This is a genomic window from Catonella sp. (assembly GCF_057250765.1).
The window spans coordinates 1-100,531 of sequence record NZ_DBHIEC010000010.1; the positions used below are offsets into that span (position 1 = coordinate 1).

Consider the following 100,531-nt stretch of genomic DNA (forward strand, 5'->3'; position numbering starts at 1 on the left):
GCTATTAGCTTAAAATCCTTCTTAAACTTATTTATATCATCTTCACTTAGCTTTTTCAAGTCTATCAGATTGATACTGTAGTCGCTTACATAGTGTTTGAGTTCAGAATCCAGGTTAAGTCTTTTGTGCAGGGTCGTCTCGTGCCTCCATTCTTCTTCGCCATAGTAGATAACGAAGGTTATTACAGGAAAAATATCTAATTTTTCAGCAGACTTTTCAGCTACTTTATCCACTTTCTTTTTCCTCTTCCTTCTTTCTTTTTCTACAAGCTGGGTTCTATAAGAAGCCCCATCGTACGAAAGCACTCTAAATACCATGTTTTTATCAGGTATATCCTGATTTTCAATTCCTATTAGTGAAATAACTACATTCTCTTTCTTCCATAGTTTTACGACATCTCTGTCCTGAAACCTATGTTTGCTGTCATCCCCCTTATAGTGGCTCCAGCCGGAAAGGTCAACAAGTTCATCTTCTTTAACTACATCCTTCCCATCAAACATAATTCCATTCACAAAGTCTGCAAATACATCATTAAACATAAAGAGCTTTTTCTCTAAAATATCCTTCTCTCCCAATTGTCCCCCTTTCTGATTAAACAATAAAAATAAGATTTAATTCCATCTTCAAAGTCTACGAACACATCATTAAACTTGAGGAGCTTTTTCTCTAAAATATCCTTCTCTCCCAATTTTCCCCCTTTCTAAAAAACAACACAAAATTAAAGTCAAATCTTTGGATTTAACAGCTTGAATATTTCTTTTTGAATTAATAAATACATCTTAGATTGGCGCCAAAAAATCTTAACGAAGTATTACATAATGCAGGTATCAAAGATAAAAAATTATCCTACAGACAATCTGATATCGAATGTCTTATCTTTGATACTTTTCCAAGTATACAACATTTTTTAAGTTTTGTAATCGGCAAAATACACAAAGTTTTGCGAACTTTCTATACAAAATAGCCAAAAAAATCCCCCTTCTCGGATTTTATCCTAGAAGGGGGGGAGGTATATCATCAAATTACAACCCAAAATATCGGGGAGAGATAGCTCTCCTTTACTTTGTTTAATCTAGGTCAAATAATCCTCGTTTTTGAACAATGTAGGTTGATACTGATTCAGGAGAGTACTTAGGCAGGGTTACACTTGAACCTCTAAATATCCTTGTCACCCTCGTTCTTGCAGATACCTTAATGTCTATCTTGTTCTTATTTCCACCAAGTTCAGACAGTGGAACTTCAAAATAATAACTATCTCCCGGCATTAAAGCATAGCACTCACCAATTTGATCATCTGATTCAGTTGGCTCCTTTGTTCCATTTGCCCTATATACATTGTAAAGGCCTCCTTTTGTATCCACAGGCTTAACCAAAACCTTAGTTTCAAGAGGATTAGTATCCTTTACAAAACTATTGTAATCAACCGGAGTGAAGTAGACCTTCTCTTTGTTACCTGTTATAACTCCATTGTTATATGCATCCGAAGACACATCATAAGATATGTAGGATACAGTTTTTTCAGCTGCGTCAGGGTCGCCGTTTTCCTTAAATTCAATCGAAGGAGGAACCATTGCAGCCTTATACGCTGCTATAAGGGTGTTTACGTAAAGCTTCATCTCTTCTCTACCGGTCACCTCTGAATGCCCAACACCTGAGTAAGTTATGTTACCCTTGGTGTAGATGTAATAATTGTTTCTTACATCTCTAGGGGCTAGATTATACTCACTGGCAGGATCATTTTTTCTGCTCTCACTGCTCGCTAGCGTATACCATACTATGAGATCACTCTCACCATCTTCATCGTCATCTTCATTAAAGTCTATCTGATAAGGCTGATAATGCGTAGCTGCAACTTGTAGCTCTTTCTCAATCTTAAAAGGATAGGTGGTTATCTGTCCTTTGTTTATCTGTTCTACCCTATTTGTATGTCTCTCAGACCTTACATATCCCTTGGCGAACTTAAACTGAGCATTTGTTGCCTCATTTCCAGATAAATATACCAATGAACCGTTTGTGAAGCCCTGAACCTCTTTTACAATCTTTGTCTTTTTGCTTCCTGGTTCATATGCTATATCCTTTATATCTTTATTATTTCTTTTAGCATTTTCCTTGGCTATCTCAAAAAGCCTGCTTGAAGTCACAGAGTTATCACTGGTGTTGGCAGCAATAGTCGGGTATTTTGTTCTTTCAAACTTCGTTTTGGTATTATTTATGTCTGCACCTGTCCCAACTCTTAAAGGCCAGTTATTAAGCACTCCATACCTGTCAAGGCCTACCAGCCCCCTAATCATTCTGTTTAATTCATAGTTCCAAGAAGAGGTACCCCTATAATTTACCTGGGAAGTACAGTCATGTGTATAAAGTATCGGCTTACCTGAATTGGCCCAGTCCTGAATAGCCTCAAGACAGTTATTTACATTAGGTAATGTGTATGAGTCTCCAAAGCCCATGACTATCATATCGTATTTGATAGCGGTAGTATCAAAAAATTCTACAGGCCTTTTACCCGGATTCTTCATTCTCCATCCGTTGTAGTCAGACATAAGTGTAGCAGGACTTACTGATTTTACTGTTATATCAAAATCACCAGTATTTTTTACCTCATCTAAAAGCTCTTTAAACATTGCATTGTTTGCCATATCAAAGGTACCCTCACCAATCCAGTTGTTATAACGTATGGATGGGTCCTTAAAAGTTAATAAGTTACCTTTAGAGTCACGATAATTGTAATAAAATAAATTGTTGTATTTATAACGTTCATCGTCACCTTTATAGTTCTCATTAAAATGGCTCTTAACATTGTCTGAACTTTTTATCTGGAGAATATTTATTTTTTGGGCTACTCCCGAATTCTGCACATAACCGAAACCTGTGGCGCTTGTATATCTGTTTAAACCATTGCCATCTACAGATTCAATTTTAATCTTCCAAGGTACTATACCTACATAATATTTAGGAAGCTTGTAGGTTATCTTATACCAGGAAGTCTTGGAAGATGTCAGGTACAATGAAGTCTTAGAATCTGTCAGCTCACCTTTATAGATGGTATTGTCCTTAAGCACAGTATAATAGCGTGGGTTGATAATCTCCCTTGTACCAGAGAACTTACCATCAGAATTGCTGTCAACGTAAAGGCTGAGCTTGAACTTAACATTATCATTTTCAAAACCCTTGTTAAGAAGCTTAAAATTGATTTCCAAAGTTTTGTTGTTAATTCTACTGTAGTCAGTAGTGCGCCCAGGTATATCAATATCCTTCTCTAACTGCCTCTCTTCAAGTTTAATCTCAGGCTTAGGAAGATTGATGTTAGTAATAAGAGAATTCAAATCATTTGCATTCAGTTTCTCGTCTGCTTTCTCAAATATTACATTCTTCATATGCTTGTTGGAAGGATTGTCTCTCCACTCAATAGCAAAGTCAACAAGCTCATACATTCTTGAGCTGTTATCAATCAAATCCTTATTTACAATAAGACTACTTCCTGATGTTGTGACAAAACCGTCTGCAAACACAATAGGATAACCTGATTTTATGTATTCCTTAAGTCTATTTAGCTTTTCCTCCGTGATGTCATTGCCTGCAAAGCGGTATTCGATATCATCACTTCTTGCTTTATCAATATAGGTGTCACCTTTATGATAATCGCTTTCACTAAGCCCACGCTTAAAATTATACTTTATACCATCTGAATCAGGGTCTTCATCCTTATATGCTTCTATATTATTATATCTACCATTTGCACCAGGCTGTTTACCATTAACTTTTCCGTGTGGATCTAAGTAGTCTGTATCTAAAAGTCCTCCCCGGAAGAGAACGTCTGCATATCCATTAAACGCTTTATATATATCACCTACATTACTGTAGATAAGGCCATTCATATTTGTATCATTGTATACAGTATGGTAAGGTGTTCCCAGACCGTCTACATACCTTATTGCCTTAGTTTTAATTATTCTGCGTCTAGGCATTTTGTATCCAGGAATTTTATATTCAGTTTTATATACTATTTTACCCTTATCATTGTAAACTATTTGACCATTCGCATCTAAGAGCGGAACTTTTCTTTGATCTGTTGCCGCAGGTTCCTTATATTCCTGTTCAGGATAGGTATTAGCTATATACTCTATACCTGTATTGGGATCGGTTCTAACATCCGCACTTAATGTCACCCTGGTTGTTATTGGTAATTTATGAATATCGTCAACCCAACGTTCAGAAATGTCTTCCGGATTTAACTCAACCTCGCCTATTTCCACCTCTTGTGGAACCTTATCTGTCATATTGAAGCTGCTTGTATCAAGCCCCATATAGATAAGGTCATAGTTAGAGAGGTCTTCAGTTCTTCCAATGTATTCAAAGGTTGGTACAGTCTCAGAGGTATGGTTAATGCTCTTCCCATTTGGCTCAAACCATTTTTTAACCTTTTTTTTCATCCTTTTACTGTCCTTGTCTCTCTCTCCAACCACCTTAGCGGGCTCTATATCAAGTATTTTAACTACATCATCTTTGATTATCTGTCTTCTCAAGTTGAAGCTGATGATGTACTCAAGAGCTCTTGCCTTTGAGATTTCAAGTTTAAACTTTTTAGTGTTGTCGGTAGTACCCTCTACTCCCTTGTCCACTATGTTATTCTCTTCGACTATGCTCTCCGCAACTTCTCCGAAGCCTTCTTTCTTAGCTTTGTTTACAAAAGCTGAATCAGAGGTCTTTTCGTTGATAAAGTCAGAAGCAAAGTTCTTAAATATTTCAGGAATTTGATTCTCAAAGTCACGCTCTATGACGTAGACACTCTTCTTTACAAAATGACCGTCTTTATCTTCTTCTATTACAATCCTACCTTCTGCATCTTTTACAATATTACCATCTTTATCTATTTTATCAAAGAACTTTCTATCAGTTACAAGATTAATTGCCAATTTCAACATATTCGGAGCACTAGAATATGCAACACCGTAGTTCTCCACAACCGCAGGGAGATTATTTGTATTCACTTCTGTTTTAATGATATTTAGTACATTGGCATTGATATCATTCACTGCTGTATACTTATAAGACTCGAACCCATTTACAAGTGAGTTTGAGCCTACTATATACAAAAGCCCCACATTGGAGAAATAATTAGGATTGGCAGCTAGTTCAGCTTTTATTCCACTTGGTGTAAGTGTAACCACCTTTATCTTCATCTTTGCGTTATCGTAGTCAGGGTCGGTGGCTGGAAGGTACCTGTTATCGCTAAAGTTCTTTAAGAACACGCCGTTTTCAAACCAGTTGTTGTTCTTAAAGCCGCCTGTGTAGAAGACCTTGTCTATAACTAAATCATGGTCAAGCTTGCCGCCTGCCACTTCTACAAGCTTCTTACTTCCTTTACCTTTTCCTACAAATACATACGAATCTTCGGATGCAACTGCAAAATGTCCCCTGCCTGAGGTAACCTTTTTATAGCGCTCTACACTGTTTAACACACCGTTAAACTCTGCTTCGCTTCCCAGATATTCTGCGCTTTCCACTGAATAATATACTCCACTTGTCCTCTCAGCCGCTGTAAGAGTGGATACATCCACCCCTTCAAATGACAGCAAAACATAGTCATAGTTAGTAAAATCAAAACTATAACCATCTGCATCCTTATTCGATAGGGCATACTCGTACACTACATTAGAGCCTGTTGCCCCCTTTGCCTTTTTGTATATATACCTTGTAAATCCTAGAACCTTTACCTCCTCAGCATTGTGAAACTCTCTTATCTCAGAGGCTCTGTATACTATGCTTCCGTCAGGATTACTTAGGTCTGCCTTCTTAAACTTTACGGCATATTTACCATCTATGTTCTGAGTATATTCATAGCTTACTACATTCTCATCATAGTCTCCGCCTGCCTGCTCTACAAATGAGGCATCAAATGCAAAGCTTCCGCCCACTGCGTCTACCATCTTGTAGCCCGATACATCACCTTTCTTCATAAGAAGAGGCTTGGCAAGATTAAATGAAGAGTACTTTACTTCATCAGCAGGATTTACAGCATCTAGTGAATAAGCCTCCTTATATTCATTGTAAGTAAGAGGCTTGGTTTTATCACTTGCACTTATAGTAGCAAGCTTATTCTTAAGTCCTGCCATATAATCCATTCTTTTCTTCTTGGTATCAAGTAAGGCTATCTCCTTCTTCCAGTCCTCAGGCTCGCTTCCTTCTACAAAATAGCCAAACTTTGCCATCCTCTCATCCGGAACAAGCTCCACTACAGTAAAAGGATTCTCCTCTGTAGAGCTTTTTATAAGATTCTCAATACCATTAAAAGACGCATTTTTTGCGTCTGCTTCATGATTATGTATAAACATCATAGAAACGGCTGCAACCGTTAAAGATGTAGCCGTTAATATACCTATTAAAGCTTTAGTCCGTTTCTTCATAAAGCTCCTTTCTTAAAACAATACCTTTACTATATATGTCGGACAAATCCCCGTCCTATTTAACTACATTTTCATTTCTTGGAGTTATGGTCTCCTCCTTTACGTAGGACTGGGAGTTATTTTCCAGGTTCATTTTCACCTTTATTTTATTCTTGCCCTCGGCTCTTATGACATCCGCACTAAATGCCGTCACATTCTCCGCCATAAGGACATTTTCCTTTAGCTCAAAGCTCCTGCTCATCGTGTCAATTACGCTTTTCTTATAATAGATTTTTTTCTCGGCAGGCACATAGCTTATCTCATATTTTTCATTTTCATTGATTACTTCAAGGGTACTGTCTGTGTATCTCACTTCCTTTTCTGCAGATATCACTATATCCGATATCTGATTCATCACTAGCTGTGCTTCCTTTTGCAAGTCAGTCGTAGTTATGACAGATGAATAAGAACTGCTGCCAGCTAAGAGAAAAGATATGATAGAACCGCTCACCACCATGATGATGGCAAGAGCAATGATAACCTCTATCAGAGAAAATCCTTTGTTATCTAGACGCTTTCTCATATCTTCATCTCCTTCCTAAATGCAAGCCCTATATCATTTAGCATCAGGCTTTCTTTATTCAACAATGATTTTTCCAGTCGCAGCATATATCTTTATTTTTTTCTCTGCATTTCCTTTTCTTAGTATTATGCACTGGATACCGTTAGGGCTGGTATCCTTGATGGCACCTGTGTTTCTGTTAAAATTAAATACCATGCCAGCTGCCCCCGCAGGGTTCTCAGAGCTTCCGGAGATATCGGTAGAATAAGACATCTCTACGTTGTCATCACTTACATCCTCTATAAATGTCTTCTCAGTAATCGAGTCATTTCTTGACACTACCTTGGTGACTATCTTGGCTTTTATCGTCTGGTCAGTATCCTTGTATATGGTGAGTGTAACCTCGTCTTTACCAAGGTTTGCAAGCCTCACCTTGTCAAGAAGGGAGGACACGCTGTCTGCACAGGCCTTTACTCTTCTGCCATCAAACAAGCCTGACGAAGTAGCCATAAATCCCGTAAGCACTCCCAGAATTGCTATAATCACTATAGCTTCCAGTAAAGAATATCCCTTGTTATTCAATATCGTCTCCTCCTTAACTATTTTTTCTTCCAATTACTGTAAGACACAAGCTTACTTAAATCAACACTTCCGTCAGCAAAAAGGTCATTGCCGCTCACAGTGCTTCCTGAAGCTGCAAACGCTTCGCCGTCTCTAAACACCTTGTAAAAATAATCACTTCCGCCTGCGGTAAGCGGTTCACTAATAAGGTTTTTAATTATACCGCTGTCATCTGACTTTATTTCTCCCGCAGAATTCACTGTGACCTTGCCTCTTGCTATGATTGTACCTGTAAAAGTCTTGCTCACACGTACATCTCCTAATGCTACAATGAGCCTTACATCACCAGAGGAACCATTGTATTCATAATAACCCGAGGTTATCACAGCCTTCACGCCGTTTACCGATACTTCTTTTTTTACAACTCCTGCCAAGTAGCCATTAAGCACAGCTTCATTGATTATGTTCTTAAATACTTCATTTTCCCTTTGTCCTGCCTTTACCTTAGTAGTAAGGTTGGTACACAGAGCCCTGAAGGTCTTGATAAATTTGCCTGTGTTATCTATTGTACTTGTCTTCCCTGGCAAGACTACTAGGTCATTGTCATACAAGGTGTAGTTACCCACTGTCTTGATATTCGCTTCGGCGGCACTCTTTATAGTGTCTGTATAAAAGTCTGTATGCTTCTTTAGTTCCTCTGCCCTGTTTTTGTCTGCCGCATAGAAGTCATTAAAGTACCTGGCTGCCTTATCCTGTGGAAGATTCACATAGAAGTATACAAGGCCGTCACTTGATATGCCTGTGATAGGCTGTACAAATATCTTGGTGTAATTAGCGTCAAGGTCTGACTTTGTTACACCATAGTCTTCAAATGTCTTACCTGTCTTGTATGCTCTTGCCTTGGTATCTACAAGAACATAGTTCTTGCCGCTTGAGTCCTTTTCGTTTAAGAGCTTATTGTATTCATCATAGCTAAGTGGATTGTGGCCAAACTTTGACTCTTTATTTGAGTCTGTCCCTATCCACTCGCCCGGCATAAGGTAGGCTATCTGATTGCCCTTTACTGCAATAGACTCACCCATCTTGATGTCTTTATTATTACGGGCTTCTCCTATAGAGTTATCCCGGAGTCTCTCGTTACCTGTAGCGATATAAGAATATCCCGCCAAGGCAACTTCCTTTGCACCGCTCATGTCTATAGAGCTGTCTTTGCCGTTTATGATAATTGCCGACGAGCTGCCAGCCACATTTTTATCATTGCCATAGCCCTTGTATGTACCGGATATCTTTGCACTAGACCTCTCTCCGCTTAGAGTAAGGTCATCAGCTACATAGGCAGCTCCCATAAGTTCTGCTCTGCCACCGTTTAGCAGAATACCACCTGCCCATATCTTCTGACCGGCAGAAGCTTTAAGGCTTGCATTATTAGCTACATTAACTGTTCCATTGGCTATAAGGGTCTTGTCATAAAGTCCCACATTGGTATAAGACTTGGCTACAAAAGCCTGTTTGTCAAAAGCGTCACTAAAGCCGGCATATACACTGCCTTTTATATCTACATTGCCTGCTATAACCTCTACTCCCTTATCGCCTATGATAGCGTATTCAAACAAATCCAGGTCAGAAGTACCGTAGGCCACATCAGGCTTTGGTACAGCTACTGTGATGTCCGTAACTATCTCAGATACCTGTTCGTCTTCACTTACATATCTTACTCTGATACCCTTAAGTACAAGCTTATCATCTTCATCCTTTACAATACCTTCATCCCTGCTATACCCACCATTCATTGCGGATACAACAGCATAAGGATATGTCGGGCTGTTTAGAAGGCTCTGATCTACGAGATTGCTAATAGACTTAATATTATACTCGCCTACCGTACCTCTATCAATACTTCTCTTAAAAGTATCCTTAAAGTTCCTCTTGAAGTCTTCTGCCCTGCGGGCCTTCTCAGATACAGTGGATGATGCCGCACCTGCAGGCGTCTGACTGCTGTTACCATACTTAGCAAAGTTCTCAAGATCCTTGGTCACTGCTTCCTTGTATGCAGCCTCAGCCTTTTGTTTTACTCCCGCCTTTACCTGCTCGAGCACTCCCTCTGCGGAGTAGAAGCTTTCCTTTATCTCGGCATCAGTGGTCTTCATCTGGACATTGCGCAGTGATACCCAGAGCGCAATGGCAGCCATCACGCCTATCCCTGCTGCCACCAGAATAACCATAAGTATCGAAGAACCTCTATTGTCGTTTCTTTTCATCAATTGGACATACCTCCTGTCAATGTCATTAGTGGCTCTGCACCTGCAATGCCATTTTCATCCACATTGGAGTTAAATACCTTAACCTCTATATCATACAACCTTGCGAAGCTATTTACCTCATCAGCAGACTTGCTTTCAACAAGAGACATATTTACATCAATCTTATCAGTAGTATAAGGCTGGGAATTACGATAATACCTGCATCTGAAATTAGTGCCTTCTACATTGGTAAACACCTTAACAGGGCTCTTGTCTGCAAAGTTAATATTGCCATCCCTTACATCCAAGGTTACCATCTTATTGCCTAAGGTTCCTGTCTCCTGCTTTACGATGTAGAGCTTGAATTTTTTATTTAACGGATTGTCTATAACTATCTTCTCATCTCCTGTCGAGTTATTCCAAGGTGCTAAAAATATATATATGCTTCTTAGCTCATCCTTAGGGGAGTCGCTTTCTTCAGTCCTTAAATCACTAAGTCCCGTGACAGGGGTCATACTCCCGTTTACAAAATAATTAAATTCAGTCTTAACTGTGACAATATCCGTACCTGTAACAGTTATATGTATTTCCCTTCTTAAGGTGCCTGCACTCACATTATGCTTAACCTGTGAGCTTAGCAAGGGATCGTTTAACATCCTGGTGGCAGCATCTCCCGCACTAAGTGTGGCATCAATCAGTATATCCTTGTCTGTACTTACAGGTGTGATTTTGTCTATATTATCTGCGGTAATGGATGCCCTTGACACTGTTATAAGAGCATTAGTCGTAAAGCCTTCTCTTACAATGTTCTTTAAGTAAAAATAATACTTACCGCCTGCCTTAGGATAAAAATCATAATTACCCCCTGTGCGGCTTTGTCTTAGGCTTTTTTGCGTGGCAACTACGTACTTGTGTGTAGAAGGGTCATAGTCAAGCTCTTCAAAGCCTGTATTGCCAAATATAGTAGGAGAAGTGATATTAGGCGAGCCTAACTTAATAATATCCGCCAGGTTATAGCCCTTTATCTCCTCCATTATATTCTTGCCTGTCTCTATAGCTAGAAGCTTGTTCCTTGAGAGGGCATTCATCTTGGAAGAAGTTACGAATGCATTTAATAAAGGAAGAGTAATAATTGCAAGTATAGCGATTGCAATTATAATCTCTATAAGCGAAAAACCTTTGTCAGAACATATTTTTTTATGATTTTTCATATTCTGCATCCTCACTTCCTCTCCTTTCAAGTATGTTATATCCAATCAGAGTTTGCGTATGTTAACAGCCATACCGCAAACTCTGACAATTTCGTTTTATTGCTCTATTCGCCTGCTCCATCGCTATTTGCCTTAGATGTGTCTACAGTTCCGAATATGTTCTTAGTGCCGTGTCTGATAGTCTTGGTGATAATCTCTTCATAAGGCCTGTCGCTTCCTGCAAGGAAGTATGAATCGTATACTATATTGCCGTCCAGATTCCCTGTCTTGTTATCAAAGGTAAGAGATACCGAGTTGATGCTCTTTTTGTCGGTAGACTTAGCTATCTTATCAAGGAATTTCTTTAGGCTGTCGTATCCGCCCTTGTAGTTGATGTTGGTAGACATATCATAGAGCTTATACTTATTTGCCGCAGCAGGTGCCACCCCAGTCTCATCTGCCACAGGAGCTTCTGTAGTAGAGGCTGCCTCAGGAGCTTCCTCTGTAGATACTTCCTGTGGTGGAGCTTGCGTGGTCTCTGCTTCAGGCGCATCGGAGGACTTCATCTCTACAGGGGTATTGACGGTAATGAGCGGAACCTCTACCTTAAGCTCTTTCTCAAGTCCTACTATATCCATAATCTCATTCTCAACCTGTAAGAAGGATGGGAACTTTGCTACCAAAGCTAAGGTATCTGCTTCATAGTTGGTAGTCTCAGCCTTTATCTCAGACTCCCTTGCGACCTTTGCCTCAAGCTCCGCAAGCTTTGCGGTAAGGCCTACATTCTCAGTATTTAACTTCTCAGCATCTTCCGTATAACTTCTTATAGGAAAATAATACACGAGGGCAAATATAAGAATGCCAACAAATATTATTAATATCTTCTTATCTCTTTCTGAAATCGACATCTCTTATTCCCCCTTTCCACTTTCTGTAGCTGATGAAGTGCCACCGGAAGCCTCTGTGTCTGAAGTCTTCTTGTCTGTGGCAGTGTTATCCATACCTTCTGATTCTGTTACAGCTCCTTCACTCGCAGTAGTATCACTACCTTCTGTACCTGTTACAGCACCTTCGCTTGCAGCATTATCTGTGCTTTCTGCTCCTGCAGCCTTGCCATCTTCTGCTTTAACTGCGTCTTCAGCAGCCTTTCCTGCGTCTGTATTTATATATATGACATCCAGTGAGAAGTTAACCTCTACCCTGTCATCCTTGCCCTTTGTCTCTGAAATCGTAGATACATTGGTTACAATTACATTGTTTATCTCTCTCATACGCTTGATGATATCTGCTACAGCTTCTTTGTTGCTGACGGTTATATTAAGAGATATCCTGTCAGGCAAAGCATTGAAGGAGAGCACACGTATCTCTGAAGGCATCCTTCTCTCAAGCTCCTCTATAAGGGACTTTAAGCCGTTGTTGTTAGACTCTGTGAGCTTAACCGCAGAGCTCATCCAGTCGTAATCAGCCTTGGCGATGAGGTTAGCCTTTTCAACCTCTTCTATGTAAGAGTAGGCTGTTATCTGTGTATTAAGCGAAGCATTCTTCTCCTTTGCTGAATTGTAATCAAAGTATGCCAGTATAAACCAAGCTGCGGCTCCAATTACAAAGGCAGCACTGATAACTGAAGGGATAACCAATGCACCTATGCTGGTAGTGGCTTCACCCCCACCTGACTTAGAGGAGGCCTCAAGCCTTCTTTTATTGATAGCAGGAAGGAGTCCTCCCTTAAGGGTAACACCGATGCAGGAGTAATATGCTGCAAGGTGCTTTTCTACCTCCTCTTCATTTTTCACTATGTGGAAGGTCCTAAGCGGAGGCATCTTCTCAGTATGAATGCCAAACTCAGAAGTAAGGAACTCCATAAAGCCCTTTATCTCGGCACCAATACCGATTACATCTATCTTCTCTATCTTGATTCCCTGAATCCTTGAGAGATAATAGTCGAGGATTCTGGCTACACTGCCTGATAGCATCCTAAGGCTCTCGGTGACATCCTCCTTTAGCTTATACTCAGCATTTGACTTGATCACCTCGTAGTCTTCATATATGCCGTCTCCGTTTGCATCCACTGCCTCATCAAAGAGGAGGTTGTTATCATATAGCACCTCAAGTCCACTGGCAAAGTCAGGACGGCCATACATTCCATTTTCACACACTATGGATACAGCCTCAGATACACCGTAGCTTATATGACGCTGGAGTTCAATTCTATCACCATCCATTATGGTAAGTATAGAGGAACGTCCGTCTATTTTAAGTAATGCCCTGATTCCTTCTGCACTTTCACCTTGCATAAGGAGCTTGGAGGCATTGCCTGTATAGCCCATACCGTATAGGCTAAGTCCTATGTCCCTTGCCAGGCACTCATAGAACTCTATGATGTCGCGGGGGATAGCCAGTACGTTTAGCCTGTACTTCTTTGCCTCCCCCTCTGTGAATTTCTCTATAATCTCATGTACGAGTACATACTGGGAGAGGTCTACCGGAAAGTATTCTGAGGCATTAGCTGAAATAAGGTCATCTATCCTGCTCTCCTTTACTGCAGAAATGATAACCTCTCTGGTAGCCATACGGCTTGAATTGATGACAAAGACTACCTTCTTGGTGGTTATCTTCCTTCTCTTCAATTCTGCCTGCAATACGCTTGCAAACTCTTCTGAGTCATTCTGCTCGAACATATTGTTAGGCGTAGAAAACAAAAATGAGTTGTATATCTTTGTTTCCCTTCCTCCGCAGGATACCTCAAGAACCCTAACGAGGCTTCGTCCGCATTCAATACTTAGTACTCTGTTTTCCATGTTATTCTCCAAATTAAAGTTTATTGTTTATATCAAAAACTGCTTAAATACCATTCTATAAAACCATTGCCCCAAAGCATAGCTATAAATAATCCCGCCGAGAGGTAGGGGCCCATCGCAAGCATCCTCTCTGCACCTGACACCTTCATACGTATGAGGTGAAGGATAGAGCCTAGTATACAGCCTATAAAAAATGCCAGTACAATCAACTGCCAGCCAAGCAAGAGCCCAGAAGCAGCCATAAGCTTAATGTCTCCTCCTCCTATAGCTCTGCCCTTGGTTACCATATACAGAATAAGAAGAAAACCACTTACTATAAAAAAGCCTATAAGGTAGTCAAAGAAGTTGTTAAAATCCAAGACTACCTTAAGACATCCAAGTACCAATATGAAGATATTAATACTGATTGGAATCTCATAAGTCCTCCAATCTATTACCGTAAGCACTATGAGTGCTGACGTAAATAATGCATAAATAATGGATATTACGTTCAATCCGTTTACTGCAAATACAAGTACGTATAAGAAGCCATTTAGCCCCTCAATTATAGGGTATTGAGGTGAAATATGACTTTTACAGCTCCTACACCTTCCGCCCAGGAAGATGTAGGAAAACAAAGGAATCAGTTCGAACCAACTTAGCTTATGACCACAGGTCATACAATGCGAAGGTGTAGTCACCACTGTCTCTCCCCTGGGTATACGATAGATGCAGACATTTAAGAAGCTGCCTATGGTGATACCGAAGAGGAAGATAAGTGCATAGATGAGGTAGGTCATTGTCTCGTAGCTCATAGGGTTCCTTTCAATAGTTAATGTATAGTACTGATTACTCAGTCATCTTGGTCTTGTACTCACCGGTAAGTTCAGGGAAAACCTCTGATTCATTAGTACCATCATTAATAAATACTTCAACCTTACCATTTTTTACATCATACTTTACTTTAAACACATTAGAATCACTCACCTTACTCTTAGGTGCCTCTGCAAGAAGTTTGCCATCGCCAACTCCAGCAACATATGCTGGCTGAGTTCCACTAAATGGTTCTGCGGTAGTAACACTTTCTGTTAACTTATTGTCAGCAATAAGTGTCTGAATAACAGTTGCAATTTCCTGTCCGTTCTTAACATCTGTAGAATACTTAGATCTCTGTACATACTTAAGGAACTGTGGCGCAAGAAGTCCGATAAGTACTGCCATAATAGCAATAACGATGATAAGCTCTACAAGGGAGAATCCCTTATTGTTTAATTTTCTCTGGTTCATGTTTTCTTTCTCCTTTTTGATTAAATTATTATATCTTAAAAACACTCCCTATAAGTGCTTTTAATTCAAAGTAAGCGAAGGCTGTCGCCCTATGGCTGTATTATAACATATCAACTTTGCTATTTCAATACTTGATTTCATATTTTACAAAGTTTAGTTATTATTTTGCTTTTTATGATATTTTGTATCACGTATCAGCAACTTATTTATTATAACACAAGTTCTATCCTTCTTATAATAAAGATATCGGATGTATTCACAAACTTCTTAACAGTAAAAGAGGTAAAATATAAAATAATTCTTTTGCCACAGCTTAGGTACAAAGTACAAAATATAGTCAAGAGCATAAGCAAACAGCCTATATATCGTTATTTTCTAAACTGTAGTAGTTCCTCCTAGTTCACATTTACCCTATCGTAAAAAGCGATATATGTTCATACTTGCGAATATTTTACTACTATATACACAAATAAGAATTACAGGTTATCGAGCGCTCCGTACATGGATATCATAGGTCCCATAATTACGGATATGAGGAGGATAACGATACCTGCAAGCACCAGCATTATCATAGGCTCAAGGGCCGCCATCAGTGTCTGTGTAGCCATCTCCACCTCTTCATCATAGTAGTCGGCTAGCTTACTTAGCATACCCTCTATGTCTCCTGTTTCCTCTCCTATCCTTGTCATATAGCCCACCATAGGAGGGAAAAGTCCGCTCTTTTGTATAGGCTCTGACATAGGCACACCCTTTACTACCTCTTCCTTTGTCTTCTTAAGACATTCCTTATACAGGTAGTTTTCCATGGTGTTGGATGTAATCTCCAGTGCCTCCACCATAGGAAGTCCTGCATAGACCAGGGTTGAAAGTGTTCTTGCAAAGTTTGCCGCTGCATTCTTTACATTGATGATGCCAAATACAGGGAGCTTCCTGGCTATGGTACCGAAGGTTATCTGACCGGGTATCGTCTTCTTATATACATTCACAGCCACAATGAAGGCAATGAGAAGGCCTACAAGCACGTACCACCTGGCTATGATGAAGTCACTAAGTTTCACTGCTAGCACCGTCTGTATAGGAAGCTCTGCTCCAAGCTGGTCAAACATCGACTTGTAGGTAGGTATAATCTGTACCAGCATCACTATGATAACTATAACAGATACTATCATAACTATGGTAGGATATACCGATGCCTTCTTAAGCATGGCATCAAGCTTAGCCTTCTTCTCAAATCTCTCCGCCATACGCTCGAAGGCTACCTCAAGCTTACCCGAGGCCTCACCTGCCGCCACCATGGATATCATGATGGAAGGGAATATCTTAGGGTACTTTGCCATAGACTCCGAGAGGGTCTCACCCTTTTGGATATTGGCTCTTACCTTTACTATGGTCTTTGCCATGGTCTTATTCTCTGTAGCCACAGACAGCATCTCAAGGGCATCTATGATGGTTACACCTGCATTTATCATACTGATGAACTGCCTGCAGAACACACTTAGGTCTCTTATCTTAATACCGCTTCCAAAGCTAAACTCTATGTCCTTGGTAAGGATATTTGCCTCTTCAATGTGGATAAGCGTCATCTCGTTTTTCTTTATCTGAGTGACCGCCTCACCCTTGTTTTCAGCCTGTATGGTACCCTTCTTTTCTTTTCCTTTGTTGTCTATCGCAAGATATGTAAAATCCGCCACTTCTTACCCTCCTAAAATCTTCCGATTCTCTGCTTCATCCTCTCAAAGCTGAAAGCATGTCTAAGTGCAGTCTCTTCGTCTATTCTTCCTTTCACATAAAGCTCGTATATGGCATCATCCATGGACTGCATACCATCTTTCTTTCCTGTCTGGATGAGGGAAGGTATCTGATAGGTCTTTCCTTCTCTGATAAGGTTCCTTATGGCGTGGGTGGCTATCATAACCTCGTAGGCAGCAAGCCTGCCCTTTCCTTCTATCCTTGGAAGGAGCTGCTGTGTGACTACTCCTTCAAGGACTCCCGCAAGCTGAACCCTTATCTGCTGCTGCTGGTGTGGAGGAAATACGTCTATCATACGCTCTATGGAGTCAGCCGCAGAGTTGGTATGAAGGGTCGAGAATACGAGGTGTCCGGTCTCAGCCGCTGTGATAGCTATGGCAATGGTCTCTAAGTCTCTCATCTCTCCTACCAGGATGACATCAGGGTCTTCTCTAAGGGCAGCCTTCAGTGCTGCTGCGTATGAGGTGGTATCCGAGCCTATCTCTCTCTGGCTTACTATACATCTCTTATGTGGGTGGAGGTACTCGATAGGGTCTTCAAGTGTGATGATATTCTTGGCATCCCTTCCCGATATCTCTCCTATAAGGCTTGCAAGTGTGGTAGACTTACCGCTTCCTGTGGCTCCTGTAACCAGCACGAGCCCCCTCTTCTTATGGGTGAGCTGCACTACCGAGTGTGGTATGGCAAGCTTTTCAGGAGTAGGTGTATCAAAGCTAAGTATTCTAAGTGCCGCCGCATAGGTACCTCTCTGGCTGAATACATTGACACGTACTCTAAAAAGCCCCGGAAGGGAGAAGGCAAAGTCAAGCTCTCCCGCCTCCTTTAGGTTACGTATGTCATCTTCGCTCATAACATAGGAGATTGCACCCCAAGTCTCTTCAGGGGTGAGATGGTAGTCAGTCTGTGGAACCATCTCTCCATCTATTCTAAACATAAGCGGGCTTCCCGGAGAGAGATGTATGTCTGATGCTCTTTTCTCCTGGGATAGTCTAAGTATTTCTTCTATCGTCATATTACCCTCACATTTCTTTTTTTTATGTGTATTAAGCTTCGTTGCCTCTTCTGTATCATAGGCTGTCATATCTTTTCTGTATTACAAAGCTTCGTTTTCTAAGTTCTGTATCATAGGCTGTCATATTTTTTCTGTACTGCAAGGCTTCGATACTCTCCTGTATCACAGGCTGTCATATCTTTTCTGTATTCTAAGCTTCGTTACCTAAGTCCTGTATTAGTTCTCAAAGGTTGTTTTTATCATCTCGTGGACTGAGGTTATGCCCTTTATTACCAGCATTGTTGCACTCTGCCTTAAGGTGTGCATGCCCTCACGCATTCCCATTTGCTTTAGCTCACTTACGGAGGCATTTCTTGATATCAGCTCCTTAAGAGGAGGTGTGATTTTCATTATCTCATATATACCGATACGTCCTGAGTATCCTGTATTGTCGCAGCGCTCACAGCCAACCGGCTCATATATCTCGGGATTGACATCTGCTCTTATGCCCATTATCCTTCTTTCGGTATCGGTGATTGAGTGAGGCTTCTTACAGTACGGGCAGAGCCTTCTTACGAGTCTCTGTGCTATGATGCCTACCAGGGAGTCTGCAAGGAGGTAGCCCTCCACTCCCATGTTGATGAGACGGCTGATGCTTCCTGCGGCTGAGTTTGTATGCAGGGTGCTAACTACAAGGTGTCCTGTGATGGAGGCCTGTACCGCTATCTGAGCTGTCTCTCCGTCTCGAATCTCTCCTATCATGATGATGTCCGGGTCCTGTCGAAGGATAGAGCGGAGCGCACTCGCAAAGGTAAGTTCAGCCTTTACATTTACCTGTACCTGATTGATGCCGTCTATGTTTGCCTCTACCGGGTCTTCAACAGTAACTATGTTTACATCTTCTTTGTTAAGCTCTGAAAGTGCGGTATAGAGTGTGGTAGACTTACCGCTTCCAGTAGGCCCTGTAACAAGTAGGATACCGTTAGGGTTCTTAAGTATGTCGTCAAAGGCCTTAAGCTCTGAAGGAGAGAAGCCCAGTTCACTCTTATTTCTGGTAAGGGCCTTCTTCTGGGCAAGTCGCATAACACACTTTTCGCCGTATACTGTAGGAAGTACAGACACTCGGATGTCATACTCTCTCTTGTCTACCATAATGGTGAATCTTCCATCCTGAGGCTTTCTCTTCTCTGCTATATCCATACCGCCTATTATCTTAAGTCTTGCCATAATGGCAGGAAGGAGGTGGATGGAATAGGTGAATTTCTCATAAAGTGAGCCGTCTATACGAAAGCGTACACGTACAGAATCTTCTTTTGCTTCTATATGTATATCGCTGGCTCTCTGTCTGGCAGCCTGCTCTACCATAGAGGTTACAAGCTGTACTACAGGGGAGCTTTGTACGTCCTGGCTTGACAAATCACCTTCTGCAAGCTTAGCCGCAAGGTCTTCTCTTTCTCTGGCGTATTCCTGCGCTGCTTTTATTGTCTCTGTATCTCCATAGTATCTGTCAAGGGCTATGAGGATGTCACGGGTAGTAGCTACCGATGGTACTACGAGGAGATTGGTCACTATACTAAAGTCATCTATGGCTGACATGTCCATAGGGTCTACCATGGCTACCTTTACCTGATTGATGGTATTAGGTACGAAGGCATAAGGTATCATCAGATGCTTCCTTAGTACACTTTCATTTATGAGGCTTAGTACGTTGTCGGGTATATGTACTGATGATAGGTTCACATACTCAAAGCCTAACTGTGAAGAAAGAGCCTCAGCTATGTCCTGCTCAGTAGCAAAGCCTAAGTCAGTTATGGCCTCACCTATCTTCTTATTCTCTGCTTTGGCTGCCTTAAGAGCTTCTTCAAGCTGTTCTTCTGTAAGTATCCCCTCTTCTACCAGAATATCGCCTATTCTCTTCTTTCCCTTACGTACAAGCATTACGCCCCTCCTATAGTATCACTTTATCGTATTCTAATATCTCTTCCTCCCTGTGGTCCTCCCTGTAGTCCTCTATATAGTACATTTCCTTTTCATATCCGTATACGCCATTTTGACAAGCCCCTTAAGGAAGGCACAGACAGAATAACCCTAATATGTAGTTCGGCATCTATTCGTCTTCTATTAACTGCTTCTTTATAGAAATCTATATATAAGCCTCTTTTTCTACATTTATAAGTATACCAATATTGAATAAAAGAATATGCTTATATGACCTTAAGTTATAAGCAAGCATTATGATATAAGCACCAAAAGTATAAAATCAGGCGTAGCCCAGCTTGAGGGAATGTATATTATCTTCTGACACTTGTATCATATTATCAGTATAATACCGGACAACTGCATCCAAATTAATGTATACGTATCTTTATAGCATATTTCGGTTACAATGTGGTTACAAATTAGTTATTTAATGTTTATTTATGTATTTTATGAAACTTATACAATTATATGGACTTTATTTTCAGATATTTCATAATATGTTATAGCTAGTCTGATTCCCACTTGTTATGTGTAGGCAGGTGCTTGTATGCATATTTTTATGTGGATATCAAAAGTATGTGACATCCACTGATACAGGATTGCTACAGCACAGCTTTAGCAATCCTTGCAAAATATTCGTAATTCGCTCATTTTTTGCAAAAAATGGCTACTTACTCATATTTTTTGCGTGTCAAAAGATAATAAATTCTCTTGCAAGCAAGCTTGCATCGAATTTTTATACTTTTGACACTTGTATCATACAGTATTGCTACAGCTTCGCTTTTCATATCGTGTATTCAGCACTTGGGCTTGACAAATTGTTATTCTTATGTTTTAATCATCATTACAAACTGTGAAAGGAAGAAGTAAACCAGAGGTTCACTTACAGAGATTAGCCGGTTGGTGAGAGGCGAAAGAAAGAGTCTGGTTGAATACATCCCGGAGTTTCACACTGAAAGCGTTGTTTAGTAGGCTGTGACGGCAGACTTCCGTTAGAGAGTCAGGGTATAGACTGTTGTACCCGTTTGAGGCAGATATATTCTGTGAATTAAGGTGGTAACACGAAGCTTACGCTCTCGTCCTTTAGGGGATGGGAGCTTTTTTAGTGCTTTTAGTGGCATTTTCAGAGAATTAAAGGAGGAAAACTATGACGGTTTACGAGGAACTTAAGGCAAGGGGGCTGATAGCCCAGGTAACTAACGAGGAAGAAATCAGCAAGATGATAAATGAGGGAAAGGCTGTGTTTTATATAGGCTTTGACCCTACTGCGGACAGCCTTCATGTGGGACATTTTATGGCACTCTGCCTGATGAAGCGTCTCCAGATGGCAGGCAATAAGCCTATAGCACTTATGGGCGGAGGCACAGGTATGATAGGCGACCCTTCCGGTAGGAGTGATATGCGTACCATGATGACTAAGGAGACCATAGAGCATAACTGTGATTGCTTTAAGAAGCAGATGGAGCGCTTTATAGACTTTGGCGAGGGCAAGGCTATCATGGTAAATAACGCTGACTGGCTATTAAACCTTAACTATATCGAGTTTTTAAGAGATATAGGCCCTCATTTCTCAGTAAACAGGATGCTTGCGGCGGAGTGCTACAAGCAGCGTATGGAGAAGGGGCTTAGCTTCCTTGAGTTTAACTACATGCTTATGCAGGGCTATGATTTCTATATGTTATACCAGAAATACGGCTGTAATATGGAGTTTGGCGGAGATGACCAGTGGAGCAATATGCTTGCAGGAACTGAGCTTATAAGGAGAAAGCTTGGCAAAGATGCACACGCTATGACTATCACTCTCCTGCTTAATTCTGAGGGCAAGAAGATGGGTAAGACTGCAAGCGGTGCTGTGTGGCTTGACCCTGATAAGACTACTCCTTATGAGTTCTACCAGTACTGGAGAAATGTGGATGACACAGATGTACTTAAGTGCCTTAAGCTCCTTACCTTCCTTCCTATAGAGGATATCCTTGCTATGGAGTCCTGGGAGGGTGCGAAGTTAAATGAAGCAAAGGAAATCCTTGCCTTCGAGCTTACTAAGCTTGTGCACGGAGAAGTGGAGGCAGAGAAGGCTCAGTCTGCTGCGAAGGCTTTGTTTGCAGGAGGCGGAAGCCTTGAGAATATGCCTTCCTTTGTTATCTCTATGGAGGATGCAAGAGACGGTGTATTTGACATCATTACCCTGCTTCACAAGTCCTCTCTTGTGGCTACCCGCTCAGAGGGCAGACGTGCTGTAGAACAGGGAGGAGTGGTTGTAAATGACAACAAGGTAACTGACTTTGCAGCCACCTTCACTCCTGATGAGCTAAGGGGCGATGGGCTTATAGTAAGAAAGGGTAAGAAGAAGTTCTGCAAGGTGGTACTGGAGTAGTACTTGTGATTGAACTGCAAAAATCCCCTAGCCTTTGGCCGGGGGATTTTTAGTTTATTTTATTCTTTGAGGAAGAACAAACAAGTTTATGTGATGCTTTGTACCTGGTGATTAGTAGGTATATACGATATCCTTGTAATCACTGAAGCTCTTGTACATGCTGTAGCTTCTCTTTGCTCTATACATCTGTGCATCGTAGGTTGCATCAACTACGTTCCACTTGGAGTTGTCATATACATTGTTCCAAGCGTGATATACTGTGGCATTGACGGTATATCCTGTAACTACCTTTGTAGGAACTCCCACGCTTCTTAACATCGAAGCTAAGAGCACTGAATAATCGTAGCAGATACCTTTCTTATCTGTATATATCTTCTTGATGTTTGGAATGTACTGTGAGTACTTTGCTATCTCGTTGATGTTGTTGGCTTTGTCATAGTCATAAGAGTAATTCTTAACTACAAAGTCGTAGATGTACTTAATCTTCTTGCTTCCACCCTTTCTTGCTAACTCTTGCGCCTTTTTGATGGCTTCATTGGTAGTATTCCAGTCTATAATGAGGTTAGATGAGAGGAAAGCATCATTGTCACTTGAAAGTCTCTGGGTAACGCTTACTGTCTGCACAACTGCGTATTTGGTACCAGAGATATTTCTACATAGGATAAGCTTGTACTCACCATTTCCCTGGGTAAGAGGGATGTTGATGTCTACATTTCCCTTAGGGATGTCATACTTATACTGTGTGCCTCCGGTAAGCTGAACAAGAAGCTTAACCCTTGCATCATTGTCGTTGTTGTAGACAAGTTTAACTGTTCCATCGTTTGCGTTCTCTATAGTTGCGCTGTCTGCGAATGCCTTATCGGGGTTTGCCAGAAAAGCCAGTAACAACAGGCTTAACGCAAACAAGTATTTGTAAAGTCTGTTCATACGTTTTTCTCCTTTGGTTACGTTTTAAGATTTGTTTGTAATATAATATACCATTTTGAAACCAAATGCAAGTACTTTTTTAAATTATTTTAAAATCTCGCTTTTTAAAATAAAAAATAAGCCCAAAATGCCGGTTTCTGTTTTTGACTCCTAGCGTTTACTAGGTGGGCAACCGCACATATTCATCTGCCTTCCACCGAAATGAGGCCTGACATCAAAATATGGATATAGGAATCCCTTTTTAAGTCATGTAGGTTCAAAATATCAGAAATTATCGAACATTCCAGGCTTATCTAAAGTCATCTTGTCCTGTTACTTTGATTATACTCGAAAAAATTAGATTTTTCAAGGATAATTAATCCAAATTTTCTTATGGTTTAACAAGGTGAGTATTTACTTTTATCCTTTCGCAGTCTTCACAGTCACCTTCGACTGCCGGAGAAAAGCGTTTGCCTGTAAGGTTCTTTACTGCCATGGTTATGATAAGCTTTCCATCTGCAAGCTTTATCTGTGTTCCTCCCATATGGTCGGTTCTTAGTATCCTGCCGCCTTCTTCCATCATCCTGGATAGAGCATCTCTATGAGGATGTCCATAACGGTTCATAAGGCCACAGCTTATAAGATAAAGCTTCGGGTCTACTTTCTTTAGGAAGTCATCTGTGGAAGAATTCTTGCTTCCGTGATGGCAAACCTTCAAGATGTCACAGTCAAGTGTGTCTCTGTCAGAGCTGTCAATTATCTTTTCCTCTGTAGAGCCTGCTATATCTCCTGTAAAGAGCATCGACAATTCCTTATAATCCATCCTCATCACAATGGAGGCTTCGTTCTGATCTTTAATGTCTTCTTCTCCTGTCGGATAGATACATCTAAAGCTAATATCTTTACCTACAATTTCATCTCCTTTTTTCATGTAAAAGAGCTTAATATCACGCATTTTAGCCAGCTCCTTTAGCTCTTCAAGCTCTGCACAGTTAAGCTTATCTGATTTGTAGCTTGCGGAGATTATTATTCTACCAATAGTTATTTCGGCACATTTAAGCAAATCATTTACCCCATTTACATGATCTTTATCCATGTGAGATATAAAAATCGTATCTACCCTCCCCCAGCCTTTTGACTTTAAGAAGGGTAAAAGCCTTGTTTTACCTACGTTTTGTACTGTTGTACTTCCACAGTCCGATATGTAAATATCGTTATTACCATCATTTACTACGAAGCAGTCACCCTGTCCTATATCTAACATATTGATGGAGAATTCTCTTGGTTTATATGCAATAATTAAAAAGGAGGTAAAGGTCATAAGCGCTGTAAATACTATTCTTTTGGATGTATTATATTCTTCAGACAGGTTGTTCTTAAGTGAGTCAAGTTTATTTTCCCTTCGCTTTAGTGCTAAGAAGTAAAATACTATCACAAGTATGAGGTAGTAAAGTACTATCTGCCATTTGTCAGGCTTTCCTATGATTAGCCTAAGGAAGGTAAGCCTGTCACCCAGCCTGCAAAAGAGGGTGTATAAGTTTAAGATATAATGTGTGATGCCAAGGATGAAGCCTCCCAAAAGCTCAGATACAAGTGCCACAAAGCCTCCTAGAAGCCCTGTGATAACAACCAGCGACATAAGAGGAATAACTATAATGTTTAGGATGATTCCGGTAAGTGAAACCTCATAAAAGTTATTTAGTACGATGGGGAGTGTAGCAAGCAGGATGCTTATGGAAGATATGATGGAGGCAAGAAGGAGGTGTAGTCCTTTTATTATCCCTTTTTTATGGTAGATGTCGACCTTAAAAATATATAACAATTCAGGCATTATATAAAATATTCCTATAACCGCAAAGAATGAAAGCAAAAACCCACTTTGATATATGGCTCTATGATTTATCACAATAAGTATGAGAGCTGCTAGTGCCAGTCCGCTTGGCAAGTCATAGCTTTTCCCTATGGCGAAAGAAATAAACAGTACGCTCATCATAATTACGGCTCTTGACGTAGAAACTGAAAACCCTGTAAAGGCTCCATATATAATCAAAATAATGCTTGATGCGATGAGTGGGAATCTAAAGCTGACCTTTAACCTTCTTAGAAAGAGAAAAACAGCACCGCCTAGGAGAGAAATGTGCAGGCCTGAGATTGAAAGCAGATGGCTTATTGAATTCTCCTGATATAGTTCTTTTATTTCTTCATCCAGACCTCTTTTGTCACCCAAAACCATAGCCGAAAGGCTTCCTGCATTTTTATCACCAAGAATCTTCTTATATTTGTCAGAAATTGCCAGATTTAATCTATGTAGATATATATCAGGAGAAAACCTCTCCTCTTCTTTCACAATTCTTATCTTTTCTGCATTTAGAATACCGGTATAGCCTTCATTTTGATAGTAGGCGTTAGCGTCAAACTGTCCGGGGTTTAGCTCTCCGTCAAAGGCATAAAGCCTTCCCGTACAGCTTATTTTCCTGCCATAGAGACTCTCTATAAGCTCTGATATATCAGTATCTCCGTCAGGCTTTTGCAGATTACAGCCTGCAAATAGGTCACTTTCTTTTATTTTAAGGATGAAGGCATTTATCTCATCAGAATCGGCTTTTACCTTCAGCCTATAGCTTCGCTCACCAAAGGGCACATCGTAGCTTTTTATCTCCTTTATCCTTCCGGTCAGGCTCAGGGTCTTGCCAATATATGCAAAACCCTCATCTTTACCTAGGCCGTCATAAGCCATTATTAGGAGTATAACAAACAGTACCGCAGCTACAAGCGGTCTTTTAATTCTCAGCAATAATATCTAACTTCCTTTCAACAGGTAAATCAATAGGGATGGTCTCTCTATAAGAGCTGACAGGCTTGCCATCTATAAAGAACTGAACCTTCGTCACAGAGCTTATTTCAGAGAGTGAATTGACTACAGAATATACTATGACCTCATCTGATACTCCTTCCCTGCCCTCAAGAAATTCCTTGCTAAAGTCCACGTAGCAGATACCATCCTTAAATGTCACCTTGTTTAACTTGGTTCCGGGAGGTATAACTGGCGCAAGCTTATCATTGTCAAGAGGTCCTGCCATAAGCTGTCTTATGACAAGCTCTTCCAGTGAGATAGTTCCGTCAAATTCTACGTTGTGTCTGGTCTGGTAAAGCTTCTTGCCATCAGCATTGGTATAGTAAAGGCTTATCTGAACTGTCTGGTAGTAAGTGGTCTCACCACCTGTATTGTCTATGAAGTCATCCGCAGACATAGCTCCTACAGGATTTAACTCGGAGTACATAAGGGGCTGATTCTCTACCCTGTACTCTACCTTTTTGACCCCCTTTATCTGGCAAAGAGTCTTTACTACAGAAGCCCTCCTTAGTATCTCGGATATCCCGGTAAGCTGATGATAGCTTTCTGAGAAATCAAGCGTAAGGACTCCGTCTTTGAGGCTTTTGCTCTTTAAGTCCACCGAATCCGGTATTGGTTTTTTAAGAGCAGTTCCATCAGGAACATTGTTAAGCTGCCTTAGAAGTTCGTTTATTAACTTATTAGTCTCTTCTTCCTTTGCAGTATAGTCCTCTGCTACCAGTTTGTCTTCTGAACTACTTACATAGTATATCTTATATGAGTTTTCTGCTTCTTTAATATTATCACCTGCACTGCTGCCACAGCCTGTTAGCGCAAGCGAGAGGCAAAAAAGGCAGAACAAGAGCTTAAAAGGCTTACAATCTGGCAAGTCTAAATCCACCACCTTTCTTCTTGGCTGTATACGGCTTTGGAGGGATGTAGCTTAGAGGGATTCTTACGGTAAATGTAGTTCCATCATCTTCCTTGCTATATAGGCGAATCTCTCCGTGGTGCATCATCACTACATTTTTGGTTATGGAAAGACCAAGGCCTGTTCCTCCCGTTCCCCTGCTTCTCGCCTTATCGACTCTGTAAAACCTCTCAAATATCTGATCCTGAAACTCCTCAGGTATGCCTATCCCTGAATCAACCACTTTTACAAAGAAGAACTTGTGGTCAGCATTCAGCGATACCCTGACCCAGCCATCCTCTTTGTTGTATTTTATGGCATTTTCTATGAGGTTAGATAGTGCAAGTGAAAGCTTAACCTCATCTACCTCCGCAGTTACAGCTCTAAAACTCTCAAATATCAGCTCCACGTGGTTTTTAACTGCAATAGGGCGAAGCCTTTTAAGTATCTGCTCAAGAAGCTCGTTAAGGTCTGTAGGCTTCACATTGATGGTACCTGTTTTACGGTCAAACTTAACCAGGGAGAGGAGGTCATTTATTATCTTGTCTTCTCTCTCTATCTCATTGTTGATATCTGTCAGAAATTCTCTGTACATCTCAACACTTGCATCCGGCTGGCTAAGCAGCGAGTCTGCAAGCACCTTCATAGATGTCATAGGAGTCTTAAGCTCGTGGGACACGTTAGATACAAACTCCTGCCTGCTTCCCTCAAGCTTTTTGGCTTTTTTTAGCATCTTGTTAAATGAGCTTGATACGGCTTCAAGCTCTGTGTAGCTGTATACAGAATCAATCTCTTCTATATTGCCATCGGTTATCTTGTCTATTTCCGAGGAGAGCTTACCTAGAGCCTTAGATACACTAAATGCATACCAAAATGCAATTATCATCACAATGGCACCAAGAATCACAAGTATAGTACTTGCGGTATACGACAGCTTATCTCCTATAGACATAGGTGCCTTAAGAGAGAAACTAAACACCAGTATGCCGATAACAGATTTGTCGTTTGTATTGGTGATTGGGAGGATGAGCTCCACATAGTTTTTGACGCTGTTTCGATATATGCTTTCCTTGCCGCCAAGACTGGCTATCGCATCCTCTGATATAAGTGTTTTATCCTTTTCAAGCCCGAAGGTGTCAAAAAGTACCCTCAGGTTCTTGTCTATAACGAGAGTTCGTCCATCATACATACTGGAAAAGTATTTGATTTCAGATTCATACTCGGTAATTGAGTCCTTTGTCACAGAGCCCGGTACACTCAGGTTATTGGCAATCGTAGTTCCGTACTCCCTTATAGTTGACACTCTGTAGTCATAGGCATTCTTATCGTAGGATGCCATCAAAATCCTTGAGTATATGATAAGCGAACACAGAGTAACGAAAAACACAACCATAAAGCCCTGAAACTTTAAGCTCCTTACAAACTGAATGAGCGGTTTAATTCTTGAAATAATAACCCACCCCCCACTTTGTATGGATATATCTAGGCTCTCCCGGTGTCTCTTCTATCTTCTCACGAAGTCTCCTTATATGCACATCAACGGTCCTTACATCCCCCGGATAGTCTGAACCCCAGATTATGTCAAGGAGCTTTTCTCTTGAGTAGACCTTATTTTCATCCTTTACAAGAAGTTCCAGGAGGTCAAATTCCTTGGCTGTAAGGTTGATTTCGTTATCCTTGATATAGACTCTGCGTCCCTCAAAGTCTATTGACAAATCCCCATATACAGACTTACCTGATGCTTCCTTTACTACCTTACTTTTCTCATTTCTTCTAAGTATTGCCTTAATTCTTGCCTTTACCTCAAGTATGTTAAACGGCTTGGTCATATAGTCGTCAGCGCCGTATTCAAGCCCCATTATCTTGTCTATGTCATCTCCCTTGGCAGTAAGCATAATGATAGGCACATCTGAGAACTCCCTTATCTGCTGGCAGACTTCAAAGCCGCTCATCTTGGGGAGCATAAGGTCTAAGAGTATCATATCATAAGAATTAGCCTTCACATACTCCAAGGCTTCTTCTCCGTCATAGGCGGCATCTACCTCCATACCATCCTGCTCTAAACCGAATCTAATCCCCTTTACAATAAGCTTTTCATCATCTACAACAAGAATCTTCCTTGCCATATACTGCCATCCTTTCCATAATGCCAATTAAAATGCCAATTAAATGCATAATTTAAATACCGGTTAAATACGTATTTTAATGCTGGTTTAATAAGCATTCACGATGTCACTCAAATGCATATTTTATCTTTAATTTTATCAAAAAACTTCTGTTTAATGCCCTTAATCTTCATAATATCTTTAATGTCCTTGAATCCGCCCTTTGCCTGCCTATAGGTAATGATGAGCTCTGCCTTAGCTTCTCCCACGCCATTTAGCTTCATAAGCTCTTCTTTGGTGGCAAGGTTAATATTGATAAGTGCATCTCCTCCCTCACCAGAGTTCAACCCCTGTGAAGAAAGACCTGTATGCACTCCTTCCACTCCTATGGATGCGAGGACTCTGTCCGCACCGTTAGTCTCTTTCTTTAGCTCTGCCTTTGTTGGCACATAGACCTGCACTCCATCTTTAAGTGCCTCTGCCTGATTGATGCCAAAACTTGCAGCCTTCTTCGTACAGCCTCCTGCTGCCCTGATTGCATCTACCACCCTTGCATCAGGAGAAAGTTCATAGACTCCTTCTTTTTTTACGGCACCACAGACATGGACAAAGATTCTACCGGTCCCTACATTCGGACTTTCTTCACCCGTAGGTTGTACGTCTGCGCTCTTACCCTGGCCGTTCTTAGCAAACGCTTCTTTTTTATTATCTACAAGTGTAGACGTCGCAGTCTCTTCATAACCAGACTTAGAGTAGTTAACTGAGCCAGAGGACATGTCTTCTACTACCTCGAGTCCTGTCTCTTTTCCTTCATTTTTCCCGGAAAACATAAAAACCGCTCCGGCTATCCCAATAAAAAGCAGAACCACAAGTACTTGCAGCCTACTTTTCATTCTTCCTCCTTTTTAGCCAAAAGTAGGCAGAAACAAAGTCATTCCCTGTTTCTGCCCAACAAAAGTAAAGATTACCTCTCAGGCAATCCCATAAATCAAATAACAAACATCTATATTGTACCTTAAATCACTTTGAAATACAAGTATCCTCCCTGCTTTTTCGAGATTTTTTTGTGAGATTATTTTCTTACTTTTACAGGACTGTTTCACTTGCAACCCATCTTGTATTTTGGTATATTTGAATGAGATTAAATCTAAAAGGAGAACACATTGTTAACATTCATAGTAATAGGGCTAAATGTGGTAATATACATAATACTAAATATGTTTTTACTTCAAAATGGAATAGACGTGATATCTCACCTGGATAATTCCTGGATGGCAGTTAAGTTTCACGGAGAATACTACAGGATTTTTACTTCTATGTTTCTTCACGCTGATTTGGACCATCTTCTAAACAACATGTTTATTCTTTTCATAATAGGCAAAAGGTATGAGGACAGCGAAGGACGAGTCCGCTTTGCTTTGGTGTATTTTCTGGGCGGAATCCTTGCAAGCATAGCTTCTTTGTCTTATAATATGTATATGGGAAATGAAATCGTCTCCCTTGGGGCTTCAGGCGCAATATTCGCCCTTATCGGGGCTTCTGTGGCATCCGTAGTAAAATACAGGGATAAGCTTAAGACGATAACAAAAAGACAAATGATACTGTTTGCATTGTTCTCTCTATATGCAGGCTTTAGAAGTACAAGCACAGACAACATAGCCCATCTGGGTGGATTTGTTGCAGGCTTTTTAATCGGTCTTCTCATAACAGGACAATCAGACAGTCAGGAAGGTATTTGGCATGAATATTAACATTTATTATGGCGGGCGGGGACTCATAGAAGACCCGACCATCTATGTATGTGACAAGATAACTGAGGTGCTTAACGAGCTTAGGGTACAGGTTAAGAGATATAACCTCTATGAAGAGAAAAACAGCATAAGCATGCTTCCAAAGACTCTTAAGGAGGCTGATGGCATTATCCTTGCTTCAAGCCTTGAATGGTTTGGAATAGGCGGTTATATGCTGCAATTCCTTGATGCCTGCTGGCTTTACGCAGACAAGTCAAAGATAGCCGGTACTTACATGATGCCTGTGGTCACTTCAACAGCCTTTGGTGAGGATGAATCTTATCTAAGCCTTATAAGAGCCTGGAAAATCCTTGGCGGTAAGACCTGTCAGGGCATAAGCTCCTACGTGGAAGACCATACGGAATTTGAGTTAAACGGTCAGTACACAAGAAGGATAGAGAGGCTGGCTGAAGACCTTTATAGGGCAATCAATCAAAACCTAACTGTATTTCCTTCAAGTGAGTTAACCATAAGGAGCAACACAGTGGTAGGAAGCAATCTTCCTCTCACTCCGCAAGAGAGTGAGCAGCTCTCTGTCTATGTATCGGATGACAACTATGTGAAGAAGCAGAAGGAAGACATAGAGGAGCTTTCTCAGATGTTTAGGGAAATGCTTGGCAATGAAGGCACTGACCAGGGAGACAAGATAAAGCAGTTTAGAAACCACTTCAGGCCTCAGAAGGACTTTAAGGCGACCTACAAGATAGAGTTATCCGACCAGTCACGCTCTATAATAGTGGAAGTGAACTCAAATGAGCTAAAATGCTACTATGGAGAGCTTGACAATACAGATGTTTCTTCAAGGACGACCACTGAAGTCCTTGACAATATAATAGCCGGAAAGATTACCTTCCAGAGGGCATTTATGTCGGGAGACCTGGCTGCCAAGGGGAATTTTAAGACACTTAGGATGTTTGATACTATATTCCAGTTTCAGAAAGAACAATAAGGATTGAAAGGGTGATACTATGAAGGATGAAAATTGTATTTTTTGTAAGCTTGCTAACGGAGACATACCTACTGCTACTGTATATGAAGATGAGTATCTAAGGGCAATAATGGATGCTGCCCCTGCCAACAAGGGGCATATTATTATCTTACCTAAGTCACATGCTGCGGATATCTATGAGCTTGAAGATGAATATGTAAGCAGGGCTTTTGTGCTGGCAAAGAAACTGGCTGTGGCACTTAAGAAGCTCACAGGCTGTGACGGTGTGAATATCCTTCAAAATAACGGCGAAGCCGCAGGACAGACTGTATTTCACTTCCACGTACACGTAATACCACGCTTTAAGGATGATGATTGCACTATAGTTTGGAAGCCTACTTCCTACGAGGACGGTGAGGCATCAGAGGTTGCTAAGAAGATTGCTGAATTATTATAGCTGTTAGTTGTAGCAAAATAGCATTAGTTCGACATACTGCTGTTAGACTGATGACTACATCTTTACAAGCTTCTTTGATTATAATAAAACAGTTGCTATGGCGCTTAGAATAGGATATTCCAAGGCTTTCCATAGCAACTGTTTTTCATGTAGAAGTGTATTTATAGCGGTTTATCTGATATCTGATTTAACTACTTTTAATCAGCTATAAATAAGCTGATTATCACACATTTAGCCAGTTTATTATCAGTCTGATTTTGTCAGTTTCTTGATAAGCTCCATTATGATATTTATCGCATCCTTTTGAGGGCTGTTTTTCATATTGTCTATGTATTCCTGTCTGTTCTCATAGGTTCTAAGTATGATATCAAGCAGTCCTTCCTCAGTGATATCCTCTTCATATAAGACCTCTGAAAAGCCCTGCTTCTTAAAGGAATCCGCGTTAAGTATCTGGTCTCCCCTGCTTGCCTTAGCAGACAGCGGTATGAGTACATTTGGTATCCTTAGTGCTAAAAGCTCACAGATAGCGTTGGCTCCTGCTCTTGAAAGTGCGATGTCTGTTATCTTAAATATGTCCTTCATCTCGTCACTTACGTATTCAAATTGCACGTAGCCCTTTACATCCTTATACTCATCTTTAGCCTTACCCTTGCCGCATAGGTGGACTACATCAAAGCTTTCAGTCAGCTTAGGAAGGATATTCCTAACAGCTTCATTTACCGCAGAGGCACCTAGGCTTCCACCTACTACCAGGAGGACAGGCTTCTCTCCGCTAAAACCACAAAACCTTAGTCCCTTTTTTCTGTCTCCCTCAAAGAGCTCCTCTCTTATAGGAGTACCTGATAATATACCTTTATTCTTAGGGAGCTTTTCTAAGGCTTCAGGGAAGTTTGCAAGTACATATTCTGCCTTTGGTATGCATAGCCTGTTAGCAAGTCCCGGTGACATGTCTGATTCGTGGATGATAGTAGGTATCTTACAGGTCTTTGCTGCAAATACCACAGGGACGGTGACAAAGCCTCCTTTAGAAAAGACCACATCAGGCTTAAGCCTCCTTAGTATCTTAAGGGATTCGCCAAAGCCTTTTAGCACTCTTAAGGGGTCTGTCAGATTCTTAACGCTTTTGTATCTTCTAAGCTTACCTGATGAAATGCCTATGTAGTTGATGCCAAGGCTCTCAATCATAGACCTTTCCATACCGTCATAGGTGCCTATATAGTGAATCTCATAGCCTTCTTTTTTAAGTGCAGGGATAAGTGCTATATTAGGGGTTACATGTCCTGCAGTTCCCCCTCCTGTAAGTACTATCTTCTTCATCTCATACCTCCAAAGCCTGATTCTATGATGTATGTGTCGATAGCATCTGACACTCTATGATACAGGATTGTTACAGCTGCACTTTTACACCCACATCATATTATGTGATAGATATTTGTATCAACAATTGAATTAAGTATATAGCTTTAAGGTATAAAATACAAGCTAGACGAGGTATTTAAATTCGTATCTCTTTCTTGATATGACTATGGAATCGCCTTTATTTACCCTCATTCTTCCAAAAGGCATAAGCCTAATGCCATTTAAGAAGGTACCGTTGGTGGAGTTAAGGTCCGTAAGCCACAGCTCTTCCTCTTCCCTATCTATCCTTGCGTGAAACCTGCTTACTGTGCTGTCCTCTATAGTGTGATGTGTTTTATCACAGGACTTGCCTATAAAGAATGGAAATTCTGTAAGCAGTATGTTATCCTCGTTAGTATCTTCGGGCTTTAGGCAGTATATGCCGTTTCTTATCATAGCCCCGGTAAGAAGGGTGGTAGCCTCACTTACATCACCTTCTGCCTCAATCTTTGGCTGTCTAACCTCCCTCACATTATAAGATATCTCATCCTCTCCCACAGCCTGTAGATCAACAAGCTTTTCAGGTTTACTTCCTATATCGGCATTAAGATAATCCCAGACCTTCTTAAGCTTTGACTTAACAAACATTGTCTTATCTGATTTTCCTTCATTCTGTCTTTGCTTAAATAGTGAGATCTTTGCTTTTGGTGTATCTTCTATGTCTACCCTTTGTGACCTTGCCTTCTTACTCTCTGCTTCTGCCCTGTATCTTCTTGCCATACTGTCCGCACCTTCTATCTCTTTACTGCAGGCCTTATCCCCTGTTCCTGTTTCAATATCCTTTAATCTCTTGATACTGTTTCTTTCATTTTCCGCCCTAATTAGCTCCCTGGCCCGCATATCAAGGCTCATATGTGGGGCAGAGAGTATCTCTTCAGCCTTTTCCCTTATCCTTTGGAGGCTTCCACCTGTACTTACTCTCTGCATACCTTCACTTTCTTTTGCAGCCTGATATAGTGAATATATCATCTTTACTGCACTGTCATCCTTATAGTCAACCCTGTCAAGAAGTCTCTCAAACAGCCCTGTAAACGTACAGTTCCCACTATCAATACCATATATCCAGTAGAATTCGTCTTTTTTGCCTAAGCTCTCATAGATGTAGGCTTCATCAGTAATTAGTCTGTCAAAGGGCAGGAGAAATTCTTCCAGGCTCTTTGCTACTTTTATAATAGAGCGTAAAAAGGCTTCTATCCTGTCTGCTGTCAGCTTATTCATCTCAAAGCTCTGGTTTATGGGTATAAGTCCGTTCATATTGTAACAAAAATAATTTTCAAGGTTCAGGCTCTTAAAGCTAACCGGGACAAAAGCCGGGATATCATTGTGAGCAAACATCCCTACAATGTAGTCCACTTCTCCAACAGGCTCTGACTTAAGATAATTCCTTCCCCCTTCTTGTACATAGCTAAAATTCTCCATCTTACCAAACTACCTCCATAAAATACCATGATTATACAAATGCCTTGACCTTGCATCTTCCTTTTGTGCATACGCTTTTTGTGCATCCACCTTATTACTAAGTCACCTCGTTACTCATCCAGCTTGTTACTCATCCAACTTGTTACTCATCCAACTTGTTACTCATCCACCTTATTGTGCCTAGGCAATTGTTATATCTAACTTTTTTCGCCATTCCTATCAAAATGTGTCTGTTTCAAGTGCTTCGCGTTACAAAGTGCTAGTCTTCATCACTAAGGCTTTCCAGAGCCCCGATTCTTCTAACAAACTCTCCGGGTACATATTCTTTATACTCTTCCTTAAAGCTTCCATCGGTTAAATCCCTGTCCAGATATTCAGACACAAATGGAAGTATCTTGAATTCCACATCTGCATTTACCTGCCATTTCCCACCTGACTTATAGCTTTTCATGTCTTCATAAGTTAAATAAAACAATGTTTCCCTGCCTTTCTCAGAGAAAGTCCACTCTCCCTCTGTATTTTCCGCTGTATGCCTGATAAGCGCACTTCTTACTTCACTTCTTAGAACCACTATGTCGTGTTCGTAATACGCAAAGAAAATGATGGCAAACATAGCTATAATGACAGTCGGAAATATAACTGCCGCCTCTATTACCAGACTTCCTTTAAGCTTCATACAGCCTCCTTTAGAAATAACTTTGCTATGATATATACGGCGCAGATAAATGGGATGAGTGGAAAGCTTCTATTCCTTTGCCTAAAACCATATCTTGCTACGATAAATACCAAAAATAATAAGTCTGAAAGAAAAAATACCATAAGCATGTACATCACTCCGCTTTCAAAGGAAATAAGAGATAAGACTATGGCATCGGCCATACCAAATGCCTGCCTTGTAATCAGGCTTAGGCCTATGAGTATGGCAGCCGCAGCAATTGCAGTGATATCCAACCCGTTGTTATATACCGAGGTAATAAGCCAAATAGCTGCTATAGGCAGGATGATAAAAATATGTATCTCTTTTTTCACCGCATCTATTACACCCAGTAAACTTAATAAAACTATGTTAATCATGTACACTCCCACATCTTGTGCAGGGCCTATAGCCTGCTGCCTCTGCATCTGCCTTCTTCATTGTATTTACACTTCTTTTGATACCGGAACAGTTTTTATCCTTATGTATCCTGTTTCCTTCATCAGTTATATATACTATCCCTGTCAGGTCCCCCTTTGCACAGTATTCGCAGGGGTAGTATTTTGCCCCACCCTTGTTTCTAAGGCTATTTACCGAGGCATAGTCTACCTCCCTTATGGATAGACTTATATGGCTGCAAATATTGCTTGTATGATATACCTCTCCTGTCTTTGTGACAAATACTATCCTATTATCTTCTGCATTATCTGTCTCAGCCTCACTGTAATACCTCCCCGTAAAAGGCCTTGCTACAGCAAGCCTCTCAAAATATGCACCGTTTAGAAGCTCTCCCTTTGCTATTTCTATAAGCTTAGGGCTATTGCCATCTTCTTCCTCAGTTATGTATGCAAGCCTTGCCATCTCTCTTGCTTTATCTGCCGCCCTTGCACTTAACTCTGCCTGAGTCTGAAGGAAACTTGTCCAAAATATGATTAGTGTTATGGCTAGTACAAATAACGGCATGGCTAGCGCTGCCTCTATAGTGAGGCTTCCTTTTAACTGTTTCACTTTCTTACCTCATCTTAATTCATCTCTTCTGCTCCAGACTGCTCATATACTTATAAAATATAATCGAATATTTTACTTGGTGTTTGTTTGTTTATTTGATTCTACTTTTTATTGGGATTTAAATTTTATTTTAAAAAAAAGATAATGTTTTTCACCAAAAAAAGGTAAAGCAAAATATTCTAGCGTGGTTTAGGCGACTATTCCTGATCCACCAACAACTACTCCTTTCTTTATTACTATATATGAGCACTCTGCAGCAGCCTTTACTCTCTGCAAAGGCTTTGCGATAACTCTAAGCCTGCTTCCCAGTTATCTGTTTTTCTTTGAACTATCCCATCGAGGAAGGCAAGCCTGAATATCCTTGGCATGGTTTTTACGCTTACTTCACCGTTCACCCCAGCATACATGCTGTCAGCCCTAAATCCTTGATAATATCTTAGCTTGATGTTCTGCTCTATTAGCTTTACCATTCTTACAGGAAGTTTGCCTGAGGCAATTACAAGAAATGAATCTAAGAAGCTTTGGTATTTTAGTTTTACCCCTTCTGATTTACCTGGTAAAAGAGGGATGTCTTCGCCCTTTAACAGGCTTTTTACCTCTTTTCTTGCCTCGTCCATCGACCAGCCCATGACAATGCCGTACTTTATTATCTCTATGGCAGCAGGAAGTGCAAGCACGCTTGCAATGGCCGCCGCAATAGCCTCTGCTTCAGCCATCTTATCCTTCCTTGTAAGGAAATATCCATACCAGACTATGGTTCTAAGTCCAAATATTCTGTTGGCTACAGAGCTTAGATTGGCTTCATCGCTTTCTTTGCCGGCTATAAGGTACTCTAATCCATATCTAAGAGCCTCTTTTTTATCATCTTCCTTTACCTTTGATAGAAAGTTCTTAAAATGTGCCTTAGCATAGAGAATCAAAAGTCCCTTTTCTACTAAGTCTGTCTTTTCCTCTTTCTCTGTCTTTACATCACTCCATGAGGTATCGCTTATCTTACGCTTTGATACCTTCTTATCTCCTGATATAAAGAAGCCTAAGGTGCCTCCTGCACTTCCATCTCCTGTGGCATCATCTAGGTTTTTCTGACTTTCCTTGTACTTTTTCTTAGCATCTGCCACTTCCTTTTCAGTGTACTTTGGGGTATCATTCTGCACCTCAGTCCTTTTTGCTTCTGCCTTTTGTACTTCTGACTTCTGGGCTTCTAACTTCTTGGCTACCGGGTTTTGCTCTTCTGACTTCTGTACTTTTGGCCCTTTAGCCTCCTCTATCCCAAGTGGCTCTGACTTAGACTGTGCTTTTACCTCACCACCTATTATCTCCCTAACATTATCAGCACCCTTTTTAATATCATTTGCCTTCTCCTCAAGCTTTTTCTTCTCTCTTTCAAGCTCGATTAGCTTCTTTTCTGCTTCTACTTTGATTTTAAGGCCTTTTCTTAGGGTGTCTGTACCGTCTTCCGCAGTTTTAATGAGATTTGCATTGTTAATTAACTTCTTTCCTACTCCCGCTGCCGCACCGTACTTCATATAGGCCGCTGCCTGCTTTGCAAAGAAGTAACAGCCATTCTCTGTCATATTTTCCTTAAAGCTAAGGCTTGTAAAACTGGCTGTAGTCCCCAGATAATCTCCTTTTCCACCGGGCATCATCTTAGCCATATAAGAATTAGCAAGCTTAATAGCTCCCTCCTCTCCATTAAGAGAGGATAGGTCTACAAAAAACACATGGTAATCATTCCACAGCTCTCTTTGATACTCGGCAAGGATGTTCTGCTCAGCAAGGTAAGAGTTGTCTAAGGCAATCTCCCCTGCAACTGTTACCCTTGCCGACTCAAGCAGGCTTCCTATTAGGGCTATAACAAAGAGGAGAGCCAAAGATAAAAATATGGTTATGCTTCCCTTAACCCTCATTCTCCCCTCCTTAGTCTTAGCGCATAGGTGCCACTATCTGCCTCTGGCTTCCCCTTATTTTCAGAAAGATTTCATCAATCATCTCTTTTAAGTTCTTCCTAAAAATAATTATGAGTCCAAGGACAATAACAAGTATCAGGATAATCTCAATAACCGCTATACCTCTATTGTCATCCTTTGCTTCTTCCCATCTCTCTTTTGCAAGCATTTTCTTTACTTCTAAGCTGTAGAATAAGTCATTTGCCTTTGTTTTCATCTTATCAATAATCTTCATATCTTCTCCTTTCACACTGCCAGTAAGGCAGGCACCATAATAATCAACATAATCAGTACAAGCTGAAGCATCATAGGCATAAGCATCTTGGTGTCAGCCACCTCCCCCATGACCTTAGCTTTATTTCTTCTTTCAAACATAGCCGCTTCCGACTCTGCTTCAAGCCTTGATAAAAGCTGTCCTTGGCCTAGCTTTAGGCTTTGGTTAATCACTGACACAAACTTAGCATACTGTGTACCGCCTATCCTTTTACCAAAGTTTTCATAGGCTTCCCTTTCAGTCTTGCCATTGCCAACCTCCCATAGAGTAAGCCTTATCTCTTCTGTGAGGCTTTTATTGGACGCAAAGCCTGTTTCAAGCTTTCTCCATATAGCAGGAATATTAAGCCCTGCCCCAAGCAGTATCACAAACCGTCCCACAAACTCTGTATAGCCATTTTTTAGTTCCTCCTCTCTGTCTCTAATCTTTCTTTTATTGTTTTCGTTAAAAACTACAAAAAGACAAATGATAGTTGCAAGTGCAAAGCCTACTAGATTTCCCGTTATTTCTTCCTTAGGGAAATATGCCCTCACTCTTTTTCCGTCTACTTCTGCCGGCAGGGTAATAGTCTCATTTTCTCCGTCAGCAAGGGCAGAGTCTAGCTTCTCTTTAACTGCAAGCTTGACCTTCTCCTCCTCAGTAAGCGTCATTGGATATACGGTTATTACAAGGCTCCTGCTCATCTCCCTTTCCCCATAAGACGCTGTCAGCTTAAGAGTTACCTGCCGCTTTTCTTTAATCATCTCAAAGTTTAGGTCGCCGTTATCAAGTAATATACCTCCCTCGTCTGTACTAAAGCTGATGTCTACAGGGTTATTCGCAAGCCTCACCGGGATGTTTAGCCCTGTAAGCACCCTCTCTTTCCCTTCTCCCTCCCTGTACATATTGGCTTCAAGAGTATCCAAGGTTTTGGATAGATATTCATCAATCTTTCCTTCTTCAAGCTTTTTAACTCCTATCTGTCCCTCGTAGGTAAGCTCTTCATCAGCTTTAATTCCATCTACCTCTACACCAAAGCTTATGTTCTCTGCTTCTTCATACGGCTTTGGCCTGGTAATAGTGGTGAGTTCTACTCTTGTCAGCCCACTGTCATAGACAATCCCTGCTATAATGCCAAGAAGGGATATTACCGCCACTATTATAATGATTAGTCTTTGTTTTTTATCAAATGATTTGAATATACTCATCTCACACCTTTATATCAGTTATTTTGTCAAACCACAGGCAGCAGAAGCCATAGCACACAAGCACCACACTCATTATGATTCTTCCAAGTGCCCCATCATACAGGCTCTTCATCATGTCAGGCATTGAGAAGTTTAGATATAATAAAATAGCAGGAAGTATTGCTGTCATAAACTTACTTTCAAGCTTTTTACCGCTTATTAAGGCAGTTATCTCTCTTTCCATCTCATTTTTATCCACTATACACCTAATGGTATGCTCCATAACCTTTATAAGATTGCCGCCTGCCCTTTTTGAAACCTTGCAGACTTCTGCAAATTGGTCTATGTCCTCGATTCCACTTCTTTTTCCAAAGTCATATAAAATATCTTCTATGGGAATGTTCATTTTGAGACTGCTTTCCATAGATATCAGTTCTTTTATTATCATAGAATCTCTATCATATAGACTATATAGCCTCTCTCTGGCTGATAATACTGCCCTTTCAAGAGATGAGCCTGCCTTTAGCGATGTCATTATTACCTGTAAGAATTCTACAAACTGAGAAGACAATTCGTTTTTTCTCTTTTCTATAAGCCTTTTTCTATTCACTTTTTCAAAAACTATACCAAAGGGTAAAATGACTAAAGCTCCCATTATAGATTGGTAAAAAAGCAAGCCAAAACTTACAGAAATAGCAAGCCAGATGGCTATAAGCTTAAGCCATTCAAGCTTAGTCCTTTTATATACCAAATAATTCATCTTTGTTAAACCCTGCCATTTCAAACTTAGACATTCTTTGTGGAGAACCACACCTTATAATCCCCTTATCAGCTTCGTATGCAAATATCTGATTAAGTGCTATATTTCCTTCATCATCCTTATACACCTCGCTAATTTCAAGGACTTTACGCCTGCCGTCTTTGAGCCTTCCCAGGTAGACTATGTAGTCTATGGCAGAGACTATCTGTCTCTTTGCTGCGTCTAAGGGTATGTTGGCTCCTGTAAGAACAAGGGTTTCAAGCCTCGAGATGGTGTCCTCTGCTGAGTTTGCATGTATGGTTGACTCTCCGTAGTGACCTGTGTTAAAGGCATTAAGCAGCATGATTGCAGCCTTTCCGTCTCTTACTTCTCCTACAAGGATTCTATCAGGCCTCATTCTAAGCGAGGACTTGATAAGGTCTCCTATGCCTATTTCTCCCCTTCCCTCTACATTGGCATTTCTGGTTTCCATCTGCACCAGGTTAGGTATGCCAAAGAGCTGAAGCTCTGCTGAGTCTTCTATTATGATTACTCTTTCCTCCCTCGGAATGTAATCAGCCAGTGCATTAAGAAAGGAGGTCTTGCCTGAGGAAGTGCCACCGCTTACTATGATATTACAGCCTGCTTCCACAAGTATCCTAATGAAGTCAGCAGCCTCTTTTGATAAGGTCTCGTATTCAAGGAGCCTTTTCATTGTCATAGGCACCTTAGGGAATTTTCTTATGGTAACTACTGCCCCGCCAAGTGCAACAGGCGGCAGTACCACGTTTACCCTTGAACCATCTTGAAGCCTTGCATCCACTATGGGTTCAGCCTCATTTACGGTACGGTTTACCTTTGCTACTATCTGTTGGATGATATCTTCAAGCTCCTCCTCAGAAGCTATCTTTCCATCGAATTTTTGAATATGTCCGTCTCTTTCGATAAATATATTATCAGGTCCATTTACCATAATCTCAGATATGCTCTCATCATCTATCAGCTGTTGGAGTACCCCCAGCCTTCTAACAGAATTAAATATCTCTATGCAGAGGTTTTTCTTTTCAGTTATGCTTAGATATTCTTCTGTATTTAGATTTAATACTCTTTCTTCAATCTCGTTTAAGACCTCTTCATCAGATAGTTCCCTTGAGAAATCCAGTCTTTCAAGCAATTCTTCTTTAATTCTATATCCAAGTGTCTGTTCCAAATTCTACTATTTCAACCCTTCTTTCTACATCCTTCATACCCATAAGCTTAAGCTTTGATATGAAATTCTCCGCACTTTCTCTGTCTCCCCCTTTAGTAGTTACGACTATTTCCACAAGACTTGATGCCTTCATAAGCTCAAATGACGCAAGTGAGATGATTCCAAGATTTATAAGAATGAAATCATATTCACTAAGCTTATTAAGAAGATTTAACAGTTCCTTTGCATCCTCTCTTGTCAGCTCTGCCAGGTCAAAGGGGCTTGATACAGGAAGTATCCTGCCTGATATATCTTCTCTTTCAACCAAAGATTTGAACTTCCACTTTAGCTTGTCTCCACCCTGCTTAAGAAAGTAAATCAGCTCTGATAGACCTCTGCCTGTTCCCATTCTACCTGCATTGCTGCCATTAAACGGTTCCATATCTATGTAAAGTACTGAACCTTTGTTTTTAAGGTCATTTAATAAGAGGTTAACATACTCTCCCCGCTCTATACTGCTTTTCGTTGAAAATACAATGCGTATATTGTTGTCATCAAGCAATGCTTCATCTTCACTCATAATTATTGAGCTAAGTTCACCTACTATTGCTTTTGCTGACTGATACTTAAATATCCAAGGTCCGTTTTTGTCGTCCTCCCTGGTAGTAACCAGGCTGATTATCCTGTCTTTATCTACCTTCCCTTCTATCCTATGTACGTCAAAGCCTTCACAAACTACAACAAAACCTGGTTCTGCACTTTCTATATGCTTAACAAACTTATCCGCATCTGAAAAGGCAACAGTCACAAGCCCAAGCTCCATATTTTTATTGAGATAGTCTGAAAGCGCCTCTACATAAGCTTCTTCCTTATCATAAATAGTAAGAATTCCCCCTTGCAATAAAACATCACCTCTCTTTAACTGATTTTTGGGTACACTAAAAGAACCTATTTTACAATAGAATGATTAAATGCTATTAAGTTTCACTGTTTGGCTGTTTTTTGAATAAAATAATTCATATATTGCTTTAGAAACACCTAACAACTTCTTAATCTATTACTCTAGATAATATATGTTAAACCTAAGGGGACTGAATTAACAGTCACCCTTATGTTTCTTTATTATTTCCTGATATCTTCTGGCTGAAGCATTCATTTCAGTATCTTCCGGTTCTTTTTCCACTGCTGAATGTTCCATCTCTTCAAGCTCTTCATTTAATAACGCTAAGTCTTCTGCACTGAAAAAGTTATCCATATGAATTCTCTCCTCCTTTTTCTTTATGCAATTAGTATATACGTTTGTCACAATTATTGCAATATGTAACTTTGTTGAAATTAATTTTTGATTTTTGTGAAAGTCGTACAAGTTAATTGGTAAAAATATCCTGATTTTACCAGTACCAAAATAAACCTACTCTTCTTCCTTATCAAGCATCTGAGAAAGGGTTCTCCAACCAAGCACCGCACACTTTACTCTTGCAGGCATGTGGGATATATCCCTAAGTGCTATGGCTTCATCAAGCTCTTCAAGGGCTTCATCCTCTTTTACGTCACCCTTTATCATGCCCATAAAAAGCTCACCAAGTCTTAGTGCATCCTCCTTATCCTTACCTATAATGAGGTCCAGCATCATATCAGCAGAAGCCTGAGAAATGGCACAGCCTGTACCTGTATAGCCTCCGTCAACTACAACATCTCCATCCAGCTGAAGCTTAAGTGTAATATCATCACCACAGCTAGGGTTCACTCCTCTAAGCTCAATGGTTGGATGCTCTATCTCGTGCTTATTGTTTGGATGCATGTTATGCTCCGTAAGTATTTCGTTATATATGCTTCTAAGCTCCATAACCTAGCCACCCCCTTATCTTTGTCAAACTATCTAAAAATCTGTCAACCTCTTCCTCTGTGTTGTAAAAATACAGGCTTGCCCTTAGGGTTGAATTAAAGCCTAAAAACTTCATCAGAGGCTGGGCACAGTGGTGTCCTGCCCTCACACAGATGCCCGCATCATTTAAGATTGAAGCAGTATCGTGTGGATGTACATCATCTATTGTAAAGGTCACAATGCCGTGGTGTTCCTCAGGCTTTTCTGAGCCTGCGATATTGATATAAGGAAGAGCCCTCATTCCTTCAATAAGCCTTTTTGTAAGCCTAAGCTCTGTCTCTTCTATACAGTCAAAGCCAACCTTGTCAAGATAATCCATAGCAACGTGAAGTCCTGCTGCACCGCCCACATTGACAGTCCCAGCCTCAAACTTGTGGGGAACTTCTGCATAGGTGGCAGAGTCTAGCTCCACATACTCTATCATCTCTCCTCCCGTAAGAAATGGAGGCATCTTGTTAAGAAGCTTCTTCTTGCCATAAACCACCCCAATTCCCATAGGTGCAAGCATCTTGTGGCCTGAAAATACATAAAAGTCTGCATCAAGCTCTCTTACATCCACCCTTGTGTGAGGAACTGCCTGTGCTCCGTCTACAACCACAACCGCTCCTACTTCGTGGGCTGCCTTTATTACCTTTTCCACAGGATTTCTTCTTCCAAGCACATTTGAAATATGTGCAAGGCTTACCAGTGCTGTCTTTGGCGTAATCTTTGCCGCTATTTCTTCATCTGATATAAAGCCTGTCTTATCCGGTGTTAGAAAAACCAGGTTAGCACCTGTCCTTCTTGCCGTCTCCTGCCACGGAAGGAGGTTGCTATGATGCTCCATAACAGTGAGCACAATATCTTCTCCCTCTTTTATAAAGGCTTCTCCGTAGCTTCTTGCTATAAGGTTAAGGCTTTCAGTTGCATTTCTTGTAAATATAATCTCAGAAGGAGATGAAGCGCCAATAAACCGAGCGGTTCTTTCCCTTGCATCCTCATAAACTGTCGTAGCATTGACAGAAAGGTCGTAGACACCACGGAGAGGATTGGCATTCTCGCTCTCATAGTATCTTACCATTCTTTCTAGTACCACATCCGGCTTTTGGGTTGTAGCAGCATTGTCAAAATAAACTAAATCAGGATATTCCCTGAAAAACTTAAAGTCCTTCCTAAAATCACTGCTCATCGTTAAAAACCTCACTTACATACTTTATAACTTTGCCTTCAGTTTCGTCATCACCAATTTGCTCGGTAACTGCATTAATATAAGCCTCAGTCATAAGCTGTTTTGCAGCCTTTTCGTCTATGCCTCTGCTCTTTATGTAAAATAATAGCTTCTCATCTATTCTGCCTATGGTAGCACCATGGTCACCTTCTACATCTTCCTCGTGACAGAGGATTAGAGGAACTGACTTATTGATAATGCTTGGGCTAAAAAGGAGGGTATCTTCTTTTTCAAAGCCGCTTGCACCCTTTGCACCTTCCTTAAAATCAATGGTTCCACGGTACACCTTGGTGGAATTGTCAAGAAGTACACCGCTTGCATCCATGTTTGAGGATACCTTTTTTCCCCATTCATTGGTAACAAAGTTCATGTCAAGGAGGCTGTCTCCCTTACAAAGGTAGCCTGTGGCACTCCTGTACTCACTTTTTCTTCCTACAAGCTCAGTTCTAACTCCCACATAAGAGCGTTTTCCGCCAAGCTCAAGCTGTACGAGTTCAGCCTTTGCATCATTTTCAAGGTGAAAGCCCAAATCATCAAAATGGTCCGTACTCTCTGAGAGTAGATTCACCCTTACAAGCTTAACCTTAGCATTTTCACAGACATACACTCTGGTCTGAAGTCCAAGAAGGTTCTCTGTATTCTCAGATTCAAATACTTCAATAAGTGTAAGCTCTGAGCCTTCACTAACATAGATAATATGACTGTTTAAGGAATTATCCTCTCCTGCCCTGTAGGTTATCTTAACAGGTTCTTCTACTTTTACTCCCTTTTTGGTGGTAATCACCTTAAGAGGGATGCCCGCTTTCTTGATGGCATTTCTTACTATATCTGTAGATGGAGCATCTTTTACTTCCCTATCTCTTCTGTTCTCGTCTTCAAGGCTGTCTCCTCCTGACTTTGAATCAAGGTTAAGAGCCTCCATACCTGTCTTTACAAAGTCTGCCTTAGCTACTATCTCTTCAAAAAGAGCACCGCTTTCAAGTACGTCTACTCCCTCCTGAAGTCTAAAGTCTATATCATTGTTCTTATTTATCTCATAGTTAAAATCTATATCCGCATAGCTGTTCTTCATCTTGCCATAGGTTATGGCAGGAAGATAGTTTACAGCTCCCTTTAATTCAAACTTCATTACATACCTCCCTTCATTTCAAGCTGAATGAGGTTATTCATTTCAACTGCATATTCAAGAGGAAGCTCCTTGGATACTGGATTTGCAAAGCCGCTAACTATCATAGCTCTTGCCTCTTCCTCGCTTATTCCCCTTGACATAAGGTAAAATACTGCATCATCACTGATTCTTCCTATCTTAGCCTCGTGTCCGATGTCTGCATCGTCAGTTCTTATATCCATAGCCGGTATGGTATCGGAACGGCTGTCACTGTCAAGCATAAGCGACTGGCAGGATACAAAAGCCTTGCTGCGCTTTGCACTTTCACGGACTGTAACCATACTTCTGTAGGTATTGGTTCCGCCTCCCTTGGATACTGATTTGGTATTGATGATAGAAGAGGTATCCTCTCCTATGTGTACCATCTTAGCACCTGTATCGAGGTTCTGTCCCTTTCCTGAGAAGGTGATTCCCGTAAACTCACTTCTTGAGCCGTTTCCCTTTAAGATGCTCATAGGATAGAGGTAGGATACGTGTGAGCCAAATGAACCTGAAACCCACTCAATCACACCGTTTTCTTCTACTATGGCACGTTTTGTATTGAGGTTGTACATGTTCTTTGACCAGTTCTCTATGGTAGAATATCTAAGTCTTGCATTTTTCTTGACAAAAAGCTCTACGCAGCCTGCGTGTAGGTTCGCTACATTGTACTTAGGCGCTGAACAGCCCTCTATGAAATGAAGGTCTGCTCCCTCATCAACTATGATCAGTGTATGCTCAAACTGTCCTGCTCCTGCGGCATTGAGCCTGAAATACGACTGTAAAGGTATGTCCACCTTAACTCCCTTTGGTACATAGACAAAGGAGCCTCCTGACCAAACCGCACCGTGAAGGGCTGCAAACTTGTGGTCTGAAGGTGGTACAAGCTTCATAAAATACTCGTGTATCATGTCGCCGTATTCGCCATGCATGGCTGATTCAAGGTCTGTGTATATAACTCCGAGGGCTGCCACCTCTTCACGAACATTGTGGTATACAAGTTCAGAATCATACTGAGCTCCTACTCCTGCAAGGGAAAGTCTCTCTGCCTCAGGTATTCCAAGCTTTTCAAAGGTATCCTTGATGTCCTCAGGTACTTCTTCCCAGTTTCCCTTCATGTCTCCTTTATGACGAACATAGGTCATAATCTTGTCCATATCAAGCCCATCAATTGAAGGTCCCCAGGCAGGAACCTTTAGACTATTGTATATGTCTAAGGACTTAAGCCTGAAATCGCGCATCCACTCAGGATCATTCTTTTCTTTTGATATCTGAAGTACAATGTCCTTTGTTAAGCCTTTGTCAAGCTTTAAGAAGTCCTCTTCATTTTCGTCATATCTAAAGTCGTAAAACGAACTATCTATATCATCTATTACAGTTTTTTCATTCTTTTCTAATTCAGCCATTTTTACTCCCCTAATTTCTCAAAGCGGGCAAAGCCGTTATTGTTTATCTCTTCTACAAGGGCAGCATCGCCTGTTTCCACAAGCTTACCCTTTACAAGTATATGCGTATAATCTACCTTTAAGGCTTCTAAGATTCTGGTGCTGTGAGTAATGATTAAAAGAGCTCCGTCTCTATTCTTCTGATAAGCCTCTATACCACGGCTGACTGTCCTAACCGCATCCACATCAAGTCCTGAGTCTGTCTCATCAAGGATAGCAAGCTTAGGACGAAGCATGAGCATCTGTAAAATCTCAGACTTTTTCTTCTCACCACCTGAAAAGCCTACATTAAGGTCCCTTGTAAGGTAGGATTCATCCATCTGTAAAATTTCCATAGCTTCTTTTAAGTCCTTCTTAAACTGCATAATCTTGAGCGGTTTGCCTGTAATCTGTCTGATTGCATTTCTAAGAAAGCTCTCAAGAGAGATGCCTGCTACCTCGTAAGGGCTCTGAAACGAAAGGAAGAGTCCCTTCTTTGCCCTAACATCTGTACCGTCTTCTTTGATGCTCTCTCCTTCAAGAATTATATCTCCACTCTTTATCTCGTATGCAGGGTTGCCCATAAGGGTGAAGCCAAGTGTTGACTTTCCTGCACCGTTAGGTCCCATAAGTACATGGGTTTCACCCGCACCTATAGTAAAGTCGATATTCTTAAGGATTTCCGTATCATCTATAGCTACAGATAAATTTTTAACTTTTAATAATTCTGACATAATGCCTCCTAATATATAATCAACGATTTTAATTCCTACCATTTTAGTACGAATTCGATTTTTATATTATAACCGTTGTTAAGAAAAGTTTCAATAAGTTAGAAGTGACTAATATAGGCATTTTTTAAGTTTTTTAATTTTGTTTGTAATTACATGCAAAAGAGAACCCCGTATAAGGATTCTCTTTAAGTAAGTTGTTCTTTTAAACAGACTTAAGGTATTTATTTGGTTACAGCCATTGCCGAGATGGTGTCAGTCAGGGCTTTTGAAAAATTAATACCAAGTCTCACACCCAAATCATTGGCCCATTTAGGAATATTTAATGTCTTTTTAACAAGAGTCGTATCCCTTATGTACTTTTCTACATCTACCATTACCAGCGTAACAAAGCCATCATCACAGCTTAGTTCTTTAATATTGCTTGGTTGTGGAATGACTTCACCTTTTTCAAGCATATCAGCAAGTGTCATTCCAAGTACTTCTTCTGCCATACTCATCCCATAGGCAATATCATCTTCATCTATACCTGTATAAACTCCGTCTATATCAGGACATTCTATAAAATATCCACCATCATCTTCTTTATGAAATATAAATGGAAAAGCCATATTTAGATTTTTATCAGCCATATCACAACCTCCCATATAAACCTGCATCTTTTAGTATTCTCTGTTCCAATCCCTTTTTCAAGTCTTTATTACTATGTACTGGAACTGTAATTCTCTTCCCATTCTTAAACAACTGACAATGAGAACCTTCCTTTCTTTCTACCTTCCAACCATGTTTTTTTAATAGTTTTAACATTTCTTTACCTGTAAGCGGCATTCTTTATTCTCCCCGTACTTATATATTACTACGTATCTATACGTATGTCAACAACATCTTATATACCTCTCTCTTTGGTATGCCCCTGTCAACTGCCACTGCCTTCATGGCCTCTTTTTTGTCCATTCCCTTGTCCATATAGAGCTTCATATGCTCGTTTATGTCCATTTCGTTGAAGGAAGCCTCTTTTTCCTTCTTTAATTCTTCTATCTTCTTGCCCTCTATGACCAGCACAAATTCCCCACGTGGCTCATTTTCTTCATAATAGGCAAGTGCTTCCTCAAAGCTGGTTAAAAATACGTTTTCGTGAAGCTTGGTCAGTTCTTTGACTGCAGTCATCCTTCTGTTGCCAAGTGCAGAAAAAAGCTCAGCTATAGTCTTCTTAAGCCTGTGAGGGGCTTCATAGATGATAATAGTCCTTGTCTCTGTCTTTAACTCTTCTAGGATTGCAGCCTTCTCTTTCTTATCACTTGGTAAAAATGCTTCAAAGGCAAAGCGCCTTGTAGAAAGCCCTGACAGAGTAAGGGCAGTTATACAGGCAGCGGCACCAGGTAGTGAGGTCACCTCTATTCCTGCCTCATAGCACTGCTTGACTAGCTCTTCTCCGGGGTCTGATATACCGGGAGTACCTGCATCTGTTATAAGGGCTACATTTTCCCCTTCTAGCATCCTATTTACAAGGACTTTGGCCTTGTCGTATTTGTTAAACTCGTGATAGCTGGTAAGAGGAGTCTTTATTTCAAAATGATTAAGCAGCTTGATAGAATTCCTCGTATCCTCGGCAGCTATCACATCTGCCTCCTTCAGGGTTCTTATAACCCTAAATGTAATATCTTCAAGATTGCCAATAGGTGTGGCACATAGATATAACTTTCCGGCCATGCTCTTCCTTTCTAGTATCTGTAATCCCTAATCATTTCTTCGCTGTACTTCATATTTTCATCATATACAATAAGGGGCTTCTCTATGGTAAGTCTTGGATTGCCGTATTTTACAGCCTCTATAAGCACCATATTGGGCTCTTTGTCAAGCTGCGAATGTACAAGCCTCATCCTCTTTGGCTCAAGTCTGTATTTTCTAAGATTTTCAAATATTTCAGGCAGTCTAAAAGGCCTATGCACCATAAAAAATCTTCCGTTAGCCTTAAGTAAATAGGAAGCCGCCTTAACCACATCCTCTAAGTTGCATAGAATCTCGTGTCTTGCAATCTGCTTAGGCGCATCGGGATTGGCTATTCCGTGCTCACTTATCATATAGGGCGGGTTCGAGGTAACCACATCAAAGCTATCCCTCTTAAATAAATCCTCTACAGCCTTGATATCGCCTTCTATTATGTCTATATTGCTAATCTCATTTCCTTTTACGCTCCGCCTTGCCATATCTGCACTTTCAGCCTGTATTTCAAGTCCCGTAAAGTGCTCTCCCTCTGTCTTTGCCCACAGAAGAAGAGGGAGGATGGCTGTACCTGTACCCAAGTCTATAACCCTGCTTCCCTTTTTGGCATAAGCAAAGCCTGATAAAAGTACTGCATCCATACCAAAGCAGAACTTATCAGGCGATTGTATAATATGAAGTCCGCTTATCTCAAGGTCATCCAGTCTTTCTCTGTCCTTAAGTTCAAATTCCATTATTCATCCTTCTTAGTCCAAACGTGTCTTACTTTCAGCTCTTTCCAGTGCTTCAAGGGCCTTTATCTCAGAGGATTCGACTTCTTTGTCACGTTTTCTCTTTTTAGGCTTAAATGTAAGCTCGCTAGCTTTATATTCCCTTATTTCCTTGTCTCCGTTTTCATTTTCAACTATAAGCTTCACGAGCTGCTTAAGCGCACTTACAGAGCTAACCTCACCCTTAATTCCGTCTGCGGTAGTCACAACGTCTCCAACATCAGGAAGAGTGGAGTTAAGATATTCATAAGCTGCTTCTTCATTTTTAAGGCAGCACATAAGCCTTCCACAAACTCCTGATATCTTGCTTGGATTGAGTGAGAAGTTCTGATCCTTTGCCATCTTTATCGATACAGGTATGAACTCAGATAGGAAGGTACTGCAGCAAAGAGGTCTGCCACATATACCTATTCCACCCTTCATCTTGGCTTCATCTCTGACGCCAATCTGTCTAAGCTCTATCCTGGTCTTAAATACATATGCCAGGTCCTTTACCAGCTCTCTGAAGTCTATTCTTCCATCAGCTGTAAAATAAAACATAACTTTGTTATTATCAAAGGTATATTCGCAGGCTATTAGCTTCATTGCAAGCTCATGTTTTTTTATCTTTTCAAGGCATAAATCAAAGGCTTCCTTCTCTTTATCCTTGTTTTTTCTGTCTATCTCGTCATCTTCAGGCGTAGCTATCCTAATCACTTCTTTAAGAGGCTGAACTATTTTGTCCTCCTCTATCTCTTTTCTTCCAAGAGCAACAAGTCCGTATTCTATGCCTCTTGCAGTCTCAACAATTACGTGCATCCCCGCCTTTATATCAAGATTTTCAGGGTCAAAAAAATATATCTTTCCTGCCCTTTTAAATCTAACTCCTATTACTGTAACCATATCTCTCCATTCTATCCAAATTTATTAAAAGTCCTGTAAGGCTTTTAAACTGAAAGCCTTGCAAAATGACTCCCTGCTATTTATCCTTCATATACATAAACATAATCTCAAGAGCGGTATCAAACCTTACATTTGCATCTAAGCGCTTCTTGGTCTTTTCCATACTTTCTATGGCTCTTTCTATTGAGTTGTATTCACGCTTTGCTATCTGTTCATTTAAGTACTTATATTCTTCTCTAAACAACACCCTGTTCGCATCTCCTGTAGCCTTTAGCACAAGCAAATCCCTAAACCAAAGTATCATAAGGTCTATGCAGTCTTTTATTTCCTTCTTATAGCCTTCAAGGTGCATTATTCCAGCTATCTCATCAGCAATGCTGTCCTTATCAAGGTTCCTTAGTATCCTTACAACTACGCCTTTCATCTCAAGGAAGTCTTCGCTGCTTGCATATCTTACTGCCCTGCCAACATTGCCTGCTGAGAACTTAGCCGCAGTCTCAGCAACATAGTCAACTATACTGTAATTATCTATCAGATACTGTTTTATCTTTGCTGTATCAATGGGTTTCACATCAAGGGTCACACATCTTGACCTGATTGTAGGTAAAAGTCTCTCTTTATTGGCTGAGAGCAGAATAATTATAACATATTCAGGCGGCTCCTCGATAGTCTTAAGCAGAGCATTTTGAGCCTGCTCATTCATCTTCTCAGCCTCTTTAACTATGTATACCTTGTATTTGCCATAAGGAAAGATATCGCTTGTTCCCACAAGCTTGGTACGTATCTCTTCTACGCTTATGACTGTAGGCTTGTCGGGCTCTATGTAGATAATGTCAGGGCTGTTGCCGTTTTCTACCTGTTTGCAGACAATCTGCCTCTCCTCTTCGGTTTCCTTTCCGGCGCAAAGTATCAGCTTGGCAAACTCCTTAGCTATAAAGAGCTTCCCCATTCCTTTCTCACCCTCAAAGATATAGGCATGTGAAAATTCTTCCTTTGAAGCAGCTTTATTTATGTATTCTACAAGGCTTTCCCTGCCCAAAATATTTGTATTCATATCCGCCTCCCATCTAGGTAAAGATGTCAAGCAAAAGTCCCTGAATTTCATCAATCTTTCCAAGTATGCTTATTGCATCCTTTTCATCTTTTACAAGTTCCTCCGCAAGTTCATCAAGTTCTTTGTCTATTACTCTTATTATACCATATACTCTGTGTCTTCCACGCCTGTCAAGGTAATTCTCCCTTGAAAATTCATGGCTTCTTGAGAGAACTTCATTTAAGAATTCTTTGATAAGCCCTCTGTAATGCTTCATGTCCCTTATATCCATGTGTTTTTTGAGCTTTTTACCCTCCATGGTGATAGAGCTCATTACTGCATTTAATCTCTCTGCCAAAGAATTATCTTCTATATTCTTTATAAGGGTGAACTTAAATTGCCCGTCATCCTGTTTGACTGTTTTTTCCACTTCGGGAGCCTTAGGCAGGGTGAGTGGATTAATCTTTATATCCATATCAGTTTTCCTTTATAAAAGCAGTTATTTCCTTCGTGCAGATATTCAAATTATTATTTTGAAATCTGTATTTTTTATCAATACCTGAGCTTATGAGATTTTCCTCACTAAAATCTGCATTATCAGAGAGGAATCTCCTGCAAATCTCGGCTACATTGGGGTGTTTTTGTTTTTCTTCACGCCTTATGGCTCTTTTTATAAGTTCAACGTCAGAAACCTCTATGTAAATCGGCCTAACCTTATCCTCTCCGAAATAGCTTTTTACCTGATTATAGCCTGCCAAGGTATTGATGCATATATAGTCAGCCTTAGAGAGGTCCATACTGCCGTCATTCACTGTAAAGTAGTACCAAGGTCCGTCTATAGTGTTAAAGCAACGCTCCTCTATAACCTTTCCTTCTTTTCTAAGCACTTCAAGTTCGGCCTCAGTCACAAAGTTGTACTCTAATCCATTTACTTCCCTTATACGCATAGGCCTTGTAGTGTAGATAACAAACTTTCTTAAACCAAGCCCCACATCTCCCAAGAGTCTTCGATATATACTGTCCTTACCTGTTGCACTCTTGCCCATCAGCACATACAAATATCCCATTTCCGTCTATTCCTCCATACACCTCTATACCGGCAAGCCTTGCAGCCTTTATATGTCGAATAACATTTTCTTCAATCACTTCACCAGGCACCAAAAGTGGAATCCCCGGCGGATAGAAATATACATAGTCTGCTGAAGTTAAGCCTCGTGACTTCTCAAGAGACACCTTGTACTTGCCGTAGATATCGGCTAATCTTACAGCTTCAAAAGGAATGTATTTTCTTTCAGGCAAAGTCCCCCATCTTCTGTCCATTAAAGTATAATCAAAATTTGCTTTATTATCAAGTGTAAAGAATGTTTCATCCCTGTCAAGTTCTTTAAGTGCCTTTAATAATCTGTAAAACCCTTCATCAGTGTCGAATATACTTGTCATGGCAATCACATAATCCTTTGACTTCATTTCCATAACAAGATGATGGTTATCATATAGATATCGGTAAAGTTTAGAGCCTAGATTATCCCCTGCGGTTATGACAAGCTTACCATAGTCATAGTTAAAGGCATTTAAAGGCGCGTAAATCCTTATATTCTTAAGTGTAGCTACACCCTCTCTAAAGCTTATAAGCCTTTTTTTGTATTCATCAAATAATTCTCTTCCATGGTCTTTAATTAGATTTAGTGAGCCTTCCATGCCTGCAAGAAAAATGTAGGAAGGGCTTGAGGTTTCAAGCAGGTTAAACTGTCTTCGTATTTTATTTATAACCTTGTCTTTGCCGGTACAAATGTGAAGTACAGCAGTCTGAGTATAGGACGGCAGGGTTTTATGAAGGCTTTGGACTACAAAGTCTGCCCCAAGGCTTACAGCAGATGCAGGAAAGTAGTCATCAAATCCAAAGTGAGCTCCGTGAGCCTCATCCACAAGGAGAAAGGCACCATATCTGTGGCATATATCTGCTATATCCGCTATGTCAGAGACCACTCCTTCATAGGTTGGAGAAGTAATTACTACCAGCTTGATTCCTGAATTATCTTTGCTTTCTGTATTTTCGTCCTTGTCTAAATCTTCACAATGTAAGGCAGATGTTCTAAGGGCCTCCTCCACTTCCTTCGGGCTTATGCTTTGATATATACCAAGGCTGTCTGTCTCTCCTTCAAGGTAATGAGGAACAAGTCCATAGAGTTCAACTCCGTGATAGACGGACTTGTGGCAGTTTCTAGCCATAAGTACTGCTTCTCCTTTGTGTATGATGCCAAGCACAGCTATTATGGCTCCTGTGCTTCCATTTACAGAGTATATGCTCTCCTTAGCACCATATAGCCTTGCAGCCAGCCTCTCTGCCTCCTTTATTATCCCTTTAGGGTTATGAAGATTGTCGAAGTTATCTATTTCCGTGATGTCGATATCATAGGGAGTAAGGCATTCATCCCAAAGTCCATATCTTTTTATAAGCTTAGTATTTCTCTTATGCCCCGGCATATGAAAGGGGTAAAAGTCACTTCCGCTATGATTTTTAAGTTCATTATATATACTCATATTGTCTTCCTACGTACGAGAGACCGAAGGGTAAGCCTTTCGGTCTCTTGTATACTCTGCGTTTACTATATAGTTATGAAACCTTTTCCAAATTCCTTAGCTCCACATCTTTTCTCGCCAGATAAAGTGCATCGGAGGCTGCAAAATCATCAAATACACCCCATCCATAGCTCCTATCTTTGTTTTCTTTCTCGACTCTTACAGGCTTAGAAGCGGCAAAAGGAGAAGAAGCAGAAGGTTTATTTACGACAGCTTCCTTTGCAGGCTTAGGCTTTTTAGCTTCATTTTGAGCCTTTTTATTCTCATAAGACTTAGTAAACTCGTTAATTACATCAACCGTAGCATCTCTGTTTACTACAGGCTCATTTACCATCTGGCTTGTCTGATAGGTGCTGATTTCCTTAAATGCCTTGGCTGATTTTTGACTGTTTCCCTGTGTGGCTGTATAGTAAGTGTTATCATTCTTAGGTGTAACATTAGCTCCACTCTGATTTCCGATATTCTTGTTTGCATTATTTTTATTTGCGTATTTTACCAGTGCAACTATAATAAACACAAGTATTATTATCAGTTTCATATTATTCTTCCTCCATCTTAATAAGCTAGTTTATTTAACCAGATACCCTTTTTTACCATAACAAAGCCAATCACGCATTTGATAAGGCTTACAAGCTGTACACAAAGGAATACCACAACAATGTAAAGTGGTGTAAAATGTACCAATACATAGGCTACAGGCACAGATACTACACACATAAATACACTGTCAAACAAAAACGTAATAAGAGTCTTGCCTCCCGAACGTATCGTGAAATAACAGCAGGTTTCAAATGCATATATAGGCATACAGGCCGCTGCAACTCTGATAAATGATGTAGCAAGCTCCTTAATCTCGTCAGTAGTATTGTATATCATTGGGAAAAAAGGTGCAAGTAACAATAAGAGGGTCGAGGTACATATACAGATGATTTCGGTGAAAAATATCAGCTTGACTGAATATTCCTTTGCTTCTTCCATCTCTCCTGCACCTAGTCTCCTGCCTAATATTATGGAGATTGCGTTACCCATTGCGATTATGCCTACATTGAAAAGGTTGGATATAATCTGTGATATATTAAGAGCTCCAACCACGGCAAGCCCCCTGACTGAATAGTTCTGAAGCAGGGCCGCTACTCCCATCGACCAAAGGGTCTCATTAAGAATAAGAGGCATACCCTTTGCTAACATGTCTTTCGCCAAGGAAAGCGGTATCTTAAAGCTCTTAAATGCACCAATAATAAATGGCTGGCGCTTACTGTGGGTATGTGTCCATACGACCACATACGCCATTTCAACATATCTTGCTATGATAGTAGCAATGGCTGCACCTGCCACTCCAAGAGCAGGAGCTCCTAGCTTGCCATAGATAAGTACATAGTTTAATGAGAGATTGACGATGACAGAGACAACTCCTGCCTTCATAGGTACTATAGTCTCCTCAGAACACCTTAGTGTGTCGCCGTATGCTTGAGATATGGCAAAAGGAGGAAGTCCTATAAGCATAACGCCAAGATACACCTTTGCATTGTGAAGAGTTCCTGCAATGGCCTCCTCTGCACCGCTTTCACCGTGTAGATAAAGCCTTATTAGTTCCTCTCCAAAGCCCAGGAAAATGGCTATGCTTAGAACTGTAATTATAGCTACTACTATTATCTTGTAACGGAAGGTATATCTGATTCCCTCCGTATTCCTTGCCCCGTGAAACTGTGCTGTGAATATCCCGGCTCCCGCTACTCCTCCAAAGATACAGAGATTAAATACCATAATAAGCTGGTTGACTATGGCTACTCCGCTCATTTCATTGGTTCCGACACGCCCAACCATTATGTTGTCTATCATGCTGACAAAGTTGGTTATACCATTTTGAACCATGATAGGCACCGCTATAGCCAGTATCATAGTATAAAAACCTCGGCTGCCTATGAATTTTTTCTTCAAACTTATATTATTCATCTTTTCCCTGCTGTCCCATAAATTCTTCCATAGTTGCAGAATTCTCACTGCTTATTCCGTCTCTTTTTACAACCTTAAGTACTGTCATAAGTATAATCTTAATATCAAGCATAAGGCTTAGATTGTCCACATATTCTACATCATATCTAAACTTTTCTTCCCAGCTTATGGCATTCCTTCCATTTACCTGGGCAAGTCCTGTAAGTCCGGGCCTTACCTCGTGCCTTCTTGCCTGGGTCTTGCTGTACCTGGTAAGATACCTGACAAGAAGCGGACGTGGGCCTACTATTGCCATGTCGCCCTTAAGTATGTTGATTAGTTCAGGAAGCTCATCAAAAGAGGTATTTCTAAGGAATTTTCCGTAATAAGTAAGCCTCTTCTCATCGGGAAGCAGCTCTCCTCTCTCATCCCTTTTGTTGTTCATACTCCTAAATTTGACCAACTTAAATATCTTGCCGTCTTTTCCCGGCCTCTCTTGTGTAAAAAAAGGATTGCCTCCCATTAGAAAGGCTCCTGTGATGGTTAGAAAAACAAGTATGGGAAATAGGAGAACAATAGCCATTAGGGATAAGATAAAGTCCAACATCCTCTTAAAGAAATTCCTATACATGCCCTTCCTCCAAAAAATTATATTCTGCCCGGTTCTTAACCTGTGAAATGCAAAAGTTTGGCTCACATATTTCCCATCTGGTCTACTTACATCTGTAAGCTATAATCATAACCGTACCCTTACCCTGATATTTAGTTATCTCGTATCTGTCAGGAAAGGCTTCTAAGAGCTTAGGAAGCTTTATAAATCCGAAGGTACGCACATCAAAGTCAGGACGTACACGCTTTATAAACTGTCCGGCAGAGCTTACATTTACATAGCCCTCATCATCCTGATACTTATCCCAGGCTATCTTTAAGAGATTGTGTATCTTCTCGATATCATCATCTTCTCCGGTCTCATAGTAATCTTCTTCCTCATCATCTTCTTTAGGAATAGGGAGTTTAAGTTCATTTGTCCTTCCCAGGTTCTCAAGGAAAATAAACTCATCACAGCTATTTCTAAAGGCCTCCGGTGTCTTCTTCTCACCCACCCCTATAACGTATACTCCGGATTCGTGGAGATTGATAGCAAGAGGTGTATAGTCGCTGTCACTTGCAACTATAACAAAGCCGTCATATATGCCCTTATGTAAGAGATTCATCGTATCTATTACAAGAGCCATATCTGTGGCGTTTTTACCGTTTACATAGTCAAACTGCTGCTCGGGCTTTATAGCAAGTCTCTTAAGCTCTTTTTCCCAGTTCTTAAGTATGTCTTTGCGCCAGTTGCCATAAGCTCTCTTCACCACTATTCTTCCATGTGTGGATATTTCCCCAATTACATCTTCAAGCTTACCTATCTGTGTGTTGTCAGCATCAATAAGCATAACTATTCTCTGTAAGTTCTCCATAAGCCGTCTCCTTTATATATCTTTCAGTATGCCTTCAAAATATAGCTCTTCATAGTTTCCCGCCTGACTAAGCATTACGGCCCTGCTGGTAAGCTCCATTGCCTCTTTCACAGATGTTTCAAAGCCTCTATCCTTAAGAAGTCCGTCAAGTAAAAGTGCAGCGTAGACATCACCTGCTCCGCTATAATTCTTGCTAACCTTGTCAGTCTCGTATGTATAGATATCACCACAGTCATCTATAGCCATTACCATCAGCTTATTATCCTTTGCCTCAATACCTGTAATTATGACCTTTTTACGGTAGGTTCCATATATTCTAAGTAATATCTCCACTATATCGGTTCTATCATAAGGTCCTTCGTGGTAAGGCTTCTCCGCCAACATAAAGGCTTCGGTTATATTGGGAGTAAGATAATCACAATGCTTAATTAACTCTTTCATGGCTACAGGATAGTCCTCAGGAAGCTTGCTATATAACTTTCCATTCTCAGCCATAGCAGGATCTAATATTACAATCTTAGGCTTTTTCTTTTCCAAAAACTTGGTAAGAATCTCAAGCTGCCTTTTTCCAAACGAATAGCCAATTAGAACTGCATCATAGCTTATATCCATAGTCTCCCAGGAGTCTATTATACCCTTCATTCCTCCCGAAAAATCCAAAAATGCAATATCTGTACTAATACCTGTATGCGCTGAAAATATGGCTGTAGGAAGCAGGTTTACTTCAAATCCTGCAACTGAAAGTATGGGAAGGGCTACAGTTGTAGAGCACTTTCCATAACAAGAAATATCTTCAGCGAGTAAAACTCTTTTCTGTCTCATATCATCCCCCAAGACTGTACGTTATATGTAATACCTATATCTAAGCTTAGATATAAGCGTCATCTATTCATTTAGTCTAACACAAAAGCCTCAATTTTACAATTGTAAACCCTGACATTATCCCCTTACATCTGGTGTCTGACCACCTTATACTCGTCACCTGACCTGTAGTAAGGACAGTCCCTAAATTTACTCGACATTACCTTATAAAAATCGTCCTCGTCCATATCCTGGACACAGATGTAGGCTTCTTCATCTTCATCATAAACGTAGTTATTACAGTCCTCGCAGGCATAACCCATAGAATATTTCCCTCCTATCTTAAAAAGTGGTGCAGACAGAAAGCCGCACCACTTGATTATAAGTCTATGTCATTATTGTTTTATTTCTCAAGCTTCTTCTTAACAAAGAGATACCATAATGTACCTGTAATACAGATAGATGAATAGGCACCGCAGATAAGTCCCACGATAATAGGAAGTGAGAACTCTCTTACTGAGCTAACACCCATAATAAAGAGTACAACAACCATGATAAGTGTGGTAACTGTGGTATTGATACTTCTTGAGAATGTCTGTGTAATGGATTTGTCAACTACCAGAGCAACTGTATCACCACGTCTCTTCTCGGCAAGATTCTCTCTGATACGGTCGAAGATAATGATGGTTGCATTGATAGAGTAACCAACTATGGTGAGCATGCAGGCAATGAAGGTATTACCTACGTTCATTCTTGTAAGAGCGTAAAGTGTAGCTACCACAAGAACATCGTGTATAAGAGCTAATACGGCACTTGCACCAAAGGCAACGTTTCTAAATCTGATAATGATGTAAATAAGCATACAGATTGTAGCTGCAATAACTGCCATAAGAGCTGAAGTCTTCATCTCACCACTTACTGCACCAGAGATGTTCTCGTTGTTGATATCATCCTTAGATACCTTGTATTTATCAACAAAGGCCTCACGAAGCTTTGTTCTCTCCTCTTCAGTAAGTGACTTGGTCTTGATAACTACGGCATCCTCACCAACTATCTGTGTTACGTCCGCATTTGATGAAGGAATAACCCCGTTTACAAAGTTTCTGATTTCATCATTTCCCGGAACCTTACCATTATTAAATACCACTTCTGTAGATGTACCGCCTGAGAACTCAAGGGCATAGTCAAATGCTCCTTTGCCTGAGGCTGCATTTACCGCCATAGTAGCAATACCAATACCGATAACTACAAGTGAAAGAACATATGCCTTAGGAGCAAACTTAAGGAATGGCATGTTCTCCTTATCAACCTTAGTTCCATAACTCTTCTCTGAATCAAATCCCATATCATAGAATGAATAAAGCAGGAATTTGGTTATGAAAAGAGCGGTAAACATGGAAATGATAATACCGAGAGCAAGTGTGTATGCAAAGCCTTTGATTGTACCTGTACCAAAGATACCAAGCACTATGGCTGCAATAATTGTAGTTACATTACCGTCAATGATGGCTGAAAGAGCCTTATTAAAACCATTTCCGATAGCAGTACGAACTGACTTGCCAAGACCAATCTCTTCCTTGATACGGGTAAATATAATAACGTTTGCATCTACCGCCATACCGATGGACAGCACGATACCCGCAATACCCGGAAGGGTAAGTGTAATCTGTAATAGCTGTAAGAGTACAAGCTCGATTACCACATAGGCGATGAGGGCTAAGCTTGAAGCAAGTCCCGGAATCTTATACATGACTATCATAAAGAGGAATACTATGATAAAACCAATAAGACCGGCTAAAAGTGAGGTTTCAAGTGCTGTGTCACCAAGCTTGGCACCTACCACGCTTGAACGAACTTCTTTAAGCTCAAGAGGAAGGGCACCTACTCTAATGATAGAAGCAAGTCTCTCAGCTTCTTCCATAGAGTCCTGACCGGATATCTGAGCCTTACCGTCTGAAATTACATTCTGTACAACAGGGGCAGATATTACATTGCCATCGTATACAATAGCTATCTGCTTGCCGAGATTGTCCTGTGTAGCCTTGGCAAACTTATTTGCTCCCTTGGCATTTAGTTCAAGCTCAACTATGTACTGAACACCTACTCCTGCATCACCTTTTATAGACTGAGCCTTAGCTGTAGATACATCAGCACCGTCTACGGATATTTTCTTCTCTTTTGCAAGCTCTTCAATGGACTTATTTAACTTATAAGTTCCATCTGCCTGTCTTGTAATATTACCTTCAACAGGAATAAACTGGATAGAGCCGGCTGAACCGAGCTGTTTAAGTACAGCATCTGCATCTTTAACATCCGGAATATCAACTACTACTCTGTTTAAGCCTTCCTGATAAACCTCAGACTCTGTACTAAAGATCTCTGCACGGAGTCTCATTTTTTCAATGGTATCAGCCATTTCCGTAGCTGTAGGCTTAGACTTTACTGTCTCATAAGTAATACTAACTCCACCTGCAAGGTCAAGTCCTCTCTTAATTCCCCTTGCACTGCCCACCTTATTGCCAAATGCACCGAGTGCAACAGCCGCCAAAAGCGCTATCACCACGATATAGCTAAATAGCTTGACTATGCCGCGTTTCTTGCTATTCATTGTAAATTCACCTTTCTTTTTTATTTCTTTATTTTTCAGGAGAAACTCTCCCAGAAATCAATATAATTTCACTAATTCTGACAGACTTCCTCTTTGTCTGTCTCCTCAGCCACCTTAATCATGATGGCACATTCGATACGCTTTCTCTGGAGCTCACAGCCTATCTCATACACATCATCAATGTTGCCGCTAAACTTATATGAGTTAGCCGCACAGCCTCCACTACAGTAGTATCTTGCAAAGCAGTCTCTACACTTAGGCTTTTCATATACGTTCTGGTGCTTAAAGCCTTCCTGAAGCTCAGTCGCTGTGATGCCGTCATATACATTGCCTATAACGAAGCCTTCCTCACCTACAAACTGATGGCAAGGATAGATGTCGCCCCAAGGTGTGATAGCAACGTACTCTGTACCTGAGCCACAGCCTGAAAGACGCTTAGCTACACAAGGTCCTCCGGCAAGGTCTATCATAAAGTGGAAGAAGGTAAAGCCATTTCCTTCTCTTCTTCTCTTGATGTATTCTTTTGCAAGCATATCATATTGTTCTTTAAGATAAGGAATATCCTCTTCCTTTATCGCATAAGGCTCAGTAGGAAGTGAAACCACAGGCTCAAGCGATATTTCCTTGAAGCCTTCATCTGCAAGATGAAGTACGTCAGCCGCAAAATCAAGGTTCTTAGCTGTATAAGTACCTCTTACGTAGTATTCTTTATTGCCGCGCTTTGCTGCAAAAGCTTTAAGCTTTGGAAGAATAATATCGTAACTGCTTCTGTTTCCTCCTCTTGTAGGCCTCATATAGTCATGTACGCATTTACGTCCGTCTATACTGAGGACAACATTTGTCATCTCTTTGTTGCAGAAATCAATAATCTCATCATTTAAGAGGACTCCGTTGGTAGTAAGTGTGAAACGGAAGTTCTTATCGTGAATCTTCTCAAGCTCTCGTCCATAGGCAACAAGCTTCTTGACTGTATCCCAGTTCATAAGAGGCTCACCGCCGAAGAAGTCTACTTCGAGGTTCTTTCTGTGTCCTGAGTTCTTGATGAGGAAGTCAAAGGCTGCCTTTCCAACCTCATAGCTCATCATTCCCCTGTCGCCCTGATATTCTCCTTCTCCCGCAAAGCAGTAACGACAGGCAAGGTTGCAGTCATGGGCTATGTTCAGGCAAAGTGCCTTTACCACTGTATTTCTATGTTTGAAATCTTTAACGTATTTCTCGTATATATCCTCTGTGAAAAGCTGTCCATCTTCCTGTAATTCTTTAATCTCTGATATAATCTCATTAAAGTCTTCTTCTGTTACAGGTACTTCCTTATATTTCTCAAGTATGATGCCCTTTATCTCAGAAAGAGCAGCATCCTCACTCTCCTGTCCTTCTATTACTTTTTCATTGTATAAGGCTATACAATCATAAGCAGCCTCATCTACTACGTGTACTGAGCCACTGTTTACATCTAAAACTATGTTATATCCGTTACTTTGAAACTGGTGAATCAAGTGTTTGGTTCCTTTCTACGAAAGATAAGCAGCGACTAAAGCCGCTGCTTAAACTTTGACTTTTTAGTAAATGCAGGAATTGGTATTACCTAGCCTCACAGCTCTGGTTACCAACAGTACATGAAGTCTTGCAAGCTGACTGGCAAGAAGTCTTGCACTCTCCGCAGCCACCCTTCTTCATAGACTCCTTAAGATTCCTTGTAGTTAAGCTTTTAATATGTTTCATATCCTGCTCTCCTTACTTTAATTATTTCTCTTTGCACAACGCTAAGTTATTATACCACATTGTTATGAACTTTTAAAGACTGTAAAATTGATTTTTAGAGGAAACTACAAGTAAATTTCATCCCTGATTTTTTTACAAATAATATATAACGATACAAGTGTCAAAAGTATAAAAATTCGATGCAAGCTTGCTTGCAAGAGAATTTATTATCTTTTGACACGCAAAAAATATGAGTAAGTAGCCATTTTTTGCAAAAAAATGAGCGGATTACGAATATTTTTGCAAGGATTGCTAAAGCTGCGCTGTAGCAATCCTGTATCAATGGGTGTCAAATACTTTTGACACCCACATCATATGACTGAAAGAACAGTACATGGTGGTATAATTTTGTTTTTTGTGCAAGCTAATCTTTCACAAAAAAAAGACAGAAGCCAAGCCCCTGTCTTATACCTGCAGTTTATTTATCTCTCCAGATAATTCTTCCCTTAGTTAAATCATAAGGGGACATTTCAAGAGTTACCTTATCACCCGGTAAGATACGAATAAAGTTCATTCTGAGCTTACCGCTGATGTGTGCAAGTACCTTATGTCCATTTTCAAGTTCAACCTGAAACATTGCATTTGGGAGCTTCTCTATAACTGTTCCCTCTATCTCAAGTACATCTGCTTTAGACATTTGTCTCCTTTCCGGTGTCTGTCACCATTTTCTTGTAGAGCCTTATTGCAAGAGCAATACTCTCATTCTTTATTATTTTCTTTTATCTACATCTTTAAGTACATTTGTATACTCTATATGAGCAGGCTTCTTATGAAAATCCATAGCTTACCTCTACAAAGTTAATATCTCCGGTTCACCGTCAGTTATTAAAATCGTATTCTCGTAATGGGCTGAAAATGAATAGTCCGCAGTATATACAGTCCAATCATCCTCTCCCCATTCTACCTCGTAGCCTCCCATATTTACCATGGGCTCGATAGCAAAGGTCATGTTCTTTTCAATCTTAATTCCCTGCTTTTTCTGCCTAAAATTAAATATATCAGGTGCTTCGTGCAGGTTCTGCCCAATTCCATGTCCTGCAAGGGCTCTTACGACCGAATAGCCATGACTTTCAACATAAGACTGCACTGCTATAGATATATAATTTATGTGGTTACCGGGTACAGCCTTCTTTATTCCCTCAAAAAAGCTCTGTTTAGTAACTTCAATAAGGTCCTTAAGCTCAGGAATAACCTTACCTACAGGTACAGTCCTTGCTGCGTCTGCATGAAAACCCTTATAGATAAGGCCTGCATCAAGACTTACTATGTCACCTTCATCAATGTAATGCTCTTTAGCAGGAATACCGTGTACAACCTGATCGTTAACGGATACACAAATAGAAGCAGGAAAACCATTATAACCAAGAAAAGAAGGAATACCATCACATCCACGAATCAGTTCTTCACCTTTTTGGTCTATTTCATAAGTTGAAAGTCCCGGCTTAACATAGGCTTCAAGCTCCGAAAGCACAAAAGCCAACCGCTTACCGGCCTCTCTCATCAAAGAAATAGCATTCTCATCCTTTATTCCCACTGCCATAGTCTCTCCCTCAGCCTTTTAATCAGCCTAAAATCTTACAAATGTCCTCAAAGACTTCCTTCATGTCCTTTGTGCCGTCAACTTCTTTGTATACATTTCTGCTCTGATAGAACTCTTCGAGTGGTTTTGTCTGAGTATGATATACCTCAAGACGCTTCTTTACTGTCTCAGGCATATCATCAGGGCGCTGAATGAGATCCCCGCTACACTTATCGCAAACACCATCTTTCTTTGTGTTATTGTACACAAGATGATAGGTTTCACCACAGTTCGGACAGGTCCTTCTTCCAGACATTCTCTCAATTATCTTTTCATCAGGAACAACTACATTGACAGCGTAGTCAATTTTCTCACCTAATTTCTTAAGAGCCTCTTCAAGTACTTCAGCCTGGGGAATGGTTCTTGGATAACCGTCCAGGATATAACCCTTAGCACAGTCATCTTTTGATACCCTGTCTAAAAGGATACTTACCGTAAGTTCATCAGGCACAAGCTGCCCCTTATCGATGTATTCCTTAGCCTTCAGACCAAGCTCTGTATTGTTTTTAATATTATATCTAAAGATATCGCCGGTTGAGATATGTGGAAGACCGTATTTTTCAGCAATTTTAATTGCCTGTGTACCTTTGCCCGCCCCAGGAGCACCAAGCATAACAATTTTCATATAGACCTCCTCAAGTTATTATTTAATAGGGAATTCCGGAGGAATTACCTATTAAAATAAAAGCTGTAGCCGGACTATAACATTCATCTGTCATAACCTGCTACAGCTCGATATTAAATGTAACTCTTAATCATTTAAGAAACCTTTGTAATGTCTCTCAAGCATCATTGACTCAATCTGCTTCATTGTTTCAAGTATAACACCTACAACGATGATGAGGGATGTTCCACCAAACGATACATCTGCCCCAAATACTCCTGAACATATAATCGGAATGAGTGCTGCAACTGTAAGGCCGCAAGCTCCGATAAATATGATGCTGTTAAGTACCTTTGTGAGGAAATCACTAGTAGGACGGCCAGGTCTGATACCCGGTATAAATCCACCCGACTTCTTCATGTTGTTTGCAATCTCAAGCGGATTGAAGGTTATTGAGGTATAGAAGTAAGCAAAGAATATAATCATAACCACATAGAGTATAAGTCCCAATGTGTACTTTGCCTCTCCCCAGCTGCTGAAGTTACACCAAGCCTGCTGGTTCAATACCTTTAAGATCTTCTCCCCTAAGGTCGCACCTGCACCACTCTTTGGCTGTATTCCAAGGAATCTGCAGATAATAATAGGTGTCTGGAGGATTGAACTTGCAAAGATGATAGGCATAACACCGCCGGTATTTACCTTAAGTGGTATGTTTGATCCTGAACCACCTACAAGTCTTCTTCCCTGAAGCTTCTGTGCGTACTGCACAGGAATCTTTCTAATTGCATCATTTAATACAATTATATAAACAGTAAGTGCAACAATTATTGCTACGATGAGTATTGCTGCTATAACCTTATTGATAACAGTAGTTCCGCCTACAACATAAGTCTTAAAAAGATTTATGATGTCTGAAGGCATTCTTGAAACTATGTTTACAAGAAGGATGATTGATATACCATTACCAACTCCCTTGTCAGTAATCTTTTCACCTATCCACATAAGGAAGGCAGATCCTGCAGTAAGAGTAAGAGTAATTACTACAACTGAAAGCACAGAGTAGTTCTCCAAATATCCTGAACGGCCAAATCCGATTGCCATAGCTATACTCTCAATAAGAGCAAGCGCAACTGTTACATAACGTGTAGCAGCACCAATCTTCTTTCTGCCTTCTTCTCCCTCTTTCTGTATCTCCTCAAGCCTTGGAATGGCTATTGTGAGGAGCTGCATAATGATGGAAGATGTGATATATGGTGTAATACTAAGTGCAAATATTGATAACTGTTCAAATGACCCACCGGTAATGGCATTCAGAAATGAAAGCTGTGTAATCTGGTTCAAGAACTCAGATATCCTGCTACGGTCAATTCCCGGAATAGGAAGCTGTGATCCAAGTCTGACTACTGCAAGACACAAGAGAGTGAATAAAATTCTCTCTCTTATATCTTTTACCTTAAGAGCATTACGAATCGCTTTTATCATTAGATCACCTCAGCAATCCCGCCAAGATTTTTAATCTTTTCTTCTGCCGAAGCACTGTAAGCGTTTACTTTAACTGTAAGCTTCTTTGTAAGTTCTCCGTTTCCAAGAATCTTTACGCCGTCGCATACCTTTTTGATTACACCTGCATCAAGGAGAGCCTGAATTGTTACTTCAGTTCCATCTTCGAAGAGGTTAAGCTCAGATACATTGATAGCTACAATTTCCTTAGAATTTCTGTTGTGGAAACCTCTCTTAGGAATTCTCCTGTAAAGTGGCATCTGACCACCCTCGAATCCCGGTCTTGGAGCTCCTGAACGAGCCTTCTGTCCCTTATGTCCCTTACCGGCAGTCTTACCATTTCCAGAAGCATGACCACGGCCTCTTCTGAAATTATTACTCTGACGAGAGCCTGCTATTGGCTGTAAGTCTGTTAAATTCATGTTCACACCTCCCCTTCTTTAGATTTCTTCTACCTTAAGCAGATACTCAACCTGCTTAATCATTCCTCTTGTTGCCTCATTGTTAGGAAGGGTGTTGCTACGGCCTGTTTTCTTAAGACCAAGAGCTTCAACTGTCTTCCTGTGCTTTGGTATACGTCCGATAACAGACTTAACCAATGTTACTTTTAATTTATCAGCCATTTTATTATCCTCCTATGTTTTATTTACTATTATATCTTAGCATTTACAGATCAGATACGGAAATGCCACGAAGTCTAGCAAATTCTTCAGGAGTCTTAAGCTTTGATAAACCGTTGATTGTTGCAAGTACAACATTCTGCTTATTGTTTGAACCAAGAGACTTAGTTCTGATGTTCCTGTAACCTGCAAGCTCAAGTACGTTACGAGCAGGACCACCGGCGATTACTCCGGTACCATCAGGGGCTTTCTTAAGAAGAACCTCTGCACTTCCAAACTTACCAACAAAATCATGAGGTACACTTCCGTTTTCATCAATTGGAAGTGAAACCATATTCTTAATAGCGTCTTCTTTACCCTTACGGATAGCTTCAGGGATTTCAGCAGCCTTTCCAAGACCTGCACCAACTCTGCCGTTCTTGTCTCCTACAACTACGAGAGCTGAGAATCTCATGTTGCGTCCGCCCTTTACAACCTTGACAACGCGCTTGATGGCAACTACTTTGTCAAAAAGCTCATTGTTCTCAGTATTATTATCTACTGAACGATTCATGTTTATTCCTCCTTCTCTTAGAATTGAAGACCTGCTTCTCTAGCAGCGTCAGCGAGTGCCTGTACTTTACCCTGATAAATGAAACCACCTCTATCGAAAACGACTTCCTTAATTCCCTTTTCAAGTGCCTTTTTAGCTATAGCGGTACCTACTGCAGAAGCAGCAGCTACATCATTGGTATGCTCAAGACCGGACTTAACATCCTTTTCAAGTGTGGATGCAGCAACTAAAGTAGCTCCAGCCTGGTCGTCAATGATCTGTGCGTACATATGGCTATTACTTCTAAATACAGCGAGACGAGGTCTTGCAGCTGTACCTGAAAGGTGTGCACGCATTCTTCTATGTTTCTTTTCGCGAATAGCGCTTCTTGATGCTTTACGAACCATTCTTTTTCACTCCTTTAATTATTTTTTACCGGTCTTACCAACCTTACGTCTGATAACTTCATAATCATACTTAATACCCTTGCCCTTATATGGCTCTGGCATTCTCTTCTCTCTAATCTCAGCTGCGTACTGTCCAACCTTCTCCTTGTCAATACCTTTAACAAGAATCTTGTTAGTACCTTCAACTGTTGACTCAACTCCCTCAGGATCGGTCATAACTACCGGATGAGAATATCCTAAGTTAAGGGTAAGCTCTTTTCCTGCTTTAGAAACTCTGTAACCTACACCGTTTACTTCAAGTGTCTTGGTATAACCCTCAGTTACACCAACAACCATGTTATTAATAAGTGTTCTTGTAAGTCCATGAAGAGATTTCATCTTCTTCAATTCATTAGGTCTTGTAACAACAATCTCACCATTTTCAAGCTTGATTATCATTTCTTTAGGAAGCACTCTCTCAAGTGTTCCCTTAGGACCTTTTACAGTCACTTTATTATTTTCTGCAATATCAACAGTAACTCCTGCCGGTACTGCGATAGGCATTCTTCCTATACGTGACATGCCCGCACCTCCATTTTTATTTTTTTGCAGATTATTCTGCTTGTTATCAGATACTAATTACCAAACAAATGCAAGAACTTCTCCACCAACTCCGAAGCTTCTAGCCTCTTTGTCAGTGATAACACCCTTGTTAGTAGATACGATAGCAACTCCGAGACCACCAAGAACCTTTGGAAGGTCTGCACAGTTAGCATATACTCTATAACCAGGCTTTGAGATTCTCTTTAATCCGTTAATAACCTTTTCATTCTTATCCTTACCGTACTTAAGCTCGATGTGGATATTCTTGAAGCCATTAACCTCATTGATAGCAAAACTCTTTATATAACCCTCTCTTAAGAGGATCTCTGCGATTGATACCTTCATATTGGAAGCAGGTACATCAACCTCATCGTGTTTAGCCGTATTTGCATTACGGATTCTTGTAAGCATATCAGCAATTGGATCACTTGTTGTCATTTATCTAACCTCCTTCCTAATATTACCAGCTGGCTTTCTTCACGCCTGGGATCTGTCCTTTATAAGCTAATTCACGGAAGCAGATTCTGCAGATTCCGTATTTTCTTAAATAAGCATGAGGACGGCCACAGATTTTGCAACGTGTATATTCCCTGGTAGAGAACTTTGCAGGTCTTTCCTGCTTAAGTTTCATTGATAACTTAGCCATGTTTCCTCCTTAATTACTTTGCAAAAGGCATTCCGAATGCTCTAAGGAGCTCTCTTGCCTCTTCATCTGTTTCAGCGGTAGTAACGAAAATTACGTCCATACCTCTTACCTTGTCTACTTTATCATACTCAATCTCAGGGAAAATAAGCTGTTCCTTAAGACCAAGTGCATAATCACCTCTACCATCAAAAGCATTAGGATTAACACCTCTGAAGTCACGTACTCGTGGAAGTGCAAGATTGATGAGACGGTCAACGAACTCATACATTCTGTCACCTCTAAGAGTAACTTTACATCCGATTGGCATTCCCTCACGGAGTTTGAAGTTTGCGACAGACTTCTTAGCCTTTGTATATACAGCTTTCTGTCCTGTAATTATTCCAAGGTCATTAGCAGCTGTCTCAAGAACCTTAGCGTTCTCTTTAGCCTCACCAACACCCATATTGATAACTACCTTATCAAGCTTTGGAATCTGCATTACATTCTTATAACCGAACTTTTTCTGTAAAGCAGGTGCAATTTCCTTATCGTAGGTTTCTCTTAACCTGTTCACTATAAATACCTCCTTCCGTTTTAGTCAATGATATCGCCTGTTGCTTTAGCTACGCGGACTTTCTTGTCACCCTGCATAGTAAATCCAACTCTTGTTACCTTGCCCTTTGCAACATACATAACATTAGAGATATCTATAGCAGCTTCCTCGTGTACGAGACCGCCGTTAGGATTGCTCTGTGATGCTTTCTTATGCTTTGTTACCATGTTAACACCTTCAACGATTACCTTACCTTCCTTAACGGAGATAACTTTTCCTTCGGTGCCCTTGTATTTTCCTGTGATTACCTTAACGGTATCACCCTTTTTAATCTTACTGGTAGCCACTCTTACACCTCCTTATAAAACTTCCGGAGCAAGTGATACGATCTTCATGAAGTGTTTTTCACGAAGCTCTCTTGCTACTGGTCCAAATATACGAGTTCCGGTTGGTGTCTTGTCTTCCTTTATTATAACTGCTGCATTCTCATCGAACTTTATGTAAGAACCGTCTTTTCTACGGCAGCCCTTCTTAGTACGAACTACAACAGCCTTTACAACGTCACCCTTTTTAACAACTCCGCCTGGTGTTGCATCTTTAACGCTGGCAACGATTATATCGCCTATAGCTGCATATCTTCTGGTCGAGCCACCCATAACACGAATGCAAAGAAGCTCTTTTGCACCGGTATTATCAGCAACTGCCAATCTGGTTTCCTGCTGTACCATTACTAGCACTCCTTTCAAATATTAAAAGATGGGATAATTATTTTGCTCTTTCAACTATTTCAACAAGTCTCCATCTCTTTGTCTTTGACAGAGGTCTGGTCTCCATAACTTTAACTCTGTCACCTACATGGCACTCGTTGTTAGCATCCTCAGCGTAAAGCTTACGAGTTCTCTTAACGATCTTACCATACAGTGGGTGCTTCACATTATCTATAACTGCAACAACGATAGTCTTGTCCATCTTATCGCTAACTACCTTGCCGGTACGCACTTTTCTAAGATTTCTCTCTTCCACGAGTATGTCTCCTTTCTTCGGATTAATTACCTAAGTTAGTTAGCCTGTCTTGTTAAAACAGTCTGAATTCTTGCGATATTCTTTCTAACTTCTCTAATACGGCTTGTATTATCAAGCTGGTTGGTTGCATTCTGGAATCTTAAGTTGAAAAGCTCCTTCTTTGCAGCAACCAATTCTTCATTAAGCTCAACCTGTGTCTTACCATTAAGGTCCTGAACATACTTTGTACTTTTCATTATTCAGCACCTCCTTCTAAATCTGCTTTAGATACTACTTTACACTTAAGTGGAAGCTTGTGCATAGCGAGACGAAGCGCCTCTCTTGCTATAACCTCATCAACTCCACCAATTTCAAACATTACTCTGCCAGGCTTAACAACTGCTACCCAGTAGTCAAGGGAACCTTTACCTGAACCCATTCGAGTTTCAGCAGGCTGAATAGTAACCGGCTTATCAGGGAATATCTTAATCCAAACCTTACCACCACGCTTAATGTAACGAGTCATAGCAATTCTGGCTGCTTCTATCTGATTTGACTTAACCCAAGATGGCTCAAGTGCAACGATACCGAACTCTCCATTTGATATAGTATTGCCTCTGTGAGCAGCGCCCTTCATAGAGCCACGGAACTGCTTACGATGCTTTACTCTTTTAGGCATTAACATTATTTATCGCTCCCTTCCTTTTTGTTGTTTCCCTTAGTAGGAAGAACTTCTCCAAGGTAGATCCAGCACTTAACACCAACCTTACCATAGGTTGTGTCAGCCTCTGCAAAACCATACTCGATGTCTGCACGAAGTGTCTGAAGAGGAATAGTTCCCTCGCTATAGAACTCTGTACGAGCCATATCAGCACCGCCAAGACGACCGGATACGCTTGTCTTTATACCCTTAGCACCATTCTTCATTGTTCTTCCCATAGCAGACTTCATTGCACGTCTGAAGGAAATACGGGCTTCAAGATCCTTAGCTATCTTCTCTGCAACTAACTGTGCATTTAAGTCAGCCTTCTTAATTTCTTTAACCTTAAGGTCTACCTTCTGCTTGCTTAACTTCTGAACCTCTACCTTTAATCTGTCAACATCTGCACCACCCTTACCGATTACGATACCCGGCTGTGATGTGCTAACGATAATGATAACTCTGTCAGATGTTCTTTCTATATCAATACTGCCTACTCCTGCATCATAGAGTTTCTTCTTAAGAAATTCTCTAATCTTATAATCTTCTACAAGGAAGTCTGCGAAATCTTTACCGGCATACCATTTTGATGACCAGTCTTTGATTACACCAACTCTTATACCGTGAGGATTAACTTTCTGTCCCATTTGGTCTTAACTCTCCTTTCTTATTACTTCTCGTTAAGAATTACAGTTATATGACTCATTCTCTTGAAGATGCGGTATGCGCTTCCTCTTGCCCTTGGCTGTACTCTCTTCATGATTGGGCCATCTCCTGCGAAACACTCCTCAACGAAAAGGTTGTCGCGGTTAAGACCTTTAACCTCTGCATTTGCAATTGCAGATTTAAGTAACTTTTCTATTACTGTTGAAGCATATCTTGGGTTGTATGCTAATATACCGAGTGCTGTATTTACATCCTTGCCTCTGATCGCATCAAGAACGAAACAAGCCTTCTGAGTTGAAACTCTGGCATAAGATAACTTTGCGTGTGGTCTCATTTCTCTGTTGTTCTCATTTCTTTCTCTTTTGATCTGGGATCTATGTCCTTTTGCCATGGATGTACCTCCTTTCAGTTTTATGGAAATATTTTATTACATTCTCTTTTCGTCTTTACCATGTCCTCTGTAAGACCTTGTTGGTACGAATTCTCCAAGCTTGTGTCCTACCATGTCTTCTGTAACATATACAGGCACATGCTTTCTTCCGTCGTGAACAGCTATTGTGTGTCCAACGAATGAAGGGAAAATTGTTGAACGACGTGACCAAGTCTTAACTACGCTCTTATCACCGGCAGCGTTAAGAGCATCTATCTTCTTTAATAAATGTCCATCAGCAAATGGTCCCTTTTTAAGTGATCTTGCCATGATTAAACCTCCTTATAATCTATTATTTAAGTCCCTTACCATCGCGTCTTCTTACGATTAACTTATTGGACCTCTTATTGCTCTTTCTTGTCTTAAGACCAAGAGCAGGTTTACCCCAAGGTGTTACAGGGCCCGGACGACCAATTCCTGTTTTACCTTCACCACCACCGTGTGGATGGTCATTAGGGTTCATGACAGAACCACGAACTGTAGGTCTGAAACCTTTATTACGTGTACGTCCTGCTTTACCAACATTTACAAGTTCATGCTCAATATTTCCAACCTGACCGATAGTAGCACGGCACTCTACAGGTACCATTCTCATTTCTCCGGATGGCATTCTAAGTGTAGCATACTTGCCTTCCTTAGCCATAAGCTGAGCTGCATTACCTGCTGCACGAACTAACTGTCCACCCTTGCCAGGATATAACTCTATATTGTGAATATTTGAACCAACCGGAATTGATGAAAGAGGAAGACAATTTCCTACTCTTACTTCAGCCTCAGCACCGTTCATAAGTGTTGTTCCTACTGTTAAGCCTACAGGAGCAAGGATATAAGCCTTCTCACCGTCTGCATAATGTAAGAGTGCTATGTTTGCTGTACGGTTTGGATCGTACTCAATAGCAACAACCTTTGCAGGGATTCCATCTTTTCTTCTCTTAAAATCAATAATTCTATAAAGTCTGCGTGATCCGCCTCCTCTATGTCTTACTGTAATCTTACCCTGATTGTTACGGCCTGAATTCTTCTTAAGTGATACACACAAAGACTTCTCCGGAGTTGACTTTGTAATCTCTGCATAGTCTAAACCGGTCATATTACGTCTGGAAGGTGTATATGGGCCGAATTTCTTAATTCCCATTATAAAACTCCTTTCATCTTAAGGCTTTCACCCTAAGTCGCTGTTATCGGCTGCGTGCCATACTATTTGTTAATTATAATCCCTGGAAGATCTCGATATCCTTGCTATCCTCTGAAAGCTTTACATAAGCCTTCTTTGTCTTAGCAGTTCTTCCGTAAGTTACTCCACGTCTCTTTACTTTTCCGTCTGCATTTACTGTGTTTACCTTAACAACCTTTGTTCCGGCGAACATCTTCTCTACAGCTTCCTTAATCTGAGTCTTGGTAGCTTCAGGATTTACAGAGAAAGCATATTTCTTCTCTGCCATGCCGTTCATACTCTTTTCAGTGATGATAGGCTTCAAAATAACGTCATAATATTTAATATCTGCCATTATGCGTATACCTCCTCAATCTTTGAAACAGCATCCTTTGTAATAACAAGGCTGTCATGATTTAAGATATCATATACACTGATGCTATTGGTCAAAGTTGTTGCAACTGACTCAAGGTTTCTAGCAGAAAGAATTACGTTCTCTTCCTTCTCACCAAGAATAATAAGAGCCTTGTTAGCCTTAATATCCTCTAAAACCTTCTTTGCAGCCTTTGTCTTAATCTCACCAAGCTTGAACTCATCAAGCACGATAAGCTTATTCTCATTTAACTTTGTTGTGAGTGCTGAGCAGATAGCTGCCTGCTTCTCTTTTCTATTCATCTTAAATGAATAATCTCTTGGCTGTGGTGCAAATACAACACCGCCGCCCTTCCACTGTGGGCTTCTGATAGATCCCTGTCTAGCGTGACCGGTTCCCTTCTGTCTCCAAGGCTTTCTTCCGCCTCCACGAACTGCCGCACGTGTCTTAGCACTCTGTGTACCCTGACGGTTGTTAGCAAGCTGTAAAACAACTGCTCTATGCATCAGATGCTCTTTTACTTCTACTGCAAAGATTGCATCATTAAGTTCTAATGTTCCAACTTCTTTGCCTTCCATATTTAATACAGATATGTTTGCCATTTATATTTCCTCCTTCCCGTCAGGTTATATTATTTAGTTTTTCTTGTAGTGTTCTTAATCATTACAAGTGCCTTCTTAGAGCCAGGAACAGCTCCCTTAACAAGGATCATGTTCTTCTCTACGTCAACTCTCACTACCTCAAGATTCTGAACTGTAACCCTAACGTGTCCCATATGTCCGGCCATCTTCTTACCCTTGAATACCTTACTAGGATCAGAACAAGCACCGTTAGAACCAGCATGTCTGTGGTACTTAGAACCGTGAGTCATAGGTCCTCTGTGAAGACCGTGTCTGTGAATAGCACCCTGGAAACCTTTACCCTTAGATGTAGCAGTTACATCAACCTTATCGCCTGATGCAAATACATCTGCTTTGATTTCGTCTCCAGCCTTGTAATTCTCAGCATCCTCAAGTTTGAATTCTCTTAAAAATCTCTTTACAGGAACGCCTGCCTTAGCAAAGTGTCCTTTCTTTGGCTTATTAACGAGTTTCTCGCGAATCTCACCAAAACCTACCTGAACTGCGCTATAGCCATCATTTTCTACTGTCTTAACCTGAGTTACTACAGCAGGATCAGCCTTTAATACAGTTACAGGAATTAATGAACCATCTTCAGCAAAAATCTGTGTCATACCGATTTTTGTAGCAAGTATTGCTTTCTTCATCTCTTTACCTCCTGTTAATCTACAGCGGACCGGAGCTCTCCGGTCATCCTAGATGGCTTAAATAGGAGTTTTCTCTCTATCCATAACCCTAAGGATCTTGCTAAATTTGTTTCCTACTTATTCTTCATGTTGATTTTGATTTCAACACCTGCAGGAACATCAAGTCTTGATAATGCGTCAACCAGTTTCTGGTTAGGCTCGAAAACATCGATGAGTCTCTTGTGGGTTCTCTGCTCAAACTGTTCTCTGGAGTCCTTATACTTGTGCACCGCACGAAGTATTGTAACTATCTCTTTCTTTGTTGGAAGAGGTACAGGACCACTTACCTTTGCCCCAGCCTTCTTTACAGTATCAACAATCTTTGCTGCTGAACTGTCGATAAGCTGATGATCGTACGCTTTTAATGTAATTCTCATTACTTGACTTGCCATAAAAAAAGTCGCCTCCTTTTCGCACTTTCGTGAATCATCACGTATTTAGTACGACAAGCGGTGACTGTACACACACCCGGGTGTTTCATAATCATAAACATACTGATAATCACACCACGCCCTACTCTGTAGAACATATTAGTTGTTTTCTGTACAGTGACTTGTCGCCAGGTTTACAGACCTTTCGGCCTCTTGACATTCGCTCCACGAAAAACCCAAAACCCGCTTTTGCAGTATTCTCGGCAACCTCCGCTTCTTAGCTATCATGCCACAACATTGCCATTATACGCCAAAGATGGCGTATTATCAAGCTTTTATTTAATAAAAATATAATTTTAGTTATTTTCTACAATTATTTTTATTATTTTATCAAATAAATTGTCATATATTTTCTTGCTATAATGTAGACCGTCACTAGTCTCATTTTTATAGCCCTCGATACTTTCTACAATTGCATAAGCATCAATATATCTTATATTTGTATCCTTAAGTTCTTCTTTCATAAGTGAATTGAACTTTAGTATGTCAGCCAAAGATATGTGGTATTTTGACTTATCTATATATGGCAGGATAGATATATAGCTAACTTTTGCTCCTGTAGTTTTGGAGATTTTCTTAAGCTTTCCGCTCAAATCCTTGGCATAACCCTCACCAAGACTGTTTACTCCAAGCATTACCACGATATTGCCTATCGATTTCTCTCTCATTTCTTTTAAGACATCAGTCTTATCTGCTGTTGTTAGGGAATTCTCTGTATAGTCAGGATTAATTAACCCAAGCTTTACAACCAGGTCGTCGCCAATCAGCCCTGCTCCTGCACCACTTTCTGCAAGCCAGTACACTTTTCTGTCATACTTCTTTTCATATTCCCTTTTGTTGCGGCTCATAAGATAAATATTACTATCACCTATAATAAGTACGGCATCTCCATGGTTTCCAGGCTTATCACTGCTAACATAAGAGGATATTTCATTCCCATCAGTTTCATTCAATGTAGTGCTCTTACCCTCGGGCTTGATTGTCTCAATGTAGAATTCAGGCTTGCCCTTAAAGAGCCCTGTTCCAACAACATTTTCATATAAGAAAATCCCAAACACATTTAATATCGTAATAATCAAAATGAGCTTAAAAAGCTTGTATCTCTTGTTTTCATTCATAGACACATACCTCCTTAAGCCCATACTTCAATCAATCTTTTAATACATTGCTTACTCTTTCTATCTGTCTTTTCTTCTTACCTTTCTTTTTGGCAAGAAGGGTGGCCTTAGCCTTATTCTTTTCTATAACAGAAAGAATTGCCTTAAATACCGGATTATGCACCTTTTTGGAATAATGAATTCCATCCCAGGTACAATTTCTGTAATTCTTCACCGACTTTGCAATACCATATGCATCTATGTAAACGATGTCTGTATTCTTAAAGCCTTCTCTCGCAGTGCTGTTATGCTCTGCCATCAGCCGTGACTTATCCTTGTATCTTCCTTTATGTACATAGGGAAGAATGTTTACGTAGTAAACTCTGCAACCGCTTTTCTTTGCCAGCTTCTTAAGACAGTTCACGGTGTTCTTTGCAGCCTTTCTACCAGGCCAATTGGCACCAAGAACTACAACAATGTCTTCTATCTTCTTTTTCTTTACTTCCTTAATAAGGTCAAAATTTCTTGTATTAGTGAAAGTGTTAACAACCTTCCTTGGCATTTTTCTACCTAAATGAATTTTAAAATTAGGATATATAAAGTTGATGGTTACGCCGCCCTCAGCCAGCCAATATACTGTATCAGGGTTATCTACTCCCGTACCGTAGTTTTTACCAAGAGCCATTCCGTATGCGATGCTGTCACCCAGTATCAATGTTGTCTTTGGTTTTGCATTTGCGCTTGTTCTTGTCTTAGTTTTTGCCTCTGCTGTTATGCCCGGGAACTGTAAGCATAATATGGCAGCAATCAGCATTCCGCATAGGAAGGAAATTAACTTATACTTAGAGTCCCCTCTCATAGCTCCATTCATATTTAGTTACTTTCCGAGTATTCTGCTGAATGTAAGAAAGTAAAGTGCGGGTAGTATTTAAGCCAAGCCTTTCCAACAATTTTTTCTTTCTTTACATACTTATTATCCCAATACCTTGCATCCTTACTTTCATCCCTATTGTCCCCAAGCATAAAGTAACATCCTTTTGGAACTGTATAAGGCCCAAAATCCCCATTTGGAGGATCGTTAAGATAAGGCTCTGACAAAGGCTTTTTACTGTCATTAATATAGACAAGTCCTTTCTTAATCTCAACCTTCTCTCCCGGAAGTCCTATGATTCTTTTTAGGTAATTTTCACTTTCATCGTCAGGATAAGCAAACATCACTATATCTCCCCTTTTAGGGTCTTCAAAAAGGTAAGCCAGCCTGTTTACTATCAGTCTGTCACCCGGTTCAACGACAGGAAGCATAGAGCCTGTTGGAACTTCTGCATTTGCATATACAAATTTATTCATCAAAAATGCTAATACAAAAGCCAGCGCAATTAGAAACACATAGTCTCTAATTTCTTTAAAAACAGACTTTTTATCCCATTTCTTTTTTTCTTTGATATCTTCTGTATTGTTTTCCATTATTCTCCTATCCACCTTCCCGATGCCCCACAAGGAAGCACCAAGCCATTTTTCTTTACCGGAAGTCCAATCTCTTCAGCCATTACCCTGCCGCCAAACTTATCTGTGATTGCAGTATTAAGCATATAGCTAAGCACTGCAGGCTGAAGACCGGTAGTGTAACTGTTGATAAGGAAGAATTTGCTCTCCTTATGTAAAAGTTCCGTACACTTCTTAACAAAAGGATATACAGCCTCTTCGATCTTCCATATTTCACCCTTAGGCCCTCTTCCGTAGGAAGGAGGATCCATTATTATTCCATCATAGTGATTGCCGCGTCTTATTTCTCTTTCTACAAATTTGACACAGTCATCCACTATGTAGCGAATAGGAGCCTCTTCAAGTCCTGAGAGCTTTGCATTTTCCTTTGCCCAGGCTACCATCCCCTTAGCAGCATCTACATGAACTACTTCGGCTCCAGCCTTTGCTGCTGCAACTGTCGCTCCTCCGGTGTAGGCAAAGAGGTTTAGAACCTTGAGTTTTTTCCTGCTCTTATTTATAATATCGGAAAACCAGTCCCAGTTTACAGCCTGTTCCGGAAAGAGTCCTGTGTGCTTGAAGCTAAAAGGCTTCAGATTGAAGGTCAAGTCTCTGTAATGAATATTCCACTGTTCAGGGAGGTTAAAAAACTCCCATTCCCCACCTCCACGGTTGCTTCTATGGTAGTGGGCAGATGGTCTTTTCCACTCCTTAAGCGTCTTTTCTGTATCCCAAATCACCTGAGGATCAGGACGAATAAGAGAATATCCACCCCAGTTTTCGAGCTTTTCTCCTGACGAACAATCCAGGACTTCATATTCTTTCCAATTGTTAGCAATCCACATCAAAAAACAACTCCTATTTCTAATAAAACAGCCACATCCCGGTTAAGTTTAAGTACAAAATACCCATACCAAAACCTCCACCCTGATGTGGCAAAGTAAATTAAACCTTAACTCAAAGAGTAATTTCTCTTATTCAGCTTTTCCTACTGAACCAAAGAGTTCCATCTTCTCTTTAACTGTAGCCTTGATAGCTTCAAAGCCCGGAGCAAGCACCTTACGAGGGTCAAATCCCTTACTTGCCTTATCCTTGTTTGCTTCAAAGTACTCCCTTGTTGCTGCTGTAAATGATATCTGGCACTCTGTATTAACATTAATCTTAGATACACCAAGCTCGATAGCCTTTTTAATCATGTCCGCAGGAATGCCTGTACCGCCGTGGAGCACAAGTGGAAGGATTCCTGTCTTCTTTTGGATAGCATCAAGAGTTTCAAATGAAAGACCCTTCCAGTTTGGAGGATATACTCCGTGGATGTTACCAATACCAGCTGCAAGGAAGTCTACTCCAAGGTCAGCAACTCTCTTGCATTCTTCAGGATCAGCACATTCACCCATACCAATTACACCATCTTCTTCTCCACCAATGGAGCCAACTTCTGCCTCAATGGAAACACCCATCTTATGAGCAGCTGCAACGAGCTCTGTTGTCTTTGCTACATTCTCATCAATAGGATAATGTGAACCATCAAACATAATTGAAGAAAATCCTGCATCAAGACACTTGTAGCAGCCTTCAAATGAGCCGTGGTCAAGGTGAAGAGCAACAGGTACGGATATCTTAAGATCCTTAAGTAAACCATTTACCATACCTACAACCGCATTGTATCCACCCATGTACTTTCCAGCACCTTCAGATACACCAAGGATAACAGGACTTTTAAGTTCTTCAGCAGTCATAAGGATGGCCTTTGTCCACTCTAAGTTATTGATATTGAACTGGCCTACAGCATAATGTCCTGCTTTTGCCTTAACTAACATATCTTTTGCTGATACTAAATACATATTATTCTCCATTCCGCATCAGTATGATGCTATTAAATTTTTGTTTACTTTAACTGCCCACATTTTATCACAACAGACTATAAATGTAAAATAAAAAGTTTTTAGGCCTTATTGTATTGTCCGTTTAAGAAATTAGCGAGTATATCCTCTACTTCACCCTTAAGTACAGGGACTGAAGCCATTGCATTGTCTGCAAGGGAAGCCCTTAGGTGCTTATCAATACCGCTGCAGATAACCATATCCACGCCTGCTTTTTTAAGTGCAGCTACAGCTTCCTCAGGTGAAACTGCCTCAAGCGTAGTCCTTTCAAGGATTTTCTTACCCTTTGTATCTGCAACGACAAACTTATGAGCATTAACAAGCTTACCTACAAACTTTTCATCCTCATCAAGAGCGATTGCTACCTTATGATTCTCACCATATTCTTCCCTGTCTATGCTGTGGTCTACATTTCTAAGTAAAAACTCAATTGTATCTGCTGTTTCACCAAGTACATCAAGTTCAAGTTCTTCAACCTTACCGTTGTCCATAGCATCCGCTATCCTGCTGTCCATTGGAAGTCTTGAAAGCACCGGAATGCCGTATTTAAGGCCAACATCATCCGTCTTTCCTTCTCCAAACGGATAGATAAGCTTACCGCAGTCCGGGCATTTGATATAGCTGTAGTTCTCAACTATTCCAAGTACAGGTATTTCCATAGCATTAGCCATATTTACAGCTTTCTCAACTATCATAGATACCAGTTCAGAAGGAGAGGTAACGATGATTATGCCGTCAACAGGCAGTGACTGAAATACAGTAAGTGGCACATCACCTGTACCAGGTGGCATGTCTACAAACATGTACTCCACATCTTTCCAGTCTACTTCTGACCAGAACTGCTTAACTGTGCCTGCTATTATAGGTCCTCTCCAGACAACAGGGACTGATTCTTCGTCCAAAAGCAGGTTCACAGACATTACCTGAATTCCGCCCTTGGTAAGCTCCGGCTGTATTCCGTTTTCATTTGCCTCTGCCTTATTTTTTAAGCCAAAGCACCTTGGAATGGATGGTCCGGTTATATCCGCATCAAGAACTGCTGAATTGTAACCTTTCTTTTGAAATATCGCCGCAAGCCTTGAGGTGACGAATGACTTGCCTACTCCACCCTTTCCGCTGACTACACCAATTACCCTCTTTACAGAGCCTTCATTTTTTAAGTCAATAATCTGACTTTGTCCATTATCACGACTCATAGATGTATATATACCTCCATTAATCTCATCATTTTTCATTAGTCTTTTACATTTTACCACTTTCAGCTAAAATATTCAAATTTTATGCGCTGCTTCATTTTTTAAATTTGTATTGGATTTTAGTTTATATTTATGGTATAATTACAAATGTTTACGCTCAAAAATTAAGAGTGAGATTTGAAAGGAATGGTGCTAATGGCTTCCAATGCTAAAGATAAAGAAAGTAAAGAAGTAAAAAAAGAAACGAAAGAAGTTAAAAAAGAAACAAAAGAAACAAAAGAAACAAAAAAAGAAACTGCTGCAAAGAAAACTACTAAAAAAACAACCAAGAAAACTACTATGGCAGCTGAAAACACAAAACCAGAGAATACCACCGCTGTGGCAAAGGATGATTTTTTAACAAAATTAGAAGGACTTCTTCAAATTGCAAAAAAGAATAAAGATGTAATCGAGTCCGATAAGTTAAATGATTATTTTAAGAGTCTTAACATTGACGCCAGCCACTACGAGAAAATCTATGACTATCTCGAGAGCAACGGCGTTACCATTATGAACATCAACGATATGGATGACGATCTCTTTGATGATTCACTTCCTGAAGTTGATGACGATGCAGACCTTGATATAGGAGATGACATTACTCTATCTATAATGTCAGATGATCCTGTGAAGATTTATCTTAAGGAAATCGGTAACTACCCTCTTCTAAGTATGGAAGAGGAGGTTGAACTTGCAAAGAAAATAGCCCAAGGTGATCAGGATGCTTCAGACAGGCTTACAGAGTCCAATCTCAGGCTTGTTGTAAGTATAGCAAAGAAGTATGTAGGACGTGGTCTTTCCTTCCTCGACCTAATACAGGAAGGAAATCTTGGACTCATCAAAGCAGTAGATAAGTTTGATTATACCAAGGGCTATAAATTCAGTACTTATGCTACCTGGTGGATAAGGCAGGCAATCACACGTTCTATAGCGGACCAGTCAAGAACAATACGTATACCTGTGCATATGTCAGAGGTTATCAACAAGGCTTACAGAGTATCCAGGAGCCTGCTTCAGGAACTAGGGCGTGAACCTACCGAGGAGGAAATTGCAGCACAGATGAATCTTCCTGTAGAAAAGGTGCGTGAAATAATGAAGATTTCCGCTGATCCTATATCACTTGATACTCCTATCGGAGAAGAGGACGACAGCCATCTTGGCGATTTTATCAAAGATGATACTATAATGGGCCCTGAAGAAGCTGCTACCTACACTATGCTTCAGGATCAGATTAAAAAGCTTCTTACTACCCTTTCCGAAAGGGAACAGAGGGTACTCGTGCTTAGATTTGGTCTTCTTGATGGAAGAACCAGAACTCTTGAAGAGGTAGGTAAAGAATTTAATGTAACCAGAGAGCGTATCAGACAGATAGAAGCAAAGGCTCTTAGAAAGCTCCGCCACCCTAACAGGGCAAGGATGCTTAGAGGATTTGATTCTTATTAAGTTTTATAAAAAAGGACATCTCCATTTTGGAAATGTCCTTTTTTAATTGACAATTACACTTTTGTTACATAAATTTCAGCCGTCATTTCTCCTATCTTCCTTCTTCACATCCATTAGCTTACCATTATAGTAAAACTTCTGGGAAAACTTGATTCCAAGTGCCTTTTCATACTTTTTGATAAGAGGAAGTTCCCTCTCTGTTATGATAATCAAGTTCCTTCCCACCCTGCCTGCACGCCCTGTCCTACCTGCCCTGTGAAGATAGGTATCGGCGTCCTCAGGTAGATTTACATGGAAAACTGTATCTACATCATCAAACTGTAAGCCTCTCGCAGCTATATCAGTAGCTATCAGGTACTTAAGCTTCCCATGAGAAAATCCCTGCATAGCCTTCTTTCTCTCTTCCTTGGTACGCTCTCCTCCTATAAAATCCACCTGATAGTGGTGGTGGGCAAGCTTCTTATAGGTTTCTTCTATATCATAAGTACCATTTACAAAGATAATCGCCTTCCTTGTCCTTATTGCCCCTGTAGTACCACGAAGAATTTCAAGCTTGTTTCTTTTTTCACAAACAACATACCAATGCTTTATATTGGCTGGGATTTCCCTTCCTCCGTCAGCACTAATCTCCTCTATGTCGGGAGCCCAAGCCCTAGCTCCATCAAGAGCTGCCCTTGTCTGGGTAGCAGAGAACAACAAAAGCTGTCTGTCTCTTACAAGGCATTTGATAAGTACATCCGTAGTCTCCTTATTGTTCTTATCAAAGAGTCTGTCGCCCTCATCAAGCACTAAAGTTTTAACCAAATGTGCTGCAATTTTTCTTTTTCTGATTAGCTCTATTATTCGTCCCGGTGTACCCACAATAATCTGAGGCTTCTTTTTGAGGTTTTCAATCTGCCTTATTATGCTTGCATTTCCACCGAGACAGACTGAATGAAGGCCAACCCCGGTATTTCCTCTGACAAGCTCAGCCTGTCTATGTATCTGCAAAGCAAGCTCTGTAGTAGGAGCCGCTATAATAACCTTGTTCTCCCTTTCCACATTTTTATACTTCTCGAATAAAGGAAGTAAATAAGCCAAGGTCTTGCCCGAACCTGTAGGAGCCTGCACAAAATAGCTGCCCCCCTCAAGCACCTTGGCATAAACCGCCTCCTGAACAGGGGTTGGTCTCTTAAATCTAAACTTTCCTATACCTGAGAGTATCTTTTTATCACTAATAAATTCATTAAATTCCATTACTTGGTAAACCAACTGCCTTTCATACTATGCTTATACACCCTGTAGGCCTTTTTCTTGTTCTTAAAACTATAGCTTGCAAGCTTATATCCGTCCGGATTGTACTCCTCAAAGCTACCGCTTCCAGTAGAGGCCGCTATAAGATAACCCTGATTAAGGGAAGCACTTCCATTCTCAGCGGAATAAGGGAGTTCAACACTGTTTTCAAGGCTATACGTCATCTTCTCCCCATCTACCAGATACTTGTAGCTAAAGGAATTCAAGCCGCCTGAGTTATTGTCAAACACTATCAGATGATACTGTTTCTTACCAAGCTTTTCGCTCTTATCTACATAGGCCGTACTTTGCTTTTTCTGGCTGACAAAGTCTCCATCCTTACTGTAGAACGCATCACCATAAGCTGATTTCAGGTCATTAGTGCCTGAAATAACTCCCTTTATCTTAGGATTTCTGAAAACATTGTTAATCCTAACAATGGACGAGGTGTTCTTCTCACTTACAATCAAGTCATTATCATTAATAAACTGCACTGAGGTAAACTTTAACTTGGAACCGCCTTTCTTATAGTAAGCAGAAAAAAGTTTGTTAAAGTTTACTATCTCCTTGGATTTGCCCTCCAAGATGTCTACCGAGAAAATTCCGTCATTTCCGTTTCTTCTTGACAGGGTTACAGCCTTCCTTATACCAGTATTTAAGTCCATATCTCCAAGTGCTGTGGCTCCGCCTTCAAGTGGAATAAACTTCTCAACCTTGCCAAATCTGTCAATAACGGCAAACCTGTTATTATCAACTGCGTAAAAAAGCTTGTCATCAATCTGTGCTATATTGGTCTCAGCAGCTCCTCCACCTTTTACAAGAGGTAACTCAGCTCTTATAATGCCGTAGTTATCATAGAATAATATGTGTTTTTCTTTCCTGCCGTTATCATCGAGTCCAAATACAGCAAACAACCCATCCGAAAGCTGGGTAACCTCTCTTTCAAGAGAAGCATCAAGAGTCTTCATAGTCACGGTTTCAGCCTCAGGAATATCTAACCTGTACCCTGCTTTGGCTATCATTTTATTGTTTTCATCATAAATGTATACCGATACATAATTTCTCTCTCCCGGTACCATTCCTATGATTATGCCTTCCTGCTCCGCAAGCGGCATACCGGTAGTATTGGTGTACAATGCTCCCTGAAAGTCCTTTGTTTTTGCGTCTTCCTTACCGTCAATTTCCTTTACATTAACCGAATATATGGTATTTACTCTAAATTTGTGCTTAAAATAAATATAAAGACCTGTAGTATTGGTCCCATAAGGATTTACGATAAGAAGAGGCGCATCTACAGTATAGTTCCCCTTTTTCTTGTAATTCTCGATTATACTCTTTGCAGCCTTTTGATACTTCATAGAATATATATCAGGCTTCTTCACCTTAAGCTTCTTTGCAACCTTCTTGTACATATCTTTTGCACTTATTACCTCAGGCTTTGCAAACTCCACCCTGTTTGGTACAGTTGTTTCCTCTTTTTTTATGTCATCCTTCTTAGCCTTTGTCAAATACGCAGCAGCGGCAAGCACTGCAATAAAAAACAATGATATTATAAGTGAAATTTTTAAAGCTTTCTTTAACATATCTACCTCAACAATCTGCCAATATTTGCATCCTCTGCGAAGTCCGGCGTACTGTAAAGTACCAGTAAATCAGTAATTTTATTTTCATCAATGTATTTTTTAAGACTTTTATTAAAATATCTTAAATCTAGCATTATTATTCTATCATAATCCTTTATCAAAAATGGTGCAAGACTATGAGCAAAACTATCTTTAATTAAAAGCAGGGTCTTACCTGTGTTGTTATCTGTCTTAATATCTGTAACACTGTGGTTGCCCCCAAAGAATACCGTGTACTTATCTTTCCCCTTCAAGGCACTTTGCATATAGATACTGTCATAGCTCTTTTCCTTATCATTATCCCATACCATCTTTGCTTTGTCTATTTCTTTAGAAGAATATAAGGTAATGTCATCAGGTATTACCCCTCCTATAACCCCTGTATTTACCTTAGAATCATAGGTTCCAAGGAAGTCCTTAGTAACTGTATCAGCCTTTAGTTTATCAAGAGGCTGGGCCTTAAGCCCCAGTCCGTTAGCAACAGCCTCATAGCCGTAGTAAGCTCCAAGACTGGTCCAGTGATGGTCTGTCCTGTAATAGATGTACTCATTTGCATGCTTTTTAAGGTTGTCACCGAGGTCTGTAACATATTCATCCCCGGCTTCATTTTTTATATCCTCGATAAATTTTGTCTGATTATAGACAGGTGCATAGGCAGGCAGCTTATCTCCTAATATCTCAGAAGAAGAGGGAGCCAACGCCACCTGAAAATGTCCCTTACCAAATTTGTCTGCGTAAGCCTTCACAAATTCAGCTATTGTTTTTTCATTGTTCCTTGCGGTCTCTGACTCAAAAAGCGAAGCGTCATATTTCCCGAACAGATAGCCATCTTTGCCAAAATACACACCATTGTCATCTGTTCTTCCTCGGAGTCTCTCTACAGCCGTTTTCACACCCATAAAAAAGCTTCTTTCAGGAAACTGGTCTGTAATAAAGGTCTCATAATCCTTCATAAAGCTTCCATCAAAGAGCTTTGCTGTAGTAAACTTAGGCCGCTGCTCCAAATATCTGTTCTCGGACTGTGAGAATTCAGTAGGCTTATGAAGCACTGCCCCAAAGAAAAGTGCAGCTAAAGTCCCGCCAAATACAGCTATCTTAGCATTTTCAAAAGTAAAAATTTTCATATATATCTCCCATTAGAACCTAAAATACAGGAATGGATTGTAGGTTGATGCCACCAAATAAGCTACACATATTCCTAAAATCACTTCAAGTATAATTATACCAGTCACCTTAAATACCGGTTTGTCCTTGGCTGCCAGTTTTTCCATCCATCTCTTAGGCACATCGGTACTTGCAACTACAAGTATTATTAAAAGTACAAGGTTATTAAGTAAAAGATAGATAAATTCTTTATTTATAACAGAATAACCGCCTAGTCCAAACATTCCTGCTATAAACTCTGCACCCTTCTTAAATGAATCAAAGGAAAAGAGTACCCATCCAATGATAACCAAAAACATTGTATACAGATGTCTGACAACCTTAGGCATCTTCTCTATTATTTTCAAAAGAAAAACCTTTTCAAAAATCAGGATGACTCCATAATACAGTCCCCAGGCAACAAAGTTCCAGCTCGCACCATGCCAAAAGCCTGTAAGCATCCATACTATAACTATATTTCTTATCTGCTTAGCAATACCGGCCCTATTACCTCCAAGTGGAATATACACATATTCCTTAAACCAGGTAGACAGCGAAATATGCCACCTTCTCCAAAACTCTGTGATTGACTTAGCCATATAAGGATAGTTGAAGTTTTCATCAAAATGAAAGCCAAACATAAGTCCCATACCTATAGCCATATCCGAATAACCTGAGAAATCAAAATAAATCTGGAAGGTGTATGCAAGGATTCCAAGCCAAAAACTACCCACAGACATCTCTGAAGCAGTAAGGGCATTTACACTGTCCCAAAGAAGTCCTGCGTTGTTGGCAAGTAGAACTTTTTTGCCAAGACCATAGATGAATCGGCTGATACCCTTCGCAAAATCGGCTCTATTTTCTACCCTTCCCTGCATTTCCTCCGCTACTGTACGGTACCTTACGATAGGTCCTGCAATCAGCTGTGGAAAAAGGGTTACATAGGTTCCAAAGTCAAGGATGTTTTTCTGTACCTTAGTATCTCCCCTGTAAACATCAATTACATAAGATAGACTCTGAAATGTATAAAATGATATACCTATTGGCAGAGCCAGCTTAATAGCAGCTATCCCGGCACCTGTAAGCGAATTGATGGTATCTATGGTAAAGTTTGCGTACTTAAAGTAGCCAAGCAGCAAGAGATTGATAGCTACTGCCGCCGCAAGCGATACCTTCGCATTGTTTTTCTTACCTGCAGATATCTGTTTATCTATAATAATTCCAAATACATAGTCTACAGTTATGGTAAAGCACATAAGTAATATGTATACAGGTTCTCCCCAAGCATAAAAAAGTATGCTTGACAAAAACAAAACAAGATTCCTTATACGCTTTGGCACTATGAAGTAAATAGCTAGTACTAGTGGCAGGAACCTTGTAATAAATAAAATACTGGAAAAAACCATTTGTGTTACTCCTTTTTACTCAGATAAGCACACATATCATACCATATTTACTATAAAAATAAAAGAGATAGCTAGGGAAATCTGTTCATTTTCTTTAGTGTAGTTTTGGGGCTTAAATGCAACTAAAAAAAAGACTGCGAGAGCCTTAACCCTCGCAGTCTCTTTGAAACTAATTAAGCAATTGATTTTGATTAGATTGTTTTTGAAGTACCTGTACTTCTCTTACCATTTTGGCTTGAGCTTCCGCCTTTATTGGTACTTCCGTTTGTTCCGGATGATTTTCTCTGCCCTCCTTTCATTCCATTCTTGGTGGTGCCACCGCCATTAGCCCAGTTCTTCTGACCTCTGCTTGGTGGTGCTCCTTCCGGTCTTCCCTGAGGACCTCCATTACCATTTGGGCCTCCGAAGTTTCCATTACCACCCGGACCTCCGTTACCATTTGGTCCTCCAAAGTTTCCATTGCCACCTGGGCCTCCATTACCATTTGGTCCTCCGAAGTTGCCATTGCCACCTGGACCTCCGTTACCATTTGGGCCTCCGAAGTTGCCATTACCACCAGGGCCTCCATTCATTCCGTTCCCGAAGCCTCCCCTGGGACCACCTCCGTTTCCACCGGGACCTCCGTTACCTCCCGGACCTCCCTGCATGCCACCCATTCCGCCTGAGCCACTTACGAGCTGGCTAAGAGTCACCTGCTGTGTTGTAGTTCCTGCTGTCACTGTATAGGTCTCACCCTGTGTCATGCCTTTTGTACTGATGATAACACTGTTATACTCTTTGGCTGGTGTGTAGCTTGCCAGTACATTGCCCTTTGAATCTTTGATGCTGACTGTAGTTCCTGCTGCCTGATTGGATACACTTAACTGTACAACACCCTGAGTTGATGAAGAACCGAAATTCTCAGTCATACTCTGAATCTCTGTTACTATGAAAGTACCGCCTGTGATTGTACCTGTACCGTTATAATCGATACCTCCGTTTCCACCCCTGGTTGGACCACTTACATAGGTCTCACCACCGCTTACTGTGAGGTCACCGTTAGAATCAATACCGTCTCCTTCTGCGTTTACTGTTATCTTACCACCGGAGATATTGATACTTGCATCTTCTGCCTGCATATTTTCCTTCTGTCCTGTTACAGAAGAAGCTGTTGCATTGATACCATCATCACTTGACACTACATTTATTTCACCGCCTGAGATATTTACATCTTTACCTTCAAGACCTTCATTACTATTGGTTATGTCAATCTTACCACCAACTATATCAAGGGTAGTTCCAGCGTGAATACCATCATCAGCTGCATTTATTGTAATAGTGCCACCTTCAATGTACACGAAGCCCTTAGTTGTGTCATCACTGTTTTCAGAGTGGATACCATCAGTTCCTGTTGTAATATTGATAGTACCATCAGCTATCCTTACACTGTCCTTTCCGCTGATACCCTTCTTTGTAGAAGTAATATCAATGTTTCCACCTGTAACTACAACATCATCCTTGCCCACTATTCCGTGAGCAGTAGAGCTTATCTTAAGAGAACCACTGCCGTTTACGGTAAGGTCACCTTTTGAGAAGATTACACCGTCTACATTGTTGTCATCCGTTGATATAAAGGCCCCTGAAGTTGTAAGTGTACTTGTAGTACCATCCTTTAGTGTTACGAAAACCTTGTCTGCCTCTTTTACATATATAGCAGCACTGCTTTCATTGGTAATTGTCACACCATCAAGTACAAGTTGAACCTTAGCAGTATCCGCCACATTAACAATTATCTGTCCTTTATAGGTTCCTGAAAGGATGTAAACACCTTCCTTGGTTATAGTATAGGTTGAATCCTTTATTTCACTAAGATTAACCTTGGTAGCACTTGACTCATCGTAAGACGCATCTTTGTCACGATCTGTAAACATATCTGCCTTCACTGTACCTGCCTCGGTAGCAGTAGAGGAGGAAGATGTTGTTGAAGATGCAGAACTTGTACCGCTACTTGCTATAGAGCTTCCTGTTGAAGAAGAGTTACTTGTCGTACTTGAAGTAGTAGATACTACTGTTTGTTTAGCGGTGCCACTATTGGCAGCACCTACTCCGTTACAAGCTGTTACACTAAGTAAAAGCCCACCTGTTAAAGCTATCATCATTATCTTCTTTTTCATAATTTTAGTTTCCTTTCTTATAAGCTGTTTATTATTATTTTTCTTGTTAATTAAAGTTCTTCTCCACCCATTCCAGGACGGTTTAAGCGAATTTCCAAGTTACCGTTTTTACATCTAAGTTCATCAATAAATTCTTTTTCTATTCCCTCCTTATTCAGGGTAACATCATAGCTAAGCTTGAATAAGCTACCCATATTTGTTGTCTTTACACCAAGTAAGTTTGAGCTCTTGGTATATTTATTAAGTGTTTCTGTAAATACATCTGTGTAATCAAGATTTTCAGGTATTGTAATTGTAAGACTCTTCTGTAACTTAGAACCTGAAAAAATTGTATATCCCAGTTTTGTGTAAATGAGAGTTACTACTCCCATTATCAGTGCAAATGCTGCCGCATATCCTACAAATCCCATACCTACTGCAAGTCCTGTAGCCATTGAAAGAAAGATTGCTCCTATTTCCTTCGCCGTACCAGGTACCGAACGGAATCTTACAAGTCCGAACGTTCCTGCTACTGCAACTCCGGCACCAACATTACCGTTTACCAAAAGTATTACCATACTTACTACTGCAGGAAGCATTGCAAGTGTAATCACAAAGCTCTGAGAATATCTACTCTTATAGGTGTAGACCAGGGCTAGGAAAATTCCTATCGCCAGTGCTGCTCCTATACAAATAAAAACTGATATAGGTGAAACTGCTGTGGTAGTTCCACTGCTAAATAAACTATTAAACATATCCATACTCCAACCTCTCTTTCATATCTTCTTCGTTGTTAAATTCTACCTCCCTTGCAAACATCCATCTTCTGTTCTTCAATATCTCTGTATAGGCATTGCCGTACTTTGAAAATGAAACTTTATAAATGCCGTATTTGCTAAGAACTTCTACTAACCACAATGGGAAAGTATCTTCTGATTTTACTTCAAGTAAGGCTTCCCCGTCCTCAAGTATTGGTTTTCCGTATACCTCACTAGTTAGACTTAAGTTGTCCTCCCTCCAAAGAATGTTTTCATCGAATGTCATTCGAAAGTCAGGATTGCCTTTATCGAAGAACGCCTGTCTGTCATAACTTAGGAATACTTTTGGCTCTATATCACCATAGAAGTCTAAGAAATAATCTATTTCTTTTCCTATCTGGCTTTCTTTCTCAAGCTTCTTTCCCTTACAAAGGTAATCCATTGCTTCTTTTTCTTTAGCTTCAATCCTCCTTTTGTAAACTATTCCATCGAATTTCTTTTTTAGTTCTATGAATACCTTATCCTCTTCATTTACCTTTTTATAACTTCTTACCCTAAGCTTTTCTTTATAAATCGGTTTATCAAGAGAATGTCTTATGAGTAAAAAATCAGGTTTGTCAAAGTAGATATTTCTTATTGTACTGTTGCCGTAACTGTCTGCCTTCATATAAGGCTTCATTGCTTCAAGTACGGCTTCTTTTTGTTTTTTATTTAATAAGAACTTTATTTCAAACCTTTGAAATGTTCCCTGTCCCACAAGTTTTCCTCCTTTCATTTTGTATTATTTTCTCTTTCGTTTTTTTATGTGATTTATTTTATGAGTACATAATAAACTACGAACCTAAACTGAACCTTAAAGTTTAGAAAAAAATAAAAAGATTTTTAAAAAAAGAAAAAGCGCCTTACATTGCTGTAAAACGCTGTATATCTCACTTTATTTATATAGCTGCAAATCCACCTTCAAGGTCCGCAATTATATCATCTATATGCTCAGTTCCTATTGAAAGCCTAATTGTATTTTGCTTGATATTCTGCTCAGCAAGCTCCTTCTCATTAAGCTGTGAATGAGTTGTGGTTGCAGGGTGGATAACCAGAGATTTCACATCCGCAACATTGGCAAGGAGGGAGAATATCTTAAGGTTATCTATGAACTTCCAAGCCTCTTCCTTTCCTCCTTTAATCTCAATAGTAAATATGGAAGCACCTCCATTTGGAAAATACTTCTTATAAAGCTCGTGGTCAGGATGTTCAGGGAGTGATGGGTGGTTAACCTTTTGAACCTTAGGATGATTCTTAAGGAAGTCTACGACCTTCTTGGTATTCTCAACATGTCTGTCAAGTCGTAAAGAGAGAGTCTCCACTCCCTGTAAGAGAAGGAAGGCATTAAATGGAGATATTGCAGCTCCTGTATCTCTTAAAAGAATTGCTCGTATATAGGTAACAAAGGCAGCAGGACCAACAGCATCATAGAAGGAAATGCCGTGGTAGCTAGGGTTTGGCTCTGCAATATTGCCATACTTTCCGCTAGCCTTCCAGTCAAACTTACCTGATTCAACAACTACACCGCCCAAAGTAGTTCCATGTCCTCCTATGAACTTTGTAGCTGAGTGTACTACTATGTCTGCACCATGCTCAAAAGGTCTGATTAAATAAGGGGTTCCGAAGGTATTGTCAACTACTACAGGAAGTCCATGTTTATGAGCAAGCTTAGAAACTGCATCAATATCAGGAATATCACTGTTTGGATTGCCAAGTGTTTCTATGAAAATACCTCTGGTATTATCTTTAATTGCAGCCTCAACCTCATCAAGATTGTGTATGTCTACAAAGGTTGTCTCTATTCCAAACTGAGGAAGTGTATGTGCAAGAAGATTGTAGCTTCCTCCGTAGATTGTCTTCTGTGCAACTATATGTCCACCATTTGCAGCTAAAGCCTCGATAGTATAAGTAATTGCAGATGAACCTGATGCCAGTGCCAGAGCAGCACTTCCACCTTCAAGAGCAGCTATTCTCTTCTCAAGTACATCCTGGGTGGAATTGGTAAGTCTTCCATAGATGTTACCCGGATCTGCTAAGCCAAATCTATCAGCCGCGTGTTTGCTGTTATGAAATACATAAGAAGTAGTCTGATAAATAGGTACCGCTCTTGCATCTGTAGTAGGGTCAGCCTGCTCCTGTCCAACGTGTAACTGTAAGGTCTCAAATTTGTATTTGCTCATAATGTTAATCTCCTTTTCTTAATCAATGATAACCTCTCTACCGGACATCTCCGCTTAAAGCATTAGCAATATCCGATTGGTGTCTGTTCTTTTGATGAAGTTATAATACCACTAAATATCTCATTTGAAAAATCGTTTGATTTTATGTATTGTTATAAGTTTTAACTATATGCCTACCTGTTTGCTAGGTTTATCTTATAGAGTGATACTTCCCTCTTTAGCTTACAAAGGAGCCGGCAGTATACCGACTCCTTTAAGCATTACTCACTATCTTCAATTCTTTTTCTCTTAAATACAAAGGCTGCAAACAAAAGCAGACAAGCTGAAATTAAGTATAAATGGTCAAAAGATGATGTTCTTCCCGATATTTCGATGATTCCCTTCACAAGGAAACCATTCGCCAATACTGCAAGTGCTGTGTTAAGAAAATACTTGTTTAGTGAATTCTTAAACAAAATGAATACTCCTGCAATAAGTGGGAAGATAAACATCAGTCTCATATGCACCGAGTACTGCCCGTAAGAAAACATTTCATAAACATATGCAAATACTACAAGGAAGAGACTAAGTGCGCCACAAATAATGAGATTTTTAGTAGCTTTTTTGTTTTTAATATCCAATGTAAACAATGTCGCTCACCTCTCTTTCTGATATATTATGTCCGTTGGTTGTAGGATTATTTATAATGTTGCCATTGAAGTACATAGTAGATGAACCGCCACCATCAAGGTTGTAAGCTGTAGTTGCACCGTACTCCTGCAAAACTTCCGCAAGTTCGTAGAGAGAAAGTCCCTCACTCTCGCTTGTTCTTCCGTCAGATACTACTAAGATGTAGTGGTTAGAATCAACTATGCCGATTGCTGTACGAGGATTCTTTGTCATAGCCTGTCTTACCTCTGTATTCTGGTCTACAGTTATACTACCATTTTCTATAAGCGAAGGTCCAAATGCAAAGAGGTTTACTACTCCGTCAGCTATGAGCTGCTCTGCAGTCACATCAGTTTCATAAATTATCTTAAACGAGCCATCCTTATATACTGCCAAATCAGGATAATTGCTGTCGCTTCTTACCGTATTTCTGTAAATTACACCGTTTTTAATAACATATCCGCTTCTGTCTGCTCCGTAATAATCGCCGTTTACAGCTAAGATAGCATTGTTGTTTGAAGCCATAGATGATGTGGTTTCGGTTACATTTGTGCCGAATGAGTCATAGGCAAGGGCTGTCTTTAAGTAATTTGAGTTTGAGAGTTTGACATCAGCCACATATACAGTGGTATTGTTCTTTCTGACTGTTGTTATTGTTATATCTACATTTCCGTCCTTGTAAGAGGTATCTGTCACAGTCTTTTGGGTTGCAGCCTCTGTATTACTGGTAGCTGTCGTACTCTCAGAAGCCTTATCTGCCACTGTCTGGTTCTCTGTGTTAGTGCCTGTGGTTGTATCAGTACCATCAGCTACAGCATTGTTTGTCCCGTTTGCAGTCATATTATCAGTGGCTGTATTATCTGCGCCACCCGCCGCCTCATCTGTAGCAGCTATATTTTCAGCAGCCTGTGCTATGGTGGTGTCCGTGTTTTTTACAACTACAGCCTGTACCTCCGGTATTACAAAGGTCTTTAGCAGTACATAGCTGTCAAGCGAGGCAATGAGAAGTCCTGCAGCTATACTAAGGGCCAGTGGTTTTTTTAGAAATTTCTTATTACGCATGGTTCTTCCTCCTTTTTTAGTATTGATAATCTAGCTATACTTTTTTTCTCTTTTTCGTTTTTCATCTTAAATACAAAGAGCTTTTGTGCTGTAAAACTAATGGCAAAGCAAGCAAGTTCTGCAATTAGCTTGAGTAAATAAATGTTGCCTCCTGACAAGGTATTTAGTCCTAAAAGTATAATGGTATTTAATCCAAGTATACCTGCTGCAAGGCTAAAGTATCTTATGAGGCTTCCCTTTCCTTTTTCACTGTGCTTAAATACAAACTTCTTATTTATGTTAAAATTCAAGGTACTGCTTATTAGCCTTGCTCCCACATTGGAAAGTACAAGCATTATGGATGTTGGCAGAGCCGCAAACAATATACTTAAGAGTCCGTATGCCGCGTAGTCGGTAAGGAAGGCGACTAAAGATGAAAGTGTGAATCTAAGTATTTCTCCGTATATCTTTACAGCATCCTTAACAGGACTAAAATGGCTGCCACTATTGTCATCTATGTAAACGGTTTCGATTGGGACTTCCTTTATGCTAAGTCCGTTTTTCTTAGCAAGTAAGAGCATATTCATTTCATATTCGTATCTGTCTCCGTTTATTGAGAGTAGAAATGGTATGCTGCTTACACTAAAGGCTCTAAGACCACACTGGGTATCATTTAGGAAAAGTCCGGATACGAGAAAATAAATGTATTTTGTTATGGTATTTCCTACCTTTGACTTAAGAGGAACTTTTCCTGTAAAATATCTTGCTCCTGTAGTTATCGCTGCTTCATCTATCCTAAGACTGTCAGAAACCTTGATTATGTCGCTTACTGTGTGCTGTCCATCCGAATCAGCTGTAACTATTATTCCATTCACGTTAAGCCCCTTTATATAAGTAAAGGCTGTTTTAAGCGCCGCTCCCTTTCCTTTATTGACACCATGTGCAAGTACTATGGCGTATCTTTCTGCTTCTGCAAATATATTATTAAATTTATCTCCTGAACCATCATCTACAACTATAATCTGAAATAGATTCAAGGCACTTACTTCTTCAAGTAGCTTGATTAGTTTTTCATCAGGTTCAAAGGCAGGTATAACTAAAAATTTCATAGGCTTTCTCCTTTCTTTGCTGTTCATTTATGTTAAGGTCATTATAAAAGGTGAAACTTAAACGAAACTTAAATAAATAATTTTTTATTTTTGGCAATTGAAATTTGTCTTATATTTAATTCTCTTGACACTTATATCTTTTTATCTTATGTTAGAATAAGTAAAAACCCCTAAAGGAGATAAAATATGAGGCTATTACTTGCAGAGGATGAAAAATCGCTTTCAAAGGCTGTAAAAGCCATACTTGAGGCAAGTAAATATAGTGTAGATGCTGTATTTGATGGTGAGGAAGCTCTTGATTACCTTGACGTGGACACCTATGACGGAGTGATTTTAGACGTGATGATGCCTAAGAAAGACGGCTTTACCGTACTTAAGGAACTAAGAAATAAAGGAAACCTCATCCCTGTACTCTTACTCACCGCCAAATCCGAGGTGGATGATAAGGTGGAGGGACTTGATTTGGGTGCAAATGATTATCTGACCAAGCCTTTTGAGCCAAAGGAGCTTCTTGCAAGAATCAGAGCTATGACAAGGAGCCGTATGGCTGAAGGTGACTCTATACTTGAGTTTGGCAACGTTTCCCTTAACCGTGCAAGCTTTGTGCTATCCACTAAGACAGGTGAATTTAAGTTATCCAACAAGGAATTTCAGATGATGGAGCTTATGATGAGTTATCCTAAAAACCTCATTTCTGCTGAGAAATTCATGGAGAAAATCTGGGGCTTTGATACTGAAGCCGACATCAGCGTTGTCTGGGTAAACATTTCTTATCTGAGAAAGAAACTGGCTTCACTTGGGGCTGATATCGAAATCAAGGTGACCAGAAACCTTGGCTACTCTCTGATTATGTCAAAATAGAAAGGATTTTCTGCACTAATGAAAAAAAACAATGCAATTTCAAGACTCAGGTTCAAGCTGATAGCAGTTTCAATGGCTGTAACCCTGCTTATACTGGGGCTTATTGTAGGGGGAATTAACTTTATCAACTTCAAAAAGGTAATTGACAATGCCGACAATACCATAAATTATCTTACCAATAATTATAATACTGAAGAGACCAGACCTGCTCCACCAGATCGTGACTGGAATGATAACTGGGATGATTTCAGGCATTTTGACGATGGTATATCTCCTGAGGTTAAGTTTGAGAGCAGATATTTCGTTGTTAGCTTTGATAGCGATGGAAATGCTGTATCAAGTGACACCAAGCATATATTTGCCATTTCTGATGAAGACAGTGTTAAAATTGCAAAACAAATATATAACGGGAGTTCTGATAGGGGATTTTACAGGAATTTTAGGTATGGAAAGATAAGCCTAAATGGCTATAGTGCGGTCATGTGTCTTGATGTATATAATGGACTTTCCAGTGCAAATTATTTCCTTCTTGTAAGTCTATCTGCATCCTTTATCGGCTGGATTACTGTATTTATCATAGTTTTGGCATTTTCAAAGAGAATAATCGCTCCTGTCTCAAAAAGCTATGAAAGGCAAAAAAGATTCATATCTGATGCAGGTCACGAAATAAAGACTCCTCTTGCCATCATAGAGGCTGACATAGGAGTTATGGAGATAAATGAGGGTGAAAATGAATGGTTAGATGACATCAAGACTCAGGTAAGAAGGCTTGCAAAGCTGACTAACGACCTTATACATTTATCAAAACTTGACGAGGGGAAGGATGGCTTAAAATTTATTGATTTCTCAGTGTCTGACCTGGCTAAAGAGACTGTCACTTCTTTTAGCGGACTTGCTACAATAAACAACAAGAAACTGGAAGCAAATATTAAACCGAATCTCACCTTAAAAGGTGATGCAGAAAGTATAAGGGAGTTGCTTACCATCCTCCTTGATAATGCTATCAAATACTCTACCGGGGATGGAAATATAGTTCTTGACATAAATAAGAAAAACGGACATATTACAATAGATGCTGTTAATTCAGCCAAAGGTCTATCTAAAGAAAACGCAGAGCATCTTTTCGACAGGTTCTACAGAGTCGATAATTCCAGAAACTCTGAAACAGGAGGACATGGCATAGGGCTTTCCATGGCAAAGGCCATCGTTAATGCTCACAAGGGTAAGATAACTGCTGAGGTGACAGAGAGTGAGGAGCTAAGGATAAAGGTGGTTATATAAATTATTATTCTACGCTTTTTTTAATTGTTCTTTTTCTTAGTCCCCGAACCCACCCTCGCAGCTTAGTCAATGTATGGTGTTATCTCTTAAACAATGATAATTGATACGCTTGTACTCGATAATGGTCATAACAATAAGGTGGGGATTCGAACCCCGGCTTACCTTAAGCCAGCCATCTATGAATGAGCAAAGCTCGGAAAGTTTACATTCGCCCTAATTTGCTACCAACTAAGTAAATTAAAATCCCGTACTAGTCTTCAATAAGGTCTGTACTCCAGTTTGTTGCCTGAAGGCTGTTGTCAAGCAGTCTAATCTCTTTGGAGAGCTTATCGACTGTTTTCTGAAGGTCAGTTACCTTGAGAGTAGGAAGAACCTTAATCTCAGTTCCTCTTGCCCTTCCTGCCATACTGCTTGCCTCATAGACAAAATCCCTATATGCTCCCGCCTTAAGAATGAGGGCATCTTTCTTGGCAATTACTTCTGTAATAGTCATATCACCAATCTTTGTCTCATTGTTGGTCTTATTTATCTTGCTTGCAAGAAAACCAAATCTTTCTATACAGCCATCTAATTCCTTTATAAGTTCCTTAGGATTCTCAGCAGGCTCTTCACCCTCCTGTACGAGTGCATTATTTCTTATCCTCGACCTGAGTCTTTCTATGTTGTTTACTAAATCAGCTCTTTCCTGTAATGCCTCTGCTAGTTTCATATTACACCTCCATTCAAATTCTGATATTATTTATCTTTCATAATAAGATGTGGGTGTCACGAGTATTTGACACTTGTATCATAATAAACCATTTTCGTGATAAAAACAAGGCAAATTACTTAAGCTAATCTAACATTATAAATCCGCCTCAAACTCTCTACTGTATTTTCCCATAGGAATGACCATAGGTGCATCTGAAGTAGGATCTGTAATAACCTTACTGTCAAGCCTGTATACATCCTTTATAAGTTTCTCACTTATTACATCTTCAGGTCTTCCTTCAGCATAAAGATTCCCTGATTTGAGGGCAAATATATAGTCT

The 100,531-nt window shown here is 40.3% G+C and carries 104 protein-coding genes, 1 other RNA gene, 2 pseudogenes and 1 other annotated feature; of the genes and pseudogenes, 7 read left to right on the forward strand and 100 right to left on the reverse strand.

Annotated elements, in window-relative coordinates; translation table 11 throughout:
- The 14 genes from ACO6HM_RS06505 to ACO6HM_RS06570 form a co-directional block, all read right to left on the reverse strand.
- On the reverse strand, positions 1-575 hold a 575-nt coding region (locus tag ACO6HM_RS06505; protein WP_485390316.1), incomplete at its 3' end, for an Rpn family recombination-promoting nuclease/putative transposase.
- Positions 554-688 (reverse strand): hypothetical protein, encoded by a 135-nt coding sequence (locus ACO6HM_RS06510; protein WP_485390317.1) that lies wholly within the window; start codon positions 686-688, stop codon positions 554-556. The genes ACO6HM_RS06510 and ACO6HM_RS06505, both read right to left, overlap by 22 nt.
- 379 nt (positions 689-1,067) lie before the next feature.
- A complete protein-coding gene (locus ACO6HM_RS06515) occupies positions 1,068-6,407 on the reverse strand; it encodes a DUF5057 domain-containing protein (protein WP_485390318.1) in 5,340 nt (1,779 codons plus the stop codon).
- 55 nt (positions 6,408-6,462) lie between these two features.
- Entirely contained in the window at positions 6,463-6,969 is a 507-nt protein-coding gene (locus ACO6HM_RS06520; protein ID WP_485390319.1) for a PilW family protein, read from the reverse strand.
- A 54-nt stretch (positions 6,970-7,023) separates the two neighbouring features.
- The gene (locus tag ACO6HM_RS06525) at positions 7,024-7,530 is read right to left on the reverse strand and encodes a pilus assembly FimT family protein (protein ID WP_485390320.1); all 507 of its coding nucleotides are present in this window, start codon (positions 7,528-7,530) and stop codon (positions 7,024-7,026) included.
- 17 nt (positions 7,531-7,547) lie between these two features.
- The gene (locus ACO6HM_RS06530; RefSeq protein ID WP_485390321.1) at positions 7,548-9,767 is read right to left on the reverse strand and encodes a hypothetical protein; all 2,220 of its coding nucleotides are present in this window, start codon (positions 9,765-9,767) and stop codon (positions 7,548-7,550) included.
- Complete coding sequence (locus ACO6HM_RS06535; protein ID WP_485390322.1) at positions 9,767-10,960, reverse strand: prepilin-type N-terminal cleavage/methylation domain-containing protein; 1,194 nt, start codon at positions 10,958-10,960, stop codon at positions 9,767-9,769. The genes ACO6HM_RS06530 and ACO6HM_RS06535 overlap by 1 nt, the downstream gene beginning before the upstream one ends.
- Before the next feature lie 104 nt (positions 10,961-11,064).
- Positions 11,065-11,847, reverse strand: a complete 783-nt coding sequence (locus ACO6HM_RS06540) for a hypothetical protein (protein WP_485390323.1) — start codon at positions 11,845-11,847, stop codon at positions 11,065-11,067.
- A 3-nt stretch (positions 11,848-11,850) separates the two neighbouring features.
- Positions 11,851-13,737, reverse strand: coding sequence for a hypothetical protein (locus ACO6HM_RS06545; RefSeq protein ID WP_485390324.1), 1,887 nt, complete (start codon positions 13,735-13,737; stop codon positions 11,851-11,853).
- A gap of 32 nt (positions 13,738-13,769) precedes the next feature.
- A complete protein-coding gene (locus tag ACO6HM_RS06550) occupies positions 13,770-14,531 on the reverse strand; it encodes a prepilin peptidase (protein ID WP_485390325.1) in 762 nt (253 codons plus the stop codon).
- Between the two features lie 34 nt (positions 14,532-14,565).
- Positions 14,566-15,003: a type II secretion system protein gene (locus tag ACO6HM_RS06555; RefSeq protein ID WP_485390326.1), complete on the reverse strand. Its 438-nt coding sequence runs from the start codon at positions 15,001-15,003 to the stop codon at positions 14,566-14,568.
- Positions 15,004-15,479: 476 nt separating this feature from the next.
- The gene (locus ACO6HM_RS06560) at positions 15,480-16,694 is read right to left on the reverse strand and encodes a type II secretion system F family protein (protein WP_485390327.1); all 1,215 of its coding nucleotides are present in this window, start codon (positions 16,692-16,694) and stop codon (positions 15,480-15,482) included.
- Positions 16,695-16,705: 11 nt separating this feature from the next.
- On the reverse strand, positions 16,706-17,764 hold the full coding sequence (locus tag ACO6HM_RS06565; RefSeq protein WP_485390328.1) for a type IV pilus twitching motility protein PilT: 1,059 nt from the start codon (positions 17,762-17,764) through the stop codon (positions 16,706-16,708).
- A gap of 216 nt (positions 17,765-17,980) precedes the next feature.
- Entirely contained in the window at positions 17,981-19,681 is a 1,701-nt protein-coding gene (locus tag ACO6HM_RS06570; RefSeq protein WP_485390329.1) for a GspE/PulE family protein, read from the reverse strand.
- Between the two features lie 886 nt (positions 19,682-20,567).
- Positions 20,568-20,810, forward strand: a binding site (T-box leader).
- A gap of 60 nt (positions 20,811-20,870) precedes the next feature.
- Here ACO6HM_RS06570 and tyrS point away from each other — a divergent pair.
- Positions 20,871-22,097: a tyrosine--tRNA ligase gene (gene tyrS / locus ACO6HM_RS06575; protein WP_485390330.1), complete on the forward strand. Its 1,227-nt coding sequence runs from the start codon at positions 20,871-20,873 to the stop codon at positions 22,095-22,097.
- 111 nt (positions 22,098-22,208) lie between these two features.
- Here the strand turns inward: tyrS and ACO6HM_RS06580 are convergent, their stop codons facing one another.
- The 7 genes from ACO6HM_RS06580 to ACO6HM_RS06610 all read right to left on the reverse strand — a co-directional run bounded on the left by ACO6HM_RS06580 (position 22,209) and on the right by ACO6HM_RS06610 (position 29,744).
- Positions 22,209-23,024 (reverse strand): transglutaminase family protein, encoded by an 816-nt coding sequence (locus ACO6HM_RS06580; RefSeq protein ID WP_485390331.1) that lies wholly within the window; start codon positions 23,022-23,024, stop codon positions 22,209-22,211.
- A gap of 115 nt (positions 23,025-23,139) precedes the next feature.
- A non-coding RNA gene (gene ssrS / locus ACO6HM_RS06585) (6S RNA) lies at positions 23,140-23,317 on the reverse strand.
- Between the two features lie 77 nt (positions 23,318-23,394).
- Positions 23,395-25,797 (reverse strand): DNA internalization-related competence protein ComEC/Rec2, encoded by a 2,403-nt coding sequence (locus ACO6HM_RS06590; protein WP_485390332.1) that lies wholly within the window; start codon positions 25,795-25,797, stop codon positions 23,395-23,397.
- Positions 25,784-26,725 carry a GerMN domain-containing protein gene (locus ACO6HM_RS06595; RefSeq protein ID WP_485390333.1) on the reverse strand — a complete coding sequence of 314 codons (942 nt, stop codon included), beginning with the start codon at positions 26,723-26,725 and terminating at the stop codon, positions 25,784-25,786. The genes ACO6HM_RS06590 and ACO6HM_RS06595 overlap by 14 nt, the downstream gene beginning before the upstream one ends.
- Positions 26,712-28,085, reverse strand: a complete 1,374-nt coding sequence (locus ACO6HM_RS06600) for a sensor histidine kinase (RefSeq protein ID WP_485390334.1) — start codon at positions 28,083-28,085, stop codon at positions 26,712-26,714. The genes ACO6HM_RS06595 and ACO6HM_RS06600 overlap by 14 nt, the downstream gene beginning before the upstream one ends.
- Before the next feature lie 97 nt (positions 28,086-28,182).
- Positions 28,183-28,872: a response regulator transcription factor gene (locus ACO6HM_RS06605; RefSeq protein ID WP_208428578.1), complete on the reverse strand. Its 690-nt coding sequence runs from the start codon at positions 28,870-28,872 to the stop codon at positions 28,183-28,185.
- Positions 28,873-28,982: 110 nt separating this feature from the next.
- On the reverse strand, positions 28,983-29,744 hold the full coding sequence (locus ACO6HM_RS06610) for a ComEA family DNA-binding protein (protein WP_485390335.1): 762 nt from the start codon (positions 29,742-29,744) through the stop codon (positions 28,983-28,985).
- A gap of 270 nt (positions 29,745-30,014) precedes the next feature.
- On the opposite strand from ACO6HM_RS06610, the gene ACO6HM_RS06615 reads away from it, so the two are divergent.
- Genes ACO6HM_RS06615 through ACO6HM_RS06625 form a run of 3 tightly spaced genes read left to right on the forward strand, consistent with a single transcriptional unit; the run spans position 30,015 to position 32,026 of the window.
- Positions 30,015-30,602, forward strand: a complete 588-nt coding sequence (locus tag ACO6HM_RS06615; RefSeq protein WP_485390336.1) for a rhomboid family intramembrane serine protease — start codon at positions 30,015-30,017, stop codon at positions 30,600-30,602.
- Positions 30,592-31,590 (forward strand): SCP2 sterol-binding domain-containing protein, encoded by a 999-nt coding sequence (locus ACO6HM_RS06620; RefSeq protein WP_208428575.1) that lies wholly within the window; start codon positions 30,592-30,594, stop codon positions 31,588-31,590. Before ACO6HM_RS06615 ends, ACO6HM_RS06620 begins: the two co-directional genes overlap by 11 nt.
- A gap of 19 nt (positions 31,591-31,609) precedes the next feature.
- Complete coding sequence (locus tag ACO6HM_RS06625; protein ID WP_485390337.1) at positions 31,610-32,026, forward strand: HIT family protein; 417 nt, start codon at positions 31,610-31,612, stop codon at positions 32,024-32,026.
- Positions 32,027-32,272: 246 nt separating this feature from the next.
- On the opposite strand, the gene ACO6HM_RS06630 is transcribed toward ACO6HM_RS06625, so the two are convergent.
- The 66 genes and pseudogenes from ACO6HM_RS06630 to ACO6HM_RS06955 form a co-directional block, all read right to left on the reverse strand.
- Positions 32,273-33,343: an undecaprenyldiphospho-muramoylpentapeptide beta-N-acetylglucosaminyltransferase gene (locus ACO6HM_RS06630; RefSeq protein WP_485390338.1), complete on the reverse strand. Its 1,071-nt coding sequence runs from the start codon at positions 33,341-33,343 to the stop codon at positions 32,273-32,275.
- A 165-nt stretch (positions 33,344-33,508) separates the two neighbouring features.
- Positions 33,509-34,843 (reverse strand): DUF6382 and FHA domain-containing protein, encoded by a 1,335-nt coding sequence (locus ACO6HM_RS06635; protein WP_485390339.1) that lies wholly within the window; start codon positions 34,841-34,843, stop codon positions 33,509-33,511.
- A 259-nt stretch (positions 34,844-35,102) separates the two neighbouring features.
- Positions 35,103-35,519 (reverse strand): TadE family protein, encoded by a 417-nt coding sequence (locus tag ACO6HM_RS06640; protein WP_485390340.1) that lies wholly within the window; start codon positions 35,517-35,519, stop codon positions 35,103-35,105.
- Positions 35,516-35,917 carry a hypothetical protein gene (locus ACO6HM_RS06645; protein WP_485390341.1) on the reverse strand — a complete coding sequence of 134 codons (402 nt, stop codon included), beginning with the start codon at positions 35,915-35,917 and terminating at the stop codon, positions 35,516-35,518. Before ACO6HM_RS06645 ends, ACO6HM_RS06640 begins: the two co-directional genes overlap by 4 nt.
- A complete protein-coding gene (locus tag ACO6HM_RS06650) occupies positions 35,910-36,545 on the reverse strand; it encodes a TadE family protein (RefSeq protein WP_485390342.1) in 636 nt (211 codons plus the stop codon). The genes ACO6HM_RS06645 and ACO6HM_RS06650 overlap by 8 nt, the downstream gene beginning before the upstream one ends.
- Before the next feature lie 263 nt (positions 36,546-36,808).
- Entirely contained in the window at positions 36,809-38,452 is a 1,644-nt protein-coding gene (locus ACO6HM_RS06655; protein ID WP_485390343.1) for a DUF5702 domain-containing protein, read from the reverse strand.
- A 16-nt stretch (positions 38,453-38,468) separates the two neighbouring features.
- Positions 38,469-38,726 (reverse strand): Flp1 family type IVb pilin, encoded by a 258-nt coding sequence (locus ACO6HM_RS06660; RefSeq protein WP_485390344.1) that lies wholly within the window; start codon positions 38,724-38,726, stop codon positions 38,469-38,471.
- Positions 38,727-38,737: 11 nt separating this feature from the next.
- Positions 38,738-39,952 (reverse strand): type II secretion system F family protein, encoded by a 1,215-nt coding sequence (locus tag ACO6HM_RS06665; RefSeq protein ID WP_485390345.1) that lies wholly within the window; start codon positions 39,950-39,952, stop codon positions 38,738-38,740.
- 1 nt (position 39,953) lies between these two features.
- Positions 39,954-40,691 (reverse strand): type II secretion system F family protein, encoded by a 738-nt coding sequence (locus tag ACO6HM_RS06670; RefSeq protein ID WP_485390346.1) that lies wholly within the window; start codon positions 40,689-40,691, stop codon positions 39,954-39,956.
- Positions 40,672-41,880 carry a TadA family conjugal transfer-associated ATPase gene (locus ACO6HM_RS06675; protein ID WP_485390347.1) on the reverse strand — a complete coding sequence of 403 codons (1,209 nt, stop codon included), beginning with the start codon at positions 41,878-41,880 and terminating at the stop codon, positions 40,672-40,674. Before ACO6HM_RS06675 ends, ACO6HM_RS06670 begins: the two co-directional genes overlap by 20 nt.
- Positions 41,858-42,760: a hypothetical protein gene (locus ACO6HM_RS06680; protein ID WP_485390348.1), complete on the reverse strand. Its 903-nt coding sequence runs from the start codon at positions 42,758-42,760 to the stop codon at positions 41,858-41,860. Before ACO6HM_RS06680 ends, ACO6HM_RS06675 begins: the two co-directional genes overlap by 23 nt.
- Positions 42,761-42,955: 195 nt before the next feature.
- Positions 42,956-43,114: a hypothetical protein gene (locus tag ACO6HM_RS06685; protein WP_208428563.1), complete on the reverse strand. Its 159-nt coding sequence runs from the start codon at positions 43,112-43,114 to the stop codon at positions 42,956-42,958.
- Between the two features lie 156 nt (positions 43,115-43,270).
- Positions 43,271-43,705, reverse strand: coding sequence for a Fe-S cluster assembly sulfur transfer protein SufU (sufU, locus tag ACO6HM_RS06690; RefSeq protein ID WP_485390349.1), 435 nt, complete (start codon positions 43,703-43,705; stop codon positions 43,271-43,273).
- Entirely contained in the window at positions 43,695-44,912 is a 1,218-nt protein-coding gene (locus tag ACO6HM_RS06695) for an aminotransferase class V-fold PLP-dependent enzyme (protein WP_485390350.1), read from the reverse strand. Before ACO6HM_RS06695 ends, sufU begins: the two co-directional genes overlap by 11 nt.
- Complete coding sequence (locus ACO6HM_RS06700; protein ID WP_485390351.1) at positions 44,902-46,080, reverse strand: SufB/SufD family protein; 1,179 nt, start codon at positions 46,078-46,080, stop codon at positions 44,902-44,904. The genes ACO6HM_RS06695 and ACO6HM_RS06700 overlap by 11 nt, the downstream gene beginning before the upstream one ends.
- On the reverse strand, positions 46,080-47,504 hold the full coding sequence (sufB, locus tag ACO6HM_RS06705) for a Fe-S cluster assembly protein SufB (RefSeq protein ID WP_485390352.1): 1,425 nt from the start codon (positions 47,502-47,504) through the stop codon (positions 46,080-46,082). The genes ACO6HM_RS06700 and sufB overlap by 1 nt, the downstream gene beginning before the upstream one ends.
- Before the next feature lie 2 nt (positions 47,505-47,506).
- Positions 47,507-48,256: a Fe-S cluster assembly ATPase SufC gene (gene sufC / locus ACO6HM_RS06710; RefSeq protein ID WP_485390353.1), complete on the reverse strand. Its 750-nt coding sequence runs from the start codon at positions 48,254-48,256 to the stop codon at positions 47,507-47,509.
- A gap of 221 nt (positions 48,257-48,477) precedes the next feature.
- On the reverse strand, positions 48,478-48,885 hold the full coding sequence (locus tag ACO6HM_RS06715; protein ID WP_485374378.1) for a type II toxin-antitoxin system HicB family antitoxin: 408 nt from the start codon (positions 48,883-48,885) through the stop codon (positions 48,478-48,480).
- A 1-nt stretch (position 48,886) separates the two neighbouring features.
- Entirely contained in the window at positions 48,887-49,081 is a 195-nt protein-coding gene (locus tag ACO6HM_RS06720) for a type II toxin-antitoxin system HicA family toxin (RefSeq protein ID WP_485374377.1), read from the reverse strand.
- Between the two features lie 36 nt (positions 49,082-49,117).
- Entirely contained in the window at positions 49,118-49,963 is an 846-nt protein-coding gene (gene rsmI, locus ACO6HM_RS06725) for a 16S rRNA (cytidine(1402)-2'-O)-methyltransferase (RefSeq protein ID WP_485390354.1), read from the reverse strand.
- A gap of 11 nt (positions 49,964-49,974) precedes the next feature.
- Positions 49,975-50,709: a tRNA1(Val) (adenine(37)-N6)-methyltransferase gene (locus tag ACO6HM_RS06730; protein ID WP_485390355.1), complete on the reverse strand. Its 735-nt coding sequence runs from the start codon at positions 50,707-50,709 to the stop codon at positions 49,975-49,977.
- Between the two features lie 12 nt (positions 50,710-50,721).
- The gene (locus ACO6HM_RS06735; protein ID WP_485390356.1) at positions 50,722-51,627 is read right to left on the reverse strand and encodes a PSP1 domain-containing protein; all 906 of its coding nucleotides are present in this window, start codon (positions 51,625-51,627) and stop codon (positions 50,722-50,724) included.
- A 76-nt stretch (positions 51,628-51,703) separates the two neighbouring features.
- On the reverse strand, positions 51,704-52,681 hold the full coding sequence (locus ACO6HM_RS06740; RefSeq protein ID WP_485390357.1) for a DNA polymerase III subunit: 978 nt from the start codon (positions 52,679-52,681) through the stop codon (positions 51,704-51,706).
- Positions 52,682-52,694: 13 nt separating this feature from the next.
- Positions 52,695-53,135: a YaaR family protein gene (locus ACO6HM_RS06745; RefSeq protein WP_208428552.1), complete on the reverse strand. Its 441-nt coding sequence runs from the start codon at positions 53,133-53,135 to the stop codon at positions 52,695-52,697.
- 1 nt (position 53,136) lies between these two features.
- Positions 53,137-53,727 (reverse strand): nucleoside/nucleotide kinase family protein, encoded by a 591-nt coding sequence (locus ACO6HM_RS06750; RefSeq protein WP_485390358.1) that lies wholly within the window; start codon positions 53,725-53,727, stop codon positions 53,137-53,139.
- Positions 53,684-55,201: an aminotransferase class I/II-fold pyridoxal phosphate-dependent enzyme gene (locus tag ACO6HM_RS06755; RefSeq protein ID WP_485390359.1), complete on the reverse strand. Its 1,518-nt coding sequence runs from the start codon at positions 55,199-55,201 to the stop codon at positions 53,684-53,686. The genes ACO6HM_RS06750 and ACO6HM_RS06755 overlap by 44 nt, the downstream gene beginning before the upstream one ends.
- A 73-nt stretch (positions 55,202-55,274) precedes the next feature.
- Positions 55,275-55,778 (reverse strand): hypothetical protein, encoded by a 504-nt coding sequence (locus ACO6HM_RS06760; RefSeq protein WP_208428549.1) that lies wholly within the window; start codon positions 55,776-55,778, stop codon positions 55,275-55,277.
- Between the two features lie 17 nt (positions 55,779-55,795).
- A complete protein-coding gene (locus tag ACO6HM_RS06765; RefSeq protein ID WP_485390360.1) occupies positions 55,796-57,193 on the reverse strand; it encodes an MATE family efflux transporter in 1,398 nt (465 codons plus the stop codon).
- A complete protein-coding gene (locus ACO6HM_RS06770) occupies positions 57,186-57,803 on the reverse strand; it encodes a sugar transferase (RefSeq protein ID WP_208428548.1) in 618 nt (205 codons plus the stop codon). The genes ACO6HM_RS06765 and ACO6HM_RS06770 overlap by 8 nt, the downstream gene beginning before the upstream one ends.
- 82 nt (positions 57,804-57,885) lie before the next feature.
- Positions 57,886-58,635, reverse strand: a complete 750-nt coding sequence (locus tag ACO6HM_RS06775) for an NYN domain-containing protein (RefSeq protein WP_485374366.1) — start codon at positions 58,633-58,635, stop codon at positions 57,886-57,888.
- A gap of 12 nt (positions 58,636-58,647) precedes the next feature.
- Positions 58,648-59,457, reverse strand: a complete 810-nt coding sequence (locus ACO6HM_RS06780; protein WP_485390361.1) for a PfkB family carbohydrate kinase — start codon at positions 59,455-59,457, stop codon at positions 58,648-58,650.
- A gap of 125 nt (positions 59,458-59,582) precedes the next feature.
- Positions 59,583-59,759 (reverse strand): DUF6472 family protein, encoded by a 177-nt coding sequence (locus ACO6HM_RS06785; protein WP_208428545.1) that lies wholly within the window; start codon positions 59,757-59,759, stop codon positions 59,583-59,585.
- Positions 59,760-59,839: 80 nt separating this feature from the next.
- Positions 59,840-62,044: a protein translocase subunit SecD gene (gene secD, locus ACO6HM_RS06790; protein ID WP_485390362.1), complete on the reverse strand. Its 2,205-nt coding sequence runs from the start codon at positions 62,042-62,044 to the stop codon at positions 59,840-59,842.
- Positions 62,045-62,115: 71 nt separating this feature from the next.
- Entirely contained in the window at positions 62,116-63,540 is a 1,425-nt protein-coding gene (scfB, locus tag ACO6HM_RS06795; RefSeq protein WP_485390363.1) for a thioether cross-link-forming SCIFF peptide maturase, read from the reverse strand.
- Positions 63,541-63,625: 85 nt separating this feature from the next.
- Entirely contained in the window at positions 63,626-63,766 is a 141-nt protein-coding gene (gene scfA / locus ACO6HM_RS06800; RefSeq protein WP_023353408.1) for a six-cysteine ranthipeptide SCIFF, read from the reverse strand.
- Positions 63,767-64,223: 457 nt separating this feature from the next.
- A complete protein-coding gene (gene infA / locus ACO6HM_RS06805; RefSeq protein WP_023353541.1) occupies positions 64,224-64,442 on the reverse strand; it encodes a translation initiation factor IF-1 in 219 nt (72 codons plus the stop codon).
- Positions 64,443-64,595: 153 nt separating this feature from the next.
- Positions 64,596-65,345: a type I methionyl aminopeptidase gene (gene map, locus ACO6HM_RS06810; RefSeq protein WP_485390364.1), complete on the reverse strand. Its 750-nt coding sequence runs from the start codon at positions 65,343-65,345 to the stop codon at positions 64,596-64,598.
- 22 nt (positions 65,346-65,367) lie between these two features.
- Positions 65,368-66,009 carry an adenylate kinase gene (locus ACO6HM_RS06815; RefSeq protein ID WP_485390365.1) on the reverse strand — a complete coding sequence of 214 codons (642 nt, stop codon included), beginning with the start codon at positions 66,007-66,009 and terminating at the stop codon, positions 65,368-65,370.
- 126 nt (positions 66,010-66,135) lie between these two features.
- The gene (gene secY, locus ACO6HM_RS06820; RefSeq protein WP_208428540.1) at positions 66,136-67,470 is read right to left on the reverse strand and encodes a preprotein translocase subunit SecY; all 1,335 of its coding nucleotides are present in this window, start codon (positions 67,468-67,470) and stop codon (positions 66,136-66,138) included.
- On the reverse strand, positions 67,470-67,910 hold the full coding sequence (rplO, locus tag ACO6HM_RS06825; RefSeq protein WP_208428539.1) for a 50S ribosomal protein L15: 441 nt from the start codon (positions 67,908-67,910) through the stop codon (positions 67,470-67,472). The genes secY and rplO overlap by 1 nt, the downstream gene beginning before the upstream one ends.
- Before the next feature lie 18 nt (positions 67,911-67,928).
- The gene (gene rpmD, locus ACO6HM_RS06830) at positions 67,929-68,111 is read right to left on the reverse strand and encodes a 50S ribosomal protein L30 (protein ID WP_208428538.1); all 183 of its coding nucleotides are present in this window, start codon (positions 68,109-68,111) and stop codon (positions 67,929-67,931) included.
- Between the two features lie 43 nt (positions 68,112-68,154).
- Positions 68,155-68,661, reverse strand: a complete 507-nt coding sequence (gene rpsE / locus ACO6HM_RS06835; protein ID WP_485379155.1) for a 30S ribosomal protein S5 — start codon at positions 68,659-68,661, stop codon at positions 68,155-68,157.
- A 17-nt stretch (positions 68,662-68,678) separates the two neighbouring features.
- Positions 68,679-69,047 carry a 50S ribosomal protein L18 gene (gene rplR / locus ACO6HM_RS06840; RefSeq protein ID WP_208428536.1) on the reverse strand — a complete coding sequence of 123 codons (369 nt, stop codon included), beginning with the start codon at positions 69,045-69,047 and terminating at the stop codon, positions 68,679-68,681.
- Positions 69,048-69,065: 18 nt separating this feature from the next.
- On the reverse strand, positions 69,066-69,608 hold the full coding sequence (gene rplF / locus ACO6HM_RS06845) for a 50S ribosomal protein L6 (protein ID WP_485381268.1): 543 nt from the start codon (positions 69,606-69,608) through the stop codon (positions 69,066-69,068).
- A gap of 57 nt (positions 69,609-69,665) precedes the next feature.
- Positions 69,666-70,067 carry a 30S ribosomal protein S8 gene (rpsH, locus tag ACO6HM_RS06850; RefSeq protein WP_208428534.1) on the reverse strand — a complete coding sequence of 134 codons (402 nt, stop codon included), beginning with the start codon at positions 70,065-70,067 and terminating at the stop codon, positions 69,666-69,668.
- A gap of 22 nt (positions 70,068-70,089) precedes the next feature.
- Positions 70,090-70,275: a type Z 30S ribosomal protein S14 gene (locus tag ACO6HM_RS06855; RefSeq protein WP_023353552.1), complete on the reverse strand. Its 186-nt coding sequence runs from the start codon at positions 70,273-70,275 to the stop codon at positions 70,090-70,092.
- A 13-nt stretch (positions 70,276-70,288) separates the two neighbouring features.
- Entirely contained in the window at positions 70,289-70,828 is a 540-nt protein-coding gene (gene rplE / locus ACO6HM_RS06860) for a 50S ribosomal protein L5 (RefSeq protein ID WP_208428533.1), read from the reverse strand.
- A 20-nt stretch (positions 70,829-70,848) separates the two neighbouring features.
- Positions 70,849-71,154 carry a 50S ribosomal protein L24 gene (gene rplX, locus ACO6HM_RS06865; RefSeq protein ID WP_023353554.1) on the reverse strand — a complete coding sequence of 102 codons (306 nt, stop codon included), beginning with the start codon at positions 71,152-71,154 and terminating at the stop codon, positions 70,849-70,851.
- Positions 71,155-71,166: 12 nt separating this feature from the next.
- Positions 71,167-71,535, reverse strand: a complete 369-nt coding sequence (gene rplN / locus ACO6HM_RS06870) for a 50S ribosomal protein L14 (protein ID WP_485372271.1) — start codon at positions 71,533-71,535, stop codon at positions 71,167-71,169.
- 37 nt (positions 71,536-71,572) lie between these two features.
- Positions 71,573-71,830 (reverse strand): 30S ribosomal protein S17, encoded by a 258-nt coding sequence (gene rpsQ, locus ACO6HM_RS06875; RefSeq protein ID WP_023353556.1) that lies wholly within the window; start codon positions 71,828-71,830, stop codon positions 71,573-71,575.
- Between the two features lie 35 nt (positions 71,831-71,865).
- Positions 71,866-72,066 (reverse strand): 50S ribosomal protein L29, encoded by a 201-nt coding sequence (gene rpmC, locus ACO6HM_RS06880; RefSeq protein WP_023353557.1) that lies wholly within the window; start codon positions 72,064-72,066, stop codon positions 71,866-71,868.
- Positions 72,066-72,494: a 50S ribosomal protein L16 gene (gene rplP, locus ACO6HM_RS06885; protein WP_208428531.1), complete on the reverse strand. Its 429-nt coding sequence runs from the start codon at positions 72,492-72,494 to the stop codon at positions 72,066-72,068. Before rplP ends, rpmC begins: the two co-directional genes overlap by 1 nt.
- Complete coding sequence (gene rpsC / locus ACO6HM_RS06890) at positions 72,494-73,156, reverse strand: 30S ribosomal protein S3 (protein ID WP_208428530.1); 663 nt, start codon at positions 73,154-73,156, stop codon at positions 72,494-72,496. Before rpsC ends, rplP begins: the two co-directional genes overlap by 1 nt.
- 23 nt (positions 73,157-73,179) lie before the next feature.
- Entirely contained in the window at positions 73,180-73,566 is a 387-nt protein-coding gene (gene rplV, locus ACO6HM_RS06895; RefSeq protein WP_023353560.1) for a 50S ribosomal protein L22, read from the reverse strand.
- Positions 73,567-73,602: 36 nt separating this feature from the next.
- A complete protein-coding gene (rpsS, locus tag ACO6HM_RS06900; RefSeq protein ID WP_023353561.1) occupies positions 73,603-73,875 on the reverse strand; it encodes a 30S ribosomal protein S19 in 273 nt (90 codons plus the stop codon).
- Positions 73,876-73,897: 22 nt separating this feature from the next.
- Positions 73,898-74,740 (reverse strand): 50S ribosomal protein L2, encoded by an 843-nt coding sequence (rplB, locus tag ACO6HM_RS06905; RefSeq protein WP_485385273.1) that lies wholly within the window; start codon positions 74,738-74,740, stop codon positions 73,898-73,900.
- Between the two features lie 73 nt (positions 74,741-74,813).
- A complete protein-coding gene (rplW, locus tag ACO6HM_RS06910; protein ID WP_208428528.1) occupies positions 74,814-75,113 on the reverse strand; it encodes a 50S ribosomal protein L23 in 300 nt (99 codons plus the stop codon).
- Positions 75,113-75,733 (reverse strand): 50S ribosomal protein L4, encoded by a 621-nt coding sequence (rplD, locus tag ACO6HM_RS06915; protein WP_208428527.1) that lies wholly within the window; start codon positions 75,731-75,733, stop codon positions 75,113-75,115. The genes rplW and rplD overlap by 1 nt, the downstream gene beginning before the upstream one ends.
- Before the next feature lie 29 nt (positions 75,734-75,762).
- On the reverse strand, positions 75,763-76,398 hold the full coding sequence (gene rplC, locus ACO6HM_RS06920) for a 50S ribosomal protein L3 (protein WP_485390366.1): 636 nt from the start codon (positions 76,396-76,398) through the stop codon (positions 75,763-75,765).
- A gap of 113 nt (positions 76,399-76,511) precedes the next feature.
- Positions 76,512-76,829: a 30S ribosomal protein S10 gene (rpsJ, locus tag ACO6HM_RS06925; RefSeq protein WP_485372268.1), complete on the reverse strand. Its 318-nt coding sequence runs from the start codon at positions 76,827-76,829 to the stop codon at positions 76,512-76,514.
- Positions 76,830-77,164: 335 nt separating this feature from the next.
- Positions 77,165-77,986 (reverse strand): hypothetical protein, encoded by an 822-nt coding sequence (locus tag ACO6HM_RS06930; RefSeq protein WP_485390367.1) that lies wholly within the window; start codon positions 77,984-77,986, stop codon positions 77,165-77,167.
- Between the two features lie 31 nt (positions 77,987-78,017).
- Positions 78,018-78,836, reverse strand: coding sequence for an SGNH/GDSL hydrolase family protein (locus ACO6HM_RS06935; protein WP_485390368.1), 819 nt, complete (start codon positions 78,834-78,836; stop codon positions 78,018-78,020).
- Between the two features lie 2 nt (positions 78,837-78,838).
- On the reverse strand, positions 78,839-79,429 hold the full coding sequence (gene lepB, locus ACO6HM_RS06940; protein ID WP_208428522.1) for a signal peptidase I: 591 nt from the start codon (positions 79,427-79,429) through the stop codon (positions 78,839-78,841).
- The gene (locus ACO6HM_RS06945; RefSeq protein WP_208428521.1) at positions 79,429-80,292 is read right to left on the reverse strand and encodes a class I SAM-dependent methyltransferase; all 864 of its coding nucleotides are present in this window, start codon (positions 80,290-80,292) and stop codon (positions 79,429-79,431) included. The genes lepB and ACO6HM_RS06945 overlap by 1 nt, the downstream gene beginning before the upstream one ends.
- A 129-nt stretch (positions 80,293-80,421) precedes the next feature.
- Positions 80,422-81,291, reverse strand: coding sequence for a class II fructose-1,6-bisphosphate aldolase (gene fba / locus ACO6HM_RS06950; RefSeq protein ID WP_485372263.1), 870 nt, complete (start codon positions 81,289-81,291; stop codon positions 80,422-80,424).
- Positions 81,292-81,749: 458 nt separating this feature from the next.
- Positions 81,750-82,526: pseudogene (locus ACO6HM_RS06955) on the reverse strand (P-loop NTPase); the annotation flags it as partial.
- A 339-nt stretch (positions 82,527-82,865) separates the two neighbouring features.
- Between ACO6HM_RS06955 and rpoD the strand changes: the two are divergent.
- Positions 82,866-84,008, forward strand: coding sequence for an RNA polymerase sigma factor RpoD (rpoD, locus tag ACO6HM_RS06960; protein WP_485390383.1), 1,143 nt, complete (start codon positions 82,866-82,868; stop codon positions 84,006-84,008).
- A 75-nt stretch (positions 84,009-84,083) separates the two neighbouring features.
- On the opposite strand, the gene ACO6HM_RS06965 is transcribed toward rpoD, so the two are convergent.
- The 11 genes from ACO6HM_RS06965 to ACO6HM_RS07015 all read right to left on the reverse strand — a co-directional run bounded on the left by ACO6HM_RS06965 (position 84,084) and on the right by ACO6HM_RS07015 (position 97,358).
- The gene (locus ACO6HM_RS06965; protein ID WP_485390369.1) at positions 84,084-85,244 is read right to left on the reverse strand and encodes a DEAD/DEAH box helicase; all 1,161 of its coding nucleotides are present in this window, start codon (positions 85,242-85,244) and stop codon (positions 84,084-84,086) included.
- Positions 85,244-86,863: an aryl-sulfate sulfotransferase gene (locus ACO6HM_RS06970; RefSeq protein WP_485390370.1), complete on the reverse strand. Its 1,620-nt coding sequence runs from the start codon at positions 86,861-86,863 to the stop codon at positions 85,244-85,246. Before ACO6HM_RS06970 ends, ACO6HM_RS06965 begins: the two co-directional genes overlap by 1 nt.
- A 2-nt stretch (positions 86,864-86,865) precedes the next feature.
- Positions 86,866-88,026, reverse strand: coding sequence for a DHHW family protein (locus tag ACO6HM_RS06975; RefSeq protein ID WP_485390371.1), 1,161 nt, complete (start codon positions 88,024-88,026; stop codon positions 86,866-86,868).
- Between the two features lie 12 nt (positions 88,027-88,038).
- Positions 88,039-89,451, reverse strand: a complete 1,413-nt coding sequence (locus ACO6HM_RS06980) for an MBOAT family O-acyltransferase (RefSeq protein WP_485390372.1) — start codon at positions 89,449-89,451, stop codon at positions 88,039-88,041.
- 191 nt (positions 89,452-89,642) lie between these two features.
- Positions 89,643-91,604, reverse strand: coding sequence for a carbohydrate-binding domain-containing protein (locus ACO6HM_RS06985; RefSeq protein ID WP_485390373.1), 1,962 nt, complete (start codon positions 91,602-91,604; stop codon positions 89,643-89,645).
- Positions 91,605-91,654: 50 nt separating this feature from the next.
- On the reverse strand, positions 91,655-92,338 hold the full coding sequence (locus tag ACO6HM_RS06990) for a DUF4956 domain-containing protein (protein ID WP_485390374.1): 684 nt from the start codon (positions 92,336-92,338) through the stop codon (positions 91,655-91,657).
- Positions 92,331-93,098 carry a VTC domain-containing protein gene (locus ACO6HM_RS06995; protein ID WP_485390375.1) on the reverse strand — a complete coding sequence of 256 codons (768 nt, stop codon included), beginning with the start codon at positions 93,096-93,098 and terminating at the stop codon, positions 92,331-92,333. The genes ACO6HM_RS06990 and ACO6HM_RS06995 overlap by 8 nt, the downstream gene beginning before the upstream one ends.
- 181 nt (positions 93,099-93,279) lie before the next feature.
- Positions 93,280-94,560 (reverse strand): O-acetylhomoserine aminocarboxypropyltransferase/cysteine synthase family protein, encoded by a 1,281-nt coding sequence (locus tag ACO6HM_RS07000; protein WP_485390376.1) that lies wholly within the window; start codon positions 94,558-94,560, stop codon positions 93,280-93,282.
- A 260-nt stretch (positions 94,561-94,820) separates the two neighbouring features.
- Positions 94,821-95,189: a hypothetical protein gene (locus ACO6HM_RS07005; RefSeq protein ID WP_485390377.1), complete on the reverse strand. Its 369-nt coding sequence runs from the start codon at positions 95,187-95,189 to the stop codon at positions 94,821-94,823.
- Complete coding sequence (locus ACO6HM_RS07010) at positions 95,170-96,270, reverse strand: phosphodiester glycosidase family protein (protein WP_485390378.1); 1,101 nt, start codon at positions 96,268-96,270, stop codon at positions 95,170-95,172. Before ACO6HM_RS07010 ends, ACO6HM_RS07005 begins: the two co-directional genes overlap by 20 nt.
- Positions 96,249-97,358, reverse strand: coding sequence for a glycosyltransferase (locus ACO6HM_RS07015; RefSeq protein ID WP_485390379.1), 1,110 nt, complete (start codon positions 97,356-97,358; stop codon positions 96,249-96,251). Before ACO6HM_RS07015 ends, ACO6HM_RS07010 begins: the two co-directional genes overlap by 22 nt.
- 186 nt (positions 97,359-97,544) lie before the next feature.
- Between ACO6HM_RS07015 and ACO6HM_RS07020 the strand changes: the two genes are divergently transcribed.
- Both ACO6HM_RS07020 and ACO6HM_RS07025 read left to right on the forward strand, forming a co-directional pair.
- Positions 97,545-98,219 carry a response regulator transcription factor gene (locus ACO6HM_RS07020; protein ID WP_485390380.1) on the forward strand — a complete coding sequence of 225 codons (675 nt, stop codon included), beginning with the start codon at positions 97,545-97,547 and terminating at the stop codon, positions 98,217-98,219.
- Positions 98,220-98,237: 18 nt separating this feature from the next.
- Positions 98,238-99,500 (forward strand): sensor histidine kinase, encoded by a 1,263-nt coding sequence (locus tag ACO6HM_RS07025; RefSeq protein WP_485390381.1) that lies wholly within the window; start codon positions 98,238-98,240, stop codon positions 99,498-99,500.
- A 250-nt stretch (positions 99,501-99,750) separates the two neighbouring features.
- On the opposite strand, the gene ACO6HM_RS07030 is transcribed toward ACO6HM_RS07025, so the two are convergent.
- Both ACO6HM_RS07030 and ACO6HM_RS07035 read right to left on the reverse strand, forming a co-directional pair.
- Positions 99,751-100,209, reverse strand: coding sequence for a DIP1984 family protein (locus tag ACO6HM_RS07030; protein ID WP_485390382.1), 459 nt, complete (start codon positions 100,207-100,209; stop codon positions 99,751-99,753).
- A 135-nt stretch (positions 100,210-100,344) separates the two neighbouring features.
- Positions 100,345-100,531 (reverse strand): annotated as a pseudogene (locus ACO6HM_RS07035) (ABC transporter ATP-binding protein); the annotation flags it as partial.

Coding starts and splice junctions, on each gene's coding strand:
- ACO6HM_RS06515 (WP_485390318.1), bottom strand. CDS start 6,407: ATGAAGAAACGGACTAAAGCTTTAATAGGTATATTAACGGCTACATCT.
- ACO6HM_RS06520 (WP_485390319.1), bottom strand. CDS start 6,969: ATGAGAAAGCGTCTAGATAACAAAGGATTTTCTCTGATAGAGGTTATC.
- ACO6HM_RS06530 (WP_485390321.1), bottom strand. CDS start 9,767: ATGAAAAGAAACGACAATAGAGGTTCTTCGATACTTATGGTTATTCTG.
- ACO6HM_RS06535 (WP_485390322.1), bottom strand. CDS start 10,960: ATGAAAAATCATAAAAAAATATGTTCTGACAAAGGTTTTTCGCTTATA.
- ACO6HM_RS06540 (WP_485390323.1), bottom strand. CDS start 11,847: ATGTCGATTTCAGAAAGAGATAAGAAGATATTAATAATATTTGTTGGC.
- ACO6HM_RS06545 (WP_485390324.1), bottom strand. CDS start 13,737: ATGGAAAACAGAGTACTAAGTATTGAATGCGGACGAAGCCTCGTTAGG.
- ACO6HM_RS06550 (WP_485390325.1), bottom strand. CDS start 14,531: ATGAGCTACGAGACAATGACCTACCTCATCTATGCACTTATCTTCCTC.
- ACO6HM_RS06555 (WP_485390326.1), bottom strand. CDS start 15,003: ATGAACCAGAGAAAATTAAACAATAAGGGATTCTCCCTTGTAGAGCTT.
- ACO6HM_RS06565 (WP_485390328.1), bottom strand. CDS start 17,764: ATGACGATAGAAGAAATACTTAGACTATCCCAGGAGAAAAGAGCATCA.
- ACO6HM_RS06570 (WP_485390329.1), bottom strand. CDS start 19,681: ATGCTTGTACGTAAGGGAAAGAAGAGAATAGGCGATATTCTGGTAGAA.
- tyrS (WP_485390330.1), top strand. CDS start 20,871: ATGACGGTTTACGAGGAACTTAAGGCAAGGGGGCTGATAGCCCAGGTA.
- ACO6HM_RS06580 (WP_485390331.1), bottom strand. CDS start 23,024: ATGAACAGACTTTACAAATACTTGTTTGCGTTAAGCCTGTTGTTACTG.
- ACO6HM_RS06600 (WP_485390334.1), bottom strand. CDS start 28,085: ATGGCATCCTACGATAAGAATGCCTATGACTACAGAGTGTCAACTATA.
- ACO6HM_RS06605 (WP_208428578.1), bottom strand. CDS start 28,872: ATGGCAAGGAAGATTCTTGTTGTAGATGATGAAAAGCTTATTGTAAAG.
- ACO6HM_RS06610 (WP_485390335.1), bottom strand. CDS start 29,744: ATGAAAAGTAGGCTGCAAGTACTTGTGGTTCTGCTTTTTATTGGGATA.
- ACO6HM_RS06620 (WP_208428575.1), top strand. CDS start 30,592: ATGAATATTAACATTTATTATGGCGGGCGGGGACTCATAGAAGACCCG.
- ACO6HM_RS06625 (WP_485390337.1), top strand. CDS start 31,610: ATGAAGGATGAAAATTGTATTTTTTGTAAGCTTGCTAACGGAGACATA.
- ACO6HM_RS06630 (WP_485390338.1), bottom strand. CDS start 33,343: ATGAAGAAGATAGTACTTACAGGAGGGGGAACTGCAGGACATGTAACC.
- ACO6HM_RS06635 (WP_485390339.1), bottom strand. CDS start 34,843: ATGGAGAATTTTAGCTATGTACAAGAAGGGGGAAGGAATTATCTTAAG.
- ACO6HM_RS06640 (WP_485390340.1), bottom strand. CDS start 35,519: ATGAAGCTTAAAGGAAGTCTGGTAATAGAGGCGGCAGTTATATTTCCG.
- ACO6HM_RS06645 (WP_485390341.1), bottom strand. CDS start 35,917: ATGATTAACATAGTTTTATTAAGTTTACTGGGTGTAATAGATGCGGTG.
- ACO6HM_RS06655 (WP_485390343.1), bottom strand. CDS start 38,452: ATGAGGGTTAAGGGAAGCATAACCATATTTTTATCTTTGGCTCTCCTC.
- ACO6HM_RS06660 (WP_485390344.1), bottom strand. CDS start 38,726: ATGAAGATTATTGATAAGATGAAAACAAAGGCAAATGACTTATTCTAC.
- ACO6HM_RS06665 (WP_485390345.1), bottom strand. CDS start 39,952: ATGAGTATATTCAAATCATTTGATAAAAAACAAAGACTAATCATTATA.
- ACO6HM_RS06670 (WP_485390346.1), bottom strand. CDS start 40,691: ATGAATTATTTGGTATATAAAAGGACTAAGCTTGAATGGCTTAAGCTT.
- ACO6HM_RS06685 (WP_208428563.1), bottom strand. CDS start 43,114: ATGGATAACTTTTTCAGTGCAGAAGACTTAGCGTTATTAAATGAAGAG.
- sufU (WP_485390349.1), bottom strand. CDS start 43,705: ATGGAGCTTAGAAGCATATATAACGAAATACTTACGGAGCATAACATG.
- ACO6HM_RS06695 (WP_485390350.1), bottom strand. CDS start 44,912: ATGAGCAGTGATTTTAGGAAGGACTTTAAGTTTTTCAGGGAATATCCT.
- ACO6HM_RS06700 (WP_485390351.1), bottom strand. CDS start 46,080: ATGAAGTTTGAATTAAAGGGAGCTGTAAACTATCTTCCTGCCATAACC.
- sufB (WP_485390352.1), bottom strand. CDS start 47,504: ATGGCTGAATTAGAAAAGAATGAAAAAACTGTAATAGATGATATAGAT.
- sufC (WP_485390353.1), bottom strand. CDS start 48,256: ATGTCAGAATTATTAAAAGTTAAAAATTTATCTGTAGCTATAGATGAT.
- ACO6HM_RS06715 (WP_485374378.1), bottom strand. CDS start 48,885: ATGGCTGATAAAAATCTAAATATGGCTTTTCCATTTATATTTCATAAA.
- ACO6HM_RS06720 (WP_485374377.1), bottom strand. CDS start 49,081: ATGCCGCTTACAGGTAAAGAAATGTTAAAACTATTAAAAAAACATGGT.
- rsmI (WP_485390354.1), bottom strand. CDS start 49,963: ATGGCCGGAAAGTTATATCTATGTGCCACACCTATTGGCAATCTTGAA.
- ACO6HM_RS06730 (WP_485390355.1), bottom strand. CDS start 50,709: ATGGAATTTGAACTTAAGGACAGAGAAAGACTGGATGACCTTGAGATA.
- ACO6HM_RS06735 (WP_485390356.1), bottom strand. CDS start 51,627: ATGGTTACAGTAATAGGAGTTAGATTTAAAAGGGCAGGAAAGATATAT.
- ACO6HM_RS06740 (WP_485390357.1), bottom strand. CDS start 52,681: ATGAATACAAATATTTTGGGCAGGGAAAGCCTTGTAGAATACATAAAT.
- ACO6HM_RS06745 (WP_208428552.1), bottom strand. CDS start 53,135: ATGGATATAAAGATTAATCCACTCACCCTGCCTAAGGCTCCCGAAGTG.
- ACO6HM_RS06750 (WP_485390358.1), bottom strand. CDS start 53,727: ATGGGATATTTGTATGTGCTGATGGGCAAGAGTGCAACAGGTAAGGAC.
- ACO6HM_RS06755 (WP_485390359.1), bottom strand. CDS start 55,201: ATGAGTATATATAATGAACTTAAAAATCATAGCGGAAGTGACTTTTAC.
- ACO6HM_RS06760 (WP_208428549.1), bottom strand. CDS start 55,778: ATGAAACTGATAATAATACTTGTGTTTATTATAGTTGCACTGGTAAAA.
- ACO6HM_RS06765 (WP_485390360.1), bottom strand. CDS start 57,193: ATGAATAATATAAGTTTGAAGAAAAAATTCATAGGCAGCCGAGGTTTT.
- ACO6HM_RS06770 (WP_208428548.1), bottom strand. CDS start 57,803: ATGTATAGGAATTTCTTTAAGAGGATGTTGGACTTTATCTTATCCCTA.
- ACO6HM_RS06775 (WP_485374366.1), bottom strand. CDS start 58,635: ATGGAGAACTTACAGAGAATAGTTATGCTTATTGATGCTGACAACACA.
- ACO6HM_RS06780 (WP_485390361.1), bottom strand. CDS start 59,457: ATGAGACAGAAAAGAGTTTTACTCGCTGAAGATATTTCTTGTTATGGA.
- ACO6HM_RS06785 (WP_208428545.1), bottom strand. CDS start 59,759: ATGGGTTATGCCTGCGAGGACTGTAATAACTACGTTTATGATGAAGAT.
- secD (WP_485390362.1), bottom strand. CDS start 62,044: ATGAATAGCAAGAAACGCGGCATAGTCAAGCTATTTAGCTATATCGTG.
- scfA (WP_023353408.1), bottom strand. CDS start 63,766: ATGAAACATATTAAAAGCTTAACTACAAGGAATCTTAAGGAGTCTATG.
- infA (WP_023353541.1), bottom strand. CDS start 64,442: ATGTCTAAAGCAGATGTACTTGAGATAGAGGGAACAGTTATAGAGAAG.
- map (WP_485390364.1), bottom strand. CDS start 65,345: ATGGCAGTGGGAATAAAGGATGAGAATGCTATTTCTTTGATGAGAGAG.
- ACO6HM_RS06815 (WP_485390365.1), bottom strand. CDS start 66,009: ATGAAAATTGTTATGCTTGGTGCTCCTGGGGCGGGCAAAGGTACACAG.
- secY (WP_208428540.1), bottom strand. CDS start 67,470: ATGATAAAAGCGATTCGTAATGCTCTTAAGGTAAAAGATATAAGAGAG.
- rplO (WP_208428539.1), bottom strand. CDS start 67,910: ATGAATTTAACAGACTTACAGCCAATAGCAGGCTCTCGTCAGAGTAAT.
- rpmD (WP_208428538.1), bottom strand. CDS start 68,111: ATGGCTGATAAATTAAAAGTAACATTGGTTAAGTCTGTTATCGGACGT.
- rpsE (WP_485379155.1), bottom strand. CDS start 68,661: ATGAATCGTTCAGTAGATAATAATACTGAGAACAATGAGCTTTTTGAC.
- rplR (WP_208428536.1), bottom strand. CDS start 69,047: ATGGTTCGTAAAGCATCAAGAAGCGCTATTCGCGAAAAGAAACATAGA.
- rplF (WP_485381268.1), bottom strand. CDS start 69,608: ATGTCACGTATAGGAAGAATGCCTATCGCAGTACCGGCAGGAGTTACT.
- rpsH (WP_208428534.1), bottom strand. CDS start 70,067: ATGACAACAAGTGATCCAATTGCTGATATGCTTACAAGAATCCGTAAT.
- ACO6HM_RS06855 (WP_023353552.1), bottom strand. CDS start 70,275: ATGGCTAAGTTATCAATGAAACTTAAGCAGGAAAGACCTGCAAAGTTC.
- rplN (WP_485372271.1), bottom strand. CDS start 71,535: ATGGTACAGCAGGAAACCAGATTGGCAGTTGCTGATAATACCGGTGCA.
- rpmC (WP_023353557.1), bottom strand. CDS start 72,066: ATGAAAAGTACAAAGTATGTTCAGGACCTTAATGGTAAGACACAGGTT.
- rplP (WP_208428531.1), bottom strand. CDS start 72,494: ATGTTAATGCCTAAAAGAGTAAAGCATCGTAAGCAGTTCCGTGGCTCT.
- rpsC (WP_208428530.1), bottom strand. CDS start 73,156: ATGGGACAGAAAGTTAATCCTCACGGTATAAGAGTTGGTGTAATCAAA.
- rplV (WP_023353560.1), bottom strand. CDS start 73,566: ATGGCAAAAGGACATAGATCCCAGATCAAAAGAGAAAGAAATGAGAAC.
- rpsS (WP_023353561.1), bottom strand. CDS start 73,875: ATGGCAAGATCACTTAAAAAGGGACCATTTGCTGATGGACATTTATTA.
- rplB (WP_485385273.1), bottom strand. CDS start 74,740: ATGGGAATTAAGAAATTCGGCCCATATACACCTTCCAGACGTAATATG.
- rplW (WP_208428528.1), bottom strand. CDS start 75,113: ATGGCAGATATTAAATATTATGACGTTATTTTGAAGCCTATCATCACT.
- rplD (WP_208428527.1), bottom strand. CDS start 75,733: ATGGCAAACATATCTGTATTAAATATGGAAGGCAAAGAAGTTGGAACA.
- rplC (WP_485390366.1), bottom strand. CDS start 76,398: ATGAAGAAAGCAATACTTGCTACAAAAATCGGTATGACACAGATTTTT.
- rpsJ (WP_485372268.1), bottom strand. CDS start 76,829: ATGGCAAGTCAAGTAATGAGAATTACATTAAAAGCGTACGATCATCAG.
- ACO6HM_RS06930 (WP_485390367.1), bottom strand. CDS start 77,986: ATGAATGAAAACAAGAGATACAAGCTTTTTAAGCTCATTTTGATTATT.
- ACO6HM_RS06935 (WP_485390368.1), bottom strand. CDS start 78,836: ATGAATGGAGCTATGAGAGGGGACTCTAAGTATAAGTTAATTTCCTTC.
- lepB (WP_208428522.1), bottom strand. CDS start 79,429: ATGGAAAACAATACAGAAGATATCAAAGAAAAAAAGAAATGGGATAAA.
- ACO6HM_RS06945 (WP_208428521.1), bottom strand. CDS start 80,292: ATGTGGATTGCTAACAATTGGAAAGAATATGAAGTCCTGGATTGTTCG.
- fba (WP_485372263.1), bottom strand. CDS start 81,291: ATGTATTTAGTATCAGCAAAAGATATGTTAGTTAAGGCAAAAGCAGGA.
- rpoD (WP_485390383.1), top strand. CDS start 82,866: ATGGCAGCTGAAAACACAAAACCAGAGAATACCACCGCTGTGGCAAAG.
- ACO6HM_RS06965 (WP_485390369.1), bottom strand. CDS start 85,244: ATGGAATTTAATGAATTTATTAGTGATAAAAAGATACTCTCAGGTATA.
- ACO6HM_RS06970 (WP_485390370.1), bottom strand. CDS start 86,863: ATGTTAAAGAAAGCTTTAAAAATTTCACTTATAATATCATTGTTTTTT.
- ACO6HM_RS06975 (WP_485390371.1), bottom strand. CDS start 88,026: ATGAAAATTTTTACTTTTGAAAATGCTAAGATAGCTGTATTTGGCGGG.
- ACO6HM_RS06980 (WP_485390372.1), bottom strand. CDS start 89,451: ATGGTTTTTTCCAGTATTTTATTTATTACAAGGTTCCTGCCACTAGTA.
- ACO6HM_RS06985 (WP_485390373.1), bottom strand. CDS start 91,604: ATGAAAAAGAAGATAATGATGATAGCTTTAACAGGTGGGCTTTTACTT.
- ACO6HM_RS06990 (WP_485390374.1), bottom strand. CDS start 92,338: ATGTTTAATAGTTTATTTAGCAGTGGAACTACCACAGCAGTTTCACCT.
- ACO6HM_RS07000 (WP_485390376.1), bottom strand. CDS start 94,560: ATGAGCAAATACAAATTTGAGACCTTACAGTTACACGTTGGACAGGAG.
- ACO6HM_RS07010 (WP_485390378.1), bottom strand. CDS start 96,270: ATGCGTAATAAGAAATTTCTAAAAAAACCACTGGCCCTTAGTATAGCT.
- ACO6HM_RS07015 (WP_485390379.1), bottom strand. CDS start 97,358: ATGAAATTTTTAGTTATACCTGCCTTTGAACCTGATGAAAAACTAATC.
- ACO6HM_RS07020 (WP_485390380.1), top strand. CDS start 97,545: ATGAGGCTATTACTTGCAGAGGATGAAAAATCGCTTTCAAAGGCTGTA.
- ACO6HM_RS07025 (WP_485390381.1), top strand. CDS start 98,238: ATGAAAAAAAACAATGCAATTTCAAGACTCAGGTTCAAGCTGATAGCA.
- ACO6HM_RS07030 (WP_485390382.1), bottom strand. CDS start 100,209: ATGAAACTAGCAGAGGCATTACAGGAAAGAGCTGATTTAGTAAACAAC.